The sequence below is a fragment of the Aggregatibacter sp. genome (genome assembly GCF_057314075.1).
Map to the genome: position 1 here is coordinate 288,356 of NZ_DBHLAR010000004.1, position 86,635 is coordinate 374,990.

75 protein-coding genes and 1 tRNA gene (1 of these 76 only partly in view) are annotated in these 86,635 nt (G+C 43.3%); 35 read left to right on the forward strand and 41 right to left on the reverse strand.

What is annotated here, in order from left to right; translation table 11 throughout:
• Both ACO5E4_RS03060 and ACO5E4_RS03065 read right to left on the reverse strand, forming a co-directional pair.
• On the reverse strand, window positions 1-1,077 hold the 5' portion of the coding sequence (locus ACO5E4_RS03060; protein WP_314953128.1) for an ABC transporter permease subunit. The gene continues 942 nt to the left of window position 1, outside the view; only the first 1,077 of its 2,019 coding nucleotides appear in the window; it begins with the start codon at window positions 1,075-1,077; the stop codon falls past the left edge of the window.
• Between the two features lie 57 nt (window positions 1,078-1,134).
• Window positions 1,135-2,163: an ABC transporter substrate-binding protein gene (locus tag ACO5E4_RS03065; protein WP_048750489.1), complete on the reverse strand. Its 1,029-nt coding sequence runs from the start codon at window positions 2,161-2,163 to the stop codon at window positions 1,135-1,137.
• Window positions 2,164-2,586: 423 nt separating this feature from the next.
• Here ACO5E4_RS03065 and ACO5E4_RS03070 point away from each other — a divergent pair, with 423 nt between their 5' ends.
• From ACO5E4_RS03070 to yfaE, 6 genes are all read left to right on the forward strand, one after another.
• Window positions 2,587-4,497: a site-specific recombinase gene (locus ACO5E4_RS03070; protein ID WP_048750564.1), complete on the forward strand. Its 1,911-nt coding sequence runs from the start codon at window positions 2,587-2,589 to the stop codon at window positions 4,495-4,497.
• A gap of 300 nt (window positions 4,498-4,797) precedes the next feature.
• Complete coding sequence (gene nrdA, locus ACO5E4_RS03075) at window positions 4,798-7,068, forward strand: class 1a ribonucleoside-diphosphate reductase subunit alpha (RefSeq protein ID WP_111305758.1); 2,271 nt, start codon at window positions 4,798-4,800, stop codon at window positions 7,066-7,068.
• A 22-nt stretch (window positions 7,069-7,090) separates the two neighbouring features.
• A complete protein-coding gene (locus ACO5E4_RS03080; RefSeq protein WP_314953123.1) occupies window positions 7,091-7,945 on the forward strand; it encodes a TIR domain-containing protein in 855 nt (284 codons plus the stop codon).
• 13 nt (window positions 7,946-7,958) lie between these two features.
• Window positions 7,959-9,089: a class Ia ribonucleoside-diphosphate reductase subunit beta gene (gene nrdB / locus ACO5E4_RS03085; protein WP_005700384.1), complete on the forward strand. Its 1,131-nt coding sequence runs from the start codon at window positions 7,959-7,961 to the stop codon at window positions 9,087-9,089.
• A 258-nt stretch (window positions 9,090-9,347) separates the two neighbouring features.
• Window positions 9,348-10,733: an SLC13 family permease gene (locus tag ACO5E4_RS03090; RefSeq protein WP_485862035.1), complete on the forward strand. Its 1,386-nt coding sequence runs from the start codon at window positions 9,348-9,350 to the stop codon at window positions 10,731-10,733.
• Window positions 10,734-10,801: 68 nt separating this feature from the next.
• Entirely contained in the window at window positions 10,802-11,050 is a 249-nt protein-coding gene (gene yfaE / locus ACO5E4_RS03095) for a class I ribonucleotide reductase maintenance protein YfaE (RefSeq protein WP_314311680.1), read from the forward strand.
• A gap of 93 nt (window positions 11,051-11,143) precedes the next feature.
• On the opposite strand, the gene dapB is transcribed toward yfaE, so the two are convergent.
• The 13 genes from dapB to ACO5E4_RS03160 form a co-directional block, all read right to left on the reverse strand.
• A complete protein-coding gene (gene dapB, locus ACO5E4_RS03100; RefSeq protein ID WP_485862036.1) occupies window positions 11,144-11,956 on the reverse strand; it encodes a 4-hydroxy-tetrahydrodipicolinate reductase in 813 nt (270 codons plus the stop codon).
• Window positions 11,957-11,974: 18 nt separating this feature from the next.
• Window positions 11,975-12,595, reverse strand: a complete 621-nt coding sequence (locus tag ACO5E4_RS03105; RefSeq protein WP_485862037.1) for a LysE family transporter — start codon at window positions 12,593-12,595, stop codon at window positions 11,975-11,977.
• A 7-nt stretch (window positions 12,596-12,602) separates the two neighbouring features.
• The gene (locus tag ACO5E4_RS03110) at window positions 12,603-13,094 is read right to left on the reverse strand and encodes a phosphatidylglycerophosphatase A family protein (RefSeq protein ID WP_485862038.1); all 492 of its coding nucleotides are present in this window, start codon (window positions 13,092-13,094) and stop codon (window positions 12,603-12,605) included.
• A 10-nt stretch (window positions 13,095-13,104) separates the two neighbouring features.
• Window positions 13,105-14,088, reverse strand: a complete 984-nt coding sequence (gene thiL / locus ACO5E4_RS03115; protein WP_485862039.1) for a thiamine-phosphate kinase — start codon at window positions 14,086-14,088, stop codon at window positions 13,105-13,107.
• A gap of 24 nt (window positions 14,089-14,112) precedes the next feature.
• Complete coding sequence (nusB, locus tag ACO5E4_RS03120) at window positions 14,113-14,538, reverse strand: transcription antitermination factor NusB (protein WP_485862040.1); 426 nt, start codon at window positions 14,536-14,538, stop codon at window positions 14,113-14,115.
• 6 nt (window positions 14,539-14,544) lie between these two features.
• The gene (gene ribH / locus ACO5E4_RS03125) at window positions 14,545-15,018 is read right to left on the reverse strand and encodes a 6,7-dimethyl-8-ribityllumazine synthase (RefSeq protein ID WP_314953109.1); all 474 of its coding nucleotides are present in this window, start codon (window positions 15,016-15,018) and stop codon (window positions 14,545-14,547) included.
• Window positions 15,019-15,169: 151 nt separating this feature from the next.
• Window positions 15,170-16,819 (reverse strand): glucose-6-phosphate isomerase, encoded by a 1,650-nt coding sequence (pgi, locus tag ACO5E4_RS03130; protein WP_485862041.1) that lies wholly within the window; start codon window positions 16,817-16,819, stop codon window positions 15,170-15,172.
• A 15-nt stretch (window positions 16,820-16,834) separates the two neighbouring features.
• Complete coding sequence (gene alr / locus ACO5E4_RS03135; RefSeq protein WP_485862042.1) at window positions 16,835-17,917, reverse strand: alanine racemase; 1,083 nt, start codon at window positions 17,915-17,917, stop codon at window positions 16,835-16,837.
• Between the two features lie 25 nt (window positions 17,918-17,942).
• On the reverse strand, window positions 17,943-19,349 hold the full coding sequence (locus tag ACO5E4_RS03140) for a replicative DNA helicase (protein ID WP_297930232.1): 1,407 nt from the start codon (window positions 19,347-19,349) through the stop codon (window positions 17,943-17,945).
• Window positions 19,350-19,493: 144 nt separating this feature from the next.
• Window positions 19,494-20,576: a 3-deoxy-7-phosphoheptulonate synthase AroG gene (aroG, locus tag ACO5E4_RS03145; RefSeq protein ID WP_485862043.1), complete on the reverse strand. Its 1,083-nt coding sequence runs from the start codon at window positions 20,574-20,576 to the stop codon at window positions 19,494-19,496.
• A 101-nt stretch (window positions 20,577-20,677) separates the two neighbouring features.
• Window positions 20,678-21,928, reverse strand: coding sequence for a lipoprotein-releasing ABC transporter permease subunit LolE (gene lolE / locus ACO5E4_RS03150; RefSeq protein WP_485862044.1), 1,251 nt, complete (start codon window positions 21,926-21,928; stop codon window positions 20,678-20,680).
• Entirely contained in the window at window positions 21,928-22,614 is a 687-nt protein-coding gene (gene lolD / locus ACO5E4_RS03155; RefSeq protein WP_485862045.1) for a lipoprotein-releasing ABC transporter ATP-binding protein LolD, read from the reverse strand. The genes lolE and lolD overlap by 1 nt, the downstream gene beginning before the upstream one ends.
• Window positions 22,615-22,629: 15 nt before the next feature.
• A complete protein-coding gene (locus ACO5E4_RS03160) occupies window positions 22,630-23,814 on the reverse strand; it encodes a lipoprotein-releasing ABC transporter permease subunit (RefSeq protein ID WP_485862046.1) in 1,185 nt (394 codons plus the stop codon).
• A gap of 216 nt (window positions 23,815-24,030) precedes the next feature.
• Between ACO5E4_RS03160 and metH the strand changes: the two genes are divergently transcribed.
• The gene (metH, locus tag ACO5E4_RS03165; protein ID WP_485862075.1) at window positions 24,031-27,723 is read left to right on the forward strand and encodes a methionine synthase; all 3,693 of its coding nucleotides are present in this window, start codon (window positions 24,031-24,033) and stop codon (window positions 27,721-27,723) included.
• A gap of 67 nt (window positions 27,724-27,790) precedes the next feature.
• Window positions 27,791-29,341, forward strand: a complete 1,551-nt coding sequence (locus ACO5E4_RS03170) for an SIR2 family protein (RefSeq protein ID WP_485862047.1) — start codon at window positions 27,791-27,793, stop codon at window positions 29,339-29,341.
• A gap of 392 nt (window positions 29,342-29,733) precedes the next feature.
• Here the strand turns inward: ACO5E4_RS03170 and selD are convergent, their stop codons facing one another.
• The 3 genes from selD to pntA form a co-directional block, all read right to left on the reverse strand.
• Entirely contained in the window at window positions 29,734-30,774 is a 1,041-nt protein-coding gene (selD, locus tag ACO5E4_RS03175) for a selenide, water dikinase SelD (RefSeq protein WP_485862076.1), read from the reverse strand.
• Between the two features lie 185 nt (window positions 30,775-30,959).
• Complete coding sequence (pntB, locus tag ACO5E4_RS03180; protein ID WP_209362257.1) at window positions 30,960-32,384, reverse strand: Re/Si-specific NAD(P)(+) transhydrogenase subunit beta; 1,425 nt, start codon at window positions 32,382-32,384, stop codon at window positions 30,960-30,962.
• 10 nt (window positions 32,385-32,394) lie between these two features.
• The gene (gene pntA, locus ACO5E4_RS03185) at window positions 32,395-33,930 is read right to left on the reverse strand and encodes a Re/Si-specific NAD(P)(+) transhydrogenase subunit alpha (RefSeq protein ID WP_209362256.1); all 1,536 of its coding nucleotides are present in this window, start codon (window positions 33,928-33,930) and stop codon (window positions 32,395-32,397) included.
• Window positions 33,931-34,227: 297 nt separating this feature from the next.
• Between pntA and sfsA the strand changes: the two genes are divergently transcribed.
• The 6 genes from sfsA (at window position 34,228) to ACO5E4_RS03215 (ending at window position 41,459) form a co-directional block, all read left to right on the forward strand.
• Window positions 34,228-34,959, forward strand: coding sequence for a DNA/RNA nuclease SfsA (gene sfsA / locus ACO5E4_RS03190; protein WP_485862048.1), 732 nt, complete (start codon window positions 34,228-34,230; stop codon window positions 34,957-34,959).
• Window positions 34,960-35,229: 270 nt separating this feature from the next.
• Window positions 35,230-36,222, forward strand: a complete 993-nt coding sequence (locus tag ACO5E4_RS03195) for a YeeE/YedE family protein (RefSeq protein WP_485862049.1) — start codon at window positions 35,230-35,232, stop codon at window positions 36,220-36,222.
• 17 nt (window positions 36,223-36,239) lie between these two features.
• Complete coding sequence (locus tag ACO5E4_RS03200) at window positions 36,240-37,619, forward strand: sulfurtransferase (RefSeq protein WP_485862050.1); 1,380 nt, start codon at window positions 36,240-36,242, stop codon at window positions 37,617-37,619.
• Window positions 37,620-37,737: 118 nt separating this feature from the next.
• Window positions 37,738-38,925 carry a tyrosine--tRNA ligase gene (gene tyrS, locus ACO5E4_RS03205; protein WP_485862051.1) on the forward strand — a complete coding sequence of 396 codons (1,188 nt, stop codon included), beginning with the start codon at window positions 37,738-37,740 and terminating at the stop codon, window positions 38,923-38,925.
• Between the two features lie 89 nt (window positions 38,926-39,014).
• Window positions 39,015-39,941 (forward strand): aminoimidazole riboside kinase, encoded by a 927-nt coding sequence (locus tag ACO5E4_RS03210; protein WP_485862052.1) that lies wholly within the window; start codon window positions 39,015-39,017, stop codon window positions 39,939-39,941.
• Window positions 39,942-40,007: 66 nt separating this feature from the next.
• Window positions 40,008-41,459, forward strand: a complete 1,452-nt coding sequence (locus ACO5E4_RS03215) for a glycoside hydrolase family 32 protein (protein WP_485862053.1) — start codon at window positions 40,008-40,010, stop codon at window positions 41,457-41,459.
• 44 nt (window positions 41,460-41,503) lie between these two features.
• Here ACO5E4_RS03215 and uvrD read toward each other — a convergent pair whose 3' ends face one another.
• Window positions 41,504-43,678 (reverse strand): DNA helicase II, encoded by a 2,175-nt coding sequence (gene uvrD / locus ACO5E4_RS03220; protein WP_485862054.1) that lies wholly within the window; start codon window positions 43,676-43,678, stop codon window positions 41,504-41,506.
• Between the two features lie 166 nt (window positions 43,679-43,844).
• Entirely contained in the window at window positions 43,845-45,194 is a 1,350-nt protein-coding gene (locus ACO5E4_RS03225) for a GntP family permease (protein WP_048750513.1), read from the reverse strand.
• 214 nt (window positions 45,195-45,408) lie between these two features.
• On the opposite strand from ACO5E4_RS03225, the gene ACO5E4_RS03230 reads away from it, so the two are divergent.
• Window positions 45,409-45,927 (forward strand): gluconokinase, encoded by a 519-nt coding sequence (locus ACO5E4_RS03230; RefSeq protein ID WP_314954834.1) that lies wholly within the window; start codon window positions 45,409-45,411, stop codon window positions 45,925-45,927.
• A 61-nt stretch (window positions 45,928-45,988) separates the two neighbouring features.
• Here ACO5E4_RS03230 and gntR read toward each other — a convergent pair whose 3' ends face one another.
• The gene (gene gntR, locus ACO5E4_RS03235) at window positions 45,989-46,987 is read right to left on the reverse strand and encodes a gluconate operon transcriptional repressor GntR (RefSeq protein ID WP_314954837.1); all 999 of its coding nucleotides are present in this window, start codon (window positions 46,985-46,987) and stop codon (window positions 45,989-45,991) included.
• A 50-nt stretch (window positions 46,988-47,037) separates the two neighbouring features.
• The gene (gene fdhD / locus ACO5E4_RS03240) at window positions 47,038-47,862 is read right to left on the reverse strand and encodes a formate dehydrogenase accessory sulfurtransferase FdhD (RefSeq protein ID WP_314954839.1); all 825 of its coding nucleotides are present in this window, start codon (window positions 47,860-47,862) and stop codon (window positions 47,038-47,040) included.
• Between the two features lie 240 nt (window positions 47,863-48,102).
• Between fdhD and fdnG the strand changes: the two genes are divergently transcribed.
• From fdnG to ACO5E4_RS03255, 3 genes are read left to right on the forward strand one after another with little or no spacing between them, the layout of a single operon-like run.
• Window positions 48,103-51,186: a formate dehydrogenase-N subunit alpha gene (gene fdnG / locus ACO5E4_RS03245; RefSeq protein ID WP_314954840.1), complete on the forward strand. Its 3,084-nt coding sequence runs from the start codon at window positions 48,103-48,105 to the stop codon at window positions 51,184-51,186.
• Between the two features lies 1 nt (window position 51,187).
• Window positions 51,188-52,120, forward strand: a complete 933-nt coding sequence (gene fdxH, locus ACO5E4_RS03250; RefSeq protein WP_314954841.1) for a formate dehydrogenase subunit beta — start codon at window positions 51,188-51,190, stop codon at window positions 52,118-52,120.
• Window positions 52,113-52,820 carry a formate dehydrogenase subunit gamma gene (locus ACO5E4_RS03255; RefSeq protein WP_314954842.1) on the forward strand — a complete coding sequence of 236 codons (708 nt, stop codon included), beginning with the start codon at window positions 52,113-52,115 and terminating at the stop codon, window positions 52,818-52,820. The genes fdxH and ACO5E4_RS03255 overlap by 8 nt, the downstream gene beginning before the upstream one ends.
• Before the next feature lie 116 nt (window positions 52,821-52,936).
• Here the strand turns inward: ACO5E4_RS03255 and modC are convergent, their stop codons facing one another.
• From modC to modA, 3 genes are all read right to left on the reverse strand, one after another.
• Window positions 52,937-53,998 carry a molybdenum ABC transporter ATP-binding protein ModC gene (gene modC / locus ACO5E4_RS03260; protein ID WP_485862055.1) on the reverse strand — a complete coding sequence of 354 codons (1,062 nt, stop codon included), beginning with the start codon at window positions 53,996-53,998 and terminating at the stop codon, window positions 52,937-52,939.
• Window positions 53,985-54,713: a molybdate ABC transporter permease subunit gene (gene modB, locus ACO5E4_RS03265; RefSeq protein WP_109858756.1), complete on the reverse strand. Its 729-nt coding sequence runs from the start codon at window positions 54,711-54,713 to the stop codon at window positions 53,985-53,987. The genes modC and modB overlap by 14 nt, the downstream gene beginning before the upstream one ends.
• Window positions 54,714-54,780: 67 nt before the next feature.
• Window positions 54,781-55,545: a molybdate ABC transporter substrate-binding protein gene (modA, locus tag ACO5E4_RS03270; protein WP_314954867.1), complete on the reverse strand. Its 765-nt coding sequence runs from the start codon at window positions 55,543-55,545 to the stop codon at window positions 54,781-54,783.
• Between the two features lie 204 nt (window positions 55,546-55,749).
• Here modA and ACO5E4_RS03275 point away from each other — a divergent pair, with 204 nt between their 5' ends.
• Window positions 55,750-56,529, forward strand: coding sequence for a TOBE domain-containing protein (locus ACO5E4_RS03275; protein WP_314954871.1), 780 nt, complete (start codon window positions 55,750-55,752; stop codon window positions 56,527-56,529).
• 63 nt (window positions 56,530-56,592) lie between these two features.
• Here ACO5E4_RS03275 and yfbR read toward each other — a convergent pair whose 3' ends face one another.
• The 6 genes from yfbR to ACO5E4_RS03305 form a co-directional block, all read right to left on the reverse strand.
• Window positions 56,593-57,189, reverse strand: a complete 597-nt coding sequence (yfbR, locus tag ACO5E4_RS03280) for a 5'-deoxynucleotidase (RefSeq protein ID WP_314954874.1) — start codon at window positions 57,187-57,189, stop codon at window positions 56,593-56,595.
• Between the two features lie 11 nt (window positions 57,190-57,200).
• On the reverse strand, window positions 57,201-58,214 hold the full coding sequence (gene degS, locus ACO5E4_RS03285; RefSeq protein ID WP_314954877.1) for an outer membrane-stress sensor serine endopeptidase DegS: 1,014 nt from the start codon (window positions 58,212-58,214) through the stop codon (window positions 57,201-57,203).
• 7 nt (window positions 58,215-58,221) lie between these two features.
• A complete protein-coding gene (ribD, locus tag ACO5E4_RS03290; RefSeq protein WP_485862056.1) occupies window positions 58,222-59,346 on the reverse strand; it encodes a bifunctional diaminohydroxyphosphoribosylaminopyrimidine deaminase/5-amino-6-(5-phosphoribosylamino)uracil reductase RibD in 1,125 nt (374 codons plus the stop codon).
• On the reverse strand, window positions 59,346-59,798 hold the full coding sequence (gene nrdR, locus ACO5E4_RS03295; protein ID WP_048750527.1) for a transcriptional regulator NrdR: 453 nt from the start codon (window positions 59,796-59,798) through the stop codon (window positions 59,346-59,348). The genes ribD and nrdR overlap by 1 nt, the downstream gene beginning before the upstream one ends.
• Before the next feature lie 133 nt (window positions 59,799-59,931).
• Window positions 59,932-61,020 (reverse strand): 23S rRNA (cytidine(2498)-2'-O)-methyltransferase RlmM, encoded by a 1,089-nt coding sequence (gene rlmM / locus ACO5E4_RS03300; RefSeq protein ID WP_314954883.1) that lies wholly within the window; start codon window positions 61,018-61,020, stop codon window positions 59,932-59,934.
• Window positions 61,013-61,918: a transcriptional regulator GcvA gene (locus ACO5E4_RS03305; RefSeq protein ID WP_314954886.1), complete on the reverse strand. Its 906-nt coding sequence runs from the start codon at window positions 61,916-61,918 to the stop codon at window positions 61,013-61,015. Before ACO5E4_RS03305 ends, rlmM begins: the two co-directional genes overlap by 8 nt.
• A 460-nt stretch (window positions 61,919-62,378) precedes the next feature.
• On the opposite strand from ACO5E4_RS03305, the gene ACO5E4_RS03310 reads away from it, so the two are divergent.
• On the forward strand, window positions 62,379-63,398 hold the full coding sequence (locus tag ACO5E4_RS03310) for a branched-chain amino acid aminotransferase (RefSeq protein WP_314954889.1): 1,020 nt from the start codon (window positions 62,379-62,381) through the stop codon (window positions 63,396-63,398).
• 114 nt (window positions 63,399-63,512) lie between these two features.
• Here ACO5E4_RS03310 and mdh read toward each other — a convergent pair whose 3' ends face one another.
• Window positions 63,513-64,448 carry a malate dehydrogenase gene (mdh, locus tag ACO5E4_RS03315; RefSeq protein WP_314954891.1) on the reverse strand — a complete coding sequence of 312 codons (936 nt, stop codon included), beginning with the start codon at window positions 64,446-64,448 and terminating at the stop codon, window positions 63,513-63,515.
• 254 nt (window positions 64,449-64,702) lie between these two features.
• On the opposite strand from mdh, the gene argR reads away from it, so the two are divergent.
• The 10 genes from argR to ACO5E4_RS03365 all read left to right on the forward strand — a co-directional run bounded on the left by argR (window position 64,703) and on the right by ACO5E4_RS03365 (window position 74,283).
• Entirely contained in the window at window positions 64,703-65,170 is a 468-nt protein-coding gene (gene argR, locus ACO5E4_RS03320) for a transcriptional regulator ArgR (RefSeq protein WP_314954894.1), read from the forward strand.
• Between the two features lie 24 nt (window positions 65,171-65,194).
• Entirely contained in the window at window positions 65,195-66,088 is an 894-nt protein-coding gene (locus tag ACO5E4_RS03325) for a TIGR01777 family oxidoreductase (RefSeq protein WP_314954896.1), read from the forward strand.
• Window positions 66,089-66,241: 153 nt separating this feature from the next.
• A complete protein-coding gene (gene rsxA, locus ACO5E4_RS03330; protein WP_314954899.1) occupies window positions 66,242-66,823 on the forward strand; it encodes an electron transport complex subunit RsxA in 582 nt (193 codons plus the stop codon).
• Complete coding sequence (rsxB, locus tag ACO5E4_RS03335; RefSeq protein WP_290522171.1) at window positions 66,823-67,416, forward strand: electron transport complex subunit RsxB; 594 nt, start codon at window positions 66,823-66,825, stop codon at window positions 67,414-67,416. The genes rsxA and rsxB overlap by 1 nt, the downstream gene beginning before the upstream one ends.
• Entirely contained in the window at window positions 67,417-69,819 is a 2,403-nt protein-coding gene (gene rsxC, locus ACO5E4_RS03340; RefSeq protein WP_485862057.1) for an electron transport complex subunit RsxC, read from the forward strand. It abuts the gene before it with no gap.
• 10 nt (window positions 69,820-69,829) lie between these two features.
• The gene (gene rsxD / locus ACO5E4_RS03345; protein WP_314954906.1) at window positions 69,830-70,921 is read left to right on the forward strand and encodes an electron transport complex subunit RsxD; all 1,092 of its coding nucleotides are present in this window, start codon (window positions 69,830-69,832) and stop codon (window positions 70,919-70,921) included.
• Between the two features lie 9 nt (window positions 70,922-70,930).
• Window positions 70,931-71,542 carry an electron transport complex subunit RsxG gene (gene rsxG, locus ACO5E4_RS03350; RefSeq protein ID WP_485862058.1) on the forward strand — a complete coding sequence of 204 codons (612 nt, stop codon included), beginning with the start codon at window positions 70,931-70,933 and terminating at the stop codon, window positions 71,540-71,542.
• On the forward strand, window positions 71,542-72,258 hold the full coding sequence (locus ACO5E4_RS03355) for an electron transport complex subunit E (protein WP_485862059.1): 717 nt from the start codon (window positions 71,542-71,544) through the stop codon (window positions 72,256-72,258). The genes rsxG and ACO5E4_RS03355 overlap by 1 nt, the downstream gene beginning before the upstream one ends.
• Window positions 72,258-72,893, forward strand: coding sequence for an endonuclease III (nth, locus tag ACO5E4_RS03360; protein WP_485862060.1), 636 nt, complete (start codon window positions 72,258-72,260; stop codon window positions 72,891-72,893). The genes ACO5E4_RS03355 and nth overlap by 1 nt, the downstream gene beginning before the upstream one ends.
• Before the next feature lie 16 nt (window positions 72,894-72,909).
• Entirely contained in the window at window positions 72,910-74,283 is a 1,374-nt protein-coding gene (locus ACO5E4_RS03365; RefSeq protein WP_485862061.1) for a sodium-dependent transporter, read from the forward strand.
• 57 nt (window positions 74,284-74,340) lie between these two features.
• Here ACO5E4_RS03365 and ACO5E4_RS03370 read toward each other — a convergent pair whose 3' ends face one another.
• From ACO5E4_RS03370 to ACO5E4_RS03385, 4 genes are all read right to left on the reverse strand, one after another.
• A complete protein-coding gene (locus tag ACO5E4_RS03370; protein ID WP_485862062.1) occupies window positions 74,341-76,284 on the reverse strand; it encodes an ABC transporter ATP-binding protein in 1,944 nt (647 codons plus the stop codon).
• A gap of 101 nt (window positions 76,285-76,385) precedes the next feature.
• Window positions 76,386-77,738, reverse strand: a complete 1,353-nt coding sequence (locus ACO5E4_RS03375) for an anti-phage deoxyguanosine triphosphatase (protein ID WP_485862063.1) — start codon at window positions 77,736-77,738, stop codon at window positions 76,386-76,388.
• 1 nt (window position 77,739) lies between these two features.
• Complete coding sequence (locus ACO5E4_RS03380) at window positions 77,740-78,435, reverse strand: CidB/LrgB family autolysis modulator (RefSeq protein WP_485862064.1); 696 nt, start codon at window positions 78,433-78,435, stop codon at window positions 77,740-77,742.
• Complete coding sequence (locus ACO5E4_RS03385) at window positions 78,432-78,842, reverse strand: CidA/LrgA family protein (protein WP_314954922.1); 411 nt, start codon at window positions 78,840-78,842, stop codon at window positions 78,432-78,434. Before ACO5E4_RS03385 ends, ACO5E4_RS03380 begins: the two co-directional genes overlap by 4 nt.
• 260 nt (window positions 78,843-79,102) lie before the next feature.
• On the opposite strand from ACO5E4_RS03385, the gene ACO5E4_RS03390 reads away from it, so the two are divergent.
• The 4 genes from ACO5E4_RS03390 (at window position 79,103) to ACO5E4_RS03405 (ending at window position 81,360) form a co-directional block, all read left to right on the forward strand.
• A tRNA-Leu gene (locus ACO5E4_RS03390) sits at window positions 79,103-79,188 on the forward strand.
• 113 nt (window positions 79,189-79,301) lie between these two features.
• Window positions 79,302-79,778 (forward strand): thermonuclease family protein, encoded by a 477-nt coding sequence (locus tag ACO5E4_RS03395; protein WP_485862077.1) that lies wholly within the window; start codon window positions 79,302-79,304, stop codon window positions 79,776-79,778.
• Between the two features lie 5 nt (window positions 79,779-79,783).
• Entirely contained in the window at window positions 79,784-80,983 is a 1,200-nt protein-coding gene (locus ACO5E4_RS03400; RefSeq protein ID WP_485862065.1) for an aminotransferase class V-fold PLP-dependent enzyme, read from the forward strand.
• The gene (locus ACO5E4_RS03405; protein WP_314954931.1) at window positions 80,980-81,360 is read left to right on the forward strand and encodes a SufE family protein; all 381 of its coding nucleotides are present in this window, start codon (window positions 80,980-80,982) and stop codon (window positions 81,358-81,360) included. The genes ACO5E4_RS03400 and ACO5E4_RS03405 overlap by 4 nt, the downstream gene beginning before the upstream one ends.
• A gap of 37 nt (window positions 81,361-81,397) precedes the next feature.
• Here ACO5E4_RS03405 and hldE read toward each other — a convergent pair whose 3' ends face one another.
• Window positions 81,398-82,828, reverse strand: coding sequence for a bifunctional D-glycero-beta-D-manno-heptose-7-phosphate kinase/D-glycero-beta-D-manno-heptose 1-phosphate adenylyltransferase HldE (gene hldE / locus ACO5E4_RS03410; protein WP_485862066.1), 1,431 nt, complete (start codon window positions 82,826-82,828; stop codon window positions 81,398-81,400).
• A 117-nt stretch (window positions 82,829-82,945) separates the two neighbouring features.
• On the opposite strand from hldE, the gene ACO5E4_RS03415 reads away from it, so the two are divergent.
• Entirely contained in the window at window positions 82,946-83,881 is a 936-nt protein-coding gene (locus ACO5E4_RS03415) for a Kdo(2)-lipid IV(A) acyltransferase (protein WP_485862067.1), read from the forward strand.
• A 49-nt stretch (window positions 83,882-83,930) separates the two neighbouring features.
• On the opposite strand, the gene ACO5E4_RS03420 is transcribed toward ACO5E4_RS03415, so the two are convergent.
• Genes ACO5E4_RS03420 through ACO5E4_RS03435 form a run of 4 tightly spaced genes read right to left on the reverse strand, consistent with a single transcriptional unit; the run spans window position 83,931 to window position 86,503 of the window.
• Window positions 83,931-84,491: a TorD/DmsD family molecular chaperone gene (locus ACO5E4_RS03420; protein WP_485862068.1), complete on the reverse strand. Its 561-nt coding sequence runs from the start codon at window positions 84,489-84,491 to the stop codon at window positions 83,931-83,933.
• Window positions 84,491-85,102 (reverse strand): NAD(P)H-dependent oxidoreductase, encoded by a 612-nt coding sequence (locus ACO5E4_RS03425; protein ID WP_485862069.1) that lies wholly within the window; start codon window positions 85,100-85,102, stop codon window positions 84,491-84,493. The genes ACO5E4_RS03420 and ACO5E4_RS03425 overlap by 1 nt, the downstream gene beginning before the upstream one ends.
• 8 nt (window positions 85,103-85,110) lie before the next feature.
• Window positions 85,111-85,557, reverse strand: a complete 447-nt coding sequence (locus ACO5E4_RS03430) for an NfeD family protein (protein ID WP_485862070.1) — start codon at window positions 85,555-85,557, stop codon at window positions 85,111-85,113.
• Between the two features lie 19 nt (window positions 85,558-85,576).
• On the reverse strand, window positions 85,577-86,503 hold the full coding sequence (locus ACO5E4_RS03435) for an SPFH domain-containing protein (RefSeq protein WP_111294049.1): 927 nt from the start codon (window positions 86,501-86,503) through the stop codon (window positions 85,577-85,579).
• Between the last annotated feature and the right edge of the window lie 132 nt (window positions 86,504-86,635).

The window sequence follows — 86,635 nt, forward strand, 5'->3', positions numbered from 1 at the left end:
CCCCATAATGTAAAAATAAATTTGCGTTGCCAACACGTCAAAATTGCCGCCTAACACAAAAGGCGAGCTGAAATCCGCCAAAGATTGCACCATCACGATTAAAAAGGCATTGGCTAATGCCGGTTTCAATAACGGCAACACGATAAAACGAAAACTCTGCCAACGATTTGCACCGAGCATGACGGCGGCCTCTTCCAATTTCGGTGAAAGATTTTTTAATGCCCCTTCCAACAACATAAATGCCATGGGCGTGAGTGCCAACGTGTGAGAAATAAGAATGCCGTTAAAGCCATAAAGCCAATTTGGGTTCACGCCGAAATGTTGCGCGAGAAATTGTGTCACATAGCCTGAGCGCCCAAACATCAACATCACGCCTAGGCTCACGACAAAAGGCGGCGTTACCATCGGCAATAAGGAGAAGATCTTGCTGATAAACAAACTGCGTTTGGCAATTCTTGTGGTGTACAACGCCAAAACAAGCGCAAAGGCAACAGAACATACGCCGACCGCAGACGATACCGCCAAAGAATTGCCAATGACTTTCCACAAGCCGAGGTGATTTAATAACGTAACAACACTGCCAAACTCACCGGATTCGCCGGTAAAAAAGATCGTAAATAATGCGGTGATAGGATAAAAAATAAAGCCGATCACCAACACGGCAAGCCCTGTGGCGACCGCCAATAAAAAACGATCTCCCCGTAAAAAACCTAAACGAGCTAAGGCATCCACGAATATGGCGCCGATGGCAATAAACAGGAAAATCACCGCATAGCCGAAGCGAAAAGCATAAGCTTCCGCGGAGAACCAAATGAAGAAGCTCAAAAGTGCGGTCAAAATAACGGTTATTTTTGCCGAGTGGCGAGAAGCAGAGAATCGCTGAAACAAGGGGAAAATCCATAATGCACCAAACCACAGCCAACTGATATTGACCTTAGCCCATCCCATCGCGGCGAAATATTCTTTCGCAGTCGCCCCGGAAATTCCATAATCCAAGGCACGCACCGGCAAACAGGCAAATGCCAGAAAAGCGAGCAAAATCCAAGTGATAGGTTGATGAAATAGGTGTTTTAGCATGGATACGTCAGCATAAGATCTTGCTCGGCACGGTATTTATGCCGAGCATAGGAAGGGTTATTTCGATAATTTGATGTCAGCCAGCCACTTATTAATTAATCGCTTGCCTTCATCTTTAGAACCAAATTTCACAAAATCAAATTCAACAAAATCTAATTTTTTCGGATCAACGGATTTTGGTGAAGATTCCGCATTGGCATTCGTTGGGATTTGATATAAACCGAAATCACGCCATGGCATTTCCTGCACCTCTTTCGACAACACAAAATCCATAAACAGTTTGGCATTATCGAGGTTGCGTGCGCCTTTAATAATACTTGCACCACCCAACGCATAACCGGTTTTGCCTTGTGGAATCACCGTTTCCACCGGCGCGCCTTTTTCCTTTTCGGTGGCATAGGCATGCACAAAACCGACACTCACCGCACTTTCACCACGGGATAAATTCGCCGTCACTAAATTACTTTTCACATATTGCGACACGTTTTCATTAAGCTTTTTCAAATAATCAAAGGCCTTCTCTTCGCCCCAAAGTTGAATCAAGGTTGCCATGATGGTATAGGTCGTGCCGGAAGCACGCGGATCCGGCAGTTGAATTTCACCTTTATATTCCGGTTTGAGCAAATCTTCCCAGCTTTGTGGCGCGGGCAAACCCAGTTGTGCCAATTTTTGTGTATTCACACCAAAGCCCAACACCAACATGTATGCCACGGAAGTAAAATCACCTTTTTGCATCATAAGCGATTTAAACTGCGGTAAGATTTCCGCTTGTTTTGGCGAACGGTAGGCTTCTAACAAACCCAACTCGCCCGCTTGGAAATGCGGCTCAATGGTGCCGCCATACCAAAAATCTGCCTGCGGATTGTCTTTCTCCGCTTTGATCTTGCCAAAAATGGTTTCCGTGCCCCCGTGTACGAATTCCGTTTTCACATCATATTTTTCCCCGAACTGCGTCGTCACTTTTTCACACAAGGCATTTTGCACCGTGCAATACACGGTCAAACGTCCTTCTGCCGCCACCTGTTGGCTAAAAAATAAAGACGAAAGACACACCAAACCTAAACTGTGTTTAAACCATTTTTGCATTTGAACGCTCTCTTAAACTGAAATAATGAAAGGCTGAGATTATATGCCATTACATGAAAAATCGAAATCGATTGCGTTTAATTTTTACGCCAATGAAAGCCTTGTAAATACAGGTACAACCAATAATCTATAAAAAGTGAAAAATAGCACGATGAAAACTTTTATATCCTATTCAAACTCATCAATAAAATAATCTATAAGGTGCTTAGTCACTTGATTTTTCCTTTAACATTAAAAGTTAAACCAATATTTCTAAAAACACGATGTTTTTCGACCGCATTTTACCTAATTTGCATTTGACTTTTGATTTTCTTTATAATCTATCGCTCAAAATAAACCATAAACATTCAAAAAGGCCCTATATTAGTGAAATATTCATTATTTACACCAGAAACCTTAAATGCATTCTTACAACAACACACTATGGGAAATAATACCTTCGAGCTGTTAGAAGGTCTTTGTTATTGGCTACGTCAATGTGAACCGCAACAAGTGTTACCCGCCTTACGTCTTCTTAAGAACAACCTAAAACAAAATAAAAAGTTAACTCGAGAGCTGAGCGCAATGCTCTGTAGCTGGCTCTGCAGTATGCGTTTATATCCCTTATTTATTAGCAGCGGTATTCTGCCACGAGAAGGTTTTGGACGTGAAATGAAGAATCGTTTATACGAACGGATTAACCCTTCTTTTAAAGACGTTAACGATCTGCGTGATGTGTTTTATTTGTTATTTAGTGATAAAAACGACGCCCGTTGGATTAATGCTGTCCCATTGAAAGAATGGTGTGGTTTGATCCGTTTATTACGTCGTCATGCCACTGACAGCGATAAACAGCGGGTACATCAACACTTTCAAGCAGAAGGTCTGTTCGCTATTGAAATGCTTTCAATTTGGATCGCTGCTGAAGACATGGAACCTGAGCTCATGCGAATGGAACCCACATTACTCAATGCCGACTCTCCTTTTGTTGCGCTACACCGTGAAGTAGTGGATTGGTTGCATGCCCTCCGTACTCAACAATCTTTTGATGACGGTCATTTACAAGTCATGATTGAACAATGTTGGGAATTAATTGAGCGCCTGAAAAAACGCGGTACGACTGTTGGTACATCACTCAATGCCACTTTTTTATTGGAACGTCTCGAACAAACTTTAGAACGTTTGGAAAAACTCATGGCAATTTTTGCTTCTAATCGTTATTTGCCACGTCGCATTATCTTATTGACCGGTACCATTGCTGCTGCTTCGGCCGAGCAGCACAGCATTTCTAGGTTATGGAAACAAAGCAACAAACTCGTAGCCCGAAGCATTACGCAAAATGCAAGTGATCACGGTGAACATTACATCACACGTAATCGAAAAGAATATTTTGCTATGTTTTATTCCGCAGCCGGCGGTGGAGTTTTGATCGCCTTAATGGCCTTATTTAAAATTTATTTAGGCTCAGTTATTGACGACAAAGTTTGGAAAGGGATTGTAGAGGGACTAAATTATGGCGTTGGCTTTACCTTGATTTTTATGTTGCACTTCACTGTTGCTACTAAGCAACCCGCTATGACAGCAGCCCGCTTTGCCGAAGCAGTAGAACGCAATCAGCAAGACCACAACTTAAACATGAAATTGGCACAATTATTGGTGGACGTATTTCGTTCACAAAATATTGCCGTATTAGGTAACGTGATAGTCGCCATCAGCCTAGCCGCACTCATTGCTTTTGTTGTGGAACACCAAACAGGAACGCCATTATTAAACAAAGCGATGATCGAGTATCAATTACACAGCATTGATCCGTTGGCAGGCAGTTTATGGTTTGCCGCCATTGCCGGAGTATGGTTATTCTGTTCCGGAATTATTTCGGGTTTCTTCGATAACCGCAGTAATTATCTGAACCTCAAAATGCGCTTACGACAACACCCTCTACTCAAACTCATATTAAGTAGTAGATGTCGTGCCAAATTTGCTGATTATATGCACGATAACTATGGCTCCATCATGGGAAATTTGTGCTTCGGTATGTTGCTCGGCTTAACCGGTGTCATTGGCTATTTAACCGGTCTTCCACTGGATATTCGCCATGTAGCCTTCTCCTCCGCCAACGTAGGCTACATCGCTGTCAGCGGAGATTTCGGTTGGGCATTATTAACGCAAAGCATTATCTTCGTTTTGCTGATTGGTTTAGTCAATCTCATCGTTAGTTTCTCACTCGCCTTATGGCTCGCCCTCCGCTCCCTCAAAACGGAAGTGGATAATTGGTGTGATATTTTGAGCTGTGTCTGTCAAATTCTCAAGAAACGTCCACTGAGCTTATTCCTACCTGTACAGTTGGAAAGGTAAATAGGAGATAAAAGTGCGGTTGAAATTCAATCTATTTTTTCACCGCACTTTTGATCCCCCAAAAACATCCTCGGATCCATTTTTAATTCAAAATTTGATCTCGCGCACAAATTTTAATAAATGCCTATTTCCGTCCATAGAAAAATTTTCTTTATTTATAACCAGTTATTTAATGTCAACTAAGCAATAAAAAAATATATCGCTTGAATTCTTTATCTCAACACATTATCTTGTGCCAAATTTTTTGACTTATAACTATATATTGTGTTTTGAGTCTATATCTAAGGAGTAGCGTCTTTCATGAATAAAGCATTAATGGTCACCAAACGTGACGGCACACTGGAGCCGATTAACCTCGATAAAATCCACCGCGTAATTACATGGGCGGCAGAAGGACTGGACAATGTGTCCGTGTCGCAAGTGGAATTGCGTTCTCACATTCAGTTTTATGAAGGTATTCGTACTTCCGATATTCATGAAACCATTATCAAAGCGGCAGCAGACTTAATCAGCAAAGATTCACCGGATTATCAATATCTTGCTGCGCGCCTTGCAGTGTTTCATTTGCGTAAAAAGGCTTACGGCCATTTCGATCCACCGCGTTTATACGATCATGTGAAAAAATTGGTGCGCATGGGCAAATACGATCATGCCTTATTGGATGATTACACCCGTGAAGAATGGGACGAAATGGACGGTTTTATCGACCATTGGCGCGACATGACCTTCTCTTATGCGGCAGTAAAACAATTAGAAGGCAAATATCTCGTTCAAAATCGCGTAACCGGCGAGATCTACGAATCTGCTCAATTCCTCTATTTATTAGTGGCGGCAAGCCTGTTCTCCAAATACCCGCAAGAAACCCGTTTGGATTATATCCGTCGCTTCTACGATGCGACCTCCACTTTCAAAATTTCCTTGCCAACCCCAATCATGGCTGGCGTACGTACGCCAACCCGTCAATTCAGCTCTTGTGTGTTGATCGAGTGTGGCGATAGCTTGGATTCCATTAACGCCACCGCCTCTGCTATCGTGAAATACGTTTCTCAACGTGCCGGTATCGGTGTAAATGCCGGTGCAATTCGTGCGCTAGGTAGCCCAATTCGTGGCGGCGAAGCGTTCCATACCGGTTGTATTCCGTTCTATAAATATTTCCAAACTGCCGTGAAATCTTGTTCTCAAGGCGGCGTGCGTGGCGGTGCGGCAACCGTGTATTACCCGATTTGGCACTTAGAAGTCGAAAGCCTGTTGGTGTTGAAAAACAACCGTGGTGTGGAAGACAACCGCGTACGTCACATGGACTACGGCGTACAGCTCAATAAATTAATGTACCAACGCTTAATCAAAGGCGGCGACATTACCCTATTCAGCCCGTCCGACGTGCCGGGACTTTACGAAGCGTTCTTTGCGGATCAAGACAAGTTTGAAGAACTTTACGTACAATATGAACAGGATCCGTCCATTCGTAAACGTACCGTAAAAGCCGTGGAATTGTTCTCTTTATTAATGCAAGAACGTGCGTCCACCGGTCGTATTTACATTCACAACGTGGATCACTGCAACACCCACTCGCCATTCGATCCGAAAGTGGCACCGGTGCGTCAATCCAACCTGTGCTTGGAAATCGCCTTACCAACCAAACCGTTAAGCCACATTAATGATGAACAAGGCGAAATCGCCCTTTGTACCCTCTCCGCCTTCAACTTAGGCAAATTGGACAACTTAGACGAGCTCGACAATTTGGCGGATCTTGCCGTTCGTGCATTAGATGCCTTATTGGATTACCAAGATTATCCGGTAATTGCGGCAAAACGCAGTTCCCTAGCCCGTCGTTCTTTAGGTATCGGCGTCATCAACTATGCGTACTACTTGGCGAAACACGGCGTGCGTTATTCTGACGGCAGCGCCAACGATTTAACTCACCGCACTTTTGAAGCCATTCAATATTACTTATTGAAAGCCTCCATGAACTTGGCGAAAGAACAAGGCGCGTGTGAATACTTCCACGAAACGACTTATGCACAAGGCATTTTACCAATCGATACATACAAAAAAGACATCGACAGCTTAACCTCAGAGCCGTTGCATTACGACTGGGAAAGCCTACGCCGTGACATTAAAGAATTCGGCTTGCGCAACTCAACCCTCACTGCCTTAATGCCGTCGGAAACCTCTTCTCAGATTTCCAACGCCACCAACGGTATCGAACCGCCACGCGGCCATGTGAGCGTCAAAGCATCGAAAGACGGTATTTTGAAACAAGTGGTGCCGGATTATGAAAACCTCGGTGAAAACTACGAATTGCTTTGGGACATTCCGGGCAACGACGGCTACTTGCACTTGGTCGGCATCATGCAAAAATTCGTGGACCAAGCCATCTCCGCCAACACCAACTACGATCCGAAACGTTTTGAAGACGGCAAAGTACCGATGAAAGTGTTGTTAAAAGATCTCTTAACCGCTTACAAATACGGCTTAAAAACCCTCTACTATCAAAACACCCGTGACGGTGCCGAAGACAGCCAAGAAGATTTAGATGACGGCTGTGCTGGTGGGGCTTGTAAGATTTAATTAGTTTTGAGGATTCTCAACTGTGAATATAAAAAATTATCTAGAAAATGCTCTTTTCCAATATCAAAACAAAGAAAATATTCGATGGGATAATGTGATCCTTGATATATATAAACAATTAGTTAATAAGGAATATCCTAATCACTCTAGAAGATGGCCTATAATAAACGGTATCAGTAAGTTAAGTACATTTGATTTAGGTAATAACTACATCATTTTTCTCTATAAGAACTCTCCATTCTCACCAGTAATAACATCAAGTGGAAGTTCTTTAATACCTAGCGATATTGGATTTGATGAAGTAACACCAAACAATATCAATATGATAAGAGAATACTTTCGTAAAACTTATCATGTAAACTATGATGATGGATTATTTATCTTACATAGAGATTTAAGTAATTTATCTAGTGAGATAGAAGAAAATCTTATAAGTCATAAAAACTACTTAGGATTACTGCCAATGAAGATATTCCTTAGCCATAAAAGTAAAGATAAATCTAAAGTTAGAGAGTTTAAAAATATTCTTCAAAAACTAGGTTTCTCTCCATGGTTAGATGAAGAAGAACTTAAAGCTGGAGATAAATTAAACAGATCTCTATTAAAAGGTATGCAAGAATCTTGCGCTGCAATATTTTTTATTACTGATAATTATGAAGATACCCAGTATCTATCAGATGAGGTTGATTATGCTAAAAATAGGGCTATGGAAGATCCTAACTTTAAGATAATTACTCTAGTTTTTAATGAAGCTAATCACAATGTTCCACAGCTTTTAAAACATTATGTTTGGAAAAATGTTGATAGTGATTTATCTGCTCTAGGATGCATAATTGATGCTGTACCTCTTCAAATTGGCGAAATAAGATACAAATAAGTCGGAGTATAAAATGGCATATACCACTTTCTCACAAAACAAAAATGACCAGTTAAAAGAACCAATGTTCTTTGGTCAAAACGTTAACGTTGCACGTTATGATCAACAAAAATATGAGACTTTTGAAAAGCTCATTGAAAAACAACTTTCCTTCTTCTGGCGTCCGGAAGAAGTGGATGTGTCGCAAGACCGTATCGACTACGCCGCATTGCCTGAACATGAAAAACACATTTTCATCAGCAACTTAAAATATCAAACCTTGTTAGATTCCATTCAAGGCCGTAGCCCGAACGTGGCGTTGTTGCCGTTGGTGTCGATTCCGGAATTAGAAACCTGGATCGAAACCTGGACGTTCTCTGAAACCATCCACTCCCGTTCTTACACGCACATTATCCGTAACATTGTGAACGATCCATCTATCGTGTTTGACGACATCGTGACCAACGAAGAAATCATCAAACGCGCGCGCGATATTTCTTCTTACTACGACGATTTAATCCGCGACAGCCAACTTTACAGCCTGTACGGTGAAGGCACTTACACGGTGGATGGCAAAGAATGTGTCGTCACCTTGCGTAATTTGAAAAAACAACTTTATCTTTGCTTGATGAGCGTAAACGCTTTAGAGGCTATTCGTTTCTATGTGTCTTTCGCGTGCTCTTTTGCCTTTGCTGAACGTCAATTAATGGAAGGTAATGCGAAAATCATTAAATTCATCGCCCGTGATGAAGCGTTGCACTTAACCGGTACGCAGCACATTTTAAACATCATGGCAGCGGGTCAAGACGATCCGGAAATGGCTGAAATTGCGGAAGAATGTAAGCAAGAAGCCTACGATTTATTCTTAGCGGCAGCAGAACAAGAAAAAGACTGGGCAGATTATTTGTTCAAAGACGGTTCCATGATCGGTTTGAACCGAGACATTTTGGTGCAATACGTGGAATACATCACCAATATCCGTATGCAGGCGGTAGGCTTGCCATTGCCGTTCCAAGCGCGCTCCAACCCGATCCCTTGGATCAACGCCTGGTTGGTTTCCGACAACGTACAAGTGGCGCCGCAAGAAGTGGAAGTGAGTTCTTATCTTGTGGGGCAAATTGACTCCAAAGTGGACACCAAAGATTTCGACGATTTCGATCTGTAATCTTTCATATCGCTAAAAGTGCGGTGGATTTTTCGGGTGTTTTTAAATTCCGATAAAATCTACCGCACTTTTTTATTTCTCAAGGATTATCTCTTCTACTCAGTAAAACAAGCATGTAATCCTTTCATAAAAATCACCGCACTTTTATCTCTTTCTTCTTCACAAAATATATTTGATAGCCGTCACAATTTTGTTAAAAAAATGTTTCCAGTTTATTAAAACAATGCTAATAAATAGCAGTCATGGAGGACATTTATTATGCAAACACAAATCCCTTTCTTCGCTAAATATAAAAGCCTGATTATTCTTGTTTTGGATTTTATCTTGATGTTGGTGCTAATCAACACATTACCCTTCTCACCAAAGGAAAACCGTGGCTTGGCCTTGCTGACGTTCATCGGTATTTTGTGGTTGACAGAAGCCTTTAATATTACGGTAACCTCGCTTATGGTGCCGATTCTCGCCATTGGTTTGGGGCTCATTAATACACAGAAAGCCCTTGCGCCTTTTGCTACGCCGATTATTTATATGTTCTTCGGGGGCTTTGTTATCGCGGCAGTATTACAAATTCAGCAACTGGATAAAATCATCGCGAACTACATCGTGCGACTCGCCAAAGGCAATTTAAAACTTTCTGTGGCGTATTTATTTGGGGTAACCACCTTTTTATCCATGTGGATCAATAATACCGCTGTCGCCGCAATGATGTTGCCACTCACCATCGGGATGTTAAAAGGACTAAATTCAGAAAAAAATTATCGCCTGTATGCGTTTACCTTATTAGGCATGGCGTTTTGTGCCAGTATTGGCGGCATTGGTACCTTAGTCGGCAGCGCCCCTAATGCCATCTTGGCCTCTCAAATTCAAGTGACTTTTACTGAATGGTTAGGCTATGGCTTCCCGGTAATGCTGCTGTTGCTACCTTCTATGTTATTTTCCCTTTGGGTCATTTTACGCCCTAATTTTCATGTCGAATTTGCTCCGTCGCTTGAAAAAGTCTCTTTCACCCAAAAGAACATCATCACACTAGTCATCTTCAGCGTCATGGCATTACTGCTCCTGTTTAGTTCCATCCTCAATCCTTGGTTCTCCGGTTTACTGGGCTTAGAGAAAAAAATTGATAGCTTTGATAGTGTTATCGCCTTAACCGTAGTGGTGATTATCGGTGTAACCGGTGTGGCAAAATGGAAAGAAATTCAACAACGTGTGGAATGGGGCGTATTAATGCTCTTCGGTGGCGGATTAACACTGAGTATTGTCATGAAAGACTCCGGTGCCAGTAAAATCATGGCAGACACCATTGTGCAATTTACCAATGAAAAGCCGCTGTGGGTGCTTTGTTTCGTCGTCAGCGCATTCATCGTCTTCCTCACAGAATTCACCTCTAATACCGCCAGTGCGGCATTGATTATGCCGATTGTGATTTCAGTGGCGCAAACCTTAAACTTGCCACCAATCGCCCTCGCTGCCATCATCGCCTGCGGTGCAAGCTGTGCCTTTATGTTGCCAATTGCTACACCGCCAAACGCTATCGTGTTCGCGACAGGCCATGTCAAACAAGTGGATATGGCAAAAGTCGGCTTTATTCTCAACCTTTTCTGTATCGGAATAATTGGCGGCATGGCATATTTCGTGTGGATCTAATTTCGATTACAATACGCCCAATGCTATTTAGAGCAGTTTTCTAACTGCTCTTTTTTCTTTTAACAATCATGAAAATCCATTTATTACACAGCCGTCAAACCATCGAACACGATAATCAAATCCCGCTCCTCAATCGCTTGGAACAACATGGCATTTACCATGAATACCAATGTCGTAGCGGCTATTGCGGTTCTTGTCGAGTAAAAATAAAAAAAGGCAAAGTGTCCTATGCGGAAACACCATTAGCCTTTTTACAACCAGATGAGATTTTATTGTGTTGCTGTCGGGTAGAAGAAGATTTGGAGATTGAACTTTAAAAACGCCGTAAAAAATAACCGCACTTTGATTGATGAAGCTGAAATTACGGTCAATTTCGGATATAAAAAAGGGGCGTTCACTCGCCCCTACTTTTATAAGTTGTTTAAGTCCAATACGTCTGTCATATCAAACAAGCCTTTGTCTTTTCCTTCAAGCCATTTCGCCGCACGCACGGCGCCGTTCGCAAAGGTCATACGGCTAGACGCTTTGTGAGCAATTTCAACGCGTTCGCCGATGTCAGCAAACCAAACGCTATGTTCGCCCACCACATCAGAAGCGCGTATCGTTGAAAAACCGATTTCATCTCGTTTGCGTTCGCCGATAATACCGTCACGGCAAAATACGCCGTGGGTTTTCAAACCACGTCCTAGCGTTTTAGCGATGTGCTCGCCCATGGAAAGTGCGGTGCCGGACGGTGCGTCCACTTTGTGGCGATGGTGCGCTTCAATGATTTCAATGTCGCAATAATCGCCCATCACTTTGGCAGCTTTTTCCAATAATTTGAACACCAGATTCACGCCCACGCTGAAGTTAGAGGCAAACACAACGCCAATCTGTTCTGCTGCGGCTTTAATTGCCGCTTTGCCTGCATCATCAAAGCCTGTCGTGCCAATAATGATATTTTTTTGATTCGCCACACAAAATGTCAAATGTTCCAAGGTGCCTTCCGGGCGGGTGAAATCAATCAGCACATCGAATTGTTCTTTTGCCGCATTCAAATCATCGCCCACTGGAACGCCTACATGACCAATGCCTGCCAACTCACCGGCATCTGCACCGACCAATGAAGAGCCTTTGCGCTCAAATGCTGCACCTAATGCCACGCCTTCTGTGTTTTGTACTGCTTGAATTAATTGACGCCCCATGCGACCGCCGGCGCCTACAATTGCAATTCTTAAAGCCATAATCTTCTCCGATTTAAACTAATTTATAATTTTCAACGCACCACTGTAAATTAAGTATGCACCAAATAAAATAAAAATCACGCCGGAAACATTGTCAATATAACGACTATATCGGCTATAAAAACGCTTGGTAAACGGACGTGAAAACAAAATGGAAATCACATAGAAATAAACAAACGTTTCCAGTGTAATAAGCAAAAGTGCGGTCAAAATTTGCCACATTTCTGTAATGTTAACGAGGACAAAAGACATCACGCTGCTGAAATAAATCACCACTTTGGCATTGGATAAATTCACCAACAAGCCTTTGATAATTTCATTTTTAGATTCGGTGTTTTGTCGCGAATTAGTTTCATCAAATACCGCGTTGGTTGTAACCCGAGCCATTTTCACACCCAGATAAAACAAATAGCTACCGCCCAATGCCATAATAATACCCTGCAACGCCGGCATCGTTTTGAATACAATCGCCAAACCTAACACCGCAGCCGTTGCCCAAATGGACACGCCAATCGTAATGCCGATTACACCATAAATTGCGATTCGCCGAGAATGTATTGCGGCAGCACGGCTGACATAAAAGAAATCGGGTCCGGGCGAGAGCAATCCCACTAAATGGACAAACATTAAATGTAACATGCTGTTGCTAAATAAAATGCGCTAAGGCAAGAATGACGAGAATGCTATAACCGGCCGCCAAAATATCATCCACCATAATACCGAAGCCGTTGGTGAGTTTTTCGTCGAAATAGCGGATCGGATAAGGTTTTAAAATATCAAACAAACGGAAGGTCAAAAACGCAATCGTGCACCAAAATAAGGACACTTGTGGCACGGCTAACAACACCAAGAAAACGGCAACAATTTCATCCCACACAATGCTGCCATGATCGTGTACGCCCATGTCGTGGCTGGTGCGTTCGCATAACCAAATGCCGAGAAAGAAACAAAGTGCGGTCAAGATAAAAAACGTTTTTGCACCCAGCCAAGGCAATAATAATGCGCCAACGATCACACCCACCAAACTGCCCCAAGTACCGGGCGCCGGATGCAATAAACCGGAGCCGAAACCCAATGCGAGAAAATGAATAGGATTGCGCAACGTCACCCGTTCAAGGGGATTTTGTGGTGCAGTCATAATAAAAGACCTATTTAAAATGATCGAAACCGCCGCGAGTGACAATGTCTACCGGCTGGCCGTTACGTTGAAATTGAATGCGCTTTTTGCCGGCATGGCGAATTTGTCCGACACAGGTATAGGATATACCGAGATGCGCCAAGGCTTTTTCTAATTTTGCTTTATGGCTATCCGGCACGGTAAAACATAACTCATAGTCTTCACCGCCCGATAAAGCAAATTGCTCCGCTTGTTCCACACCGAATTCATCAATTAATTGAGCGGAAAGTGGGAGTTTGTCTAACTCAAGCACAGCGCCACATTGGCTACGCGTTAAAATATGCCCAAGATCGGCAACCAAGCCGTCAGAAATATCCACGGCGGCATTCACAAAGCCGGTCATGGCCAGTTCCATGCCGAGCAGTACTCTTGGTGTTGGATGTAAATGGCGTCGAATTAAATATTCTTGCGCAGAATTGACCGCACTTTTGCCTTGTAACAGGAAAGTTAAACCCGCAGCGCTATCGCCCAACGTGCCGGACACATAGATCCAATCGCCCACTTTGGCGTGATGACGGCAAAGACATTTGTTCTTCGCCATAATGCCTTGCGCAGTAATAGTGACGCTTAAGGGACCTTTGGTTGTGTCTCCACCGATTAAATCCACGTTGTAATGATCGAGGATATCAAAAAAACTTTCGCTGAATTCCGCCAACCAATCATGATCAATTTTTGGCAGGGTTAAGGCTAATGAAATCCAAGCCGGCTCAGCTCCCATAGCGGCAAGATCGCTTAAATTGCAGGCAACGGCTTTATACGCCAAATCGGCAGGACGAATATTCGGCAGAAAATGGACGTTTTCCACCATGGTGTCGGTGGTAATCGCAAGATGTTGATTAGGATTTAATTCGGTGACAGCACAATCGTCACCGATAGAAAGAAGGACATCTTTACGAGGCAAACGTTTAGAGGCGGTAAAATAGCGTTGAATAATATCAAATTCACCCTCTATCATTGTGCCTCCTTGTCTCAATGAAGATTAACGTCGTACAACCGGTGCGATTTTATCCAACACACCGTTGATATACTTGTGGCTTTCATCTGCGCCAAAGACTTTGGCGACTTCGATCGCTTCGTTGATTACCACTTTATACGGCACATCCGCCTCAAATTGCAGCTCATACACCGCTAAACGCAAAATGGCCTTTTCAATGGGGTCTAATTCCGCTAAACCACGATCTAAATAGCCTTGCATGGTGCGTTCCACTGCCTCAACATTCTCCACCGTTTGGCGGAATAATTTGCGGAAATACGGAGTATCTACGCCTTTCATGTCCTGTTCGGTCATGAAATTGAGTTCCACGATTTCCGGTGAATTTTGTGAAACCGCCCAAGAATATAAGGCTTGCACGGCACATTCACGTGCACGACGACGAGGAGAGATTTTCTTTACTTGTTTCGTCATTGTCACTTACGCTGCCTGAATTTGATTTAAAAGATTCACCATCTCTAACGCAACCAATGCGGCTTCCGCGCCTTTATTGCCTGCTTTGGTGCCGGCGCGTTCAATGGCTTGTTCGATATTTTCCGTGGTTAATACGCCGAATGCTACCGGAATGTCAGATTCCATCGCTACTTTGCCTAAACCACTGCTGGCTTCGCCTGCAACATATTCAAAATGCGCTGTACCACCACGAATCACTGTGCCTAAAGCAACGATCGCATCAAATTTTTTGCTTCCTGCCAAACGACGAGCAACTAATGGCAATTCATACGCGCCAGGTACGCGAACTAAAGTGATATTTTCGTCTTTTACTTGACCGACACGTTTCAACGCATCAAGAGCACCTTCCAAAAGACTTTCATTGATAAAACTGTTAAAGCGTCCGATAACAACGGCAACTTTCGCTTCTGGTGCAGCGATATGACCTTCTAAAACTTTCATGTTATTTCCTTTGTAAGATGAATAAAAAAGAGTGTGCGGATTCTAGCATAAAATTCATTTTCTGGCAGTAAGAAAAGCCAAAGTGCGGTTAAAAAACACCGCTTTTTGTAACCGCACTTTATTGCTAATTAGCATTGCCAATCAGACTGAATTAACGCCAAGCTTTGAATTGATTAATCAAGCCATTGGTTGAGCTGTCGTGGCTTTCCACTTTCTCGTTGGTGACCAATTCCGGCAGAATTCGGTTGGCCAGTTGTTTGCCTAATTCCACGCCCCATTGGTCGAAGCTGTAAATGTTGAACAACACGCCTTGTACGAAAATTTTGTGTTCGTACATGGCAATCAACGCACCTAAACTAAACGGTGTGATTTTTTGCAACAAAATGGAGTTGGTCGGTTTGTTACCGGTGAATACTTTAAACGGTACGATATCTTTCACATCTGCCAAGGTTTTGCCCGCATTCAAAAATTCGGCTTCCACTTGTTCTTTGGTTTTACCGAACGCTAACGCTTCGGTTTGCGCAAAGAAGTTGGAAAGCAATTTATTATGATGATCAGACAACGGATTATGGCTTTGTGCCGGTGCAATGAAATCACAAGGAATTAATGTGGTGCCTTGGTGAATCAATTGATAAAATGCGTGTTGACCGTTCGTGCCCGGTTCACCCCAAATAATTGGACCGGTTTGATAATCATGAATCACCTTGCCGTTGCGATCAACGTATTTCCCGTTGGATTCCATATTGCCTTGTTGGAAATAGGCGGCAAAACGGTGTAAATATTGGTCGTAAGGTAAAATCGCTTCCGTTTGTGCGCCCAAGAAGTTAGTGTTCCACAAGCCCACTAAAGCCAGTGTTGTCGGAATATTTTGTTCCAATGGTGCATGACGGAAATGTTTATCCATTTCATGGGCACCACTTAATAACGCTTCAAAGTTTTCAAAGCCGATAGAAAGCGCAATAGACAACCCGATCGCTGACCATAAAGAATAACGACCGCCAACCCAATCCCAGAATTCAAACATATTGTTAGTATCAATGCCGAATTCCGCGACCGCTTTTGCATTGGTTGAAAGCGCTGCAAAATGTTTTGCCACATGAGCAGGATCTTTTGCTGCGGCAAGGAACCAATCACGAGCAGACAAGGCATTCGTCATGGTTTCTTGAGTGGTGAAGGTTTTGGACGCCACTAAAATTAACGTAGTTTCCGGATTCACTTTTTTCAACGTTTCCGCGATGTGTGTACCGTCCACGTTAGACACAAAATGCATGGTTAAATGATTTTTATACGGGCGCAAAGCTTCGGTCACCATGTAAGGGCCAAGATCGGAACCGCCGATACCGATATTGATCACATCAGTAATAGCTTTGCCGGTATAACCTTTCCATTCACCGGAAATCACACGTTCACAGAACGATTTCATTTTGGCGAGCACGGCATTAACTTCCGGCATCACATCTTTGCCATCCACGAAAACCGGCGTATTGGCACGGTTACGAAGTGCGGTATGTAATACGGCACGATTTTCCGTACGGTTGATTTTTTCGCCGTTGAACATGGCTTCTTTGGCTTGAGTTAAACCACACTCTTCAGTGAGTTGACGCAATAAACCAAGAGTTTCTTTAGTCAGGTTATTTTTGGAAAAATCGACCAAAATCTCGTTGTTAAAGGTTAACGAATAGTTGGCGAAACGATCTTTTTCTTGCGCAAATAAATCTTGAATCGTTGTATTCTTACGTTGCGCATGATGTTGGGTTAACGCTTTCCATGCATTTGTTTGGGTTGGATTGATGTTTTGCATAAGCACTCCTTAAATTTAATCGATGTATTCGGTTAATACACGCGGGGTTAATTTGGTGATTAATTCATAACTGATTATGCCCATAATTTCTGCAATTTCTTCAATCGGTAATTCTTTACCCCACAAGATTACCTCATCGCCAACCTTGTCTTGACTGTCTGCGCCCAGATCCACGGTGAGCATATCCATGGACACTTTCCCCACAATCGGCACACGGCGACCATTCAGGTAAACCGGTGTTCCTTGTGGCACATCGCGTGGATAACCATCACCATAACCAATCGCCACTACACCGATTTTCGTGTCTTTTTCACTCGTCCAAACCCCGCCATATCCTACTGGTTCGCCTTTTTTATGTTCGCGTACCGCAATTAAAGAGGAGGTTAAATTCATCACCGGTGTTAAACCGTATTCTTTACCCGCGGTGTTATTCGGTGAAATACCGTACATAATAATACCCGGGCGAATCCAATCTAAATGAGCCTCCGGCCAGAATAAAATACCGCCGGAAGCCGAAATACTTCGCTCACCGGATTTGCCTTCCGTTGCCTGTAAAAAGCGGCTTAATTGTTTTTCCGTATAACCGCACGCGAGCTCATCAGCACGGCTAAAATGACTCACAAAGCCAATATTCGGATCAACGCACGGAAGCGATTTAAGTTTTTGATAAAAGTTGTCCACTTCGTCCAAATGCACGCCCAATCGATGCATACCGGTATCAATTTTTAACCACACTTTAATTGGATTAGGCATTTTGGCTTGCTCAAGGGCGACCAACTGTTCTTGACTATGTACGACGGTTTGAATGTTATTGACGGCGAGAACGGGTAAGTCTTTGGAAGAGAAAAAACCTTCTAACAGCAAAATCGGTTTGGTAATGCCGTTGGAACGTAATTTTAGGGCCTCTTCTAAACGCGCCACGCCAAAGCAATCTACCAAACTTTCGACGGCAGAAGACACAAACACAACGCCGTGTCCGTAAGCGTTGGCTTTGACTACCGCAATAATTTTACTGTTTGGGGCTTTTTGTTTAATGGTTTGAATATTGTGTTTTAACGCAACAGAACTGATTTTCGCTGTTGCCGGTTTCATGTGCATTTTTTTATCTCTTTTACGCTGTTATCTAATATTCATCATCGTAATGATGATGTTCTGCTAAGTTATCAAAACGGGAAAAATGGCCTTGGAATGCCAACTTCACGCGCCCAATCGGCCCGTTACGCTGTTTACCGATAATAATTTCCGCAATGCCTTTTTCTTCCGATTCACGGTTATACACTTCGTCACGATAAATAAACATAATCAAGTCCGCATCCTGCTCAATAGAGCCTGACTCACGCAAGTCTGAGTTGACAGGGCGTTTATCCTGACGGTTTTCCAAAGTACGGTTTAATTGTGACAGGGCGATCACCGGCACTTCTAATTCTTTTGCCAACGCTTTCAAAGAACGGGAAATTTCTGCAATTTCTAAGGTACGATTCTCAGAAAATGCCGGGGCACGCATTAATTGAAGGTAGTCCACCATGATTAAACTTAAGCCGTTATTTTCACGATAAACCCGTCTGGCACGCGAACGTAGCTCCGTCGGCGTTAACCCGGAAGAATCGTCAATAAATAAATTCGGTTTTTTCGCAAGCATCCCCATGGTGCTGGAAATTTTTGCCCAATCGTTGTCATCCAAGCCCTGACCGGTACGAATTTTCGTTTGATCCACACGTGAAAGTGACGCCAAGCTACGCATCATAATTTGTTCTGCCGGCATCTCTAAACTAAACACCAATACCGGTTTATCACTGCCTAACGCTGCATTTTCACACAGGTTCATGGCAAAGGTGGTTTTCCCCATAGAAGGACGCGCCGCCACAATAATCAAGTCAGATTTTTGCAAACCTGCCGTTTTCTTATCTAAATCTTTGAAACCGGTGGAAACGCCGGTGACACCGGAATGATCTTTAATTTGGCTGAGTTGTTCGATTTTATTGATGGTGTTTTCCAGAATGGAAATGATATTTTGAGGGCCTTCAGTACCGGATGTGCGCTTCTCAGCAATGGCAAAGACTTCTCTCTCCGCCTCATCCAGCAAATGTTTCACATCCTGCCCTTTCGGAGAATAGCTGTTTTGCGCAATTTTGTTCCCCACAGAAATCAACTCACGCATGATCGCCTTTTCTCGCACCACATTGGCATAAGCCACCACGTTGGCAGCACTTGGCGTGTTATTAGAAAGCTCCGCCAAATAAGCAAAGCCGCCCACCTGTTCGATGACTTCTCGACTTTTCAGCGCCTGTTCTAAGGTAATTAAATCCACCGGCGATTGCTGAGCAATCAGCTTTTCCATTTCCTCAAAAATCAGACGATGTTCAAAGCGGTAAAAATCCTCTTTCACCACATTTTCTGCCACATCATCCCAATACATGTTGTTCAGCAAAATACTGCCCAACACGGCTTGTTCAGCTTCGATGGAATGAGGAGGAATGTTCAAATTGGTGGTGTTTTGGTCTTTCGCAGGAGGAGAATTTTTAGACGCCATTATTGCCTCAGTGAGTGAAAATAAGTCCCTATATGATATACCAAATCCGGAGGCGGTTTAACTTAAAAGTCAAAAAAAGTGCGGTGGAAATTCTCGCTGAAAATCCACCGCACTTTGAGTTGAAATAAACAGATGAAAAAGAGATCAGCCGTTTAATTTGCGTCTTGCCGCCACCGCATCGGATAATTCTTGTAAGACGTTTTCACTGTCTTCCCAGCCGATGCAGCTGTCGGTAATACTTTGTCCGTAAATCAATGGTTTGCCTTCCACCAAATCTTGACGGCCTTCGACCAAATGACTTTCAATCATCACGCCGAAAATTTTATTGGAACCTGCCGCAATTTGACGAGCCACATCACGGCTCACATCCAATTGTTTTTTGAATTGTTTGCAGCTGTTGGCATGGCTAAAATCCACCATCACATGCGCTCTGTAACCAGCTTTGGCAAGTTCATCGCACACTTCTGCTACAGCTTGTTCACTGTAATTCGGGCCATTGTCGCCACCGCGTAAAATAATGTGGCAGTCTTCGTTACCTTTCGTGGAAACGATAGCAGAATGACCAAACTTCGTGACGGACAAGAAATGGTGTGGCGCTTCTGCTGCTCCAATCGCATCTAAGGCAATTTTTACGCCACCGTTGGTCGCATTTTTAAAGCCTACCGCACAAGATAAACCGGAAGCCAATTCCCGGTGCACTTGGGATTCGGTGGTTCTCGCGCCAATCGCGCCCCAACTCATGAAATCCGCTAAATATTGCGGCGTGATCATGTCCAGAAATTCACCTGCGGTCGGCACCGTTAAATCGTTAATATCAGACAACAATTTACGCGCTATACGTAAACCGTCGTTCAAGGCATAGGTATTATTTAAGTACGGGTCATTAATGAGGCCTTTCCAGCCCACCGTAGTACGCGGTTTTTCAAAATACACACGCATAATAATTTGTAAGGTATCTTGGTATTTTTCGCGCATTAATTTAATGCGTTTCGCATATTCTAATGCAGCTTTGGGATCGTGAATGGAACAAGGCCCGATCACCACAAGTAAACGATCATCTTCGCCATGAATAATGTTATGCGCTTCGTGACGGGCATTTTCAACGGTTTTCACTGCAATGCTGCTTGCCGGATATTTTTCTAGCAAGGCAATCGGGGGCAATACCTGTTCAATTTTGCCAATTCGCGTATCGTCATTTTCAATGGAAATATCGTTTTTTGTCTTCATTGTTCACTCACTTATCTTCATAAAATCAAAAATATCCGAAAAAGTGGTATTACTCTACCACTGCAATTTGTACTAGTAAACTAGTTTATTTAATTTCTTTTTTAATGACCGCTTAATACCTGTGCCGGTTGCAATTTTGCTGCGCGATTTGCCGGATAAAGGCTGGCAAATAAACTGAGAATTAACGCCGAAAGTAGCACCAGCAACACATCCTGCCAATGCAGTTTGGTTGGGAGGAAATCCACAAAATAAATACCGTCGGACAATAATTTTCTGCCGATTAAACCTTCCAGCCCCTGTATAAGTGCGGTCAAATTTAAGGCTAAAATTACGCCCAACACAATGCCAATCAGACAGCCTTTCATGCCTGCCTGCAAGCCATACCAAATAAAAATACGCTTAATAAACCCATTATTCGCCCCAAGAGTACGCATGATGGCAATATCACCAGCTTTATCTTTCACCGCCATAATGAGTGTGGACACAATGTTAAAACACGCCACCCCAATCACCAGTACCATGGCAATGTACATCACCGTACGAATCAGCTGAATATCACGATACATATAGCCGAATTTACTGATCCAGTTTTGCAGGTAGAGCATCTGCGGATAATCTTGCAACATGGAATAATCAAGGGTTTGAATGTTAAACGGATCGGCGGTTTTCAATTCTACTCCGCTCACCTGTTCCGCTTGATAATTCATCAACTGTTGCGCTTGTGCCAATGGCATGAGGGCATAACTGTGATCCAACTGTCCATCCAAACGCAAAATCCCCGTGACTTGGATACGTTCACGCAACGGCTGCGTCAAATTTTCCGAGCCTGTTTGTTGTGAAATTAACAGAGAAACCCAATCCCCTTCTTGCACATCCAAATCCCGTGCAATCCCCGATCCCAGCACCAACCCGCCATGTTGGGCAAAATTTTGCCATCCCTGATTTAGCACAAAATGCCCAAGGGAACTCACGTGATCCTGCAACGCTGATTCTACCCCTTTGATTTGCACCACTTTTAATTTCGCGCCGTTTTCCACGAGCGCGGTAAAACTGACAAAAGGCGAAACGCCGGTAATTTGTGGATTTTGCTGTAGCTTGGCGGCAAGATATTGCCAATGATCGATCGGTGCGTTGTTTTGCCCGTTGGCAGAGGAAATTTCCGCATGCGGCACGACCGCCAAAATCCGTTGATTGAGTTCACGTTCAAAGCCGTTCATGGCACTTAAGCCGATAATTAACACCGCCACGCCCAAGGCAATGCCGATGCTGGAAAAAAACGAAATCAGCGACACCAAACGGTTTTTATGTTTACTGCGTTGATAGCGCCAACTAATAAAAAATGGCGTATTCATCAGGCATTTTCCTCGCGTAGCACGCCGTCTTGCATAATTAAACGACGATTCAATTTTTCCGCCAAATTCAAGTCATGGGTCACCAATAAGAACGCAATTTGCTTTTCTTGGTTAAGCTGTTGAATCAACTCAAAAATGCTTTCCGTGGTTTTGTGATCCAAATTCCCGGTGGGTTCGTCTGCTAACACCAAAGCAGGATTATTCACCAACGCACGGGCAATGGCCACACGTTGACGTTCACCACCGGATAGCGCAGACGGGCGATGTGAAATTCTGTGCTGTAAACCGACCGCACTTAAGATCTGTTCGGCGCGCTCCTGTGCTTCTGTTTTATTTTGTTGCCCGATAAGCATCGGCATCATGACATTCTCAAGTGCGGTGAAATCTGCCATTAAATGATGAAACTGATACACAAACCCTAAATATTGATTGCGCAACTTCGCCAAGGCGTTCGGGCTCATTTGTTGCAACGATTGTCCTTTGATAAACACTTCACCGCTGCTCGGTTGATCCAAACCGCCCAAGGTGTGTAGCAACGTACTTTTGCCCGAACCGGAACTGCCCACAATCGCGACCAATTCGCTCGGTTGCATAGAAAAAGACACCTGTTTTAGCACTTCCGTTTGTTGGGTGCCTTCTTGATAAAATTTCGTGATATGTTGGCAAGATAATAATGCTGTATTCATTTTTTCATCTCTTTTTTATTCGTAGCGCAAGGCTTCTGCCGGTTCCACTTTCGCGGCGCGATAGGCAGGATAAAGGGTGGATAACAATGACAATAATAAGGAAAACGCGACAATCGTCAGAATTTGCCACGGCTCAAGTGCGGTCGGTAAATAGAGTGTTTTTGCGCCTAAGAGATTCACAATGGCATCCAAATTTAACGTCACTAACACGCCCAATATAGCGCCCGCCAAGGTGCCCATTAACCCCACCAATAAACCTTGATAAATAAAGATAGAACGCACCTGTCCTTTCGTTAAACCGAGGGTTTGCAAAATGGCGATCTCGCCCTGTTTGTCCACCACCATCAGACTCAAAGACGTAATAATATTGGACACCGCCACCACGATAATTAAGCTCACCAACAAGCCCATCATATTTTTTTCCATGCGCACCGCTTGGAAAAACTCGCCTTTTTGCGTGCGCCAATCGGTGATTTGCGCGGCTGTGGGAAATGCCGCCGGCAGCTCGGTGATTTGGAACGGATCCGTTAAAAATAAACGGAAACCTTGGGCTTCGCCCGACTGAATTCGCATTAAGCGCCCAATGTCCGTTAAATTGGCGAAGGCTTCATATCCTGACACTTCGCCCGTATCAAAATAGATTTCGCTGACGGTAAATAAACGCTGCAACGGCACGCGCCCGAACGGCGTGTATTGGCTGTTTTCGGTAATCATCAAACGCACTTTGTCACCGACATGCAGGTTTAATTTCTGCGCCAGTTGATCGCCAATAATGATTTTAAACTCACCTGTCGGGAGCAAATCCTCAAAATGCGGTTCGGATAAAGCAGACAAAATCGGGTCATCCGAAAATTGTCGAATCCCAATCACTTGTCCTGCGCTAACACCACTTGCGGTTTGAAAAATCACATTGGTCATGTTTATCGGTACGGCTTTTTGCACAAAATTGGGCATCGGTGGCTCGGCATCATCGATCTTCACCTTGCCGTTTGGGCTAACAATAGCGTGTGGAATGGAAGAAAGCACCTGTTGTTTTTGATAACCTTCCAAACCATTCATCACAGACAGCACGATAATCAATGCCATCACGCCAAGCACAATGCCGAAACTGGCTAAATTCGTCACCAACCGTCCAAAACGATCAGCACTTTTTGCCCGCCAATAGCGCAATGCAATAAAAAGAGGGGTAGATAAACTCATAACGAATAAGAAATCATTCAAAAATACGGAAAAAATTGCGCGCTAGTTTAGCATAGACCAAGATAAAAAGCAGAAAATCAGCAAAGAATTCGCTTAAGCCTGTCGTAAAAACACGCTAAAAAATCACCGCACTTTTAGAGAGATAACATTTGACAGCGTAAGCACATCTTCCTACTATTTCACTCATTTATTTGAATACTAACAAACGGAAAGCTTATTTTGAAAAACACCACTGAAATACTAAAAAATGCTCTTGCCCAACGTATCTTAATTTTAGATGGCGCCATGGGCACGATGATCCAAAAATATAAACTCACCGAAGCGGATTTCCGTGGTGAACGCTTTAAAGAAAGTGTGGTGGATTTACGCGGCAATAATGATTTGCTCACCTTAACTCAACCACTGTTGATTTCCGCCATTCACGAAAAATACTTAGAAGCCGGCGCAGACATTATCGAAACTAATACCTTCAGCTCCACCACCATTGCGCAAGCGGATTACGACTTGCAATCCATTGCTTACGAACTCAACTTTGCCGGTGCGAAACTGGCACGTTTGGCGGCGGATAAATACAGCACGCCGGAAAAACCAAGATTCGTCGCGGGGATTCTTGGCCCAACGAACCGCACAGCGTCCATTTCCCCGAACGTAAATGACCCCGGTTTCCGTAACGTCACCTTTATGGAATTGGTGGACGCCTATTCAGAAGCCACACGAGGCTTAATTGAAGGCGGTGCCGATTTAATTATGATCGAAACCATTTTCGACACGCTAAATGCCAAAGCAGCGGTGTTTGCCATCGAAACCGTGTTTGAAGAATTAGGCGTGGAATTGCCGATTATGATTTCCGGCACCATTACCGATGCTTCCGGTCGCACCCTTTCCGGACAAACCACCGAAGCGTTCTACAACTCCCTGCGCCACGCCAAACCACTCACATTCGGTTTGAACTGTGCGCTAGGCCCTAAAGAATTACGCCAGTATGTTGAACAACTGTCTAAAATCAGTGAAACCTACGTTTCCGTGCACCCGAACGCAGGCTTGCCGAATGCCTTTGGTGGCTATGATTTAGGTGCAGAAGACATGGCTGCACAACTGAAAGAATGGGCGGAAAGCGGTTTTGTGAACATTATCGGTGGCTGTTGCGGCACCACACCGGAACACATCAAAGCCTTTGCCGATGCGGTAGAAAACATCCCACCACGCAAATTGCCACAAATTAAAACCGCCATGCGTTTATCGGGCTTAGAACCGCTTAACATTGATGATGAAAGCTTGTTCGTGAACGTGGGTGAACGTAATAACGTGACGGGTTCGGCAAAATTCAAACGCTTAATTAAAGAAGACAAATTTGCCGAAGCCATTGAAATTGCCATCGACCAAGTGGAAAACGGCGCGCAAGTCATCGACGTGAACATGGACGAAGCCTTGCTCAACGGCAAAAAATGCATGACCCGTTTCCTCAATATTATGGCGACTGAACCGGATGCCGCTAAAGTGCCCGTGATGATTGACTCCTCCAAATGGGAAGTGATTGAGGCGGGCTTGCAATCAGTGCAAGGCAAACCGATTGTGAACTCCATTTCCTTAAAAGAAGGTGAAGAAATCTTTATCGAACATGCCAAACTAGTGCGTAAATACGGCGCAGCCGTTGTCGTCATGGCGTTTGACGAAGTGGGACAAGCGGACACCGAAGATCGCAAAGTGGAAATCTGTACCCGTGCTTATAACATCTTAGTCAACCAAGTAGGCTTCCCGCCGGAAGACATCATTTTCGACCCGAATATTTTCGCCATTGGCACCGGGATTGAAGAACACAACAACTACGGCGTAGATTTCATCAACGCCACAGGTCGCATTAAACGTAGTCTTCCGCACGCCAAGATTTCCGGCGGTGTGTCAAACGTGTCCTTCTCCTTCCGCGGCAACAACGTCATGCGTGAAGCCATTCATGCCGTATTCCTCTATCACGCCATCAAACAAGGCATGGATATGGGGATCGTGAACGCAGGCCAGCTTGCGATTTATGACGATCTCGATCCTGAATTGCGTGAAATCGTAGAAGATGCCGTCTTAAACCGCAGCCCGGATGCCACCGAGAAATTGCTCGATATTGCAGAAAAATATCGCAATCAAGGCAACGATGAAAGTGCGGTAGATTCTGTGGCTGAATGGCGTACGTGGCCTGTGGAAGAACGCTTAAAACACGCTCTGGTGAAAGGGATTACTACGCATATCATCGAAGACACCGAAGAGGCTCGCCAAAAATTGCCAACACCGTTAGAGGTCATCGAAGGTCCGCTCATGGCAGGCATGGACGTGGTGGGCGATTTGTTCGGCGATGGCAAAATGTTCCTGCCACAAGTGGTGAAATCCGCACGCGTGATGAAACAATCAGTCGCCTATTTAGAACCGTTTATTAACGCCACCAAACAAAAAGGCTCAAGCAACGGCAAAGTGGTGATCGCCACCGTGAAAGGCGATGTGCACGACATTGGCAAAAACATCGTGAGCGTGGTGTTGCAATGTAATAACTTTGAAGTGATTGACTTGGGCGTGATGGTGCCAGCGGACAAAATCATTCAAACCGCCATTGAGGAAAAAGCGGATCTTATCGGCTTGAGCGGTTTGATTACACCATCTTTAGACGAAATGGAATACTTCCTTGGCGAAATGACCCGTTTAGGTTTGAACTTGCCGGTGTTGATCGGCGGTGCGACCACCTCCAAAGAACATACCGCCATTAAACTGTACCCAAAATATAAACAACACGGCGTGTTCTATACCTCGAACGCCTCCCGTGCGGTAACGGTGTGTGCCACATTGATGAACCCGGAAGGCCGTGCCGCATTGTGGGAACAATTCAAGAAGGATTACGAAAAAATCCAACAATCTTTTGCTAACCGCAAACCGTTGCGTAAACAGCTCAGCATTGAAGAGGCGCGCGCCAACCGTTTTGATGGCTTTAGCGGTGAATGGGCGGATTATGTGCCGCCAACACCAAAACAAACGGGCATTGTGGAATTTAAAAACGTGCCAATTGCCGAGCTGCGCAAATTTATCGACTGGTCGCCATTCTTCCGTGTATGGGGCTTGATGGGCGGCTATCCGGATGCCTTTGATCATCCGGAAAGTGGCGAAGAAGCCCGCCGCGTGTGGAATGATGCGCAAGCAATGTTAGATGCGTTTGAACAAAACCACAAACTTAACCCAAGCGGCGTATTGGGCATTTTCCCTGCGGAACGTGTGGGCGATGATGTGGTGCTATTCTCCGATGAAGACCGCACGCAAACCATCGGCACGGCTTACGGCTTACGCCAACAAACGGAACGTGGCAAAAACAGCAAAAGCCAATTTAACTTTGCCTTGAGCGACTTTATCGCTGATCGCGAAAGTGGCAAAAAAGACTGGATGGGGATGTTCGCCGTGTGCGCCGGCATTGAAGAAATGGAGCTAGTGGAAGGCTACAAAGCCGCCGGCGATGACTACAACGCCATCTTGCTACAAGCCGTGGGCGACCGCCTCGCCGAAGCCATGGCAGAATACCTGCACTTTGAGCTACGCACCCGCATTTGGGGCTACACGCAAGAAGAATTCGACAACCAAGGTTTAATCAATGAAAACTATGTCGGCATCCGCCCTGCACCGGGCTACCCAAGCTGCCCGGAACATACCGAAAAAGCCTTGATTTGGGATTTATTAGAAGTAGAACAACGCATCGGCATGAAACTCACCGAAAGCTACGCCATGTGGCCGGCAGCTTCTGTCTGCGGTTGGTACTTCACCCACCCGGCAAGTAACTATTTCACTTTAGGTCGCATCGATGAAGACCAAGCTCAAGATTATGCCAAACGTAAAGGCTGGGATGAGAGAGAGATGTTGAAGTGGTTGGGTGTGGCGATGAAGTAAGATTAAGTTTTAACATATAGATCTATGCTTTATATAAAATATATTATCTTTACACAGCGAGTAGCTTATGAATATTAAAATTGAATTATCAAAAATATTACAATCTCATATTGGTGGTGCATTTTTATTTATTGGCTCAGGTTTTTCCAGAAGATATCTAGGATTAGAAGACTGGGAAGGGCTATTAACTAAATTCTGTAAAACAAAGTATCCTTTTACATATTATAAAACATCTGCTAATGGAAATTTAGCAAAAGCCGCTGAGTTATTAGCAAATGATTTTCATGATATATGGTGGAATAATGATTCTTATTCTGAAAATAGAAATAAATACAACATCTTTAGCAAAGATAAAACTTCGGCACTACGCATTGAAATTAGCCACTATTTGAAGACTATAGAAATAAACTCTACTGAGAAATATAAAAAAGAGATAGAATCATTAAAAGAATTAAATGTTGATGGAATTATTACAACTAACTGGGATACATTTCTAGAAAATATATTCCCTGATTACAAGGTATATATAGGTCAACAGGAATTATTGTTTTCAAGCCCTCAAGAAGTTGGTGAAATATATAAAATCCATGGTTGTTCATCTAACCCAAACTCTTTAGTTCTAACTGAATCAGATTATAAAAATTTTGAAAATAAGAATGCTTACTTAGCCTCAAAATTAATTACTATCTTCATGGAACACCCTATTATTTTTATAGGATATTCATTGAATGATGCTAACATTCAATTACTTTTAACATCTATCGTAAAATGCATAGATGAGAATAACTTAGAAAAATTACGTAAGAACCTTATCTTTGTTAATAGGTTAAAACCTGGAGAAAAAAATAATATAAGTGAAAGTGAGATTTATATCGAAAAAATATCACTTCCAATTACATTAGTTAAAACTGATGATTTTTCTATTATCTATGATGCAATTAAAAGCATGAAGAGAAAGCTTCCAGCTAGAATCCTTAGACATTTTAAAGAACAATTTTATGAGTTTGTTTATACCTCAGAGCCAACTGAACACATTTTAGTTTCAGGTATAGATAACATTAAAAACTATAAAGATATTGATTTTGTAGTCGGTGTTGGCGTTAAGCAAATATTTTCTGAGCAAGGATATTCAGAAATAAAAGCAAATGACCTAATTTCTGACCTATTATATGATGATAAAAAATTTAGCCCGGAAAAAATACTAAATACGGTACTAGTCAATTTATCTAGAAAAAGTGATAAATATGTTCCAATTCATTTCTACCTGAATAAAAATAATATAACTACAGAAACACAATTTAATTCCTACATCAAAAAAAACAACTTGATATGCATTGAAAAGTTCATTAATAACGATTTAAAAAAACTAAGAGAGAATGGCTATAGAAATCAATTTTTAAGATTACCAAATAAATCGTTACAATACATTATTGATAACATAGATTCTGATAAAGCTATATTCTACATTCCTTTCTTAGATAAAAATGAGATAGATCTGAACTTATTAAAAAATTTTCTTGTAAAAAATAAACCTAAATATATAGATAACAAAAGTAACTATTCTACTATCTTTAGGAAACTAATTGTCCTCTATGATAAATACAGATGGGGATGGTAGATATTTAGCCCCCCCACGATGGCGCAAGTGTTCTCGCTTGTGCCTATCAACTAAAAGTGCGGTCAAAAAATCCAAAAGATTTTGAATATTAGTTCTGCCAACAGACTATAAGTAAAATTCGCAATGATTTTATTAAACAGCACCAGCGTGGACGCTGGCGCTATCTTTCTTTATTTTCACATCTCTGTTGGCGCACGCTTCCTAGCGTGTGCCTAATTCCAACCAAAACACTTCAAAAACTCACCGCACTTTATTTACTTGCTAAGGCACGCGTTAGGAAACGCGCGGCAGCATAAATTTTCATGACTAAAAAAGTGCGGTCATTTCTTCAAACGTTTTTCATTTCAAAAAACACTTGGAAAAATGACCGCACTTTAATCAAAAAATCAATGCTATTTCACCACAATAAATTCCGGTGTCGTTTGTCGTTCGATGAGTTTGCCGACAGGATATAGCTCAACACCGGCGTTTTGTACAACGGCAAAAACCTCTTTTTCCGCATCCGGTTTGACGGCGATGAGCAAGCCGCCGGAGGTTTGCGGATCGCATAATACGGCTTTCTGTAAATCCGTTATTGGAGCGATTTTGTGTCCGTAGTTGTCGAAATTGCGGTTTGTACCGCCCGGAATGCAGCCTTGCGCGATGTAATCATCAACGCCATCTAGGGTTTTAATGTTGGCGAAATCTACTTCGGCATTGAGGTTGGAGCCTTCGCAGATTTCGGCTAAATGCCCTAACAAGCCGAAACCGGTGACATCCGTCATGGCGGTAACGCCGTCAATGTTTGAAAGCTGACTGCCCAGCAAATTCATTTGGCACATCCACTTGGTCGCCAAGCCTTTATGTTCGGCTTTTAATTTGCCTTGTTTTTCCGCGGTGGTTAATACGCCGATGCCCAACGGTTTGGTTAAATACAAGTGGCAGCCCGCTTGTGCCGTAGCGTTTCGTTTCACTTTTTCAGTGTCGATAATGCCGGTCACGGCCAAACCGAAAATCGGTTCCGGTGAGTCTATGGAATGACCGCCGGCAAGAGCAATGCCCGCTTCCTGACAAGCAAAACGGCCGCCGTCAATAATGCGCTGTGCCACGCTTGCAGGCAATTTGTTAATCGGGAAGCCAAACACCGCAATCGCCATGATCGGCTTGCCACCCATGGCGAAAATGTCGCTCACGGCGTTGGTTGCCGCAATGCGCCCAAAATCGAAAGGATCATCGACAATGGGCATGAAAAAGTCTGTGGTACTGATAATCGACGTACCATTGCCTAAATCATACACCGCCGCGTCATCCTTGGTGTCATTGCCGACAAGGAGATTCGGGTCAATAAACGGTGCCATTTCGGTATGCAAAATTTCCTCTAAAACCTTAGGCGATATTTTGCAGCCTCAACCGGCGCCGTGGCTATATTGCGTCAGCCGAATGTCGTTTGTTATGACGCATTCATTCTGTTCCGCGTGCAAAGCCTGCTCTATCATGCTTACTTCCTTTTTATTAAACGAATGGCGTAATTATAGCGTTATTGAACTAATGATTCATTAATTGAAATGCATTTCTCAGAAACAAAAATGCGGTGAAAATTCACCGCACTTTTATTTTTTAGCTTGTCATCCAAAGCCAATTACAAGGCTTTTAAGATATCATCCACACGTTCTTTCGCATCACCAAACAACATTTGGGTATTTTCTTTAAAGAACAATGGATTTTGTACGCCGGCGTAACCGGTATTCATGGAACGTTTGAATACCACCACGTTAGCCGCTTTCCACACTTCCAATACCGGCATACCGGCGATTGGGCTGTGCGGATCGTCCATCGCCGCAGGGTTGACGGTGTCGTTCGCGCCGATAACCAATACGGTGTCGGTGTCAGCGAAATCATCGTTGATTTCATCCATTTCCAGCACGATGTCGTAAGGCACTTTGGCTTCTGCCAATAACACGTTCATGTGGCCAGGCAAACGTCCGGCAACCGGATGGATACCGAAACGCACGTTCACGCCACGCTCGCGTAATTTTTGGGTAATTTCTGCCACTGGATATTGCGCTTGTGCGACTGCCATGCCGTATCCTGGGGTGATGATCACAGAGCTGGAATTTTTCAACAATTCCGCCACTTCTTCTGCGGTTGTTTCACGGTGTTCGCCTTGTTCGGTATCGGAAGACACTTGAATGTCATTACCAAAACCACCTGCAATAACGCTGATGAAAGAGCGGTTCATGGCTTTACACATGATGTAAGACAAGATCGCACCGGAAGAACCCACCAACGCACCGGTCACGATTAACAAGTCATTGCTAAGCATGAAACCTGCCGCAGCTGCAGCCCAACCGGAATAGGAGTTCAACATGGAAACCACCACCGGCATGTCTGCACCACCGATAGAGGCCACTAAATGCCAACCGAAAGCGAGTGCTATCACAGTCATGATTAATACCGGGAAGATATTTTCCGGTTCACTTAAGAACGCCACCATTAATAACGCGGAAACAATAAGCGCTGCCAAGTTTAATTTATGACGATGTGGCAACATTAAGGCTTTGGAATTAATTTTTCCGCTTAATTTACCGAATGCCACTACAGAGCCGGTGAAGGTCACCGCACCGATGAAGATCCCCAAGAACACTTCCACGTTATGTACGCTGGCAAGTGCGGCTTGTTCTGCAAGGAATTTCGCTTGTTCTACGTCATTTAAACCGCTCGGCATAGTTGGGATATCATGCAAACCGTAGCTGTTATAACCCACCAATACGGCAGCCAAACCGACGAAACTGTGCAAGATCGCCACCAATTCCGGCATTTCCGTCATTTCAACTTTTAATGCACGCTGAATACCAATCGCCCCACCAATCACCATCGCAATGATGATCCACAATGTGCCTTCGGATTTTGGCCCGAAGATGGTGGCGATGAGTGCAATCCCCATCCCGATAATGCCATACCAGCACCCTGCTTTTGCCGTTTCGTGTTTAGAAAGACCGGCTAAGCTCATAATGAAGAGCAACGCTGCAACAATATACGCAGCTTGTACAAAACCTTCTGACATGATTTTCTCCTTAGCCTTTTCTAAACATGGAAAGCATACGTTGAGTGACGCGGAAGCCACCAAAAATGTTGATGCTTGCCACTAAAATCGCAATAAACGCCAACACACTAATGAAGAAATTACCTTGTGAGATTTGCAATAACGCTCCCACGATAATAATCCCTGAAATCGCATTCGTTACCGCCATCAATGGGGTGTGTAGCGCATGGCTCACATTCCAAACCACATAGTAACCCACGACACAAGCCAAGACGAACACGGTTAAGTGAGAAAGGAAAGCCGCCGGCGCAATAGACGTAAGCCATAAGAAAAGCACACCCACTGCCGCCATAATGCCGTATTTTTTACGCGGATCCGTTGGTTTTTCTTCCTCTTTTTTGACCGTACTTGCAGCTTTCGCTTGTTGTTGCGGTTGAGCGGAAACTTGAATCGGCGGTGCCGGCCATGTCACTTCGCCATCACGAATAACCGTTACGCCACGCAATACCACGTCGTCGAAATTGATGTCGATTTGACCGTCTTTGTTTTTGCAAAGCAATTTCAATAAGTTAACAAGGTTGGTACCGTAAAGTTGGGAAGATTGCGTTGGTAAACGGCTTGGTAAATCGGTGTAACCAATGATTTTCACTTGATTATCGGTGACCACCACTTCGCCGGCTTTACTCAATTCACAGTTACCGCCGGTCGCTGCGGCTAAATCCACAATCACGCTACCCGGCTTCATGGATTCCACCATTTCTTTGGTGATTAAGCGTGGTGCAGGTCTGCCCGGAATTAATGCAGTGGTGATGATAATATCCACTTCTTTCGCTTGTTCTGCGTAAAGGGCAAGCGCGCGACGATTGAATTCCTCAGACATAACTTTGGCATAGCCATCGCCACTGCCGCCTTCTTCTTTGAAATCGATTTCAAGGAAGCTGGCGCCCATACTTTCTACTTGTTCTTTTACTTCCGGACGGGAGTCAAAAGCACGTACAATGGCACCTAGACTGTTTGCTGCTCCAATCGCGGCAAGGCCGGCAACACCCGCACCAATCACCAACACTTTTGCCGGTGGCACTTTACCTGCTGCGGTAATTTGTCCGGTGAAGAAACTGCCAAATTCATGTGCGGCTTCCACCACGGCACGATAACCGGCAATATTTGCCATGGAACTTAATGCATCCAAGGCTTGCGCACGAGAAATTCGCGGCACGGCATCCATCGCCAACACATTGATTTTTTTCGCTGACAGTTTTTCCATGAGCTGCGGATTTTGCGCAGGCCAGATAAAACTGACTAAGGTTGCCCCTTCTTTAATTAAAGCGATTTCATCATCAGTCGGCGCGTTGACTTTAAAAATAATGTCCGCTTGCCAAACTTGTGCGGCATCACCGACTTTCGCACCGGCAGCTGCAAATGCCTGATCTTCAAAACTGGCTTTGAAACCCGCATCATGTTCAACAATCACATCGAAGCCAAGCTTCAAAATTTGCTGAACCGTTTTCGGCGTTGCCGCCACACGACTTTCATTATCAAGCAGTTCTCTAGGTACACCAATTAACATAATGATTCCCTTTGATTGATTAAGATTTAGGTAACAAATTTACCCGCCCGAAATGACGCCTCTAGGCAGTCAAATTAGCCCTCACTCTATCATTGTTCCTCTAAAAACTAAAAAAAATTTTCGGCTTTTTATTCAATATGTGATCCCTATTACACTTTGTGGTAACACATAAAAAATTAGAAATTCATCCCTCGCTTTGCTATCTTAGCGCGCAAATATTTTTACTGCCGCTTCACACTCGGTCTGTAAAAAACACGGAAAAACTTAACCGCACTTTGATATACAAGGTCAAACACCATGCAATTACCCTCTCTACAATCTGCCACTTTAATCCGCCGTTACAAACGCTTTTTAGCGGATGTGCAACTGCCGAACAGTGATATCACCACGTTGCACTGTGCCAACACCGGTGCCATGATCGGCTGTGGTGCAGAAGGCGACACCGTCTGGTATTCCACCTCCGATAGTGCCACACGGAAATACCCAAGTTCATGGGAATTAACACAATTAGCCAATGGCAATATGGTTTGCATTAACACGCACCGTTCTAATCAGCTCACCTTTGATGCCTTACAGAAAAAGCAAATTATCGAACTGGCTATGTATGATGAAATTCATCCGGAAGTGAAATACGGCGAAGAAAACAGCCGCATTGATTTTCTGCTGAAAGGTAAAGATCTGCCTGATTGTTACGTGGAAGTGAAATCCATTACTTATGTGGATAACGACAAAAAACTCGGTATGTTTCCTGATGCTGTCACGACACGCGGACAAAAACACTTGCGCGAATTGATCGCCATGAAAAAACAAGGTCATCGTGCGGTGATTTTCTTCTGTGGGTTACACGATGGCTTCGATCATTTCCAAATCGCGAAACACATTGATCCGAAATATCACGAACTCTTTCTCCATGCGCTCAATGAAGGGGTTGAGGCTTACGCCTATGCGGCTGAATTTGAAAAAACGCAGGGAATTCCGACCGCACTTCATCTCACAAAGGTCGTACCACTTAAGATAAACTCAATTTAGGCAAATTATTTGAGAATTATTTTCATTAAAGTGCTTGACATTAATTTTGAGAATAATTATCATTTAATCATTCAAACAACAATAGATAATCACTCCAACTTCAACGCCTCATCCCCCACAAGAGGCGTTTTTTTTTGCCTAAAATTTACCGCTAGCGGCGTTTTCACCTTTTATTTTGTGACGTCGTTAAAAAAATTGCATAAAAAATATGTTCCTCCCGTTAAATTTATGCTTTAATCAGCGCCACTCATATGTATTAAGGTTTAATCTATGTTAAGTGGTCTCATCATCGGTATGCTCTTCGGCGTTTTGTTACAACGCACGCAATTCTGTTTCGTTTCCGGCTTTCGCAATATTTTCACGCAAAAAACGCTGCGATTTCCCACCGCACTTTTAATTGCCATCTCTATTCAATCCGTCGGATTTTTCACCTTACAACACTATGGCCTAATTGACTTGCCCAACGGCGAATTTTCACTATCCGCCACCTTGTTAGGCGGTTTGCTGTTCGGCTTTGGCATGGCGGCATCCGGTTGTTGCGGCAGCGGCACTTGGTTTCGTAGCGGCGAAGGTTTGGTCGGGGCGTGGTTGGCATTATTCAGTTTTAGCTTAACCATGGCGTCTATGCAAAGTGGTGTATTAAAGCATTGGTTCGGTCCGTTGTTACAACAACATTTAATGGCAGACAGCCTTTATACAACATGGCAAATCAGTCCTTGGTATGGCGTAATTTTGCTGTGTCTTATCGCCTTGGCATTATTCATTTATCAACTATGCCATCCACGCTATCAATTTCAAGATCCGGAAAAACGCTTTAAAAACTTACCGCTCTTTTTAGGCGCCGTATTGATCGGCTTGCTCGGCGTCATCGCTTGGTATTGCAGCGCGCAAACCGGGCGCAATTACGGCTACGGCATCGCCGTGCCGTCCGCCAATGTGGTGCAATACATCGTTACCGGTCAGCAACGCTATTTGAACTGGGGCAGTTTATTCGTACTCGGCATTTTTGTTGGTTCTTTTGTTAGCGCAAAACTGTGCGCCGATTTCAAACTCACCCTGCCCGCGCCGGATATGCTGTTACGTCGCTTACTCGGCGGTGTTGTTATGGGGATTGGCGCAGGGCTTGCCGGCGGCTGTACAGTCACCAATTCATTGGTCGCCACCGCCTATTTTTCCGCTCAAGGCTGGATTGCCACCGCGATGATTTTGGTAGGTGTTTGGCTCAGCACCTTTATTTTCAAGACAACGCAATGTCGCACCTAATATTCAAGGAGAATATCATGAAGAAAACGAAATTGACTTTACTGTTCGGAAGTCTGGCGTTATTAACCGCCTGCGATGAGAATAAAGTGACTGAAATTAGCACAGAAGACTTGCTCAAAAACCTCGACAACAGCGCGTATGTAATTGTGGATACCCGCCACGACAGCTTATATAACGGTTTTAAAGACAACAACGCCACCCACGGTGGGCATATCAAAGGCGCGATTCAATTTACTACCGCTTGGTTGGATTATATCGCCGACGATAAATTTGACAGTTTTGCCAAGGATAAAGGCATTACCAAAGACAAAACCATTGTGTTTTACAACAGCAATTTGGACGATTTGCAACGTATCAGCGCGGAATTTGCCGCCAAAGGCTATAAGGTGAAAATCTTTAAAGATTTCATTAATTACGCCAACGCGGGCTACCCGCTCGAAGCCTTTCCGAACTACCAATTAAGCGTGTCGCCGCAATGGCTGAACGCCGCCATGCACGGCGAAAATCCGGAAACTTACGCTAATGATAAATTAATGGTGTTTGAAGTGTCTTGGGGCGATTTGGCCAATGCGAAAGCCTACACCCAACACATCGTCGGCGCCTACCACTTTAATACGGATTGGATTGAAAACGATCCCATCTGGAATTTATCCGACCCGAAAGTCATCGAACAAAATCTGCTTAAAAACGGCATCAGCAAAGACAAAACCGTTGTGCTGTATTCGGAAAATCAACTTGCCGCATTGCGTGTGTTATGGGCATTAAAATGGGCGGGCGTGGAAGATGTGCGCTTCTTAAACGGCGGGTTAACCGGCTGGGTGGACGCAAATTTACCGACCGAAACCCAAGTGAACATTCCGACACCGATAGAAAGTTTTGGCGCCACCATCCCGCAACACCCGGAAGTCAATATTTCCATGCCGGATGATGTGATTAAAGCGCAAAAAGAGAACGGCTTGAAATTAATCAGTAATCGCGCCTGGGACGAATATACCGGTAAGATCAGCGGCTATGACTATATTCCCGGCAAAGGCGAGCCGCTGGGCGCTATTTGGGGCTTTGCCGGCACCAACTCCTCTAATTTGGCGGATTATTACGATCCGGACAACACATTGCGTAACCCGTTAGAAATGGTCAAACTGTGGAAACAACAAGGCATTAATCAAGACGACCACCTCGCCTTCTATTGCGGCACCGGCTGGCGCGCCAGCATGCCTTGGTTTATGACGCAAGTGCTGGGTTGGAAAAACAGCCATGTTTACGACGGCGGTTGGAACGCTTGGCAAATGGACTCAAAATATCCGGTACAAAAAGGTGCGCCGAACAATATGGCAAAACCCGATGCTCACAATGAATTCGGGAAAGTACAAAAACAGGGCGCTTCCTGTAAAAGCTAAAGGAGAAGGTCGTTTATACGACCTTTTTTTATGCCTAACGCCGGAAAAATCATTCAAATTTAGCGAATAATCTCTATAATGTAGCCTCTCGGTAAATTGAATAACATTAGGAAAAGACATGACTGATATGAATACCGTTCTCGCGGAACTAAAACGCGGCGTAGATGAAATTCTTTCTGAACAGGATTTAATTGAAAAACTTAAAGAAAATCGCCCATTGCGCGTGAAACTCGGCGCAGACCCAACCGCACCGGATATTCATTTAGGTCACACTGTAGTATTAAACAAATTACGTCAATTCCAACAATTAGGCCACGAAGTTTATTTCTTAATCGGTGACTTCACCGGCATGGTGGGCGATCCGTCCGGTAAAAATGCGACTCGTCCGCCGCTTAGCCGCGAAGATGTGTTACGCAATGCGGAAACCTATAAACAACAAATTTACAAAATTCTCGATCCGCAAAAAACCCATATTGTATTCAACTCTGAATGGTTGGGTAAATTGGGCACCGAAGGCATGATTCGTTTAGCAAGCAACTACACGGTTGCCCGTATGTTAGAACGTGATGATTTCAAAAAACGTTTCTCTAACAATCAACCCATTGCGATTCACGAATTTATTTACCCGCTCTTGCAAGGTCATGATTCTGTTGCGTTGGAAGCCGATGTTGAATTAGGCGGAACCGACCAAAAATTCAATTTATTAGTGGGCCGTGAATTACAAAAATCTGCCGGTCAAAAACCACAGGTGGCGATTACCCTGCCATTATTAGTGGGCTTGGACGGCGAGAAAAAAATGTCCAAATCCCTCGGCAACTATATCGGTGTCACCGAAGCGCCAAGCGAAATGTTCGGCAAAATCATGTCCATTTCTGATGACTTAATGTGGGATTGGTACAACCTGCTTTCTTTCCGTCCATTAACAGAAATTGCCCAATTAAAAGCAGATGTGGCAAATGGTAAAAACCCACGGGATGTCAAAATCTTATTAGCCAAAGAAATTATTGCCCGTTTCCATGATGAGGCGGCGGCAGAGGCGGCTGAACAAGAATTTATCAACCGCTTCCAAAAAGGCGCGATGCCGGATGACATGCCTGAATTTACCTTTGAAGGCGAAATCGGGCTTGCCAACTTGTTAAAAGACGCCGGTTTAGTGGCTTCGACTTCCGAAGCCAACCGCATGGTACAACAAGGCGGCGTGAAAATTGACGGTGAAAAAGTAGAAGACGCCAAACTTGTTATCCGCACTTCGACTGCGGTTTACCAAGTAGGTAAACGCAAGTTCGCCAAAGTCACGGTGAAATAAAAACATCACAAAAATGAACCGCACTTATGTCATCATAAAGTGCGGTTATTTTTATCCGCGTTTTTTAGGGCTAACACAAGGAGCAGAATATGCATCAAAAGATCTGGGTATTAGGTGATGCCGTGGTGGATTTAATCCCGGATGGAGAAAATCATTACTTGCGCTGTGCCGGCGGTGCACCGGCAAACGTGGCGGTAGGCATAGCCCGTTTAGGTGGTGAAAGTGCGTTTATCGGTCGCGTGGGCAAAGATCCCTTGGGCGAATTTATGCAACAAACCCTGCAACAGGAAAACGTACAAACCAGCCATATGATTCTTGATCCGCAACAGCGTACTTCTACGGTTATCGTTGGGTTAGATAACGGCGAACGGAGCTTTACCTTTATGGTGAATCCCAGTGCCGACCAATTTTTACAAGTGGCGGATTTACCGAATTTCCAACCAAACGAATGGCTACATTGTTGCTCCATTGCTTTAATCAATAACCCTTCGCGCGAAACCACTTTTGAAGCGATTCGCCGCATTAAAGCCGCGGGCGGATTCTTCTCTTTTGATCCCAATTTGCGCGAATCCCTTTGGGCAAGTTTTGACGACATGAAGCAAACCGTCATGCAAGCGGTGGCATTGGCAGATGTATTGAAGTTTTCAGAAGAAGAATTAACGCTGCTCACCGACACCCAAACCTTAGACGACGCGTTTGAAAAAATCACCGCACTTTATCCGGAAAAATTAATCATTGTGACCTTGGGCAAAGACGGTGCACGCTATCATTTAGACGGTAAACAAGATGTGGTTGCCGGCAAAGCCTTAAAACCGGTTGACACCACAGGTGCAGGCGATGCCTTTGTTGGCGGTCTTCTTGCCGGGCTTTCACAACATGCAAATTGGAAAGAAATTTCTGTGCTTGAGCAAATTCTCCGTCAGGCTAACGCTTGTGGTGCATTAGCTACCACGGCAAAAGGTGCCATGTCCGCCCTACCAAATAAAATGCAATTAGCCGATTTTTTGGCAAACTAGTCTTTTACTTTAATCGCGTGCGTTCTTTGACGCGTGCCAATTGCCCAAACATCGAGGAAAAACCTCATGCATATTTTCAACAACGGAAAATACAAAAGCATCCTTGCGGCAGCATCCGGAGAGCTTGCCGAAATTGCTCAAACCGTGCAAAAAGACAAAGATTTTCGACCGCACTTTCATATTGCGCCACCAACCGGACTGATGAACGATCCTAACGGTCTCATCTTTGACGGCGAAAAATACCACCTTTTTTATCAATGGTTTCCCTTCGATGCACTGCACGGTATGAAGCATTGGAAACATTTGATCACCAAAGATTTCCAACATTATCAATCCGCTGACGATCTCATTCCTTATGAGCTGTTTGAATCCCACGGCTGTTATTCGGGTGGTGCCATTCTTTGGCAAGAACAAATTGTCGCCTTTTACACCGGCAACACACGCAACGCGGAAAATCAACGCATTCCTCATCAAAATATGGCCATCTTTTCTAAAGAAGGGAAATTGCTCTCCAAACGTTGTCTGCTTAATCAAGCCCCGAAAGGTTATACCGAACACGTCCGCGATCCGAAACCTTTTGTCACGGCAGAAGGCAAAATTCGTTTTGTACTTGGTGCACAACGGGAAGATCTCAGCGGCACCGCATTGTTATACGAAATGGATGACTTAAACGCCGAACCACATTTATTGGGCGAATTAAATATCCCCGCCTTTGATAATCGCCAAGTATTCATGTGGGAATGCCCAGATTTATTCAAATTAGGCGGCAAAGATGTGTTTATTTGGTCACCACAGGGCAAATTACGGGAAGCTTATCAATTTCAAAATAACTACCACGCGGTGTATGCCGTTGGCAAATTGGAGGGCTTAACCTTTCACGCCGAGCACATCGCCGAACTGGATCAAGGCTTTGATTTCTACGCACCACAAACTTTTGCAGGACGTAGCAAGACAGAAAATGCCATCTTATTCGGTTGGATCGGCTTGCCGGACTTAACCTATCCGACAGACAAATTCAAATGGCATTCAGCTTTAACAATGCCAAGAGAATTGCGCTTAGAAGGCAACAAAATCCACCAACGCCCTATCGCCAAAACGTATGAAAATCTGACCGCACTTTCTACGTTTCATCTTGATGGCAAAGCTGAAATTACAGATTTAGATCGTGCTTATGTGAAATTTGACGCGAATAATCAAGCCTTTGATTTAACCTTCTTCCAAAATGAACAAGGGCACTCATTGCGTCTCTCTTATGAAAATGGCGTGCTTTGTTTAGATCGCAGCCAAAGTGAACAAACTGAATTAATGGAAAAATTCGCCGGCAAACGTTTCTGTGAAATCAGAAATCTACAAACAGTAGAAATTTTCTTTGATCGTTCTATCGTAGAAATTTTTCTCAATCACGGTGAAAAAGCCATGACCTCTCGCTTTTTTATTCAAGCACGGAAAAATGTTGTGGAAAGCAATCAAAAATTAACGTTACAGATTGGTTATCCCAAAGCCATTCAATATCGATAAAAAAAGTGCGGTGAAATTTCACCGCACTTTTTTATCTCGACAACCTAAACCTTTTCCAGTTTTGCTAAATGCGCAATCAACCATTTTATTCCTTGATTTTGGAACGCAATTTGTAAGCGCAAATTATTGTCAGCCCCCTCTACATTAATCACCGTGCCAACACCGAACTTTTCATGTTTCACTTTTTGCCCCATTTTCCATTCACTTTCATTGGCAATCGGTGAGACACTGCCTACTTTAGCTTGATTCAAGGCGCGTGTAACGGTGCCACGTAAACGGATTTCTTGTAAACATTGTTGTGGCAGTTCCGTGATAAAACGGGAAGGCAAATGGCGTTCTTCTTTGCCATATAAACGACGACTTTCCGCATAAGAAATAGTGAGTTTTTGTTTGGCACGGGTAATCCCCACATAAGCCAAACGACGTTCTTCTTCCAAACGCCCGGCTTCTTCAAAAGAGCGGAAACTTGGGAATAATCCTTCTTCCACGCCAATCATGAAGACCCGAGGAAATTCCAAACCTTTTGCCGAATGCAAGGTCATCATTTCCACGCAAGCTTGATGCGGTGCCGCTTGTTCTTCACCGGCTTCTAACGAAGCGTGCGTCAAGAACGCGGTGAGCTCTGTCATATCTTCCGCCTCATCAGGCTTGATAAATTCACGCGCAGCAGAGACTAACTCTTCCAAGTTTTCAATACGCACTTCGCCCTTTTCGCCCTTTTCCTGTTTATACATTTCATACAAACCGGAATGCTTAATCACAAAATCCGTTTGCGCAAACAACGGCATCTCTTCCGTATCCCGTTGCAGGGAATTAATTAATTCCATAAAGCGAAGCAAGGCGGTCGCGGCTCGGCCTGCCAGTTTATTTTCCTGCAAGGCCAAATTGGTGGCTTGCCATAACGTGATTTGATGTTCGCGAGTCAGATTACGCAAGGTGTCCAACGTGCGATCGCCAATGCCCCGAGGTGGCGTATTAATAACGCGCTCAAAGGCAGCATCGTCTTGGCGATTGGCAATTAAGCGCAAATAGGCCAACGCATCTTTAATTTCCTGACGTTCAAAGAAGCGCATACCACCATAAATACGATACGGAATTTGTGAACGAATTAACGCTTCTTCAATCACCCGTGATTGACTGTTACTGCGATATAAAATGGCGCAATCGTTGAGTTTGCCGCCGTCTTCAATCCACGTTTTAATTTGTGAAGCAACAAACAGCGCTTCATCCAATTCGTTAAAGGCGGCATAAATGCCTACAGGGTCACCTTGATTTCCTTCCGACCACAAATTTTTCCCTAGTCGGTTGTTGTTATTGGAAATTAACTCATTCGCCGCCTGCAAAATATTCATAGTAGAACGGTAATTTTGCTCTAATCGAATGGTTTGTGCATTGGCAAATTCTTTTAAAAATAACTGAATATTTTCGATTTTTGCACCGCGCCAGCCGTAAATAGATTGGTCATCATCCCCCACAATCATCACTTTGCCAGTGTTGCCCGCCAACAAACGAATCCATTCATATTGAATTTTGTTGGTGTCTTGAAACTCATCCACCAAAATATGCTGAAAACGTTGTTGGTAACGTTGCAAAATCAGTGGCTTATGTAAAAACAATTCGTACGAGCGCAATAAAATTTCGGCAAAATCTACCAATCCTGCACGATCGCAAGCATCTTGATAAATCTGATAAATTCGAATCCATTCACGTTCTTGACGATCCTGATGATCATCAATTTGATTCGGGCGCAAGCCTTCGTCTTTTTTATTATTGATATACCAAGCCGCTTGTTTTGGCGGGAAACTTTTTTCGTCAAAATGATGTAATTTCATGAGGCGTTTGAGTAAACGCAATTGGTCTTCCGAATCTAAAATCTGGAAATCTTGCGGCAAATCCGCATCAAGATGATGGGCTCGCAGAAGTCGATGAGCAATACTGTGAAAGGTACCGACCCACATACCAAACAAACGCTGATTGCCGTCGGACAAGACAGACTCAATACGATGACGCATTTCTGCCGCAGCTTTGTTGGTGAAGGTCACCGCCATAATGCTTCCTTCGGAGGCACCTTCAACGCCAATCAACCATGCGATTCGGTGCGTCAATACGCGGGTTTTACCACTCCCCGCGCCCGCCAACACCAAATAATTGCCCAACGGTGCACTCACCGCTTCCCGTTGTTTATCGTTTAAACCGTCTAATAATTCTGCGAAATCCATTATTCTCACTCACAAATACTGTTTTTTTGTACAGGCGAAATTATAGCGAGTTTTAGTAAAAACTCAATGAAGGAAAGGGAAAAGAAGAAAAAGTGCGGTGGTTTTTTCTGATGTTTTCTCACAAAAAAGCGCACCGTAAAGATGCGCTTTAGTCAAACCAGAAGAATTAGAAAATAATGCTACCGATTAATGCAATGATAAAACCGACAAAGCCGATTGAGGTTTCCAACATAGTCCAGGTTTTTAACGTGGTTTTGGTGTCCATTTCCAAAAAGCGACTCATTAACCAAAATCCGCTGTCATTCACATGAGAGAACACCGTGGCGCCTGAGGCAATGGAGATCACGATAAAGCATAAGTCCAATTGACTAAGATCGGTCGCCGCAGCAACGGTCGGTGCGATTAATGCGGAGGCAGTAGTTAATGCAACCGTTGCCGAGCCTTGTGCTACACGCAACGCCATGGAAATAATAAAGGCAGCAATAATAATTGGCATACCGGTATTAGATAACATGGCAGACAATTCATCGCCGATACCGCCGGCGCGTAATACACCACCGAACATACCACCGGCCCCGGTGACCAAAATAATGGAGCAAATCGGCCCTAGCGCACTGTTGCAGAGGCTTTCGATTTGTTCGTAGCTACGTTCACCGCGCAATAAGGCAATAGCGATTAACAACGTAATTAATAAAGCTATAGGTGTTTTACCAATTAAACGCAAGCTTTCCACCCACAAGGCTGAACCGTCAATGACTTTTGCAACGCTGAGCGTATTTAAACCGGTATCAAACAGAATTAAGAAAATCGGTAAAACCAAAATAAATAACACGCGTCCAAACGGTGGCGGGTTTTGAACCGAAGTTTCGCTAATGGCAGAACTATTCAAAAAGGTTTTCGGCAGTTCCACAAAGAATTTTTTGCTGATGTACATACTGAACAAATATGTCCCAATGTACCAAGTTGGAATAGCACAAATTAACCCGACAAGCACCATCAATCCCATATTTACACCCAGCAAATCTCCGGAAGCAACCGGACCGGGATGCGGTGGTAAAAAGGCGTGCATGACGGCGAAAGCACCGGCAACCGGGAAGGCGTAACGTAAGACAGAACCACCAAAGCGTTTTGCCACGCTAAAGACGATTGGCAACATCACGACCAAACCGGCATCAAAGAAAATCGGAAAACCGAATAATAAGGCGGCAACCCCAAGGGCAAAAGGTGCTTTTTGTTCACCGAATTTATTGATTAAGGTATCGGCAAGCACTTTTGCTCCGCCAGTCACTTCAAGCAAACGCCCAATCATGGCGCCCAACCCAACCAATAAAGCAACGGATGCCAACGTATTGCCGAAGCCGGTTAATAGCGTCGGCAAAATCTTGTCAACAGAAATCCCAGCAGCTAGTGCGGTCAATAAACTAACTAGAACTAATGCGACAAAGGCGTGCATTTTAAATTTAATGATGAGTAGCAATAATAAAAGCACAGCTACGATCATAATGAAAATTAACATAATTCGTCCTCATGCCAATAAATGTTACTGGTAACATACTATTTATCGCAGAATTGGTAAATAGATATCAATTAGAACTGTGATCACAATCACAAAAAATATATTTATGCTTAATTTAGCTGTAAAATCGGATATTTTATAGTCTAAAAGAATTGTTACCGATAACATTTTTGCGCTAAGCTAAGCCCATAAAAAATCAGAGAAGGAGCAACATATGGCGACAGGTAAAAGTTTTATTTTAATGGGTGTATCCAGCACCGGTAAAACGTCTGTAGGGACAGAAGTGGCGCATCGTCTGGGGATAAAACTGATTGACGGAGACGATCTGCATCCGCGTGCCAATATCATTAAGATGGGAGAAGGGCATCCATTGAACGATGAAGATCGCGCACCTTGGTTGGAACGCATTCGAGATGCGGCGTTTAGCTTGGAGCATAAAAGCGAGGTAGGCATTATTGTTTGTTCGGCATTGAAAAAGAAATATCGTGATCAAATTCGTGACGGCAACAGCAATGTAAAATTCCTATTTTTACACGGTTCTTATAATGTAATTTTAGAACGTATGCGCCAACGCAAAGGGCACTACATGAAAGAAAGCATGCTGAAAAGCCAATTTGAAACCCTAGAAGTACCGGGCCCAGATGAACCGGATGTGATTCCTATTGATATTAATGCGCCTTTTGACGAAGTGGTTGAACGTTGTATCCAGGTGCTGAAACCTTATCTCCCTTAAAACAAAAAAGTGCGGTCTGTTTTTCAAGTGTTTTAAAACCTCTAAAAAAACCACCGCACTTTTATATGCTTTCCCCTAAATGGATCTGGTAGCCTAAATTGATGATGGCACTTTGCGCGGGAATATTGTCAATTCGCGCCAGTAATTCCTGCGCAGCAATGCGCCCGATATCTAAACGCGGCGTGATCACCGTAGCAAGTTGCGGCGTGATCGATTGACCAACATCATGCCCGTGGAAACCGGCAACAGCAATTTGTTTGGGCACTTGAATGCCTAAACGTTGGCATTCAAAAATAGCGCCAATGGCGATGTCGTCATTGGTGCAAAAAATACCGTCAATTTGCGGAAATGTTTCAAGTGCCTGATGTAATAATTCGCCGCCTAGCGTAAAAGAAGAATGTTCTTTAGTAGCGATGACATGTGGTGTTAACTGATGCCTTGCCATGGCATTTTCATAGCCTTGCTGACGTAAACGGGTGCGCTTATCTTGACGCGCCGCAAAATAGACTACGTTGCGATGTCCACGATTAATCATGGTTTCCACCATCGCTTGTGCCGCCGCGATATTGTCAAAACCGACAACCTGCTGAATGCCAACTTCCGTGGTATCCATAATTTCAATTACCGGAATATTCGCCACGTTGAGCATCTTTTTAGTTTTTTCGGAATGATGGCTCTCCGATAAAATAATGCCATCCACGTTATAAGACAACAGGCTTTCAATCCGTCGTTCTTCTTTCTTCTCACTGTAACCATAATGTGCCAACATGGTTTGATAACCCGCTTTATCGGTAATTTGCTCAATACCGCGAATTACATTGGCAAATACTTGATTGGTTAGCGATGGCACTAACACACCAATTGCCCGACTTTTAGCATTGGACAAGATATCCGGTGCGCGATTAGGAATATAGCCGAAACGTTCAATAGCTTCCGCAATGCGTGCCTGTGTACCATTCGCCACAGAATCAGGATTACGTAGATAGCGACTAATGGTCATTTTCGTAATGCCAAGGTAATCGGCAATATCTTGTAATGTCGGGCGTTTATTTTTTGTCATAAAGAAGAAAGCCTAAAGAATAAATAAGATGATTTTAGACTAAGGCAAAATCAATCACAAATTGCTAAACGTTCTCTACCACTATAAACCGTCGCGCGCCCCGGTCTGGCAAAACCAATTAACGTTAAGTTGTATTGTTCTGCCATTTCTACCGCCAAATCTGTTGAAGCCGAAATTGCGACTAATATTTCTATGCCTGCAGATACTGTTTTTTGCACCATTTCATAACTGGCGCGACTAGTTACAATAATAAAACCTTGCGGCTTACCTGCTTTAGCATACCAACCCAATAATTTATCTAATGCCACATGGCGCCCGACATCTTCACGAATAGCGAGTAATTTGCCATCCATGGAGAAAAATGCTGCCGCATGTGTGGATCCGGTTTGCTTGCCTAATTCCTGTGCATCCTGTAATTGTTGCAAACAATCGTCTAACTGTGCCACATGGAAGATCAAAGTGCGGTCTAATTTCTTAACGTTTTTATAAACCTGCTGAATTTGTTCCGCGCCACAAATGCCACAACCGGTTCGTCCGGTTAAGGTGCGTCGATGATCTTTCAATGCCACAAAACAGCGGGTTGCTAACTCAATTCTCGCTTCAATTCCATTACAGGCTTCTTCAATATCAATGCCATAAATATCACTAGGTTTATCAATAATTCCTTCCGATAAAGAAAACCCCATGGCGAAATCTTCCAAATCTCGTGGAGAACACATCATCACCGTGTGAGAAATATCGTTATAAACCAGTGCCACAGGTGTTTCTGTAGCTAAAGTTTCTTGTTTCTCAGAAATAGCAACCTTGTTATCGCTTTGTTTCTCATTTGTTAATTTTTTAATAAAGTGAATTAATTTTTTTTTGATCCAACTCAAGATTTTCTTTCCTTCTAGCCATTATTAATTATGGATTTCTGTATAAAAAATAGGTATTCTACCCGCCGCTACTAGTCAAGTAACTATGTATTTTTATTGTTACATAACTACTCAGCATCGTTTCGCTAAATTTTAATACAAATTTAACAAAAACGACCATCAGATTATCTAGTTAAATATAAATCTAAAACTATCAAACAAAAAAACATCAACAGCTTTTGTTGATTGTGGGGAGTGTTTATGCAGATCTCAAGAAGAAAATTCTTCAAGGTCTGTGCCGGCGGTATGGCAGGAACATCGGTTGCGATGTTAGGCTTTGCTCCGGCTACGGCCTTAGCTGCGCCACGCGAATACAAACTATTGCGTGCGAAAGAATCGCGTCAAACCTGTACATACTGCTCGGTAAGTTGCGGTATGTTAATGTACAGTACAGGTACACCATCTAATACATTAAGTGGCCACACCGCGACAAATACCCGTTCTAAATTATTCCATATCGAAGGCGACCCGGATCATCCAATCAGCCGTGGTGCGTTATGCCCTAAAGGTGCCGGTGCATTAGACTTTATCAATAGCGAAAGCCGTACCTTATATCCGGAATACCGCGCGCCGGGCTCCGATAAATGGGAACGTATTTCTTGGCAAGATGCGATTAAACGCATTGCCCGCTTGATGAAAGATGACCGTGATGCCAACTTCGTTGAGAAAAATGCTGAAGGCAACACGGTCAACCATTGGACAACCACGGGGATTATGACGGCATCGGCAATCAGTAATGAAGCCGCATTGCTAACCCATAAGTGGATTCGCATGTTAGGGATGCTTCCGGTATGTAACCAAGCGAATACATGACACGGACCAACGGTAGCAAGTCTTGCTCCATCATTTGGTCGCGGTGCCATGACAAACAACTGGGTTGATATCAAAAACGCCAATCTTATTCTTGTTCAAGGCGGTAACCCTGCTGAAGCTCACCCTGTTGGCTTCCGTTGGGTCATTGAAGCGAAGAAAAACGGTGCGAAAATCATCGTTGTCGATCCGCGCTTTAACCGTACAGCTTCCGTAGCTGACCTTCACGCACCAATTCGTTCCGGTTCTGACATTGCCTTCTTAATGGGGGTGATCCGTTACTTATTGGAAACCAATCAAATTCAACACGAATACGTTAAACACTATACCAATGCATCCTTCTTAGTGAACGAAGGTTATAAGTTCGAAGACGGTTTATTCTCCGGATTTGACGAAGCAAAAGGTAAGTATGATAAATCAACTTGGAACTACCAATTTGATGAAAATGGTCATGCTAAACGTGATATGACATTACAACACCCACGTTGTGTTATTAACGTATTAAAAGAACACGTTTCCCGCTATACCCCGGAAATGGTTGAAAAAGTTACCGGTGTAAAACAAAAAACCTTCCTACAAATCTGTGAAGAAATCGGTAAAACATCGGCACCAAATAAAACCATGACGCACTTATATGCGCTTGGCTTTACTGAACACACAATCGGTACGCAAAATATTCGCTCCATGGCGATGATCCAATTGCTCCTAGGTAATATGGGTATGCCGGGTGGTGGTATTAATGCATTACGTGGACACTCCAACGTACAAGGTACAACGGATATGGGCTTATTGCCGATGTCTTTACCGGGTTATATGCGTTTACCAAACGATAAAGATACCTCTTATGAGCAGTATATCAATGCGATTACACCGAAAGATATCGTACCAAACCAAGTAAACTATTATCGTAATACCTCGAAATTCTTCGTGAGTATGATGAAAACGTTCTATGGTGATAAAGCCACCAAAGAAAACGGTTGGGGTTTCGATTTCTTACCAAAAGCAGACCGCTTATACGATCCAATCACGCATGTTAAATTAATGAATGATGGCAAGTTAAACGGTTGGATCTTGCAAGGTTTCAACGTATTAAACTCATTACCGAATAAAAACAAAACTGTTGCAGGTATGAGTAAGTTGAAATACTTAGTCGTTATGGATCCATTGCAAACCGAAAGTTCCGAATTCTGGAAAAACTTTGGGGAAGCGAACGATGTAGATCCGTCCAAAATCCAAACAGAAGTGTTCCGTTTACCAACCACCTGTTTCGCGGAAGAAGATGGTTCTATCGCTAACTCCGGTCGTTGGGTGCAATGGCACCAAAAATCTTGCGATCAACCAGGCGAAGCCTTACCGGATGTAGAGATTTTATCTATGCTCCGTGAAGAAATGCATGAGCTTTACAAGAAAGAAGGTGGTCGCGGTATTGAATCCTTTGAAGCCATGACATGGAACTATAATATTCCACATGCGCCATCATCATCTGAACTGGCTAAAGAAGTTAACGGCTATGCTTTGGAAGATCTTTATGACGCAAATGGCAACCTAATGTATAAAAAAGGTCAACTACTTAACTCCTTTGCACACTTACGTGATGACGGTACAACGTCCTCCGGTAACTGGATTTATGTAGGTCAATGGACTGAAAAAGGTAACCAAACAGAAAACCGTGACAATTCCGATCCATCCGGTTTAGGTTGTAACTTAGGTTGGAGCTTTGCATGGCCGGCAAACCGTCGCGTGCTTTATAACCGTGCGTCTTTAGACATTAACGGTAATCCATGGGATAAACATCGTCAGTTAATCAAATGGAACGGCAAAAACTGGAACTGGTTTGATATTGCTGACTATGGCACACAACCACCAGGTTCTGATGCAGGTCCGTTTATCATGTCTGCTGAAGGTGTTGGTCGTTTATTCGCTGTTGATAAAGTCAACAGTGGACCGGTACCGGAGCATTATGAGCCGATTGAAAGTCCGATTGATACGAACCCGTTACACCCAAGTGTTGTAACCGACCCAACGGTACGTATTTATAAAGAAGACCGTGAGTTTATCGGTTCAAATAAAGAGTATCCGTTTGTCGCAACAACTTATCGTTTAACCGAGCACTTCCACAGCTGGACAGCACAATCTGCGTTAAACATCATCGCACAACCACAACAATTCGTGGAAATCGGTGAGGCACTCGCGGCAGAAAAAGGTATCCAAAAAGGCGATATGGTAAAAGTAACCTCTCGTCGTGGTTATATCAAAGCTGTTGCAGTGGTAACAAAACGTTTGAAAGCGTTAGAAGTTAACGGAAGAACAGTACACCATGTGGGTCTTCCGATTCACTGGAATATGAAATCCTTAAATGGTAAAGGTAACCGTGGTTTCTCCACCAACACCTTAACGCCATCTTGGGGTGAATCAGTCACACAAACCCCGGAATACAAAACATTCCTAGTTAATATTGAGAAGGCGGAGGCATAATATGGCAGGAACTGCTCAAGGCGTTCAAACGCAAGATATTATTAAGATCTCCGCAACGTCCGGTTTAACGCCGGCACCGCGTGCGCGTGATCATAAAGTTGAAGTGGCAAAACTCATTGACGTAACAACCTGTATCGGTTGTAAAGCTTGTCAAGTGGGTTGTTCAGAGTGGAATGATATTCGTTCTGACGTTAATGCACAATGTGTGGGGATCTACGATAACCCAGTAGATCTTAATGCAAAAGCATGGACAGTAATGCGCTTTAACGAAGTAGAAGAAAACGATCGTTTAGAATGGTTAATTCGTAAAGATGGCTGTATGCACTGCCAAGAGCCGGGCTGCTTAAAAGCCTGTCCGGCACCGGGTGCAATTATCCAATATGCAAACGGTATTGTGGATTTCCAATCTGATAAATGTATTGGTTGTGGTTACTGTATCGCAGGCTGTCCGTTCAACATTCCACGTATGAATCCGGAAGACAATCGTGTGTACAAATGTACCCTTTGTGTTGACCGTGTTTCTGTGGGACAAGAACCGGCTTGTGTGAAAACCTGTCCAACCGGTGCAATTCGTTTCGGCTCTAAAGAAGAAATGAAGGTCTATGCGGAAAAACGCATCGCTGATCTTAAAGCACGTGGCTATGAAAATGCCGGTCTTTACGATCCGGAAGGCGTGGGTGGCACACACGTGATGTATGTGTTACATCATGCGGATAAACCTGAATTGTATTCAGGTCTTCCGAAAGATCCGCAAATCGACCCAAGTATTACTTTATGGAAAGATATCTTGAAACCGGTTGCTGCGGTTGCCATGGGCGGTTTAGCCTTGGCTGAAATTGGTCACTACTTAACGGTGGGTCCAAACGTAGAAGAAGATGTGGAAGATCATCACCATGAATTTGAAGAAGCAGACAAAGGAGACAAAGATGAGTAAGATTGAGATTAGCAATGATACTCGAATCATTCGTCATAGAACGCCTGCGCGTTTAAGCCACTGGCTACTTGTTATCTGCTTCTTTATGACGATGTTCACCGGTGTGGCATTTTTCTTCCCAGACTTTGCGTGGCTAACTGAGATTTTAGGGACACCGCAATTGGCTCGGGCAATCCACCCGTTCACCGGTATCTTAATGTTCTTTGCCTTTATTTATCTCGGCTATCTTTACTGGGATCATAATATTCCGGAGAAGAACGATATTCGTTGGGCAAAAGGGATGTTGGAAGTCTTAAAGGGAAATGAGCACGCTGTTTCGGATAACGGCAAGTATAACCTTGGTCAAAAAATGTTATTCTGGACATTAAATTTGGCAATGGCGACCTTGCTTGTGACCGGCGTCATTATGTGGCGTCAATATTTCTCACATTATTTCTCTATCCCAGTATTGAGAATTGCGATTCTTCTTCACTCTGCGAGTGCATTCATGTTGTTCACCGGTATCTTAGTGCATATGTATATGGCATTTTGGGTGAAAGGATCTATTCGTGGCATTGTTGAGGGTTGGGTAACTGTTCGCTGGGCGAAAAAACACCACCCGAAATGGTATCGTGAAGAAGTACTTCCTGAGTTAGAAAAAGACGTTATACGGGAAGAGAACGGCGAAAATACAAAAGTCATCTTTAAGAAGTTTAGCTAATCCAAAAGTGCGGTTAAAAAACGCAATAAATATTGACCGCACTTCTTGTTGAAGCAAGCTATTAAAGAAAATAAAACAGCACCTAAAAGGTGCTGTTTTTTTATGTATCAAAAAAACTATGCTGACATCACAGAAATCGCTTTAATTTGCGCATAAACCAGCTGTCCCAGTTGTAACGCTAAATCATGGAACGACCATTTACTGATACTTGCCCAAAGATGTTTTCCGCCAATATCCAGTTTTAAATCTACGCGATTTTCCAGTTCTAAAATCTTAACAATCCGTCCATACAACGTATTACGAATACTCGATTGTTCTACTTTATTCAAACTAATCGACACATCAGAACTATGAATGCAAATTCGCACATTGTCATTGATCTGCGCCTCAACTTGATTAATCCAAATGCGCTGATCGCCAATCGAAAGTGCGGTCATTTTATAAGATGGATTATGCATAAAAACAGGCAAAGAAAGCACCGCACTTTGCTCGTTTTCTTGCTTCCAAGGAAGAAACAGCGGACTTTCCCAAATATTTTCTAACACATCATAAGCTTCGACTTTACCGTTAGTGAGCAACACTACCCGTTCAGCTAAACGCAATAATTCATCAAGACTGTGAGTGACATATAAAATCGGAATGTTAATTTCTTTTGATAAGCGTTCCAGATAATTCATCAACTCACGTTTGCGCGGTAAGTCTAAAGCGGAAAGGGGTTCATCCATTAATAAAATTTCCGGATCCGTCAATAACGCCCGCCCGATAGCAACACGTTGTTTTTCACCGCCGGATAAAGTTATTGGATAGCGTTTTAATAAATGGCCGATACCGAGCAACTCAACAATATAGTTAAATTCATCTTTACTGGTATTTTTCATGCCATAGCGCAAATTGCCATTCACCGTATAGTGAGGAAATAAACGGGCATCCTGAAAAACATAGCCAATATTGCGTTTCTCAATCGGCACACAAATCTTTTCTGCAGAATTAAACAATTCACGTTCATTCAACGCAATCACGCCTTCATCCGGAGTAATCAGCCCACTCACAAGGTTAATGAGGGAAGATTTCCCTGAACCGGACAAACCAAAAAGTGCGGTGACGCCTTGCGATGGAATATCTAAATGCGCTTCGAGGGGTAAAGCACCTAACTGTTTTTTTACATCAATGTGCAGCATCGCTTTGTCCTAATCTTTTTTGCATACGTTTTGCCAACCATTCTGATAACAATAAAGAAATCAGCGATAAAATCACGGCAAAAACACATAACCGAGCCGCTTGTTGTTCCGCTCCCGGTGTTTGAATAAAGGAATACATCGCTAAGGGAATGGTTTGGGTTTCGCCGGCAATATTGGAAACAAAGGTGATAGTCGCGCCAAATTCCCCTAAAGAGCGGGCAAAACCGAGCACAATTCCGGCGAGAATGCCCGGCAAAGATAACGGTAACGTGATGGTTAAAAACACCCGCCACGCAGAAGCCCCCAGTGTTCTGGCAGCCTGTTCCAATTTTAAATCAATACTTTCAAGGGAAAGGCGAATGGCACGCACAACCAAAGGAAATGCTACTACGGCAGAAGCTAACACCGCCCCTTTCCAGCTAAATCCAAAGGTCAATCCGAACCATTGATATAAATATTTACCGATAAAGCCATTGCGTCCCATAGCAACCAATAAAAGATAACCAATGACGACCGGTGGCAACACCAAAGGCAAGTGAATAATCCCGCCCACAATGGATTTGCCATAAAAATCTTTTCGTGCCAAAAGCCATGCCACCAAAACAGCAACAGGCAAACTCCATACCATCGCGCTGACGGAGACTTCCAAACTCAAGCGAATGGCATCGATTTCTAATGGGCTTAAGCCTAATAATACTAGAAATTCGGTAAGCAAAATTTAATTCCCTATATAAACAAAGCGTAGCACAATGGCTACGCTTAATGAGTCAACGTTGATTTACTTATTTTACAGAGAAACCGTAGTTCACAAATACTTTTTTCGCTTCAGGTGATTCTAAGTATTTCAAGAAAGCTTGCGTTTCTGCATTGTTGTGCTCTTTTAAAATCGCAACCGGATAATCTGCCGGTTTGTAAGAATCTTGTGGGAACACGCCAATCGCTTTCACTTCTTTGCTCACTTTCGCATCAGTTGCGTACACAATACCTAAAGGTGCTTCACCACGTTCAACTAAGGCTAATGCCGCACGCACGTCTTTGGCACGAGCTAATTTGTCTTTGACTTGATCCCATAAGTTTAATTTGGTTAACGCCTCTTCCGCATATTGACCAGCTGGCACGTGTGCCGGGTCACCCACAGACAAATAAGAATCTTTTAATTGCTTGATCCATTCGCCTTTCGCAACATCCACGTTTTGTAATTTGCTGTCTTTTTGTGAGATTAAAACCAGTTCATTACCCACTAATAATTTTTCAGTTTCTTTAACGGTTAAGCCTTTATCAGAAAGGTGTTTCATCCATTTTGTGCTGGCTGAAATAAATAAATCCGCAGGCGCACCTTCTTCAATTTGTTTTGCTAAAGTTGAAGAGGACGCAAAAGAAAATACCACTTCTTCTTTTGGATTTACTTTTTTGTAATCTTCAGCCACTTGTTTTAGTGAATCAGTCATTGACGCTGCAGCAAACACTGTCACTTTTGCTTGTGCAGAAAGAGAGAATGCTAAGCAAGCCGCGGCTAAACCGGCTGCGATTTTTGAATATTTAAACATAGTAAAAACTCCGTTTGGTTAGTGAATAAATTATATATAGCGCAGATTATACAGCGAAAATGAAGAAATAAAAGGCATATCACCGACTATTTAAAGAACAAACAATGGCACAGCCCTTAAGAGGTAGCGTTAACCATTCTTATTCTTTTAGAAATATAGTATGATGTGCTGTATATAATCGTCAGCTCAATTTTGAGGAACACAATGAACGGAACAGAAATTTTACTCACTATCAAACTGAAAGAGACCCTTTTCGCCGATCCTAAACGCATCCGTTTATTACAAGAAATTGAAAAATGCGGTTCCATCAATCAAGCGGCTAAAAATGCCAATGTCAGTTATAAAAGCGCTTGGGATCACCTTGAAGCCATGAACCAAATTAGCCCAAAACCGTTGTTAGAACGTAATATCGGTGGTCGAAATGGTGGCGGAACAGCCTTAACCGTTTATGCGCAACGTTTGTTGAAACTCTACGATTTGTTAGAACAAACCCAAGAAAAAGCCTTTGATATTTTGCATGATGAAAAAGTGCCGTTAAACAGTTTACTCTCTGCCATGGCACGCTTTTCCTTACAAACCAGTGCCAGAAACCAATTTTTCGGTAAAGTACAAGCATTAAGATTTGAAGATGTTCACTGTTTTGTTGACATTCTTTTAGAAGACTTTAACAAACCGCTAACTGTCTCTATCACTGAAAAAAGTGCGGTGCGTTTAAAACTTGAATTTGATAAAGAAGTGATGGTGATGTTTAAAGCACCATGGGTCAAAATTACCGCCAATCCGCAAGAAAATTTGCCAAATCAATTTAAAGCGACAGTCACATCCATTATTGATAAAGGTGAAGCCGGTGAGGCGATTTTAGTGTTAGAAGGCTCGAACATTGAGTTCTGTGCAACGATTACAAAAGAACAACGCGTAGAAATCAATCAGTCCGTTTGGGCTTCTGTTGATCCGGAGCAAGTGATTATTGCGACGCTTTATTAATGCCAAAAGACAAAAAAGTACGGTGATTTTTCACCGCACTTTTGTAAGAAAGACAATAAAAATTTACAACGTAATTTCATCAATGGATTTGCCGAAACTCGGTACAAACACCTGCAAAAAATAATCCATTTCAGGGCTTTGCCATTGATCCATCAATTTTTCTAACCGCACTTTTGCCGATTTAAATTCCTGATTGCCGTTTTCCAGCTCAAATTTCACCTTAATATAAGCACAAATTAAATCCGCCTGCTTCACAATGTGCTTTTCTTCCTCAGCAAAACATTGCTTATCCAAGTAGGGTAAAAAATCGGCTTGTAATGCTTCCGGCAGTAAACTCATTAAATGCAATTCAGCCGCCGTTTCAATTTGTTTATAGGCATGCGTGATCTCCTCGTTAAAATACTTAATGGGTGTAGGTAAATCACCGGTGAAGATTTCTGATGTGTCGTGATACATCGCCATCACGGCAATACGATCTGCATTCAGTCGGGCACCGTAAAAACGGTTTTTAATTAACGCCAACGCATGGGCAACAAATGCCACCTGCAAGCTGTGTTCTGCTAAATTTTCTCGTTCAATATTGCGCATGAGCGACCAGCGCTGAATCAATCTTAAGCGATCCAAACAAGCGAAAAAATGACTGGTTTTAATTTGTTCCATGCCACAACCTATTAATTAAAGGTATATTCTTCGATAACCACAGGAATCTTATACTCTTGTCCCAAGCGGGAAATTTCAACCTGAACCTGTGTATTCGGGCGCACATCCGCGATAAGTTTCATCATTTCTGCCGGTGAACGTGCCTCGACCTCATTAATTTTCAGAATAATATCGCCTGCCTGTAACCCAGCTTTTGCTGCCGGGCTATTCGGAATAATGCTGGTGATGAGCACACCTTGCGAAGATGCGCCTTGTCCATTGCTAAATAAAATATCCGTTTGTACGCCGAAATAACCACGAATAACACGTCCATCACGAATAATTTTTTTCATGACGTCATTGGCTAAATCAATGGGAATCGCAAAATTTAAGCCTTCCGCAATTTCATTGGCGGTTTTGCCGATACTCAACGTGCTGATACCCAATAGCTCACCGGCAGAATTAATTAGCGCACCGCCGGAATTGCCTCGGTTAATGGAGGCGTCAGTTTGGATAAAGTTTTGGCGACCCAGTGCTTCACCGACCGCACTACGTCCTACCGCACTGACAATCCCTTGCGACACACTTTGCCCCAAATTGTATGGATTACCAATGGCTAACGCCACATCGCCCACATGCACAGGTCGGTTGGGATTTTGTGGAATCGTGGATAAATTATCCGCTTTGATTTTTAACACAGCTAAATCCGTTAACGCATCCGAACCAATTAATGCGGCATCAAAAATATTGCCGTTTTGCAATGCCACCACAATTTGATCGGCATTTTGAATCACGTGCTTATTCGTCAGAATGTAGCCGTCTTTCGACATGATCACGCCGGACCCCAAGTTATTCACTTGGAACTGAGAGGAAGAGGAAGTAAAGGCTTGATTATAAACATTCACCACGGCAGGCGAAGCAATACGCACAGCATCCCGATAGGAAACAACATCATGTTGAGAGTCAGTAATTTTAGGCATGACATACAAAATCACGGCAGCAGAAGCCAAGCCGATAATCGCCGAATGAAAAAGTTTCTTTAGCATCAGTTCCTCATTTTCTTATATAAATTAACTTGAGATCGTCTCCGACAGGCTCGCAAGATTGCAGTTGCCATAAAGGCGCATCAACGAGTTGAGTTAAATTAGGCAAATGGCATAAATCTCTGGCTTGATCGCCTAATAATTTTGGCGCCATATAAATAATCAGTTCATCCACCAGATTTTCAGCAATTAATGCGCCCGCCAACGTCGCGCCCGCTTCCACCCAAAGGGTATTAATTTGGCGTTTGCCTAATGCCGACATCAAGGCTTGTAAACGAGTTTCACCTTGATTTCGGTCTAATTGTAAGTACTCGGTAAAGACCGGAAAGCCCGCAAGGGGATAATCATCTTCGCCCACCAACCAAACCGGTGATTCCGTTGAAAACACCTTAAAATCCGACCGCACTTTATGACTATAATCCAAAATGACACGCACCGGTTGGCGTAATTTTTCTTGTGGATAGTCGGCTTTTACGTTAGATGGTAATTCTTCCCAACGTACATTTAAACTTGGATCATCCGCCAGCACGGTTTGTGAAGTCGATAAAATCGCAGAAGCCTTGGCGCGATATTGCTGGACATCCGCCCTTGCCTGTGCGCCGGTAATCCATTTGCTTTCACCACTTGCCATGGCGGTTTTGCCGTCAATACTCATGGCCAGTTTTAACTGTACGAAAGGCTTGCCTGTACGCATGCGTTTTAAAAAGCCTTTATTCAGCTGTTCGGCATTTTCTTCTAATAATCCCACCGCACTTTGAATGTCTGCGTCGCTTAAAATCTGTAGCCCTTTACCGGCGACTTGGGGGTTAGGATCGCACATTGCTGCAATCACTTTACTCACGCCGGCTTCAACCAAGCCTTTCGCACAAGGCGGCGTACGCCCAAAATGCGAACAAGGCTCTAAGGTGACATAAGCGGTTGCGCCACGGGCATTTTCGCCGGCTTCACGTAATGCCATGACTTCTGCGTGTGGCTCACCGGCTTTCGCATGAAATCCTTTGCCGACCACCTTGCCATCTTTCACCAAAACACAGCCCACGGAAGGATTTGGGGTTGTAGTGAACTCGCCCTGTTTGGCTAAATCAAGCGCCAGTTGCATAAAAGCAACATCTTGCGGGCTAAATGGTTCGTTCATTAATGATCCTTTAAGTTTTCGATTTCTTGACTAAATTGGTTGATGTTATCAAAACTCAAATAGACGGAGGCAAAACGGATATACGCCACTTTATCTAAATGCTTTAATTCTTCCATCACTAACGTGCCCACCAGTTGACTCGGCACTTCGCGCTCGCCGGTCGCACGCAATTTATGAATAATGCGACTAATGGCTTTTTCCACATCGTCTGCACTCACAGGGCGTTTTTCCAAGGCATGTTGAATACCACGACGTAATTTATCTTCATTAAACGGCTCTCGATTGCCGTTATTTTTAATCACTTTCGGCACAATCAATTCTGCCGTTTCAAAGGTCGTAAAACGTTCGTGACACTGACCGCACTCTCTACGGCGACGCACCTGAAAACCGTCAGACACCAAACGACTGTCGATCACTTTGGTTTCTTCTGTCGAACAAAAAGGACAACGCATACTTGTCTCCCATCATAAATAGCGAAAAAAACAACCGCACTTTGGCGTAAATAGCGCGGTTATTTTACAAATTATTTGCACAAAGTGCGGTATAAAAAACAAAAATTTTTAAGTTTTACTTCACGCTAATCGTTTATAGCAAACGCAAGTAAACCGTGATTTCTTCTCGATCGTGATACAGGTGTTTTGCCTGTAACTGGAATTTTAGCCCCTGTTGGGACAATTTATCCGCAATCAATTGCAGACATTGTTGCACTTCCGCATAGCGTTTTTTCATCGGCAGCTTCAAATTAAAGATCATGCTGTGACACCAACCGTTCAACAGCCATTTCACCATTAACTCGGCAATTCTGCTTGGCTGCTCTACCATGTCGCACACCAGCCAATCAATTTTACGTCGTTTCGGCGGCTGAAACTTAAAACCGTCTTCCGCACAATGCTCAATGCGTCCCGTATCATGCAAACTAGCTGCCATTTTGCCGTGATCAACGGCATATACAAATAAACCACGTTTCACTAACTGATACGTCCAACCGCCCGGGCAAGCGCCAAGATCCACGGCATACATGGTTTCGTTAAGTAATTCGGCTTCTTTTTGGCGCGGAATAAAATTCAAAATGGCTTCTTCCAATTTTAATGTCGAACGGCTTGGTGCATCGGCAGGAAATTTTAAACGTTGAATGCCCATTAAGTGCGCAGCATGATTGTGATTGTAAGAGTAGCCCACATAACAAGCATTATTTTGTAAGAAAAAAACATGTAATGTCAGACCGCACTTTAGGTGATTTTTGGCACTCAGCCAGCCTTGCTTTTTCAACGCTTGGCGCAGTGGCACAGTGAATTTACGGCAAAATCCCAGTAATTCTTTTGCTTCATTCGTATCGGCGGTTTCTACCCATAATTCATTGCTGTTTGTTAATGGAATGCTTTCCGCAATTTGCTGATATTGTTGAAGAATCGGGGTAATGCGGTCCTGTTGCGGTAAATCCGTCAGCAAATCAGAAACCACGATCATTTGACGTGCAAAAATCAGCTGTTGAAAGGGCAATTCTCGCGCCAATAAATCTGCCTCACCGGGCTGATAGCATTCAAAAATCACATAGCCGCTGTTTTCGGTGACGCGGGCGAAGCCAAAGACGCCTTTTTCTGCTGCTTTATCAGTGATTTCTGCCGCCAACTCGCGCTCAAATCCCATCCGACAATATAATGCCAACTTATTCATTTTCTTGTTTATTTTCTTCTTGATTAATGGTTTGAATAATCCAGGAACGAAACGCCACAATGCGCTCATCATTACTGTTATCTAAATGATTGACCACATAAAAGGATTTCGGATCCCGCAAATGGGGATCAAATACCGGTTGTAAATTGCCGTTGTCCAACTCTTGTTGCGCTAAAATACGATTGGCAAGCACGATGCCTTGTTCATGAATTGCCGCCTGCAACGCCATGAACGTATGACTAAAGATTGGGCCTTGCTGAATATTTAATTCCTCCAACGCCAAAGAATTCGCCATATGTTGCCAATTATCGCGGGTATGAATGTGCAACAAGGTATGCTGTTTTAAATCCTGTGGTTGATGAATTGGCTTTTGTGCCAATAACTTCGGTGAGGCGAGAATGAGCAAATCTTCTTCCACCAAGGGATCCACTTGTAAGTTATCCCAGTTGCCTTTGCCGTAATAAATCGCAATATCAATATCTTGGCTGAGCAAGCCTTCATCTTGATCGACCCCTTTTAAGCGCACTTCAATGTCGGGATACAATTTATTAAATTCGCTCAAACGAGGTACCAGCCATTGAATACCGAAGGTTTGCGGCACGCTGATGGTTAAATGTTTATCATTTTTTAAGGCCAGCAATTTATCCGTTGCCTCAACCAAACGATGTAAGATTTTCGTGATATCGGCATAATAGGCTTTGCCAAAATCCGTTAATTCCAGCGCACGATTTTTGCGTTTAAATAACGCAACGCCTAAGAAATTTTCCAAAATTTTTATTTGATGGCTAATCGCTGCTTGCGTCACAAACAATTCATCTGCCGCTTTTGTGAAACTTAAAAATCTGGCGGCAGATTCGAATGCTTTGAGCGAATTTAAAGGAGGCAAACGTTTATACATGTTATTTCCCAATGATTCATTTCTTAGAAAAAATTTAGATCAGATTATTTTTTTTTATCAAGCTAATAAAAAAATCTCTTTTGCCCGTTATGTGTATTCTACTTAAAATGAGACCATACTTAAGTCACAATTTCTTGATTGTTAAGATTTTCGAATTAAGTATGATGTTGTGTTTGCATATTATTTGGTTTTTCCAAACCAAAGTAACGAAAGTTACTCTTTCTTTTCATTTCCTGTATATTCGGCATTTTTGCCAGACACCGCTCCCAAAAAGAGCGGTGTTTTTTATAGGTGATTTTAACATAGTTCTGCCGCCATTTCCTGCCCTATTCATATCATCCAAACGGGAGTCTTCCTATTTAAACTTTTCATTTGTTTTTATGACTAAAATATTTTCAATCCCGATGGAATGGTGTAGATTAAAAATGATTTAAATCGCAACCTATATTAAGGAAATAGCATGTCAGACTTACTTGATTGGAAAAATCTCGGATTCAGTTATATCAAAACAGATTATCGTTTTATCGCCCGTTGGAAAGACGGCAAATGGGACAACGGTGAATTAACTACAGATAGCACATTACATATTCACGAAGGTTCTACAGCACTGCATTACGGACAACAATGTTTTGAAGGCTTAAAAGCGTACCGTTGCAAAGACGGGTCAATCAACCTTTTCCGTCCGGATCAAAACGCGAAACGTATGCAAAACACCTGTGATCGCCTGTTAATGCCACAAGTGCCGACAGAGTTATTTATTCGCGCCTGTAAAGAAGTGGTTAAAGCCAACGAAAAATGGGTTGCTCCTTATGGCACCGGTGCCACACTTTATTTGCGTCCATTCGTTATCGGCGTTGGTGAAAACATTGGTGTACGTCCTGCACCGGAATACCTTTTCTGTGTGTTCTGTTGTCCTGTAGGCGCTTATTTCAAAGGTGGTATGAAACCGTCTAATTTCTTGGTAACCGATTATGACCGTGCAGCACCGCATGGTACTGGTGGCGTCAAAGTCGGCGGAAACTACGCAGCAAGCCTATTACCACATGAACTTGCCGCTGAACGCAAATTTGCCGATGCCATTTATCTTGATCCGAAAACCCACACCAAAATTGAAGAAGTGGGCGCAGCAAACTTCTTCGGCATCACGCGCGATAACAAATTCATCACGCCACTTTCGCCATCTATTTTACCAAGTATCACCAAATACTCGCTGCTCTATTTAGCCAAAGAACGCTTAGGCATGGAAACCATTGAAGGTGATGTCTATATCAATGAATTAGATCAATTCGCCGAAGCGGGCGCTTGTGGCACGGCAGCAGTCATCTCACCAATCGGGGGTATTCAATATGGCGATGACTTCCACGTTTTCTATTCAGAAACCGAGGTGGGGCCAATCACCAAACGACTTTATGAAGAACTTACCGGCATCCAGTTCGGTGATGTAGAAGCGCCTGAAGGCTGGATTGTAAAAGTGGACTAATTTCTGCTTTCCAAAGGATAAAAGTGCGGTCGAATTTAACCGCACTTTTTATTTACATCCGATAAAAAATCCCCATAACCTTAAAAATACGGGGATTTTAAATTTTTGGTTGAATTATGGATTAACGAATTTTTCGCCTAATTCAATATCTGCACGTAATGTCGGCAGCATCGCCTCTAATGCCTGTTGCTCAAAGGCGCTGAGTTTGCCGATTGGCAGAATTTCTTCTACGCCTTCTTTACCAAAACGAACCGGTTGTGCAAAGAAACGGGCATATTTGCCATCGCCTTCCACATAGCTACATTCAATCACCGTTTCGCCTTGTAATCCACGGACTACCGCATTTGCAAAACGTGCTGCCGCTTGAGCCATGGATAAGGTTGCAGAACCGCCACCGGCTTTGGCATTCACCACTTCAGTACCGGCGTTTTGAATACGTTTAGTTAATGGCTCAATTTCTTCCTCTTTCCATTCAGCGTATGGCACTTGAGATAATAAAGGAAGAATGGTCACACCGGAGTGTCCACCAATCACCGGCACGGTTGTACGAGACACACTTAAGCCTTTTAATTCAGACACAAAGGTTTCAGAACGAAGAACATCAAGTGTAGTAACACCAAATAATTTACGTTTGTCATAAACACCGGCTTTTTTCAAGACTTCTGCCGCAATCGCCACGGTCGTATTTACCGGGTTGGTAATGATACCAATGCAAGCTTTCGGACAGGTCGCTGCGACTTTTTCAATTAAGTTGCGTACGATGCCTGCGTTAATATTGAATAGATCTGAGCGATCCATTCCCGGTTTACGGGCTACGCCGGCAGAAATCAGCACAACATCCGCGCCTTTTAATGCAGGTGTTGGATCCTCCCCTGCAAATCCCTCCACTTTAACCGCGGTTGGAATGTGGCTAACATCCACAGCAACGCCCGGAGTTACCGGTGCAATATCATAAAGTGATAGCTCGGAACCTGCCGGCAACTGTAGTTTCAGCAATAATGCTAATGCTTGACCGATACCGCCTGCGGCACCTAAAACTGCAACTTTCATTTCATTCTCCTCATGTCGTAAGAAATGGATAGTTAAAAATTTGTAAAAATTGTACGCCTACCAACTTTCAAATTCAAACAGACAAATTCAAATGTGCGATCTAACTCAAATTTTTTCTTTTTTTCCGTAAAAAGGACCATAAAAAACATCTTAAACTTCCACCGCACTTTCACCTCCTAAAGCAAATATTTATTTGCTAAAAACGCTATTTTTATGCAAAATTCAACCACTTTAATCTGATAAGAGAAAGACTCATGTTAAACGAAAATCCCGATAGCTTAACAAGAGCATTCAAAGAGCTATTGCGTCAAGAAAAATACGGTTCACAAAGTGAAATTGTCACCGAATTACACAAAATGGGATTTAGCACGATTAATCAATCTAAAGTGTCCCGTATGCTCAGTAAATTTGGTGCAGTTCGCACCCGTAATACCCGCATGGAAATGGTATATTGCCTACCAAGTGAGTTAAGTGTGCCAAATACGCGGAGTTCCTTAAAAGATTTAGTGTTAGACATTGATCATAACAATATGCTGATCGTCATCCGCACGACGCCGGGCGCAGCACAACTTATCGCACGTCTCTTAGACTCAGTGAGTAAAATGGAAGGAATTCTGGGCAATATTGCCGGGGATGACACTATTTTTGTGACACCAACTAAAGAAACCGACATCAATAACTTAGTGTTGCGTATTCAAAATTTATTTGAAAATACCCTTTAAGTTCGAGCAAAACAGAAAAACCACATGAAAATTCTCATTACTGGGGCTACCGGTTTTATCGGAAGTGCATTAATTCCTTCGTTATTGGCGAAAAATCATCAAATTACCGCCTTGGTGCGCCATCCGGCAAAAGCCAAACAGCAACTCCCCTATCCCATTGAATTCATTAATACGTTGGATTACTTTCAGCATTTTAATCAATTTGATGCGGTCATTAATTTAGCCGGAGAACCAATATTTTCTCGTCGCTGGACAGCCCACCAAAAAGAACGGTTAGAATCTAGCCGCATTTCATTAACAGAAAAACTGGCACACCTGATAAATCGTAGCGATGATCCGCCGCAATGTTTTATTTCCGGTTCAGCCACCGGTTATTACGGTGATTGTGGCGAGCAACTGATTGACGAAAATACACCGCCGGCAGATCATTTTGCCGCTTGTTTATGCCAGCATTGGGAAACTGCAGCTTTAAAAGCAAATACGCGAGTATGCCTTGTACGCACCGGCATAGTTCTTGGTACTCAGGGCGGTGCATTGGCGAAAATGTTGCCGTTATATGGTTGCGGACTGGGTGGCAAATTGGGCTCCGGCAAGCAGTTCTGGGGGTGGATTGCCTTAGCAGATATGGTGCGTGGTATTTTATTTTTATTGGAAAATGCCGATTGCCGTGGCGCATTTAATTTTGTTGCACCACATGCAATACGTAACGCCGAATTTAATGTGTTATTAGGCAAAACGTTACACCGTCCTCACATTGCAACCGCGCCTGCGTTTATGCTGAAACTGTTACTCGGCGAACGTGCAAATTTATTGCTCGACAGTCAAAATCTCGTACCGCAACATTTGCTAGCTCAAGGGTTTCAGTTTGAACACCCTAATCTTGCTCAATTCATCCTGAAAGAAATCGCCGTTAAATAAAATCTCTCGAATTTTCCACCGCACTTTTCCAAAATACGCTTTTTGACGTATAAAAAAGTGCGGTGGTTTTTGCTAGAATTTCTCCCAATTTTTTATTGTTCTTAAGCCCATAAATAGCGATAATACACCGCTTATACGAACGAATTGAACACTATGACACATTATATTTTATTGATTATCGGCACTGCATTGATTAATAACTTCGTGCTGGTCAAATTTCTCGGACTCTGCCCTTTTATGGGGGTCTCAAAAAAAATCGAAACCGCTATCGGCATGGGCTTGGCAACAACCTTTGTGCTAACGGTGGCGGCGCTTTGTTCTTATTTAGTGGATCATTATATTCTCGCGCCATTAAACGCAATATTTTTACGCACACTCGTTTTTATTTTAGTCATCGCCGTAGTGGTGCAATTTACTGAAATGGCGATTCACAAAACCAGCCCAACTTTATATCGTTTGCTGGGTATTTTCCTGCCGCTTATTACCACCAACTGTGCGGTACTTGGTGTGGCGTTGTTAAACGTGAATCTTGCGCATAATTTAACGGAATCGGTGGCTTACGGCTTTGGTGCCTCTGCCGGTTTTGCCTTAGTTTTAGTCTTGTTTGCCGCATTGCGTGAACGCTTGGTTGCCGCCAGTGTGCCGATGCCGTTTCGTGGTGCCTCTATTGCCTTGATTACGGCAGGCTTAATGTCGCTCGCCTTCATGGGCTTTACCGGATTGGTGAAACTATAATGGCAACTTTCTATTACGTTCTCATTGCCATTGTCATATTGGCGCTGATTTTCGGCGCCATCTTGGGCTTTGCATCCGTAAAACTAAAAGTTGAAGCAGATCCCATTGTCGAAAAAATCGATGCGATTTTACCGCAAAGCCAATGTGGCCAATGTGGCTATCCCGGTTGCAGACCTTATGCTGAAGCCATTGCCAACGGCGATGTGATTACCAAATGTATTCCCGGCGGCAGACCCACCGTCATTAAAATCGCCGAATTGCTTGGCGTTGAACCGCCGGAAACCGATAATTTAGCCGAAGATCCTGCGCCGAAAGTCGCCTTTATTGATGAAAATATGTGTATCGGCTGCACCAAATGCATTCAGGCGTGTCCGGTAGATGCCATTATCGGCAGCAATAAACTCATGCACACGATTATTCCCGATTTATGTACCGGCTGTGAGCTTTGTGTTGCGCCCTGCCCGACCAGCTGTATTTCCATGATTAAAGTCGAAAAAAATATTGATACTTGGGATTGGAAATTCGATCCTAATCTAGTGATTCCGATTGTTGATACCACATCGGCAGAGAAGAAAATCATTGTGGGGAAATAAATGGCGGATGTATTAACACGTTTCAACAGTGGCAAACTTTGGGAATTTGACGGTGGCATTCATCCGCCGGATATGAAGGCCCAATCTAATGGTACGCCCATTCGCACGCTCCCCCTACCCGATGATTTTTATGTGCCGATAAAACAACACGCCGGTACTGCAGGAAACCTGTTGGTAAAACCTGGAGATCAGGTTCTCAAAGGGCAACCTCTGACGCAAGGCAATGGCTTGCAAAGCTTACCTGTTCATGCACCTACCTCCGGTACAGTGATTGATATCGCGCCTTATGTCGCGCCACATCCATCCGGGCTGACAGAAACCTGCGTGCATATCAAAGCAGACGGCTTGGATCAATGGCGTCCACAAGTGCCAATCGAAGATTTTTTCACCCAAACGCGGGAACAGCTCATTGAAAAAATTTATCAGGCAGGCATCGCAGGCTTAGGTGGTGCAGTTTTCCCCACTGCGGCGAAAATTCATTCGGCTGAAAAACAGGTCAAACTGTTGATTATTAACGGGGCAGAATGTGAACCCTACATCACCTGCGATGATCGCTTAATGCGCGATCGTGCCGATGAAATCATCGAGGGTGTGCGTATTCTGCGTTATATTTTACGCCCTGAAAAAGTCGTTATCGCCGTAGAAGACAATAAATTAGAGGCCGTCTCCGCCTTAGAACACGCTTTACATGGCGCAAATGACATTGACATCCGTATCATTCCGACAAAATATCCGTCCGGTGCGGCAAAACAACTTATCCAAGTGCTAACAGGTATGGAAGTGCCAAGCGGACAACGCTCTTCCAGCATTGGCGTCCTCATGCAAAATGTGGGAACCGCCTTTGCTATTAAACGCGCCGTACTTGATGACGAGCCTTTAATTGAACGTGTTGTTACCCTCACCGGTGATAAAATTCCAAACAAAGGCAATTATTGGGCGCGCTTCGGCACCCCGATTTATCATCTATTGCGTGAAACCGGCTACCAATATGACGATCGCTTTCCGGTCTTTATGGGCGGCCCAATGATGGGCGTGATTTTACCGGATTTAAATGCGCCGATGTCTAAAGTCGCAAACTGCTTATTGGCACCGGATCATTTTGAATATGCACCACCGGAACCGGAAAAAAGCTGTATTCGTTGTTCTGCCTGTTCCGATGCTTGCCCGGTAAAACTGATGCCGCAGCAACTCTATTGGTTTGCCCGCAGTGAAAATCACGAAAAGTCGGAAGAATATTCTCTCAAAGACTGTATCGAATGTGGTGTGTGCGCCTATGTTTGCCCGAGCCACATTCCACTGATTCAATATTTCCGTCAAGAAAAAGCCAAAATTTGGGAAATCAAACATAAAGCAAAATTAGCCGAAGAGGCGAAGATCCGTTTTGAACAACGCCAAGCCCGCCTAGAACGGGAAGAACAAGAACGCAAAGCGCGCTCTCAACGCGCCGCCGCAGCACGCCGTGAAGAATTAGCACAACAAAAAGGCGTCGATCCGGTCACCGCCGCCTTAGAACGTTTAAAAGCGAAAAAAGCGGAAGCTGCAGAAAATGCGCCAACTGAGCAAAAAACCCTTATTGATGAAAAAGGTCATATCCAGCCTGACAATAGCGACATCATGGCACAACGCAAGGCGCGCCGATTAGCCCGTCAAGCAGAACAGGCGGAGACTGCCGCTTTAAGTACTGCTGAAACTACCCAAAGTGCGGTTCAAATTTCCGATGAAAATTCAGCAGAAGCAGATCCACGCAAAGCCGCCATAGCTGCCGCACTCGCCCGTGCTAAAGCCAAAAAAGCGGCACAGCAAGGGGACACGGTCGCTTCAAGTACCGCTGAAACTGCTCAAAGTGCGGTTCAAATTTCAGATGAAAATCCAGCGGAAGCAGATCCACGCAAAGCCGCCATTGCTGCCGCTATCGCCCGTGCTAAAGCCAAAAAAGCGGCACAGCAAGGGGACGCGGTCGTTTCAAGTGCACCTGAAACTGCTCAAAGTGCGGTTCAAATTTCCGATGAAAATCCGGCAGACACGGATCCGCGCAAAGCCGCCATTGCCGCCGCACTCGCCCGTGCTAAAGCGAAAAAAGCAGCACAGCAAGGGGACGTAGTCGTTTCAAGTGCGGCTGAAACTGCTCAAAGTACGGTTCAAATTTCAGATGAAAATCCAACAGAAACGGATCCACGCAAAGCCGCCATTGCGGCTGCTATCGCCCGTGCTAAAGCGAAAAAAGCAGCACAGCAAGGAGATGCGGTCGCTTCAAGTTCCTCTGAAACAGCCCAAAGTGCGGTTCAAATTTCCGATGAAAATCCAGCAGAAACGGATCCACGCAAAGCCGCCATTGCCGCCGCTATCGCCCGCGCTAAAGCCAAAAAAGCAGCTCAGCAAGCCCAACAAAATGAACAGCATTAAGGAATAACCCATGTTTAAGATGATAAGTTCACCCCATACTCATTCGGGAAAACTCACCATGCGAATTATGCTTTGGGTGATGTTAGCCATGCTGCCGGCGATGGCATTACAAGTGCATTACTTCGGCGTTGGCGTGCTGATTCAAGCCGCCTTGGCAATCAGTTTTGCTTTGGTGCTGGAATTGTTGGTGACTTTTTTGCGCAAACAACCGCCCTTAAGTTACCTTTCCGATTTGAGTGTAATTTTGACCGCACTGATTCTTGCAGTGGCGATTCCGCCTTATGCGCCTTATTGGATTATTCTTATTGGTACATTTTGTGCGGTTATTTTAGGCAAACATGTTTATGGCGGGTTAGGACAAAATCCCTTTAACCCTGCGATGGTGGGATATGTCGTGTTGCTCGTCTCCTTTCCATTACAAATGACCAGCTGGATGCCGCCCATTGCCTTATTAGCAGAGCCCCCTACACTGGAGGATGCATGGCAATTAATTTTTACCGGATTAACCACCGATGGTTTTAGCCTGCATCAATTAACGGCGTCCATTGACGGCATTACGCAAGCGACACCGTTAGATACCGTACGAACCTTTTATTCTTCTGCAGGCTCCTGCATAACCGATGCGATATGTTCCGAAGCGGCATTTTATGAATTGACTAACTTACCGATTTTCACACAAAACGGTTGGGATTTCGCGCAAGGTTGGTGGCAAATTAACTTGGCCTTTTTACTGGGAGGCATCTTTTTAATACTGAAAAAGGTGATTCACTGGCAAATTCCGGTCGCGATGCTAGGCAGTTTTGCACTATTGAGCTTGCTCACCGAACTCTTCGGCAACGGTGCGCACTTAACCGCACCGGCACAGTTATTCAGCGGTGCCATGATGTTCGGTGCATTTTTTATCGCCACTGATCCTGTTACCGCCTCTATTACGCCACGAGGCAAATTGGTATTTGGTGCATTGGTGGGATTATTCGTTTATTTAATTCGGTTTTATGGCAACTACCCTGACGGCGTGGCATTTGCCGTCTTGCTCAGCAACATTTGCGTGCCGTTAATCGATCATTACACCCGTCCACGGGTCGCCGGTCATCGTGGATAAGGAGACATCATGCAAACAATTAAAATTACCTCCAAATACGGCGTGTTATTGGCTTTTGTGGCATTTTGTTGCACAGCAATTTCGAGCGGCATTTATTTTCTCACGAAAGATAAAATCGATCAGGCAATGCAAGCGCAACAACGGGCGTTATTATTACAAGTGATTCCACAGGATTATTTTACGAATGATTTAACGCAAGATTGCTACACGCCGAAAAACCACGCTTTACAAAACGTGGATATTCAGAAAATCTGTATGGCAAAAAAAGACAGCAAGATTACCGCTTATGCCTTTGAAAGTGTGGCACATGACGGTTATTCCGGTGACATTCGTATTTTAGTCGGCATGAAACCGGACGGCGAAGTGCTTGGTGTGCGCATTACAGAACATCATGAAACGCCGGGCTTAGGCGATAAAATCGAAACGCGTATTTCCAATTGGATTTTGAGCTTTGATCATCAAGTCATCAGCCAAGAGAAAGCGGCAGAATGGGCAGTCAAAAAAGACGGCGGTAAATTCGATCAATTCGCTGGGGCGACAATCACGCCGCGCGCTGTGGTCAATCAAGTAAAACGCGCTGCACTTGCTATGTTGGATAATTTACCGAAAGAGAAAGAATAATGGATAAACGAGATGAAATAACTGAAGCGCCGGCAGAAAGCCAATCTGTCGAAAATAAAAGTGCGGTGACAATTCCAAATGAAAAAAGCATTTGGAAAACCATTTTCGTTCAAGGTATTTGGACGAATAACTCCACGGTGGTGCAATTGCTGGGATTGTGTCCGCTACTTGCTGTGTCCAATACGGCAACGAATGCCCTGGGTTTAGGTTTAGCCACCATGCTGGTGCTCACCTGTACCAATACGGTCATATCGATTTTTCGTCAACATATTCCCAACGAAATTCGGATTCCGATTTACGTCATGATCATTGCCACGACGGTTACTGTGGTGCAGTTACTGATGAATGCTTATACTTACCCGCTTTACCAATCACTCGGTATTTTTATTCCGCTGATTGTGACCAACTGTATTGTGATCGGGCGGGCGGAAGCCTTTGCCTCAAAGAACAGTATCGCCCATTCTGCCTTTGATGGTTTTTCCATGGGATTAGGGATGTTATGCGGCTTGGTCGCATTAGGTGCCCTACGTGAAGCGATCGGCAACGGTACGTTATTTGACGGCATCGAAAACTTATTGGGCAACTGGGCAACCTTTATGCGCATTGAATTGTTCCACAACGACAGCAATTTGTTATTGGCCATTCTCCCACCGGGTGCATTTATCGGACTGGCATTGTTATTAGCCTTAAAAAATCTCATAGACAGTAAAAAATAATGAATAAAGAAAAAAGAATTGAAATTCTAAGACGTCTGCGTGCTGCCAATCCGCACCCAACCACGGAACTGAATTTTAGCTCGCCCTTTGAATTATTAATTGCCGTGATTTTGTCAGCACAAGCCACTGACAAAGGGGTAAATAAAGCGACAGATAAACTCTTTCCTATCGCCAATACACCGCAAGCGATTTTGGCGTTGGGCGTGGATGGCTTAAAAGAATACATCAAAACGATTGGCCTATTTAATAGCAAAGCAGAAAATATCATCAAAACCTGCCGTGATTTAATTGAAAAACACCACGGTGAAGTGCCTGAAGATCGCGAAGCGTTAGAAGCCCTTGCCGGCGTAGGAAGAAAAACGGCCAATGTGGTATTAAATACCGCATTTGGACATCCGACTATCGCCGTGGATACCCATATTTTTCGCGTCTGTAACCGTACCGGCTTTGCGCCCGGCAAAGATGTGGTGAAAGTCGAAGAAAAATTGATAAAAGTGGTTCCTGCCGAATTTAAGGTGGATGTACACCACTGGTTAATTTTGCATGGACGATATACTTGCGTGGCGCGCAAACCTCGCTGCGGTGCGTGCATCATTGAAGATTTGTGCGAATATAAAAATAAAACAGAATATTAAAAATACAGGAAAACTTATGACAACACCAAAATCAGAACGACAAACCTGGTCCAGTCGTTTAACTTATGTACTTACCGTTGCCGGCGCAACCGTCGGTTTTGGCGCAACATGGCGCTTTCCCTATTTGGTGGGAGAAAACGGTGGCGGTGCCTATGTATTGCTATTTTGCATTGCGATGATTGTCATTGGTATTCCAATGATTTTAGTAGAAAACGTGATTGGTCGTCGTTTACGGGTCAACTCCATTGATGCCTTTGGCGATAAAATTTTAGATAAAGGCAAAGGAATTTCTAAATCTTGGAAACTGCTTGGTTATATGGGGCTTCTCGGTGCGTTCGGGATCATGGCGTATTACATGGTACTTGGCGGTTGGGTGATTACCTATATCATTAATCTCATCAGTGGTACGCTTGATATTTCTACGCCCATCACCAAAGATGTCGCAAAAGATTTCTACGATTTACACATCAGTAACAGCCCGGTTGAAATCATTATTTACACCGCACTTTTTGTACTCGTCAATTACATTATTTTGGCAAAAGGCATTATCGGTGGTATTGAACGCTCCGTGAAATACTTAATGCCATTGCTGTTTATTTTCTTGATTGGCATGGTTATTCGTAATATTACCTTGCCGGGGGCAATGGAAGGTATCACCTTTTACCTCAAACCGGATTTTTCTAAAATTACTCCAAAATTATTTGTTTTCGTGTTGGGACAAGTTTTCTTCGCTTTAAGCTTAGGTTTCGGTGTGTTAATCACCCTTTCCAGCTACTTAAATAAAGAAGAAAATTTAATCCAAACCGCCGTTATCACCGGCTTCACTAACACCATTATCGCCGTGTTAGCCGGCTTTATGATTTTCCCGTCTTTGTTTACCTTTGGCATTGAACCGAATGCCGGCCCAACATTGGTATTCCAAAGTTTGCCGATTGTGTTCTCCCATTTATGGGCGGGTAAATTCTTTGCGATTATCTTCTTTGGCTTATTGCTGATTGCCGCATTGACCACGTCTATCACCATTTATGAAGTGATCATCACGGCCTTACAAGAAAAACTCAGAATGCGCCGTAGCAAAGCCATTATTCTAACGCTCAGCGGAATTTTTCTCTTAGGCAACCTGCCGTCTATTTTAGGGGATAATCTTTGGAAAGACGTCACCTTCTTCGGCAAAAGCATTTTCGATGCCTTTGATTTCGTTAGTGGCAATATTCTGTTTATGCTTACTGCCCTTGGTTGCGCGTTTTTCGTGGGTTTCGTGTTAAAAGACGACGCAAAAAAAGAACTGTCGCCAACGCCAGATTCTACTTTTACCAAACTTTGGTTTAACTACGTGAAATTTGTCGTGCCGTTTATTATTTTGGTGATTTTTATTAGTAATCTGATTTAACAAAAAAAGTGCGGTGAAAATCCACCGCACTTTTTTATTTCATATCAAACAATTTAGCTATTTCCCTTCCGCCACATTTTTCTTTTCTTCCAATGCTTCCCAACGCATAAATGCTGTTTCTAGTTCGGCTTCAGCGTCAGCCAAGGCTTTCAGCTTGCCATCCGTCACATCGTGAGCTTGTTGGAAGAAACTCGGATCACCAATTTCGGTTTGAAGTGCGGTGATTTTTTCTTCTAACTCTTCCAACAGTTGCGGGAGTTGTTCCAGTTCACGCTGTTCTTTGTAAGAAAGTTTGACGGATTTGGGTTTATTGGAAACAGCTTTATTTTCCACCGCACTTTCTTCTTTTTTCGACTCAACTTTTTTCTGTTTTTCTGCGTTCTGTTCTGCTTTTTGAGTAAAATAATTGGCTTGTTGCTGTTTGGCATCGAAGAAGCCACCAACATATTTATTCAACACGCCATCGCCTTCAAAGATGTAGCATTCCGTCGCGGTGTTATCGATGAATTGACGGTCGTGGCTGACGATGAGTAATGTGCCTTGGTAGTCGGTGAGAATTTCTTCCAAAAGCTCCAAGGTTTCGACGTCCAAGTCATTGGTCGGTTCATCGAGAATCAATAAGTTATTTGGTTTTAATAATAATTTTGCTAATAACAAGCGATTACGTTCACCACCAGAAAGGGCTTTTACTGGCGTCATAGCACGTTTCGGTGGGAACAAGAAATCTTGCAAATAGCCCAACACATGGCGCTTGATGCCGTTGACTTCCACGTCCTGCTTACCGTCGGCAACGTTATCCATCACGGATTTTTCCGGATCGAGATCGGCACGATATTGATCAAAATAGGCAATCTCTAATTTGGTACCACAGCGTATGGATCCACTTGTAGGTTGAATTTCGCCGAGTAGCAATTTGATAAAGGTGGTTTTACCACACCCGTTCGGGCCGACTAAAGCGATTTTGTCGCCGCGTAAAATGGTGGTGCTAAAATCGTTAAGTAATTGTTTGCCGTCAATGTCGTAACTGACGTTTTCCATTTCAAATACGATTTTGCCGGAGCGGCTGGACGTGTCTAATTGCAATTTTGCGGTGCCCATCACGTCACGACGTTGGCGACGTTCTTCGCGCATGGCTTTTAACGCGCGCACGCGTCCTTCATTACGGGTGCGACGGGCTTTAATGCCTTGGCGAATCCAGACCTCCTCTTGCGCTAAGCGTTTATCAAATAACTCATTTTGTAACGCTTCTACCCGCAAGTTTTCTTCTTTCGCGGTAAGGTATAAATCGTAGTTGCCGGGGTAAGACACCAATTTGCCGCGATCTAAATCCACGATGCGAGTCGCCATTTTGCGAATGAAAGAACGATCGTGAGAAATAAACACAATGCTCCCGCCAAATTCCATCAGGAAATTTTCCAGCCATTCGATGGCATCCACATCCAAGTGGTTAGTCGGCTCATCTAACAACAACACATCCGGGTTACACACTAAGGCGCGCGCCAAAGCGGCTTTACGCAACCAACCACCGGATAAATCAGCAAGTTTCGTATTCGGATTTAATTCAAGTTTTTGTAACACTTCATTGATTTTATTTTCAAACTGCCAGCCGTTGGCGTGTTCCAATTTCGCTTGAATTTGAGCGAGTTGGTTTAACGTCTGCTCGCTGTAATGCTGCTCTAGCTGCACGGAAATATAATGGTATTCCTTCAATAAATCCGCCAAATGCTCAATCCCTTCCGCCACATAATCAAACACATTGCCTTCCGCATGGCGCGGCGGATCCTGCTCTAAACGGGACACAACCAAGTCTTTTTCATACTGTACTTTGCCGTCATCCATGATGACATCACCGGCAATAATTTTTAGCAACGTAGATTTGCCGGCGCCATTGCGACCGACTAAACACACGCGCTCATTAGGCTCAATATGTAGTTCGGCATGATCCAATAAAGGAGCATCGCTGAAAGAAAGATATCCGTTAGTTAAACTAATAAGTGCCACAAAAAAATCCTATAAAAATGAAAAAATAGTGATGAAATAGCTTATGCATCGACAAGCTCAGCAAGCGTCATTTCATATTAATGATAAATAACGACCGCACTTTAAAGTTGCTGATACACCTTCAATGCATACGCATCCGACATGCCGGCAATGTAATCGCAAATCACGCGTTTTTTACCGTTTTCTTCTGCATTCCGCCAGCGGTTGGCGGTGTTGGTTGGGAGTAATCGTTGCGGATCCGAATCAAAAATTTGGAACAGCTCCGTCAAAATACGCTGACCTTTATATTCTACACGTTGCGTTTCCACGTTATTAATCACGTATTTCTGGACAAAATTTTTGAATACTTTTAGCACGCCCACCACTTCCAACGGTAATTCCGCGTTATAACGCAACAGCGGATCGCTAAATTCAGGTTGAGTTTTCCAACGCACATTGGTGATGAAATAATTCACTAACGCACCGATAGCGTTTTTACGTAAGTAATGTTGATCAGAAAACAGTTTTGCACTGATATCGTCAATATGTTGTCGCATCCAATCTGATTGACAGTCTTTCAATGCATTCAAGGCCTCTTGCCATTGCTGCACATTGACAACACCAACGACGATGGCATCTTCCAAATCATGCACACCATAAGCGATATCATCCGCCAGCTCCATAATGCTACAGTCGAGGGATTTAAAACGAGTCTTTAAAATCTCTTGCGGATCTGACCGCACTTTTTGGAGTGAACCGAATAACGCACGATCACGTTCAGAAAGCGGTTCGAGCAACCAGTTAAACATGTCAAGATCATCACGGAATAATCCTTTCCCCGGTCGCCAGTCAGCGATTTTGACATAACGAGGATCACTGTGTTGACTTTCCGCGAATTGATCATATTGCGCGGAAGAGAGATCCAAAATAGTCGGGTATTTCACAATGCCAAGAATGGTGCGACGGGTTAAATTCATCCCCGCATTGGGCGTGTAAGGTTCAAGCTTAGTAAGCAAGCGAAATGTCTGTGCGTTCCCCTCAAAACCGCCATTATTGCGCATCATATAATTGAGTGCCACTTCGCCACCATGCCCAAAAGGCGGATGGCCGATGTCGTGCGCAAAACATAAACTTTCGATTAAATCATTGGTGGGTAACAAAGGGCTCAGTTGCTTCTGCAACTCGCTTTTATCCAAAGACAGTTGTTGTGCCAAGGTGACAAAGGCTTCAGCAAATTTGAGTTGCGCCACAAGGCTGCTGCCGATTTGTGCCACTTCCAAAGAGTGGGTTAATCGAGTGCGGTAAAAATCATTTTCGCCCACAGCATGAATTTGCGTTTTTGCCTGTAAACAGCGAAAAGCGGCGGAATGGAGAATACGCCCGCGATCACGACGGAATGGCGGACGGTGGTCTTTTTCCCGTGGTTTATCATCGATAAAACGCTGCTGCCAACGGGGATTAATTTGATTTTTCATGCTATACCAACGCGTAGATCAATTTGAAGACAAGAGGTGCCAAAATTGAGCTAATGATACCGCACAATACTAAAGAAATGGAACTGTAACTCCCTGCTTTTGCATTATTTTCCATGCAACTTACCGTGCCTAGCGCATGTGAAATCGCCCCGACGGATAAACCGATCGCTTCTTGATTTTTTAAACCGATTTTATTCAAGAGTAAATAGCCAAAAATCGATCCTTGCAGACCTGCAACAACGACACCCACCGCAGCAACGGAAGGAATCCCGCCCAAATTTTCAGATACTGCCATGGCAATCGGTGTGGTAATGGATTTCGGTAAAATGGTCGCCACAATATCCGGTTTCGCGCCAAGAAGTAACGCCAATACCGCACCACTAAACATGGCTAAGAGAGACGCGGACACAGTGGTAATTAAAATAATCTGCCAGTGACGACTAATTTGTCGAAGTTGCTCATATAATGGCACTGCCAATGCCACAATACTAACGCCTAACAAATTATTCAGCGGCGCATTACCGACCATATAGTTATCATAAGGCAAATGAAAGACCAGCAAGACAGCCACTAACATTAATACGGTTAACACAAAGCTATTTAATACCACCGATTTCCAGCGTTGATTGATTTTCACGGCCAACGTGAAAGCTAAAATTGTCAATAACGTATATGCATAAACAAGATAAGACATCATTCCTCCTTCGCCCGTTTTTTCATGATTTTATGTTTGAGGTGCGTAAAGGATTTGAGGGAAAACAAATAATCAGAAAGTAAACCGATTACAACCAAGGTGACGCAAGTACTGACAATATTCGGCAACAACAATTCTTTCATTTGATCCATGAGCAAACCGGAGTATTTGATGATTCCCACACTGACCGGCACAAACAAAAGCGCCATATAACGAATTAAAAGACGAGAGGAAAATATCACCCACTCCACTTTGACGATACGCAAAATTAAGCAGGTAAACAGCAGTAATAACCCCCAAATACTCGATGGAATACCAATAGGTACGTAATGGGCGACTAAACCGCCAAGATAGAGCATAAGATAAAGAATGAGCAACGATCTTGCTAATTCAAACGCTTTCCGATACATAAATAAACTCAACTTTTTTTTAAACTTTAAAATAAAGATGCAAAGTCATTCTACGCCTATTTTAGTACTTAGGGGGAGTTTTTTATTCAAAATAAGGGAAAATAAAGCCAGAAAAAGGAAAAGTGCGATCAACATTTCACAGATAAAAATCATCAAATGTGTTGAATTTTATACAGTTAAATAAAATTACAAAGTTTTTACTTGCAACTGAAATACGATCCCTTATAATACCGCTCGTTTTTACGAGACTTATCAGTGTTGCCTGGGTGGCGAAATTGGTAGACGCAGCGGATTCAAAATCCGCCGTTGAATAAACGTGTCGGTTCGAGTCCGACCCTAGGCACCAACGATAAGTTTCTGAAGAATAAAAGCTGCGGTAAAACGCAGCTTTTTTTGTAATTGAATCTTCCTTTCCACTTAAAATTTACCGAGAAAAACGACCGCACTTTTAATGCGATAATGATTATGCCACAAGGATTTTTCTGCATTCTACTGTTGCTGTTCTCTTTTACGCTTCAGGCAAAAATGCTTGCCTGTCGTGTTGTAAGCATTACTGATGGCGACACCTTTACCTGCCTAACCACAAATAACCAACAGATAAAAGTACGTTTAGCCGAAATTGACGCACCTGAACATCATCAACCTTTCGGTAAAAAATCTCGTCAACGACTTGCTTCACTCATTCACCAACGACATGTCAAACTGGCAGTAACAGGAGAAGAGCGTTATCATCGCACGTTAGCCACGGTATATAATTCCCAAGGGCAAAATGTCAATTTAATCATGGTGCAACAAGGCATGGCCTGGGCATATAAACAATATGCAACGACACCTATTTATGCCCAAGCCGAACAAATTGCCCGAAATAAACGCCTTGGTTTATGGCAGGATCGTTCTCCAATTGAACCGCACTTATGGCGTCATTCCAAAAGGTAAGTTACATGAATTTTGAGCCTATGACATTTCGTCAATATTTTCCTTATTTCACGCATAACTATGCAGTAGTCTATTTAGATAACGCTGCAACAACATTAAAACCACAATGTCTCATTGATGCCACGATAGATTTTTACCAGTCTGCCGGTTCGGTGCATCGTAGCCAATATGATGAAAAACAGACCGCACTTTACGAGCGAGCTCGTACTCGTGTAAAACACCTCATTAATGCGGAAGATGAACAATCGGTCATTTGGACATCAGGCACTACTCAAGCGATTAATACCGTTGCAAATGGCTTATTGCCACATCTAAAGACAGGCGATGAAATCATTATTAGTGAAGCGGATCATCACGCCAATTTCGTTACTTGGCATCAAATTGCCGAAAAAAGCGGGGCAAAACTTCATGTATTGCCGATTGATGACAATTGGTTAATTAATACCGAAACATTGCTAAAACAATTAAATTCAAACACTAAACTGGTGGCGTTAAATTTTGCCTCGAATGTCACCGGTACTCAGCAACCTGTCAAACAACTGATTCAGCATATTCGAGACAAAAGTTCTGCCTTCATTTTGTTGGACGCCGCGCAAGCAATTAGCCACGTTAAAATCGACTTAGCCGAATTGGATGTGGATTTTATTGCTTTTTCTGCCCATAAAATTTACGGACCAACCGGACTTGGCGTGTTAAGCGGAAAATTATCCTCACTCAATTTACTACAACCGCTACAATATGGCGGTAAAATGATCAGCAAAGTCAGCAAAGAGAAAATTACGTTTTCAGCGTTGCCTTACCGTTTAGAAGCCGGCACTCCCAATATTGCCGCCGTCATTGGTTTCAACGCAGTATTAGCGTGGCTGAGCCAATGGGATATTACAGAAATGGAATCCTCCGCTGTACATTTAGCGGAAATCACTCGCCAACGCTTAAGCTATTATGAAAAATGCCACCTCTTTAATTCGCCAGAACCAAGCTCTGTGATTAGTTTCATCTTTGAAGACATTAACGCTTCCGATTTAGCCACCTTACTCGCAGAACAACACATTGCGCTACGCGTTGGAGAGCATTGTGCCCAACCTTATTTGGCGCGTTTAGGACAAACGGCTACGTTGCGTTTATCTTTTGCACCATACAATGTAGCCTCAGAGGTCGAAATCTTCTTTAACGCATTAGATAAAAGTTTAGAATTATTAAGATGAATATTGAACAACAATTAGTTGAAACAAAACATTGGGAAGATCGCTATCGCTTGATTATTCAAGCTGGAAAAAACCTTCCTGAGCCAAGTGAAGAGGAATTTGCAACGATGCACAGCATTCCGGGCTGTGAAGTGCAAGTCTGGTTTAAATTCACGGAAAAAACAGACCGCACTTTTCACTTTCAGGCCTATAGCGAAGCTCGCATTATGAATGGCTTGTTATGGATTTTGTTGCAGCGCATTGAAAATCAAACTGCGGAAGCTTTGCGCCAATTTAACCTAACCGCTTATTTCAATGAATTAGGCATTGCTCAACGGTTAAGTTCTACTCGATTAAATGGCTTGAAGCATATTGAAAAAATGTTGCATAACTTATAAATAAAAAAGCGCGGATAAACCGCGCTTTTTGTTTGTGTTATTTTTCCAAATGCTTAATTTTCTTAATCACGTTCGATGTAGAAAAACCATTCTCAAAATTCAGCACTTTCACCTCGCCACCGTTTGCCCAGACTTCTTGACTGCCGGCAATGTCTTCCGGTTTATAGTCGCCGCCTTTCACCAATAAATCAGGCAAGATCTCACCAATTAAACGTTGCGGTGTATCTTCATCAAAGGCCACCAGCCAATCCACAGAAGAAAGACCGGCAAGCACGGCCATTCTCGAGGCTAAAGGATTAATCGGTCGTTCTTCCCCTTTTAAGCGTTTTACCGATTCATCCGCATTCACAGCAACTATTAAACGGTCGCCTAGCTTACGGGCATTTTCTAAGTAAGACACGTGACCAGGATGCAAAATATCAAAACACCCGTTTGTCATCACGATTTTTTCACCACGATCTTTTGCCAATTTCACGGCTTGTTTCAATTCAGCTTCAGTCATCACACCAAAACCGGCTGTCGTTCTCCCATGAATCGCATTTTCCAACTCGACAGTTGAAACGGTTGATGTGCCCAATTTACCCACCACAATACCAGCGGCAACATTGGATAAATAACAGGCCTCTTCAAAACTACGACCATCCGCTAACGCGATTGCTAGCACGCTGATCACCGTATCACCTGCCCCGGTCACATCAAACACTTCTTTGGCCTCTGTCGGTAAATGGAATACCGGTTGATTTGGACGCAATAAGGTCATGCCTTTTTCAGAACGTGTCACCAAAAGTGCGGTGAGATTGATGTCTGAAATGAGTTTCAGCCCCTTGTCGATAATCTCTTGTTCGGAATGACATTTTCCCACAACCGCTTCAAATTCCGACATATTCGGCGTGAGCAAGGTTGCACCGCGATAACGTTCAAAATCCGTTCCTTTCGGATCGATCAATACCGGCACATTGGCATTACGCGCAATTTGAATCATTTTTTGTACATCATTTAAGGTGCCTTTGCCGTAATCCGAAAGCACTAAAGCACCGTAATTTTTGACCACACTTTCTAATTTTTGTAATAAGGTTTCACTGGTTACATTTTGAAAATCTTCTTCAAAATCAAGGCGTAAAAGCTGCTGATGACGGGATAAAATACGTAACTTGGTAATCGTTGGATGGGTCGATAATTGAACAAAGTTACAATCGATTTTTTGTTGTTGTAATAATGCCGTCAATGCTGCCCCAGCTTCATCCTGACCGGTCAACCCTAGCAACTGCACCGGCACATTTAATGACGCGATGTTCATCGCCACATTTGCTGCACCGCCTGCACGCTCTTCATTTTTCTGAACGCGTACCACCGGCACCGGTGCTTCCGGCGAAATACGGTTGGTCGCACCAAACCAATAGCGATCCAACATCACATCGCCTAATACCAAAACTTTTGCCTGATTAAATTGTGCAGAATATTGAGCCATTTGATTTTCTCTTAACTTATTGAAATAAAAAATTTTGCTAATATTACCACAGGGGAAATGCTATTTCCTAAAAATTCCGTTAAACTAAAAACCAATTGAAGTCACCCTGTAATCCTTATGGCAAAATCCGTTCTTCCGACATTTAAAATTGAATTTCTCCATCCAAAACACTGGGGCTTTTGGCTCGCTCTCGGTATTTTCCGCTTAATTCTACTGCTGCCTTACCCTATTTTATGCAAAATTGGCAATGGCTTAGGTTGGCTCTTTGCAAAAACCGGTGTGGGCAAACGTCGCGCTAAAATCGCGAAACGCAATCTGGAACTTTGCTTTCCTGACTGGTCTGAACAACAAATTCATCAAATTTTACAAGCCAACCTACGTGCCACCGGAATGGCGATTATTGAAACCGGTATGGCGTGGTTTTGGTCTGATCGTCGTATAAAAAAATGGTCAAAAATTGAAGGGCTTGACTATTTAAAAGACAATTTGGCAGACGGTATCATTTTCGTCGGCATACATTTCTTAACACTGGAATTGGGCGCTCGTATTGTTGGTATTCATCAACCGGGGATTGGGGTTTATCGCCCGAACGATAACCCATTGTTTGATTGGGTTCAAACAAAAGGGAGATTACGTTCCAATAAATCGATGCTGGATCGTAAAGATCTCCGTGGCATGATTAAAGCGATACGAAATGGCGATATTATTTGGTATGCACCGGACCACGACTATGGTCGAAAAAATGCTGTTTTCGTGCCGTTCTTTGCGGTTCCTCACGCTGCAACAACAACCGGCAGTTATTACTTATTAAAGTCTTCTCCAAACAGTAAAGTAATTCCTTTCGCACCGCTTAAAAACGCAGATAATTCCGGCTATACGGTCACCATCTCTCCGCCGGTCGATTTTTCCGATTTACATGATGAGGCTGAGATTGCGGCAAGAATGAACAAAGTAATTGAAACAGAAATTATGAAAGGCGTTGAACAGTATATGTGGCTCCATCGCCGCTTTAAGACACAACCGAATGAAGACAATCATTTATATAAAGACTAGATAAAAAAAGGTGAGCCGCCAGCTCGCCTTTATTTTTAATAATTTTTTATCATGCTTCCGAATCTAACTCATCCGCCATCGCAGAGAGAATTTCACGCGTTAAATAAGCCAAAGAATGATAAAACGGCAGTGTAGCCTGTGTTTCAACTTTCACTAAAAACTTAGCTGCACAAGGCAGCAAAAAACGTTCAAATAACTCCTGTTGGGCACTTAAAGAATCCGCATTATCTTCCAACCAAGATGCAGTTAACAATAACATGGCAAAATGATCGACATTCTCGGCTTCAGGCAAACCACGAACTTGGCGAAAATCATGAAACTCTTCAACAGAAATGTCATACGCAGAAATTTCTGTTGCAACATTTCCGGATTCACCAAAAAGCTTTTGGTATTCTTTATCTAACAAGGTTAAATCAATAGCCATTTGTAATGAATCTAACGCCTTTTGGCTGTCATTATCTTCGTTTAATGCCCAAACTTGAGATAAGTTACCTTGATTTAACCAAGCAAATACACCGGATAAAATAGGATCTGTCGGCTGGCGATAAAATAAATTACCAAATAATCGACTAATCAAAGAAAAGTTATTTAATTGTAGATTTTCTTGCATTATGCCTTATCCTCTTTCGCTAAAAGTGCGGTCAGATTTTCTCGCGTTTTTTGTGTCGCACGATTCAAAATATTCAAATAACCTGCTTCATTTAATAAATGTATATCGCCAAAAATATCATGCTGAATATCCGTAATACCGCAGAAATTAAATAAACCCTCAACCAAACAGGTTTGCAACGCCTTATCAAAATTCAGACTTTGGTAACGCTCAAGATTATTTCCCATGGTGATAAAATGCTGCATTTTCTTATCGCTCAATAAACCTACCGAACAACCATTTTCAGTTTGATAAGCAAAGCCATAACTCAACACTCGATCCAAATAGCCTTTCAAAATTGCCGGAAATCCCATCCACCAAAGAGGATAGACCAACGTAATCAAATCAGCTTCTTTTATCTGATTTTGTTCAAATTTCACTTCTGCCGGTACAATACCTGCCTGACAAGCACCTAATTCATCCCAAGATAAAATGGGATTAAAATTTAACGTATAAAGATCTCGTACTATCGTTTCGACATTCATTTCATGCGATGCCTGAACAATACGTTCTACTAAAGCTCGATTAAGACTTTGTTGGTTAGGGTGAGCAAAAATAATTAAATGCTTCATTAATATCCTTAAATCTTGCTAACTTTTAATGTAATACTATCCACAGCCGTTACTTCAACAATGTCATTGACAGCTAAATCACGTCCTTGTATTCGCCAGGTAGTATCGCCAAAAGCGCCCCTACCAATACCATTTTCACCAATTTCCAAAACCTTGCCCTGCGCTCCTATCATTGCATGATCCCGTTGGTTAAGAGCACTTTGTGCTTGATCAATTTGATCTTTGCCATGTTGATAACGCCACCAGATAATACTGAGAATACTGGCAATAAGGGCGTACATTACCGCAAGAAAAGAAAAAGGTAGCGTAGGAATCAATTTTGTAATAACTGCAATCGCAATGGCAGATAATCCCCACCATAAAAGAAAAACTCCCGGCACTAAAATTTCAGCAATAAGCAAGACAAAACCAAGAATAAGCCAATGCCAAACACCCCAGTCTGTTAACCATTCCATACCAACCTCTACTTTATGATTAATTTGTTTTTTTATCAGATTTTAATAGCTCAGAGATTCCTGCAATTGAACCGATTAAATTACCCGCTTCTAAAGGCATTAAAACAACCTTACTGTTATCCGAACCACCAATTTCTTTCAATGCTTCAGTATATTTTTGTGCGATAAAGTAATTAATCGCTTTCGTATCACCATGAGCAATCGCGTCAGACACCATTTGCGTTGCTTTCGCTTCCGCTTCAGCTGCACGTTCACGGGCTTCAGCCTGTAAGAATGCCTCTTGTCTTTCCCCTTCGGCTTTCAGAATGCGCGATTGTTTTTCCCCTTCTGCTCGTAAAATCTCAGCTTGACGCACCCCTTCTGCTTCTAAAATATCCGCGCGTTTATTACGTTCTGCTTTCATTTGTGCATTCATCGCAGCAATCAATTCATGTGGAGGACGAACATCACGAATTTCAATACGGGTAACCTTAATTCCCCAAGGATTTGTCGCTTCATCCACAATAGACAGCAATCGGCTATTAATTGAATCACGTTGAGATAACATTTCATCCAATTCCATAGAACCTAATACAGTACGAATATTTGTCATAGTAAGGTTGATGATAGCTTGCTCTAAATGATTTACTTCATAAGCAGCATTACGTGCGTCAATAACTTGAACGAAACATACCGCATCAATAGCTACATTAGCATTATCTTTTGAAATAACTTCTTGTGATGGAATATCTAAAACCTGTTCCATCATATTAATTTTACGACCAACACGATCAACGAATGGAACAACAAAATTCAAACCAGGCATTAAGGTACGGGTATAACGGCCAAAACGTTCAATAGTCCAGTTATAGCCTTGAGGGACAGTCTTGAGCGTAGAATAAAGCACCACACCAACAAGCACGACAAAAATAATAGCGGCGATTGGTAATCCATCTAAAAAATACATAATTTTCTCCTTAAAACATCAACAGTTATCTTTTAAAGAATAACAATTAGCACAAGATCTCTCAACGTAAATTAGCTGGTTCCACTCTAAAATATTCCGCTTTGCTTTTTTCAATTTTCCTTTCCTATGACC

Coding starts and splice junctions, on each gene's coding strand:
- ACO5E4_RS03065 (WP_048750489.1), bottom strand. CDS start 2,163: ATGCAAAAATGGTTTAAACACAGTTTAGGTTTGGTGTGTCTTTCGTCT.
- ACO5E4_RS03070 (WP_048750564.1), top strand. CDS start 2,587: ATGGGAAATAATACCTTCGAGCTGTTAGAAGGTCTTTGTTATTGGCTA.
- nrdA (WP_111305758.1), top strand. CDS start 4,798: ATGAATAAAGCATTAATGGTCACCAAACGTGACGGCACACTGGAGCCG.
- nrdB (WP_005700384.1), top strand. CDS start 7,959: ATGGCATATACCACTTTCTCACAAAACAAAAATGACCAGTTAAAAGAA.
- ACO5E4_RS03090 (WP_485862035.1), top strand. CDS start 9,348: ATGCAAACACAAATCCCTTTCTTCGCTAAATATAAAAGCCTGATTATT.
- yfaE (WP_314311680.1), top strand. CDS start 10,802: ATGAAAATCCATTTATTACACAGCCGTCAAACCATCGAACACGATAAT.
- dapB (WP_485862036.1), bottom strand. CDS start 11,956: ATGGCTTTAAGAATTGCAATTGTAGGCGCCGGCGGTCGCATGGGGCGT.
- ACO5E4_RS03105 (WP_485862037.1), bottom strand. CDS start 12,595: ATGTTACATTTAATGTTTGTCCATTTAGTGGGATTGCTCTCGCCCGGA.
- ACO5E4_RS03110 (WP_485862038.1), bottom strand. CDS start 13,094: ATGACTGCACCACAAAATCCCCTTGAACGGGTGACGTTGCGCAATCCT.
- thiL (WP_485862039.1), bottom strand. CDS start 14,088: ATGATAGAGGGTGAATTTGATATTATTCAACGCTATTTTACCGCCTCT.
- nusB (WP_485862040.1), bottom strand. CDS start 14,538: ATGACGAAACAAGTAAAGAAAATCTCTCCTCGTCGTCGTGCACGTGAA.
- ribH (WP_314953109.1), bottom strand. CDS start 15,018: ATGAAAGTTTTAGAAGGTCATATCGCTGCACCAGAAGCGAAAGTTGCC.
- pgi (WP_485862041.1), bottom strand. CDS start 16,819: ATGCAAAACATCAATCCAACCCAAACAAATGCATGGAAAGCGTTAACC.
- alr (WP_485862042.1), bottom strand. CDS start 17,917: ATGCACATGAAACCGGCAACAGCGAAAATCAGTTCTGTTGCGTTAAAA.
- ACO5E4_RS03140 (WP_297930232.1), bottom strand. CDS start 19,349: ATGGCGTCTAAAAATTCTCCTCCTGCGAAAGACCAAAACACCACCAAT.
- aroG (WP_485862043.1), bottom strand. CDS start 20,576: ATGAAGACAAAAAACGATATTTCCATTGAAAATGACGATACGCGAATT.
- lolE (WP_485862044.1), bottom strand. CDS start 21,928: ATGAATACGCCATTTTTTATTAGTTGGCGCTATCAACGCAGTAAACAT.
- lolD (WP_485862045.1), bottom strand. CDS start 22,614: ATGAATACAGCATTATTATCTTGCCAACATATCACGAAATTTTATCAA.
- ACO5E4_RS03160 (WP_485862046.1), bottom strand. CDS start 23,814: ATGAGTTTATCTACCCCTCTTTTTATTGCATTGCGCTATTGGCGGGCA.
- ACO5E4_RS03170 (WP_485862047.1), top strand. CDS start 27,791: ATGAATATTAAAATTGAATTATCAAAAATATTACAATCTCATATTGGT.
- pntB (WP_209362257.1), bottom strand. CDS start 32,384: ATGTCAGAAGGTTTTGTACAAGCTGCGTATATTGTTGCAGCGTTGCTC.
- pntA (WP_209362256.1), bottom strand. CDS start 33,930: ATGTTAATTGGTGTACCTAGAGAACTGCTTGATAATGAAAGTCGTGTG.
- sfsA (WP_485862048.1), top strand. CDS start 34,228: ATGCAATTACCCTCTCTACAATCTGCCACTTTAATCCGCCGTTACAAA.
- ACO5E4_RS03195 (WP_485862049.1), top strand. CDS start 35,230: ATGTTAAGTGGTCTCATCATCGGTATGCTCTTCGGCGTTTTGTTACAA.
- ACO5E4_RS03200 (WP_485862050.1), top strand. CDS start 36,240: ATGAAGAAAACGAAATTGACTTTACTGTTCGGAAGTCTGGCGTTATTA.
- tyrS (WP_485862051.1), top strand. CDS start 37,738: ATGACTGATATGAATACCGTTCTCGCGGAACTAAAACGCGGCGTAGAT.
- ACO5E4_RS03210 (WP_485862052.1), top strand. CDS start 39,015: ATGCATCAAAAGATCTGGGTATTAGGTGATGCCGTGGTGGATTTAATC.
- ACO5E4_RS03215 (WP_485862053.1), top strand. CDS start 40,008: ATGCATATTTTCAACAACGGAAAATACAAAAGCATCCTTGCGGCAGCA.
- uvrD (WP_485862054.1), bottom strand. CDS start 43,678: ATGGATTTCGCAGAATTATTAGACGGTTTAAACGATAAACAACGGGAA.
- ACO5E4_RS03225 (WP_048750513.1), bottom strand. CDS start 45,194: ATGTTAATTTTCATTATGATCGTAGCTGTGCTTTTATTATTGCTACTC.
- ACO5E4_RS03230 (WP_314954834.1), top strand. CDS start 45,409: ATGGCGACAGGTAAAAGTTTTATTTTAATGGGTGTATCCAGCACCGGT.
- gntR (WP_314954837.1), bottom strand. CDS start 46,987: ATGACAAAAAATAAACGCCCGACATTACAAGATATTGCCGATTACCTT.
- fdxH (WP_314954841.1), top strand. CDS start 51,188: ATGGCAGGAACTGCTCAAGGCGTTCAAACGCAAGATATTATTAAGATC.
- ACO5E4_RS03255 (WP_314954842.1), top strand. CDS start 52,113: ATGAGTAAGATTGAGATTAGCAATGATACTCGAATCATTCGTCATAGA.
- modC (WP_485862055.1), bottom strand. CDS start 53,998: ATGCTGCACATTGATGTAAAAAAACAGTTAGGTGCTTTACCCCTCGAA.
- modA (WP_314954867.1), bottom strand. CDS start 55,545: ATGTTTAAATATTCAAAAATCGCAGCCGGTTTAGCCGCGGCTTGCTTA.
- ACO5E4_RS03275 (WP_314954871.1), top strand. CDS start 55,750: ATGAACGGAACAGAAATTTTACTCACTATCAAACTGAAAGAGACCCTT.
- yfbR (WP_314954874.1), bottom strand. CDS start 57,189: ATGGAACAAATTAAAACCAGTCATTTTTTCGCTTGTTTGGATCGCTTA.
- degS (WP_314954877.1), bottom strand. CDS start 58,214: ATGCTAAAGAAACTTTTTCATTCGGCGATTATCGGCTTGGCTTCTGCT.
- ribD (WP_485862056.1), bottom strand. CDS start 59,346: ATGAACGAACCATTTAGCCCGCAAGATGTTGCTTTTATGCAACTGGCG.
- nrdR (WP_048750527.1), bottom strand. CDS start 59,798: ATGCGTTGTCCTTTTTGTTCGACAGAAGAAACCAAAGTGATCGACAGT.
- rlmM (WP_314954883.1), bottom strand. CDS start 61,020: ATGAATAAGTTGGCATTATATTGTCGGATGGGATTTGAGCGCGAGTTG.
- ACO5E4_RS03305 (WP_314954886.1), bottom strand. CDS start 61,918: ATGTATAAACGTTTGCCTCCTTTAAATTCGCTCAAAGCATTCGAATCT.
- ACO5E4_RS03310 (WP_314954889.1), top strand. CDS start 62,379: ATGTCAGACTTACTTGATTGGAAAAATCTCGGATTCAGTTATATCAAA.
- mdh (WP_314954891.1), bottom strand. CDS start 64,448: ATGAAAGTTGCAGTTTTAGGTGCCGCAGGCGGTATCGGTCAAGCATTA.
- argR (WP_314954894.1), top strand. CDS start 64,703: ATGTTAAACGAAAATCCCGATAGCTTAACAAGAGCATTCAAAGAGCTA.
- ACO5E4_RS03325 (WP_314954896.1), top strand. CDS start 65,195: ATGAAAATTCTCATTACTGGGGCTACCGGTTTTATCGGAAGTGCATTA.
- rsxA (WP_314954899.1), top strand. CDS start 66,242: ATGACACATTATATTTTATTGATTATCGGCACTGCATTGATTAATAAC.
- rsxB (WP_290522171.1), top strand. CDS start 66,823: ATGGCAACTTTCTATTACGTTCTCATTGCCATTGTCATATTGGCGCTG.
- rsxC (WP_485862057.1), top strand. CDS start 67,417: ATGGCGGATGTATTAACACGTTTCAACAGTGGCAAACTTTGGGAATTT.
- rsxD (WP_314954906.1), top strand. CDS start 69,830: ATGTTTAAGATGATAAGTTCACCCCATACTCATTCGGGAAAACTCACC.
- rsxG (WP_485862058.1), top strand. CDS start 70,931: ATGCAAACAATTAAAATTACCTCCAAATACGGCGTGTTATTGGCTTTT.
- ACO5E4_RS03355 (WP_485862059.1), top strand. CDS start 71,542: ATGGATAAACGAGATGAAATAACTGAAGCGCCGGCAGAAAGCCAATCT.
- nth (WP_485862060.1), top strand. CDS start 72,258: ATGAATAAAGAAAAAAGAATTGAAATTCTAAGACGTCTGCGTGCTGCC.
- ACO5E4_RS03365 (WP_485862061.1), top strand. CDS start 72,910: ATGACAACACCAAAATCAGAACGACAAACCTGGTCCAGTCGTTTAACT.
- ACO5E4_RS03375 (WP_485862063.1), bottom strand. CDS start 77,738: ATGAAAAATCAAATTAATCCCCGTTGGCAGCAGCGTTTTATCGATGAT.
- ACO5E4_RS03380 (WP_485862064.1), bottom strand. CDS start 78,435: ATGATGTCTTATCTTGTTTATGCATATACGTTATTGACAATTTTAGCT.
- ACO5E4_RS03385 (WP_314954922.1), bottom strand. CDS start 78,842: ATGTATCGGAAAGCGTTTGAATTAGCAAGATCGTTGCTCATTCTTTAT.
- ACO5E4_RS03395 (WP_485862077.1), top strand. CDS start 79,302: ATGATTATGCCACAAGGATTTTTCTGCATTCTACTGTTGCTGTTCTCT.
- ACO5E4_RS03400 (WP_485862065.1), top strand. CDS start 79,784: ATGAATTTTGAGCCTATGACATTTCGTCAATATTTTCCTTATTTCACG.
- ACO5E4_RS03405 (WP_314954931.1), top strand. CDS start 80,980: ATGAATATTGAACAACAATTAGTTGAAACAAAACATTGGGAAGATCGC.
- hldE (WP_485862066.1), bottom strand. CDS start 82,828: ATGGCTCAATATTCTGCACAATTTAATCAGGCAAAAGTTTTGGTATTA.
- ACO5E4_RS03415 (WP_485862067.1), top strand. CDS start 82,946: ATGGCAAAATCCGTTCTTCCGACATTTAAAATTGAATTTCTCCATCCA.
- ACO5E4_RS03420 (WP_485862068.1), bottom strand. CDS start 84,491: ATGCAAGAAAATCTACAATTAAATAACTTTTCTTTGATTAGTCGATTA.
- ACO5E4_RS03425 (WP_485862069.1), bottom strand. CDS start 85,102: ATGAAGCATTTAATTATTTTTGCTCACCCTAACCAACAAAGTCTTAAT.
- ACO5E4_RS03430 (WP_485862070.1), bottom strand. CDS start 85,557: ATGGAATGGTTAACAGACTGGGGTGTTTGGCATTGGCTTATTCTTGGT.
- ACO5E4_RS03435 (WP_111294049.1), bottom strand. CDS start 86,503: ATGTATTTTTTAGATGGATTACCAATCGCCGCTATTATTTTTGTCGTG.